A 112396-nucleotide genomic window follows, 5' to 3' on the forward strand; every position below is an offset into this window, starting at 1 on the left:
ATGGGAGGAAAGACTTACTCAACGGGAGGGGGACGGCGCAAGCCGTCGAATCGCATCCGGCGGAAATATTTTCCGCCGGGCGGGTTACAGGTGGAGGCCGAAGCCGCCGGTTATTTCTTGGCGGGTGGTGCCTGCGCCGGTGCCGGTGCGGCTTCCTGGCTCGATGCCGCTGCAGCTGCGGCCGCCAGCGGATCGTCACTCGCAACCGCGGGCGCCGTTCCAGCGGGTGCAGGCTGCGCCGGAGCGGTCAGTGACGAAGCCGGAGCCGCGCCGCTCGTCTGCGCCGTTTTCGACAGCGAGGTGTCGATCGTCGAGCCGCTGCGACCAACCGAGGCCATCGCCGCCAGCACGATCGACAGCGCGACAAAGGCCGTCGCGAGGACCGTCGTCGCACGGGTCATGAAATCCGCCGCACCGCGCGCCGAAAGCAGGCCCGCGGGGCTGCCGCCGACGCCCAGACCGCCACCTTCCGACTTCTGCATCAAAATGACGCCGATCATCACCGCAGCGACGAGCGCCTGCAGGACGAGGATGAAGGTGAAGAGACTGGACATCAAATTTTTCCCGAACTTGCGCGGCCTCAAACGGACCGCGCCCGCGGCGCACATAGAGACGAAGCGGCTTCGCTTCAAGCCACCTTCCTAAGATCCTCCCTGCGGCGAAGCCGTGGGGAGGTGGCAGCGCGAAGCGCTGACGGAGGGGCTATAACGCTGCCCCTCCACCATCCGCTACGCGGACGGTCCCCCTCCCCACCGCTTCGCGGCAGGGAGGACCAGGGTCAACCCAACCCCGCCGCCGCCGCCACAATCGGCACGAACTTGGCGGCGGTCAGGCTCGCGCCACCAACCAGCGCCCCATCGACATCACCGGCACCGAGCAATTCGGCGGCGTTCTCGCCATTGACCGACCCGCCGTAAAGAATGCGCATATCCTCCGCCGCACCGCCGAACCGCGCCGCGAGCGCGCCGCGGATCGCGCCGTGCATCGCCGCGACATCGGCGACCGTCGGCACAAGCCCGGTCCCGATCGCCCAGATCGGTTCATAAGCGATGGCCAGCCGGTGCGGATCGAAGCTTTCCGGCACCGATCCAGCGATCTGCGCGAGGACATAGTCGATCGCGCCGCCCGATTCGCGGACCTCGCGCGGTTCGCCGACGCACAGGATGACCGACAAGCCGGCGGCAAGGCCGGCTTCGGCCTTGGCGCGCACATCGTCGTCGCTCTCGGCGAAACCTTCGCGGCGCTCACTATGCCCGACGATCACAACGCTCGCGCCGATGTCGGCGAGCATCTCCGCCGCGACCGATCCGGTGAAGGCGCCTGACGTAGCACTGTGGCAATCCTGTCCGCCGACCGCCTTGCCCGGCACAGCGGCGACCATGGCGCCGATCAGCGTGAAGGGCGGGCAGATCGCTACATCGACGACGGCATGCTCGTCCGCCGCGGCGAAGATCGCCTGCGCTTCGCCGATTGCCGCCGAAAGCCCGTTCATCTTCCAGTTGCCGACCACATATTTGCGCCGCGTCATTTGTCTGCGTCTCCCTCTATTCGAACCTTGCCCTCGCCCTAGCGGCGCATAGGCGCGATAGGCAAGCCGCGTCGCGCACAGGCGATAAAGCCCCTTTCCGGCCTTGATGCGGCCCCGCCTCCCGCCTAAAGCAGCGCGCAATCGCGCGTGACCCGCGCCCTGCCGGAAAGAATGCCCGCTCCATGATTACCGCTATCCGCGCCATGTTTGCCTCGACGATCGGCAAATTCCTTGCCCTCGGCTTCGTCGTCCTCGTCGGCCTCGCCTTCGCGCTGGGCGATGTGACGGGCAATTCGAGTTTCGGCGGGCTCGGCGGCGCCAACGTCGCCAAGGTCGGCAGCGAACAGATCGGCGTCGGCGAACTGCGCGACCGGGCACGTCAGGCTTATGACCAGGCGCGGCAGCGCCAGCCGGGGCTGACGATGGCGGCTTTCGTCGAAGGCGGCGGGCTCGACCAGGTGCTCGATCAACTCGTCGAAGGCAGCGCGTTCGACCAGTTCGCAACCGGCATGGGGTTCAGCGTCAGCAAGCGGCTGATCGACGGGCGCATCGCCGATCTGCCCGCCTTTGCCGGCGTGTCGGGCAAGTTCGACCAGAAGGTCTTCGAGAATTTCCTGCGCCAGAACGGCCTCACCGAAACCCAGCTTCGCCGCGACCTGCGCCAGCAGCTCCTGATCGAGCAGCTCGCCGCGCCGATCGCCATGATGCCGCGGATCGCGCCGGGCATGGCGCAGCCCTACGCCGCGCTTTTGATGGAACAGCGCCGCGGACAGGCGACCTTCATTCCGGCGAGTCCCTTTGCGCCGACCGCCGATCCCGGCGACGCCGCGCTGAAGACATATCTGTCGCAGAACAAGGCCAAGTTCACCGTCCCCGAACGCCGCGTGGTCCAGTATGCGCTGTTCGATCGCGCCGCGGTGCCGGTTCCCGCGGTCACCGACGCCGAAATCGCCAAGGTCTATAAGGACAATGCCGCGCAATATGCCGCGAGCGAGACGCGCCGCTTTGCGCAGGTGATCGTGCCCGATCAGGCGGCGGCGACCGCGCTGGCCGCCAAGGTTCGCGGCGGCACCCCGCTCGCTGCCGCGGCGCAGGCCGCGGGCCTCTCGGCTTCGACCACCGGCGACCTCACCCAGTCGGCCTATGCCGCAACGAGCAGCGCCGCGGCGGCCAAGGCTGCCTTCGCCGCCAAGCCCGGCGACCTGATCGGCCCGACGCAGACCGGCCTCGGCTGGACCGTCGCGCGCGTCGAGGATGTGACCGCGAAGCCCGCGCGCAGCCTCGCCGACGCCAGCGCCGAGATTCGCACCGAACTTGCCAAGAACAAGGCGAACGAGGCGATCGTCGATTATTATAACGCGATCCAGGATGCCGTGAACGGCGGCGCGTCGGTCGAGGAAATCGCCGCCGACCGCAAGCTCCAGTTGGTCGAAACGCCCGCGATCCTGCCCAGCGGCCGCGCCCCCGCCCAGCCCGCTTTCGTCCCCGCGCCCGAACTGGCGCCGCTCGTCGCGCAGGCTTTCCAGGCCGCCGGCGAAGGTGAAGGCCATATCGCGACGCTCGTCGAGAACGAGAAATTCGCGGTCTATGCGGTGAAGTCGATCACCGCCGCCGCGCCGCCGCCGTTCGCGCAGATCCGCGCCGACCTGCTCAGCGAATGGCGTTTTGCCGAGGGGCAGAAGGTTGCCCGCGGCAAGGCGCGCGCGATCGTCAAGGCGGTCGAAGCCGGCAAGAGCCTGAACGAAGCCGTCGTCGCCGCCGGCCCCAACATCGGCAATGTCCAGACGATCGGTGGTCGCCGTGCCGAACTCGGTGCTGGCGGCAAGCCCGTTCCGCCCGAACTCGCCCTGCTCTTCTCGATGGCGAAGAACAGCGTCAAGACGCTCGAAATCCCCGGCAACCGCGGCTGGATGGTAATCGCGCTCAACGACGTTCAGCGGCCCGATCCGAAGTCGATCGAACCCGCACGCGTCGCCGCGATCGCGCAGCCGCTCGCACCCGCCTTCGGCAACGAGCTGATCGAGCAGCTCGCCGCCGAAGCCAAGCGCCGCGTCGGCGTGACGATCAACAAGGATCTCGTGAACCAGCTGCGTGCCGAGCTGACCGGCACCGCGCCGGTCTCCGAATAAGGGTGAGTCTCGAGGGAAGAGCCGCAGCGCTCGAAGCGCTGGCGCAGGGCCGCGGCGCGGTCGTCTGGCAGCGGCTGATCGCCGACATCGAAACGCCGGTTTCGGCGGCGCTCAAGCTGATCGAGCCGGGGCGCGGCGACTGGGTACTCGAATCGGTCGAGAGCGGCGAGACGCGCGGGCGCTACAGCCTGCTCGGCCTCGACCCCGACCTGATGTTCGAGGTCACCGGCGACGCGGCGCGGATCAACCGCGACTGGCGCCGTGACCGCGATGCGTTCCAGCCGCTGGAAACTCCGGCGCTCCAGGCGCTGCGCGACCTCGTCGCCGAATGCCGCTTCGACGTGCCCGACAGGCTGCCCAAGGCGCTCGCGACGCTTGTCGGCTTCTTCGCCTATGAAACGATCGGCCTCGTCGAGCGCATCCCGCGCGCGCCGGGGCCGGGTCTCGGCTTGCCCGACATGGTCTTCGTGCGCCCGACGACGATCCTCGTGTTCGATCGCCTCGCCGACGAACTCTTCCTGATCGCGCCGATCTGGCCCGACGACGGTGCGCCGATCGACCGGATGATCGAGGCGGCGCAGGACCGGCTCGACACCATCGCCGCGCGGCTGTCGAGCGTCAGCGCGCACACCGACCGCGCGTCGACCGACGCGCTGCCGACCGATATCGCCGCGAACCCCGCGACCACGCCTGCGCATTTTGCCAAAATGGTCGCGACCGCGAAGGACTATATCGCCGCGGGCGATATCTTTCAGGTCGTGCTGTCGCAGCGTTTCTCGACGCCGTTCGACCTGCCGCCCTTCGATCTCTATCGCGCGCTCCGCCGGATCAACCCCTCGCCCTTCCTCTATTTCCTCGACCTCCCCGGCTTCGCGCTGATCGGTTCGTCGCCCGAGATTCTCGTGCGAGTGAGGGACGGCGAAATCACCATCCGCCCGATCGCGGGCACCCGCCCGCGCGGCCGCACCAGCGCCGAGGACGCCGAGAACCGCGAGAGTCTGCTCGCCGACCCCAAGGAACGCGCCGAGCATCTGATGCTGCTCGACCTCGGCCGCAACGACGTCGGCCGCGCCGCGATCGGCGGGACCGTCACCGTAACCGACAGCTACACCGTCGAATTCTACAGCCACGTCATGCACATCGTCTCGAACGTCATCGGCCGCATCGCGCCCGACAAGGACGCGATCGACGCGCTGTTCGCGGGTTTTCCCGCGGGCACCGTCAGCGGCGCGCCCAAGGTCCGCGCGTGCCAGATCATCGCCGAACTCGAAGCCGATGCACGCGGACCTTACGCGGGCGGCGTCGGTTATTTCGCGCCCGACGGCAATATGGACAGCTGCATCGTGCTGCGCACCGCAATCGTCAAGGACGGCGAAATGCATGTGCAGGCGGGAGCAGGCATCGTCGCCGACAGCGATCCCGCCTATGAACAGCGCGAGTGCGAGGCGAAGGCGGGTGCGCTGTTCGCGGCGGCGCGCGAGGCGGTGAAGCTGGCGGGTACGCCGGGGTACGGGCAATAGCTTGACGGGTGCCGAGCGGACGCTAGCGTCCGGCCATGCATAAATATCTTGCCCCGCTCGCCCTGCTGCTCGTCGGCCCTGTCCCCGCTCACGCCCAGGCCGTCGAGGGTGCTGTCGAAGGCGATGCAATTCTCAAGGATTTCGCCTTCGCCAACGGCGAAAAGCTGCCCGAGCTCAAGATCCATTATACGACGCTCGGCACGCCGCAGCGCGATGCCAAGGGCGATGTCACCAACGCCGTGATGATCCTCCACGGCACCGGCGGCACAGGAAAGCAATTCTTCCAGCCGCAATTTGCAAGCGAGCTTTTCGGCCCCGGCCAGCCGCTCGACACGACGAAATATTACGTCATCCTGCCCGACAATATCGGCCACGGCGGCTCGTCGAAGCCGAGCGACGGGATGCGCATGAAATTCCCGCGCTACGACTATAATGATATGGTCAGCGCCCAGCATCGGATGCTCACCGAAAAGCTCGGCGTGAAAAAGCTGAAGCTCATCCTCGGCACCTCGATGGGCTGCATGCACGGCTTTGTTTGGGGCGAGACCTGGCCCGATTTTGCCGAAAAGCTCGCGCCCTTCGCGTGCCTGCCCGTCGAGATCGCGGGCCAGAACCGCATGTGGCGCACGCTGTCGATCGACGCGATCAAGGCCGATCCGCTGTGGAAGGACGGCAATTACACCGATCCGCCCGCGGCGGGCCTGCGCACCGCGGCCTCGCTCAGCATGATCGCGGGCGCCAATCCCTATGCGCTGCAGGCGCAATATCCGACGCGCGAAGCGGCCGAGAAATACAAGGATGAGGCGTTCGCCCGCACCTATGGCCGCAACGATGCGAACGATACGATCTACCAGCTCGACAGTTCGCGGACCTACAACCCCTGGCCGAACCTCGAAAAGATCAAGGTGCCGGTGCTCTGGATCAATTCGGCCGACGATTTCATCAACCCACCCGCCTATGGCATCACCGAAAAGGCGGCCGCGCGGCTGAAGACGACGAAGTTCATCCTGATCGCGGCAACCCCCGAAACCAAGGGCCACAGCACCCACACCTGGGCGAAATTCTGGAAAGACGATCTTGCGAAACTGATGGCCCAATAGGTCCCTTTTTTCCGTCATCCCCGCGAAGGCGGGGATCCCGCTATTGATGCGCGGACGAAGCCGGGAAGGAAGCGGGATTCCCGCCTTCGCGGGAATGACGAAGGAAGAGTTGAACCGTCAAAAGCTTCTTGTTCTTTCCCCACCGCTCCAAAATCGTTACGGCCCGACCCATGATCCTCGTCATCGACAATTATGACAGCTTCACCTTCAACCTCGTTCACTATCTGATCGAGTTGGGGGTCGACGTGCGTGTCGAACGCAACGACGCGCTGACCGCGTCGCAAGCGCTCGCCACCGGCGCCGACGCGATCCTGATATCGCCCGGTCCCTGCACGCCGAACGAAGCGGGAATCAGCCTCGACCTCGTCGCGGCCTGTGCCGAAGCGCGTCGCCCGCTGCTCGGCGTGTGCCTCGGCCACCAAGCGATCGGCCAGCATTTCGGCGGCACCGTCCAGCGCGGCCATTTGATGCACGGCAAGACCTCGCCCGTGTGTCACGACAACAGCGGGCTCTACGCCGGCCTGCCCTCGCCGTTTCAGGCCACACGCTACCACAGCCTCGAGGTCGTCGACATTCCCGCAAGCCTCGTGATCAACGCGACCAGCGACGACGGCGCGGTCATGGGCTTCCGCCATGTCGACCTCCCGATCCACGGCGTCCAGTTCCACCCCGAAAGCATCGCGACCGAACATGGCCATGCGATGCTCGCCAATTTCCTGAAAATTGCGGGGTTGCCGGTCGGCGAACGGAAAGCCGCATGAGCCGTTTCGGTCCGTTTCCCGATCCCGCCGGCCTGCTCGAACATGACGAGGCCGCCGATGCCTTTGCAACGATGCTCGACGGCGGTGCCAGCGACGAGAATATTGTCGAATTCCTCACCGCGCTCTCCGACCGCGGCGAAACGATGGTCGAAATCGCCGCCGCCGCGCAGGCGATGCGCGACCGGCTGATTCCGATCGATGCTCCTGCCGGCGCGATCGACGTCTGCGGCACCGGCGGTGACGGCCATCATACGCTCAACGTCTCGACCGCCGTGTCGATCGTCGTAGCGGCGTGCGAGGTTCCGGTCGCAAAGCACGGAAATCGTGCGGCTTCCTCAAAGTCGGGCGCGGCCGATACGCTGGAGGCGCTCGGGCTCGATATGGAGCGCGCCGACAGGCAGGCCGAGGAACAGCTTGCCGACCTCGGCATCTGCTTCCTCTTCGCGGGGACGCGGCATCCCGCGATGAAGCGCATCATGCCGATCCGCAAGGCGATCGGACGCCGGACGATCTTCAACCTGATGGGGCCGCTCGCCAATCCCGCGCGCGTCACGCGCCAGCTCGTCGGCATTGCACGCCCCGCCTATGTCCCCGTCTATGCCGAGGCGCTGCACCGGCTCGGCACCGAGCATTCACGCGTTATTTCGGGCGACGAGGGGCTCGACGAACTCTCGCTCGCGGGCGGCAACGAGGTCGCAGTGGTCTTGCCCGAGGGCGTGCGCATGCAGCGCAGCGTGGCCGCCGATGCGGGGCTTCCGACGCGTTCGCTCGCCGAAATCCGCGGCGGCGACGCCGAATATAACGCAAAGGCGCTGCGCCGCCTGCTCGAAGGCGAGCCCGGCGCCTATCGCGACGCGGTGCTTTATAACGCCGCCGAAGCGCTCATCGTCGCGGGCGTGGCCGACACACCGCTCGAAGGCGTCGAGGAAGCCGCCGAGGCGATCGACAAAGGTCTTGCCAACGCGCTGCTCAATTGCTGGATCGCCTATAAATGAACAAGCTCACCCAAATTCTCGAAACCAAGGCCGACGAAGTCGCCGAGCGCCGCGCCGCGCGCTCCTTGGCCGACCTCGATGCAATCGACGCAGGCCCGGTGCGCGGTTTCGCCGCCGCATTGCAGGCAAAGATCGATGCGGGCGACTTCGGCCTGATCGCCGAAGTGAAGAAGGCTTCGCCTTCCAAGGGACTGATAAGGGAGGATTTTGACCCTGCCAATCATGCGCGCGCGTATGCGGCGGGTGGGGCGGCGTGCCTCTCCGTCCTCACCGACGCCCCTTATTTTCAGGGGCATGAAGATTATCTGATCGCAGCGCGCGCTGCCTGTCCGCTCCCCGCGCTCCGCAAGGATTTTATGGTCGACCCCTGGCAGGTCGCCGAAGCGCGCGCGATCGGCGCCGACGCGATCCTGATCATCGTCGCCGCGCTCGACGACGGCGCGATGCGCGAGATCGAGGCCGCAGCGATCGAGCGCGGGATGGACGTGCTCGTCGAGGTGCATGACGAGGCCGAACTCGACCGCGCGCTGGCCCGGCTCCAGTCGCGACTGATCGGCGTCAACAACCGTGATCTCCGCACCTTCGAAACCGACCTCGCCGTCACCGAACGTCTTGCAAAGCTGGTCCCGCCGGGCACCCTGCTCGTCGGCGAAAGCGGTATCGCGAGCCATGCCGACTGCGAAAGATTGGCGGAGAGCGGTGTCCGTGCCTTCCTCGTTGGCGAAAGCCTGATGCGCCAGGATGACGTCACGGCGGCAACGCGCCAGCTGCTCACGGGCGCCGCGGCGTGACGCGGCCGACGCACCTCGACGAAAGCGGGGCTGCGTCGATGGTCGATGTCGGCGCCAAACCGGCGACGCAGCGTCGCGCGGTCGCCGGTGGGCGGATCACCATGTCGCCGTCCGCGCTCGACGCAATCCGCAGCGGCAATGCGCCGAAGGGCGACGTACTCTCGACCGCACGCATCGCCGGGATCATGGCCGCAAAACGCACCGCCGACCTCATCCCGCTTTGCCATCCGCTCGCGTTGACTAAGGTCGGCATCGATTTCGCGTGGGAAGACAGCGGCATATCGGTCATTGCTACCGCGCAGACGACGGGCCCAACCGGGGTCGAGATGGAAGCGCTCACCGCGGCGTCGGTCGCGCTGCTCACGCTTTACGACATGGCAAAGGCGCTCGACCGCGCGATGATACTCGGCGACATCCGCCTGCTCGAAAAGAGCGGCGGGCGCTCGGGCGACTGGCGCGCCGAATGAGCGGGCTGCTTCCCGTCGAGGAAGCGCAAGCCCGGCTGCTCGCGCTGCGTGCGCCGCTAGCGAGCGAAAATATCGCCTTTTCCGAATCGCTTGGCCGTTATCTTTCAAGCGATGTCATCGCTGTGCGCGACCAGCCCTCCGCGCCGCTGTCGGCGATGGACGGCTATGCGATCCGTTTCGACGATCTGCCCGGGCCATGGTCGGTCATCGGCGAGGCGGCCGCCGGGACCGCACCCGACAGCATTGTGAAAGCCGGCGAGGCGATGCGGATTTTCACCGGCGCGATGCTTCCTGACGGCGCCGACACGGTGATCGTCCAGGAAGACGTCACCCGCGACGGCGCGCGGCTAACCCTGAAGGGCGATGGTCCCGGCACGCGCGGCCGCCACATTCGCGCGCGCGCCGCCGATTTCGCCGCGGGCGATTGCCTGCTGCCGGCGGGCACGCGCCTGACCCCGGGCGCCATCGCCGCGGCGGCGATGAGCGGTGCCGGCCAGCTTGCCGTCGGCCGCCGTCCGCGCGTCGCGATCCTCACCACCGGCGACGAACTCGTCCAGCCGGGACACCCGCTCGCCCCCGGCCAGATTCCCGACAGCAACGGCGCGATGCTCGCCGCGATGCTCGTCGGCGAGGTTGCCGAAACGATCCTGCCGCACCATCTCCGCGACGACCGGGCGACACTTGCAAAAATTCTCAAGGAGTTGGCGCGACGTCACGACGTCATCGTCACCGTCGGCGGCGCCTCGGTCGGCGATCACGACCATGTCCGCGGCGCGCTCGAAGACGCCGGCGGCCAGCTCGATTTCTGGAAAATCGCGATGCGCCCGGGCAAACCGCTGATCGCCGGCACGATCGGCGATGCGATCCTGCTCGGCTTGCCCGGCAATCCGTCGTCGGCCTATGTCACCGCGACATTGTTCCTTCTCCCGCTCGTCCGCCACCTTGCCGGCGCGCGCGATCCTTTTCCCGCCGTGCACCGGGCACCGCTCGCCGCGGCGCTGGCCGAGGGTGGGACGCGCCGCGACTATCTTCGCGCGCGACTCGAGGGCGGGCAGCTAACTCCGCGCTTCGGGCAGGAAAGTGGGCTCACGCTGCCGCTTGCATCGGCCAATGCCTTGTTGATCCGCGACATTGGCGCGGCGGCGCGCGCGGCAGGCGACATGGCGGACTATATCGTCATCGCTTGACAAGTTCCGCTTTGTTCCACTATCGTTCTCAATATGTCCGGAACTGGCATCATGGAGAACGACCGATGTTGACCGCAAAGCAGCATGAGCTGCTCCACTTCATCCAGGAACGTCTCGACACGAGCGGCATCTCGCCCTCGTTCGAGGAGATGAAGGAGGCGCTGGGCCTGAAGTCGAAATCGGGCATACATCGCCTGATAAGCGCCTTGGAAGAAAGGGGCTTTCTCCGCCGCCTGCCCAACCGCGCACGCGCGCTCGAGGTGCTCAAGGTGCCCGAGGCTGCGAAAGCCACGACGCCGGGACGTGAAAATGTCATCCCGCTCCGCAAGGCGCCCCCGGCACTCAAGCCGATCGCGGCCAACGACATCATCGAGGTTCCGCTGCACGGCAAGATCGCAGCAGGCGTACCGATCGAGGCGTTCGAGGATCACAACAATCTCGCCGTCCCCGCCGCGCTGCTCGGTTCGGGCGAACATTATGCGCTCGAAGTGTCGGGCGACTCGATGGTCGAGGCGGGCATTTTCGACGGCGATTATGCGCTGATCCAGAAAGCCAGCACCGCGCGCGAGGGCGATATCGTCGTCGCGCTGGTCGACGGGCAGGACGCAACGCTCAAATATTTCCGCCGCGAAGGGCAGATGATCCGCCTCGACCCGGCGAACGCTGCCTATGAACCGCAGCGCTACCCCGCCGACCGCGTCATCGTGCAGGGGCGCCTGTCGGGATTGCTTCGTCGTTACCACTAAGCTGCTGCGGCAAGCGCCAAGGATGCCCGTCGCCCGCTTTGAGCGTGGCGACGGCTTCGGGCTTTTCGCCCAGATAGAGCGCCAGCCCGCCGCTTGTCGCGAGGCTGTCGCGATCGATCGTCATCCAGCGCCCCGCGCACTCGTGCGGTAACCAGCGGTCGCTGATCACGACGTCGGCGGCTGTGCAGGCCGCCGCCATTTCCGCACCCTCGATCCGGTCGCGGCCACGCGAGGCGAGGATGATGCGCCGCGCAGCGCCCTCGCCTTGGCTCCAGCGGCAGAAATCGCGATTGCACTCGACATGATCGAGTTCGGTAAGGGCGGCGAGCGGAGCATCGACCCCGGCGGCCTCGGCCATGCTGTCGCGCACATAGTCGCCCGCCTTGTCGCGGAGCAGCGCATAGCTGCCATCGGGCATCGCGGCGGCGATATGGCGGCCGTCGCCGGTGACAAGCAGGTCGGGGCGCGGCTGGACAAGCAGCGCCGCCATGCCGATCGCCAGCGGCACCGCGCCGATGCGGCGCCACCCTGTCTTCCAAAGCAGCAACCAAAGCCCTCCGAATACCGCCAAGGCAAAACCCCAGCGCGGAAAGCCCGGCATCATGGCGACCGCACCCGGCGCATCGGCGACACCGTGCGCCAACCCGATCAGTGCGAGCAGAGCCTGTTCGGTAATCCACCAGAAGGGCGCGCCGAGCCCCACGCTGTCGAACAGCAAGGCGAGCGCCTCGGCGGGCATGATGACAAAGGTTGTCAGCGGTATCGCGACCACATTGGCGAGCGCGCCGTACAGCCCCGCCTTGTGGAAATGGAACAGCGCGATCGGCGCGAGCGCGATTTCGACGACAAGGCCGGTAAGGAGCAATCCCGCCACGCCGCGTCCCAAGCGGATCACCATTGCCTCATCCCGCCGGGCGAGGAAGGCGTGCATCGGCCGACTTTCATGCAGCGCAATGATCGCGGTGACCGCTGCAAAGCTCAGCTGGAAGCTTGGCCCGGCGAGCGACTCGGGGCGCCAGATCAATACGATCAACGCGCCCGCGGCCACCAGCCGCAGCGTCAGCGCCTCACGGCCCATAAGAAAAGCGATGAGCACGAGCAGCGCGGCGATGAACGAGCGCAGGGTCGGTACCTCGGCCCCGGCGAGCAACGTATACCCGCCGCCGGCGAGCGCCCCGGCGGCCGCGGCGAGGGGCAGGACATAGCCCGCCAGTGCGAGCCTCTGGCTGAGCGCGAGGAGCCGCATCGTGAGCAACATCGCAAAACCGACCACGGCGGTCACATGCAACCCGCTGATCGACAGAAGATGCGCCAGTCCGCTGCGGCGCATCGCCTCCTCGTCCGCTTCGCTGATAGCGCCGCGATCGCCTGTCACCAGCGCCGCAGCAATGCCTCCTGGAGATCCGTCGATCTGGTCGTGGATATGCGCGCTAAGCCGCGCTCGCAGCGGCGGGGTTACGGCGCCTTTCGCCGGTACGCGCGAAACTTCGCCCAGCACTGTCCCGACGGCCCCGATCCGGTCGAACCAAGCTCGCTGCGCAAAATCATATCCGCCCGGCAGGCTCGCGGTCGGTGGCGGCATCAGACGCGCCCTGACCCCAATCGTTTCGCCGTCGGTAAGGGTTGCCGCCTGCTCGCTGCGCAGGGTCAATCGCACGCGCGGCGGCAGGTCGGAACGGTTCTGCGGCAGAGCGAGAATGCGAATTTGGCCCTTGGCGGGCAGCGGCTCGGCGCGCTCGACGATCGCGGAAAATTCGGTCACCACCGGTCCCGCCAGAACCGGCGCCGCGACCCAGACGGCGCGTGTCCAGATGAGCAGCACGCCCGCCGCCATCACGCTGCATCCCACGACAACAAGCCGTCCGAGGCGGCTTTGCCAGCCGATCAGCAGGCCCGCGCACAGGCCGCCCGCGAGCAAGAGCAGCAACCCGATCCAGTGCGCCGTCGCGGGTAGCGCGAACCAGGCTGCGATACCGGCGCCGAGCGCGACCGGCAGCCAGAGCCCGATCCGCTCGCGCTCGGCTTCCAGCCGCGTTTCGAACGCGTTACCTGCACCGCGCCAGATACTTGTCCAGCGCGCGGCAATGGGCGTTTGAAGCTGCCTTGTCGCCATGCTAGGGGCACCCCCGATCCCCGCCCAGAATGGCGGCAAATTGAGTGAAAGAGGCCATGGTGGCAACCGAAAACCAAACCAAAGTGGCAGAAGCGAATCCCGAGGCAAGCGGCGCCGACGTGGTGACGCGTTTTGCGCCCTCGCCGACCGGTTTCCTGCACATCGGCGGCGCGCGCACCGCCTTGTTCAACTGGCTGTTCGCGCGGCATCATGGCGGGAAATTCCTGCTTCGCGTCGAGGATACCGATCGTGCGCGTTCGACCGACGCGGCGATCGACGCGATCATCGACGGGATGCAGTGGCTCGACCTCGACTGGGATGGCGAGACGGTGTTCCAGTTTGCGCGCGCGCCGCGCCATGCCGAGGTTGCGGCGGAACTGCTCGCGAAAGGCGAAGCCTATCGCTGCTACCTGACGCAGGACGAACTCGCCGCGATGCGCGCCGAGGCGCAGGAAAAGCGCCTGCCCTTCCGCGTCCGCAGCCCTTGGCGCGACCGCGACGACGGCGACCCGTCGGTTCCGCACGTCATCCGCCTGCGCGCGCCGCAGGACGGCGCGGCGACCATCGCCGATAAGGTTCAGGGCGATGTGACCGTCCAGAACGCCGAACTCGACGATTTCGTCCTGCTGCGCAGCGACGGCACGCCGACCTATATGCTCAGCGTCGTCGTCGACGATAATGATATGGGCGTGACGCATGTGATCCGCGGTGACGACCATCTCAACAACGCGTTCCGCCAGCTCGCGCTGATCCGGTCGATGAACTGGCGCGAGCCGGTCTATGCGCATGTTCCGCTTATTCACGGCGCCGACGGCGCGAAGCTGTCGAAACGCCATGGGGCGCTCGGGGTCGACGCGTATCGCGATGAAATGGGCTATCTGCCCGAAGCGGTGAACAATTACCTCCTCCGCCTCGGCTGGGGACATGGCGACAATGAAATCATCAGCCGCGCGCAGGCGACCGAATGGTTCGACCTCGCGCATGTCGGCCGCTCGCCGTCGCGTTTCGATTTCAAAAAGCTCGAGAATCTGAACGGCCATTATCTCCGTGAGGCTGGCGATGCCCGGCTCGCCGATCTGGTGGCGCCGCGGGTCGAAAAGCTGGTCGGCCGCGCGCTGGACGGCGCCGATCGCGAACTGCTGACGCGCGCAATGGAGTCGCTGAAACCCCGCGCCAAGACGCTCGACGAAATCGCCGATGGCGCAATTTTCCTGTTCCAACCCGACCCGTTGCCGGTGGACGAAAAGGCGGCCGAGGTGCTAAGGGCCTCGCCCGAAGGCCTGCTTGCCGCGGTGACAGAGCGGCTGCGCGGGCTGAACGACTGGACGATAGAAGAGCTGGATGCGGCCGTGCGCGCCGAAGCCGAAGCCGCCGAACTGGGGCTCGGAAAACTCGCGCAACCCCTACGCGCTGCACTAACCGGCCGAACCATTTCCCCAGGAATTTTCGACGTGCTGCTGTTGCTCGGACGAGATGTCAGTCTGGCCCGACTTGACGCAGCGCAACATTATCCGGCAGGGGCGTAGCCACTCTCTCTCCCCGCTGTCAGTACAGGGAATAAAATATGACCGACACCGCGAAAATCACGCTGGGCGACACGACCGTCGACAGCCCTGTCCTGTCGGGCACCGTCGGCCCCGACGTCGTCGATATCCGCAAATTCTACGCCCAGACCGGCGCCTTCACTTACGATCCCGGCTTCACCTCGACCGCGAGCTGCGAATCGCAGATCACCTATATCGATGGCGACGAGGGCGTGCTGCTGCACCGCGGTTATGCGATCGGCGATCTCGCCGAACATTCGAGCTTCATGGAAACCTGTTACCTGCTGCTCAACGGCGAACTGCCGAATGCGCAGGAACTGGCCGATTTCGACACGACGATCACGCGCCACACGATGCTGCACGAACAGCTCGCGACCTTCTATCGCGGTTTTCGCCGCGACGCGCACCCGATGGCCGTCATGTGCGGCGTCGTCGGCGCGCTCAGCGCTTTTTATCACGACTCGACCGAGATCCACGATCCGCACCAGCGGATGATCGCCAGCCACCGCCTGATCGCAAAAATGCCGACGATCGCCGCGATGGCTTACAAATATTCGGTCGGCCAGCCCTTCGTCTATCCCGACAATTCGCTGAGCTACACCGGCAATTTCCTGCGCATGACCTTCGGCGTGCCCGCGGAACCGTATGAGGTGAACCCGGTCGTCGAACGCGCGCTCGACCGTATCTTCATCCTCCACGCCGATCACGAACAGAATGCGTCGACCTCGACCGTCCGCCTCGCGGGTTCGTCGGGCGCCAATCCCTTCGCGTGCATCGCCGCGGGCATCGCCTGCCTGTGGGGCCCCGCGCATGGCGGTGCAAACGAAGCCGCGCTCAACATGCTGCGCGAAATCGGCCGCCCGGAACGCATTCCCGAATATATCGCGCGCGCGAAGGACAAGGACGATCCGTTCCGCCTGATGGGCTTCGGTCACCGCGTCTATAAAAACTACGATCCGCGCGCGACCGTGATGCAGAAGACGGTGCGCGAAGTTTTCGAAGCGCTCAAGGTCAACGACCCGGTGTTCGAAGTGGCGTTGCAGCTTGAGGAAATGGCGCTCAACGATCCCTATTTCATCGAGAAGAAGCTTTTCCCGAACGTCGATTTCTATTCGGGCGTGATCCTGTCGGCGATCGGTTTCCCGACGACGATGTTCACCGCGCTCTTCGCGCTCGCCCGCACCGTCGGCTGGGTCGCGCAGTGGAACGAAATGATTTCGGACCCCGCGCAGAAGATCGGCCGCCCGCGTCAGCTCTACACCGGCGCGGCGCATCGTCCGTTCGTCCCGGTGGGCCAGCGCTAAGCGCTCAAAGATCGGAAATTTCGAGCGGCGGCGCAGGCGACTGTGCCGCCGTTTCGATTCAGGCTTCGCGCGCCGGCAGGCTCAGCGTAAAGCGCGCGCCCTGGCCCGGCGCGCTGTCGACGGTCAGTTCGCCGTCCATCGCGCGCGCCAGGCGGCGGGCGATATAGAGGCCGAGGCCCGAACCGCCGCTGTCGGTGCGGCCGAGCCGCTCGAACTTCTCGAACACCACGGCCTGCTGCTCGGCGTCGATCCCCTGCCCCTGGTCGGCGACGGTGACCATCGCGCGGTCGCCGTCACGGTCTACGCGGATCCATATCTGCGAATTATCGGGCGAGTAGCGGATCGCATTGCCGAGCAGGTTGAGCAGCACCTGCAAAACGCGGCGAAACTCGCCGGTGGCCGGCGCCCGGTCGTCGGTCCGCGGCGCATCGATGCGGATGCCCTTTTCCTCTGCCTTCATGCCGAGCAGGCCCACCGCGCGGCGCGCCAGATCGCCCAAGTCGATTTCGTCGGCGGCCGCCTTGAACCCGGGCCGTTCGATATTCTGAAGATCGGCCAGATCGTCGACGAGGCCGAGAAGGTGCCGCCCCGCATGCGCAATATCGCCGGCATAGCGCGCATAATCGGCGCGGATCGGGCCGTCGAACTGCCCCGAAATCGTCTCCGCCGTCGCGATGATGCGGCTCAGCGGGCCGCGCAGCGCGCCATCGATGCGGCGGCCGAACTGCGGATCGGACAGCGGGAGCGATCCGAACGCCGGATCGACGAGCGCCCCGCCCCCCTTCGGTTCGGCGGGCACCTGATCTTCGGCGACGACCGCAAGCCCGCGAAACCCCGTGAAACGCCCCGTGGCGTCGAACAAGGCTTCGCCCGACAAAGTCATCGCGATACCCGCCGCCTGCACGCGCTGGCTTTCAAAGCGCGACTGGCGCGCGAGCGCGCGCAAGACAGGAAAGCGCCCGTCTTCGTCGGGCTGGAGCTCGAACAGTTCCGACAGCGAGCGGCCTTCCCAACCGCCCGGAATGGCGGGCGCATCGGGCGCGGCGTGCAGCGCTACCAGGCGCAGCTGTTGGTCGCATTCCCACGTCCAGCTTTGCGGTACGGCGGCGCTGTCGGCAATCACAGGCACCTGCGGCTGCATCACCGGGCGTGTACGCCAGTCGCTGATCTCGAGACTCGCGCCGTCTGCATCGGGCGTGATGCGGACGAGCGCGTGGATGTCGCTATGGTCGTCGGCGGCGTATAGGGGCCGGCTGATGTCGCGGTGAAGCCGCTGCGCCAGCGCGACGAGCCGCGCGAGGTGCGGCAGCGCGAGCGGCTTATCGAGCCCCGCGCCCGCACGCTGCTGCAGGCGCAACAGCGGCGCATCGGCGCTGACCAGCACCCCCGACCGATCGATCCGGCCCCGGATGATGCGCTCACTCATCGCTGCTCGCATCGGCCACCGCGCGTGCGGGCAGCATAACCAGCGACGCCTCGATCGGCGCCAGCGCCGCGTGATCGAGGCGCAGCGGTGCGAGAAGCGATGGCAGCGCGGCGCTTTCGGCGGTCAGGAGCGTCATCGCCATATCGTCATAGGCGCGGCGGTGCGCCGCCGCGGCGAGAGCGATCAGCGTCGGCCAATTGTGGCGTGCGATCGCCGCGGCCGCCGCGGCGGGCAATGCAGCACCCAAAACCTCGTAATAGGCATGTCCGGCGTCCGCCATACCGGTTTCGTCGGCCTGCCGTTCGATCGCGATGCGGACCGCATCGCCCAGATCGGCGGCACGTCGCTTGTCGCCGCTCACCTCGGCCAGCCGCCACGCGGCGATATCGAGCAGCAAGGCGCGGAAAGTTTCGCCGTCGAGATCGGCGATCGCCAGCGCCGGGTTGCCCAGCGCGTCGAAGCGGCGGCGGTCGGCGATCTGCAGCGCGAGATAAGCGCGGTCGATATCGGACAGCGGCACGCTCTCCGCTGGCGCATCGGCGTGGGCTGTTTCGGGTTCGGACAGAACCGGCGGCGGGCTGGTTCGTTGCCCCGATTGCTCGCGCCAGCGATGCTCCTCGGCGCGCGCGAAACAAACGCCCGCCAGCCGCGCGGCGCATGGCAATCCGCCGCGAAGCCACTCGTTCCACAGGAGGCCCGGATCAATACGGGGATCGAGCCTTGCCGCGACATCGACGACCAGTCGGCGCGCGACGCCCAAGGACAGCGCGCGCTGCTCCTCGGTGAGCCGCCCGGCAGCCGGCGCGGCCAGATAGCCCGCCAGTTCGCGCAGGCGCGCAGACAGCGTCGGCGACGGCGTCTCGGTGCCGGGAGAGGAGACGGATTCACTCATGCGTATCCGCCAATAACAGCATAGCGTTAATAGGCGTTAAACCTTCAAACGCATATGTTTTAACGTGTTTCCGGGCGCCGCGCGAGGCGCAGCCAGAGCAGGATCTGGAACAGCGCGAGCAGAGGCAGGATCGCAAACATCAGCGGTGCGAAGCCGAACAACAGCGCGGGGGCGAGCATGATCCACGCCTGATCGGCGTCGGGAAGCAGCCAATGGAATCGCCGGCGCTCGCCCGAATCCTCGTAAAGCCAGCGCGCGAGCAGGATCGTCGCGGCGAGGCACGGCGCCATCGCGGCCTCCGAAAACAGCGGCATTTTGTGCTCCGGACCGGCGAGCGACAGGAGCCACGGGAAAATGGCGAGCAGCACCCAGGCAAAGGTGCGGATCACCTCGCGGGTCCGGTCCTGCGCCGCGCTTTCGGCGCGAAACGCCGACAGGAAACGCATCGCGGCCAGGCCAAGCCCGCCGAAGATCGCCACCAAAGCGCCTGCGGCGGCAAGCCCGGTCGCCGCCAGCAACCCAACGATCACCCACAGCAACGCGGTGACATAGGGCAGATAGCGCGCGGTGGCGGGCGATTTGACCAGCAAGGGTCCGACAAGCCGGATCAGCGGCATCATGATCGCCGAACGGCCGAGCCCCATGCCGCCATATTCGACCTGTTGCAGGCTCGACTGCTCGATCAGCGCCGCGGTGGGGCGATCGGCGACGATCGCGATCTCGCCCTGTTCGAACAGCGCGGGCTCGCAATAGAGCCGCCGCGCGCCCGATTGCACCGCGAGGCGCAGCAGCGTCAGCATCATGTCCCATTCGCCGGGCATCGCGGCGAGTTCGGCGACCATCGGCTCCGAAATGCACGCAAGTCCGCCCCAGCGGCGGGTCGCGTCGATGCGCTCGAACCCCTGCGTCAGCGGGGTATCGCCGGTCACGAGGATCGCCGGCGACCCGGGCCGGGCGATCGCCGCATAATGCGTCCCGCCCGCACGCAGGCCGTCGGCGACCAGGATGATACGATCGTCGGGCTCGACCAGCCCCATCAGGTCTGCGGCGGCGCGGACCGCTGTCACCTTCAGTCCGCGGCGGCGGATACGGTCGCACGTCGTCAGCAATTCGGCGGGGACCGCGCCGACCGCTACCGCGATATGCGTCACGCCGACGTCGGAAAGACGCGCCGCCTGCCGCTCGATCAGCGTCTCGCCCGCCACGGTGACGAGCGCGCGGAGCGACCCGTCGGCCAGCGTTTCGCTGGCGCCGACCAGCGCAATCAGGGCCATCGGCGCCGGGGGTATATAACAGCGGTCATAGGCGCGCAGCTTTAGGGACGACGAAGCGATTGGCAAGCCCCGCGATAGGGCCCGATGACGTCACGCCTTCACCCCGTTTTCCCGCACTTTACGCGCCATTTCTGCGCGCAAAAAAATAGCGGAAAAATGACCGAATCGCTGGCCTTTCCACCCACCATCGGCTAGGAAAAAATCATCTCCCGAAAAGCAGAAAAAAGGCCGGGTCTTGACCGAAGAAAATACGCCTACGCCGCCGTCCGAGGATGGCGTTTCGCCGATCAACATCGTCGACGAAATGAAGACGTCATACCTCGATTACGCGATGAGCGTGATCGTCAGCCGCGCGCTCCCCGACGTGCGCGACGGGCTGAAGCCGGTGCATCGCCGCATCCTTTACGCGGCGCAGGAAGGCGGCTTCATCCCGGGCCGCCCGTACAAGAAATCGGCGAAGATCGTCGGCGACGTGATGGGTAACTATCACCCGCACGGCGACAGCGCGATCTACGACGCGCTCGCGCGCATGACGCAGGACTGGTCGCTTCGCGTGCCGCTGATCGACGGTCAGGGCAATTTCGGCTCGATGGACCCCGATCCGCCCGCATCGATGCGTTACACCGAAGCGCGCCTCGCCAAGACCGCGATGGTGCTGCTGAACGATCTCGACAAGGATACGGTCGACTTCCAGCCCAACTATGACGCCAGCCGCGAGGAGCCCACCGTGCTCCCGGCGCGCTTCCCGAACCTGCTCGTCAACGGCGCCGGCGGCATCGCGGTCGGCATGGCGACCAATATCCCGCCGCACAACCTCGGCGAAATCATCGACGCGACGCTGGCGATGATCGACCGCCAGCTCGAAGGCGGCGAACCGGTCACGCTCGAAGAATTGATGGCGATTGTCCCCGGTCCCGATTTCCCGACCGGCGCGATGATGCTCGGCCAGGGCGGTGCGCGCAACGCCTATGCCACGGGCCGTGGTTCAATCATGATGCGCGCGACGCACATCATCGAAGAAGGCCGGAACGACCGCCAATCGATTGTTCTGACGTCGATTCCTTTTCAGGTCGGCAAGTCGGGGCTCGTCGAGAAGATCGCCGAAGCGGCGCGCGACAAGCGCATCGAGGGCGTCGCCGACATTCGCGACGAATCGAACCGCGAAGGCGTGCGCGTCGTCATCGAGCTGAAGCGCGATGCCACGGCAGAGGTCGTGCTCAACCAGCTCTGGCGCCACACCCCGGCGCAGTCGAGCTTCCCCGCGAACATGCTCGCGATCCGGGGCGGACGCCCCGAAATGATGGGGCTGAAGGACATTCTTTCGGCCTTCATCACCTTCCGCGAGGAAGTGATCACCCGCCGCTGCAAGTTCGAACTCGCCAAGGCGCGCGACCGCGCGCACATCTTGCTCGGCCTCGTTGTCGCGGTCAGCAACCTCGACGAAGTCGTCCGCATCATCCGCGGCTCGAACTCGCCTGCCGCCGCCCGCGAAGCGCTGCTCTTGCGCGAATGGCCGATCGGCGAAATCGCCCCTTACATCCGTCTGGTCGAAGCGATCGAGGGCGAGATGGAGGAAAGCGCCACTTATCGCCTGTCCGAAGTACAGGTGAAGGCGATCCTCGACCTGCGCCTTCACCGCCTGACCGCGCTCGGCCGCGATGAAATTGGCAAGGAACTCGGTGAGTTGGCGACCGAGATTGAGGAACTGCTTTCGATCCTCGCCGACCGCGTCAAACTCTATGGCGTGATGCGCGAAGAGCTTGTTGCGGTGCGTGAAGAATTCGCGACGCCGCGCCGCACGCTGCTCGCCCCCGCCGCCGACGGCATCGACGACGAGGATCTGATCGAGCGCGAGGAGATGGTCGTCACCGTCACCCTCGACGGCTATATCAAGCGCACCCCGCTCGACACCTTCCGCGCCCAGCGCCGCGGCGGCAAGGGCCGCGCCGGCATGGCGACGAAGGATGAGGATGTCGTCACCGAGCTGTTCGTCACCTCGACGCACACGCCGGTGCTCTTCTTCTCGACCGCGGGCAAGGTCTACCGCATGAAGGTGTGGCGCCTGCCCGAAGGCGGGCCCGCGACGCGCGGCCGCCCGATGATCAACCTGCTGCCGCTCGCGCAGGGCGAGACGATCTCGACTGTGCTCCCGCTGCCTGAAGACGAGGCCGAATGGGGCAAGCTGCACGTCATGTTCGCAACCGCGAAGGGCAGCGTGCGTCGTAATAGCATGGACGCTTTCACCAACGTGCCCTCGAACGGCAAGATCGCGATGAAGTTCGAAGGCGAGGACGAGGATGATCGCCTGATCGGCGTCGCGCTCCTCGACGAAAGCGACGATGTCCTGCTCGCGACGCGCCAGGGCAAGGCGATCCGCTTCGCCGGCGACGACGTGCGCGAATTCCAGAGCCGCAATTCGACCGGTGTGCGCGGCATGCGCCTCGCCGAGGGCGACGAGGTGATTTCGCTCTCGATTCTGCACCGGGTCGGCACCAGCGGCGACGAGCGCGAAGCCTATCTGCGCGCCGCACCGTGGAAAGATAATGAAAATGAGCCGACGCTCGATGGCGAGCGCATGGCCGAGCTGGCCGCGCGCGAACAGTTCATCCTGACCATCTGTGCCAACGGCTATGGCAAGCTCTCGTCCGCCTATGAATATCGGCGCACGGGCCGCGGCGGTCAGGGCATCACCAATATCGATAATATCGCGCGCAACGGCCTTGTCGTCGCCAGCTTCCCCGCAACCAAGGTGCATCAGCTGATGCTGGTGACCGATCAGGCGAAGCTGATCCGTATGGGCCTCGATTCGATGCGCGTCATCGGCCGCGGGTCGGCGGGCGTACGCCTGTTCGACGTCGCCAAGGACGAGCATGTCGTCTCGGCGGCGCTCATCGAGGAAAGCGACGAGGAAGAGGTCGAAGGCACCGAAGACGAAGCAACGCCCGAGGCCGAGACCCCGACCGAGACGGCGCCCGAATGACCGCTGCGACGGCCTTCAAGGTGCTGACCCAGCAGCAATGGGTCGATTTCGAGCGCGAACGCGTGTTTCGCGGCGCACCGGTGGATATCGCCGATGGCTATATCCACCTGTCGACCGCCGAGCAGCTTGAAACGACGATCGCCAAATATTTCGCCGGGCAAAGCTGCCTGATGATCGCCGAGGTGGACCTGACCTGCCTCGGCGACGCGATCCGCTGGGAGCCGGCGCGTGGCGGCGAACTGTTCCCGCACATTTACGCGGAGCTGCCGATCCACGCGGTCGTGGGGTTGCAGAAACGCGACCAATAAGTCGCCCCCTTTTGAAAGAGGGAGACGGCTAGAACGCGAGCGAGGCCTCTTTTAATCGAACGCTCGTCGGCGTTGGTCGCATCTTGCTTCGCGCACCGAAAAACTCCTACCAGTGTCGGGCTTTGCACCGTCCGTGCATGGGGGAGATAGAAGATGCGCCTCGTTTTGATTGCCGCCCTGCTGGCTTCGGCCGCATCCGGTCCGGTTTATGCGCACGAGACGGCCGCCCCCGTCGTACAATCGAAGCCCGTCCCCAAGGAACAGCTGCTGAAGCCGCCCGCCGACGCGGTGCAATATGTGGTCGTGTCCGAAGCTGGCCAGCATGGCAGCCAGTGGCGCTGGCAACTACCCGACGGCCGCACCGCCTATCGCTGGTCGCAGGAACTGCGCGGCTGGATCACCGAGATGGATCAGGTGACGACCTTCGGCCCCGGCGGCGCGATCGACGCGCTGACCGTCCGCGGCGTCACGACGTCGGGCGACGCCGCCGAGGAGTTTCGCGTCGCGAATGGCCGCGCAACCTGGAAAACGGCGAATGACTCGGGCGAAGCGCCCGCCGGTGGCTGGTACATCCCCGCCGGCGGGGTCGGCATCGCGAATGCCCCGCTGATGGACGCGCTCGCCGCAGCGGGCGACGCCGGACTGAATTTCCTGCCCAGCGGCAAGGGGCGGATGACTTTCGGCCCGACACAGGTGATCCAGGGGCCCGGCGGCCCCAAGAAGGTCCAGCTCGCCTTCGTCAGCGGCATCCTGCCCTCGCCGCTCCCCGTCTGGCTCGACGAGAACAAGCGCTATTTTGCCGACATCAGCTATATCTCGGTGATCCCGGCGGGATATGAGGGGGCGCTGAAACAGCTGCGCAACGCACAGGAAGCGGCGACCGCCGAAGCCGTCGCCGGCATCGCCAAGCGCTTCCTTTCCCCCGCCGCAAAAGCCCCCGTGCTCTTCGACAATGTCCAGTTGTTCGACGCCGACAAGGGCGTGTTTCTTCCCGCTCGCGCGGTGCTCGCGCAGGGCGGCAAGATTGCCGCCATCGGCGCCGCTGGATCATTAAAGGCACCGGCGGGAGCACAGATCATCGACGGGCGCGGCAAGACGCTGGTGCCGGGCATCTGGGACAGCCATCTTCATATCGGCGACGATTGGGACGTGCTCTCGAACATGGCCAACGGGATCACCAGCTTCCGCAGTCCCGGGACGACCTTCGACCGTGCGGTCGAGGCGACCAAGCGCCGCGCGGACGGCAGCCTGCTGATGGGCGAACCCTTCATCTCGGTCATCATCGACAAGAAGGATCCGCTGGCCGCGCAGGGCGCCGAGGTGGTCAGCAGCGCCGAGGAGGCCATCGCTGCGGTGCAGCGCGTCAAGGCCGCGGGCCTGTGGGGCGTCAAATTTTACACCTCAATGAATCCGGCGTGGATCGCGCCCGCCGCCGCCGAGGCGCACAAGCTCGGCCTCCACGTCCACGGCCATGTCCCCGCGACGATGAAGCCCAGCGAAGCCGTCGCCGCGGGCTATGACGAGCTCACCCATCTCAATTTCGTGGTGATGGAATCGATGCCGCGCGAGGTGATCGACAAGGCGAACACGCGGCAACGCGTGGAAGGACCCGCACGCTATTTCAAGGATGTCGATCTCGACGGACCCGTGATGTCGCGTTTCATCGCCGACCTTGCCGCCAAGAAAACGCTCGTCGATCCGACGATCGTCATCTTCGAAGGCATGCTGACGCAGGACGGCGGGAAACCCCAACCCGCCTACGCCCCCTATATGGGCATCATCTCCCCCGTCCTCGAACGCTCGGTGTTCACCGCCGGCGGTTATCCGCTGGTCGAAGGGCTGACGCGCGACGATTACCGCAAGAGCTATGCGAAAATGGTCCAGTTGGTCGGAAAGCTGCACAAGGCGGGCGTGCCCATCGTCGCCGGCACCGACGGCTGGGGGATCGAACTCATCCGCGAGCTCGAAATCTACCGGCAGGCCGGGTTCAGCCCCGCCGAAGCCATCCAGAGCGCCACCATCGTCCCCGCGCGCGTCGTGGGCGCCGACAAGCGCACCGGCTCGATCGCGGTGGGCAAGGAAGCCGATCTGGTTTTAGTCGACGGCGACCCCTCGACCGACCTCAGCGCGCTCCGCCGCGTGGTGACGGTCGTGAGCGACGGCTATGTGATGGACGCAAACGAACTGCGGAAAGCCGCGGGTTACAGCGGCACGCCGAAGTAGCGGTTGACCGCTATCGACGCCCGAACCCAAATCAGCGCTGCCGGGCCTTCCACGCGCGAACCGCCGCCATCGTCTTTTCGACATGCGCCTGCGGCTTGCTGTCGGTGTAGCTCAGCAGGATCGTTCCGTTCGGCGCTATGACATAGGATGTCCGGTTGGAGAGCGTCGTACCGTCGGGGCGCTGCATCGTTGAATCATATTTCGCGGCGATCTTTGCACCCGGATCGGCGGCGACGGCGAATTTGTCGCGGCATTCGGATTTGGAAAATTCCGCGACGCGTTCGATGTTGCCGGCGGTGACGCCAACGACGCGGGCGCCCAGTCGGTTGAAGTCGTCGCTCGATTCGGCAAACAGGTGCGCTTCCATTGTACAGCCCGGCGTAAAGGCAGCAGGGAAGAAATAGAGCACGACGGGTCCCTTCTTCAGCGTCTGCTTCAATGACAGGACGAAGGGTTTGCCGCCCTGCGCAGCGTTCAGGGTGAAGTCGGGCGCCTTCGCGCCCTGCTTGAGGGCGGCTATACCCTGCGCCGGAATAGCCGCGAGCGACAGGCCAAGGCCAAACGACATCGCAATCTTCATCACGGTTTTCATCTGCGGTTCTCCAGCTTGGACATGGCGCATGTCCATATTCGCCGGCATGGGGCAAGATCGCGGCGCCGGATCAAGATGATGAAAAAAAGTGGCGGCGTCTACATCGATCGTCCGTGCTGCACGGCCGCGCCAAAAGCGGCCTGCCTGCGACTGGCCAATTTAGCCTTGGCCGTGCGACGCCAATCGCGTTACCGATGATTCTGATAATAACAGAGAAAGGGGTCCGGTGCGGCTATCACGACGGGAATTCTCATGGGCGTTGGGGGCCAGCCTGGTTGCGGCACCGGCGGCACGCGCGGCGATCCAGAGCGGCACGGGCGACGCGGCGCTCACCGCCTTTCTCGACGCCGCCTTCGAGGCCGAGCTGGCGCTCGATCCCGAACAGCTGACCCAGCTCGGCCGCAAGGAACAGCAGGACCGGCTCACCGACCCCAGCGATGCGGCGGCGACGGCGCGGCTCAAGTGGCGCGGGGATAATGTTGCCGCGATGAAGCGGCAATTCGATCGCGCGAAACTCGGCGAGGACGCGCGGGTCTCCTACGACATGTGGGTGCTCGAACTCGAGCGCGCCGAGGCGTCGACGAAATGGCGCGGGCATAATTACATCTTCGACCGCAACGGGCCGCATACCGGTCTGCCCAATTTCCTGATCAACCAGCACCGCGTCGACACGGCGGCCGATATGGAGGCCTATATCGCGCGGGTCACCGCGCTCGGCCCGACGCTCGACGCCTATCTCGAACGCGCCAAGGCCTCGGCGGCGAAGGGCGTGCGCATGCCCGGCTTCGCCTATGACCAGTCGATCGAACTCGTCGGGCGTCTTATCGCCGGGGCGCCGTTCGGCGCTGGTGCGGACAATGCGCTGTTCGCCGATGCCAAGACGAAGGCGACCGGCCTCGTGACCGCCGGAAAGATCGACGCCGCCGCGGCCGATCGCTACATCGCGCAGGCGGCCGCGGCGATGACCGGGTCGATGAAGCCCGCTTACGACCGGCTGCGCGCATGGCTCACCGCCGACCGGTCCAAGGCGTCGGCCGAGCCGCGCGGCGCGGGCTCGCTCCCTGATGGCGTGGCTTATTATAACGCGATGCTGCGCCTTCAAACGACGACCGACATGACTGCCGACGACATCCACGCGCTCGGCCTGTCGGAGGTTGCGCGCATCCGCGCCGAGATGGAGGCGCTGAAGGCGAAGATCGGATTTGAAGGAAAGCTTGAGGATTTCTTCGTCTTCCTGCGCAGCGACGACCGCTTCTATGTCGCGAATGACGACGCGGGCCGCGCGATCTATCTCAAGAAATCCGAGGATTATCTCGCCGGCATGCGCGCGCGGCTGCCCGAACAATTCGGACGGCTGCCCAAGGCCGACCTGATCGTCAAGCGCGTCGAGGCGTTTCGCGAGGAACCGGGCGGCGCGGCGCATTATTCGCCCGCGGCGCTCGACGGGTCGCGGCCGGGCATCTTCTATGTCCATCTCGCCGACACGCGCGCGACGCCGACCTATGAAATCGAGGGCACCGTCTACCACGAAGGCCACCCCGGCCATCATATGCAGATCGCGCTCGCGCAGGAAATGACCGGTACGCCCGAGTTCCGGAAGAATTATTTCTATGGCGCCTATGGCGAGGGCTGGGCGCTCTATGTCGAACGGCTCGCAAAGGAGATGGGTTTCTACACCGATCCCTACAGCGATTTCGGACGGCTGGGTCGCGAGATCTGGCGCGCCATACGCCTGGTGGTCGACACCGGAATCCACGCCAAGGGATGGAGCGAGGCGGAGGCACTGGCCTTTTACACCGCCAATTCGCCGCAGCCGATCGCCAAGATCCGCTCCGAAATTCGCCGCTATTTCGTCACCCCGGGTCAGGCGACCTCGTACAAGGTCGGCATGCAGCACATCCTCGCATTGCGCGACCGCGCGCGGACGGCACTGGGCCCACGATACGACCAGCGCATGTTTCACGAGATCATCCTCGGCCGGGGCTCGGTGCCGCTGCCGGTGCTCGAAGCGCAGATCGACCGCTGGATCGCCGCGCCCGATTGACCCCGCGCCCCGATCGGCGCAGCATCTGACGATGACGCTCATCATCACTCCCAGCGGTCAGGCGTGCGGCGCGCGCGTGACCGGCGTCGACCTGACGCAGCCGCTCACGCCCAAAACCATTGCCGAAATCCGTTCGGCGTGGCTCGACCATCATGTCCTGGCCTTTCCCGATCAGAAGATGAGCGAGGACGATCTTGAGCGTTTCACCGGCTATTTCGGCGGCTTCGGCGACGATCCGTTCATCCGCCCGATCCCGGGCCACGAGCATATCATCGCGGTGAAACGAAAGGCGGACGAGACCGCACCGCTCTTCGCCGAGAACTGGCACAGCGACTGGAGTTTCCAGGCGCGGCCGCCCGCGGGCACCTGCCTGTTCGGCATCACCATCCCGCCCGTCGGCGGCAACACCGAATTTTCGAACCAGCACGCCGCGCTCGACGCGATGCCCGCCGACCTTCGCGCGCGCATCGAGGGGCTGCAGGCGATCCACAGCGCCCGCGCCGGCTACGCCCCCTCGGGTATGTATGGCGCGAACGACAAGGATCGGAGCATGGACATACGCTCGGGTGAAGAGGCGCTCGATACGCAGCTTCACCCGTTCGTCCGCGCACATCCGGAAACGGGTCGCCCCGGCCTGTTCGGCTGCGCGGGCTATATCATCGGCTTCGACGGCCTCGATGAGAGCGAAGGTTTGCCGTTGCTCTACGAAATGATCCAGTGGCAGGGGCGCGAGGAATTTCGGTACAGCCACATATGGGAACCCGACATGCTGATCATGTGGGACAATCGCTCGGTCCTCCACCGCGCGACCGGGGGCTACGACGGCTACGACCGCCTGCTGCACCGTACGACGATAGCCGCGTGGGACGGATAGAGAAACTTCGGCGATAGCCCATGCGTTGCTTGCCGCAGAAGGAGCAACATCATGACTCTCGCCCCCAACACCCTCGTTCTTGTCGCCGATGGCCGAAAAGCCCTGTTTCTGCGCAATCAAGGCGACGCGCGGCAGATCGATCTGCGCACCACGTCACATCAGGAACGCGACGATCGCAAGGATAGCGACATCAAGACCGATGCCTCGGGCCAATCGCCCGCCCCCGCCGGGACCGGCCTTAGCGGCGGCACGATGGGCGAACCCGATTTCCACCAGCAGGAGGAAGACCGCTTCGCACGCGACCTCGCCGAAAAGATCAACGCGATGGCGCTGGCAGGCAAGTTCGACGCGCTGGTCGTGATCGCGCCCGCGCGCACGATGGGCGAACTGCGCCCGCTCTGGCACAAGGAGGTGAGCGCCCGCCTCGTCGGCGAGCATGTCAAGGCCATGACCGACCGCCCGGTTTCGGACATCGAGGCGCTGCTCGTCGGCGAAGCGGCGCCGCCTTCCTGATCAGCCGCGCGCTTCTTTCGCGAGGGTGCCCACCACGCCCCATGCGATCAACGCCTGCCCCGCGAAATAGAGCGGCCAGACGAGCCACATCGTCACGTCCTTGGACAGCACCGCGCCCTCGCCCGCAAAGATGAAGAGATCGCTGGCCAGGAACATCATCGCGCCCATCCCGGTGCGATAGCGCGGAAAGCGGCTGGTCCATGCGGCCGCCGCCATTGCGGCGACGAACAGCGAATAGACGGCGGCGTGCCACCAGCCCGCCGCGGGGCTCAGCATCGCCCAAACGATCACCAGCGTCGCGGGCATCGTCAGCCAGCCCAGCAGGCGCTGCGACGGCGTCATCTGCACCCGCCTAGTCATCAGATACAGGGTGATCGCGATGATATGTCCGACCACGAACGCCACCGCCCCGGTCTCGAGCCCCTTCGCATCGAGCAGATAATCGCCGAGCGCGCCGAAGCCGAGGGCGGCCGCGATAAGCCAGCCTGTCTTCTCGCGGGCATTCACCGCCGCCCAAACCGCGAGCAAGCCGACGCCGCTTGTCTTCCAGGCCCAGATTGCGGGGCCGTCGAGCCGCAAGAAAACCGCGACGAAAAAGCTGATCCCGCCGGTCAGTGCCAACAGCCACAACCAGCGCGCCCGATCCCAACCTTGCTCCCCGCTCATCATCCGTCCCTTTGCATCTTGTCTTCAACGGGCCTAGTGCGCGGCGGATCAAGTGCAAGTCAACGGCCAAGGTTAATTGGAAAGCGCGTAAATGAGCTACGACATTCACATCATCGGCGGCGGCCTCGCCGGATCCGAGGCCGCGTGGCAGCTCGCCGAGGCGGGTTTTCGTGTCCGCCTCTCCGAAATGCGCGGCGGGGGCGACATGACCCCGGCGCATCAGGGCGACGCACTCGCCGAAATGGTCTGCTCGAACAGCTTTCGCAGCGACGATGGCGACAGCAATGCGGTCGGCCTGCTCCACCGCGAAATGCGCACGCTCGGCTCGATCATCATGCGCGAGGCCGATGTCCACAAGGTGCCCGCAGGATCGGCGCTCGCGGTCGATCGCGACCTTTTCTCGGGCGGCGTGACGCATGCGCTCGAAAATCACCCGAACGTCACCATCGTGCGCGAGCGCATCGATACGCTGCCGTCGGAAGGCTTGACGATCGTCGCCACGGGCCCGCTTACCGCCGCCGGCCTCGCCTCGAGTATCGGCACCGCGACGGGCAAGGATGCCCTCGCCTTTTTCGACGCGATCGCGCCGATCGTCTACCGCGACAGCATCGACATGGATGTCGCGTGGATGGCGAGCCGCTGGGACAAGGTCGGCCCGATCGGCGACGGCAAGGACTATATCAACTGCCCGATGGACAAGGATCAGTATCACGCCTTCGTCCAGGGGCTCGTCGATGGCGACAAGACCGAGTTCAAGGACTGGGAAAAGGACACCCCCTATTTCGAAGGCTGTATGCCGATCGAGGTGATGGCCGAGCGCGGCCCCGAAACGTTGCGCTTCGGCCCGATGAAGGGCGTCGGTCTCGACAATCCGCGCACCGGGCGCTGGCCTTACGCCGTCGTTCAACTGCGTCAGGACAATGCGCTCGGCACGCTGTGGAACATGGTCGGTTTCCAGACCAAACTGAAGCACGCCGCGCAGGTCGAATTGTTCCGGACGATTCCGGGGCTTGAAAAGGCCGAGTTCGCGCGCCTCGGCGGCCTCCACCGGAACAGCTTCATCCGCTCGCCCGAATTGCTCGACGCGCAGCTCCGCCTCAAATCGGCGCCGCACATCCGCTTCGCGGGGCAGATCACCGGCTGCGAAGGCTATGTCGAAAGCGCGGCCATCGGCCTGATCGCCGCGCGCTTTGCCGCCGCGGAACTCGCCGGACGCGACCTCGCACCGCCGCCGCCCGAAACCGCACTCGGCGCGCTGCTTGGCCACATCACCGGCGGCGCTGATGCCGCGAGCTACCAGCCGATGAACGTTAATTTCGGCCTCTTCCCGCCACTTGCCGAGGATGTGCGGAAGAAGGACCGTAAGCTGGGATATACGCAGCGCGCCGGCGCTTCACTCGCCGAGTGGATCAAGGTCGCCGACGGCGTTTCTGCATAGTGTTCCCCGGCGCAGGCCGGGGTCCAGAATTCATGGGCCCCGGCTTGCGCCGGGGAACAACATCAACAGCTACACTTCGGTTTCGCCGCCTGCTTCGGCGCCGTCGTCGAGAATTCCGCGCGCGTCAGATCGCCCGACCCGTCGCCATCGGCCCCGGCGAAGCGCTGTCCCGTCGCCGCCGCCCATTCCTCGAAGGTCAGCAGATTATTGCCGTCCTTGTCGAGCTTGCGGAACGCCGCGGTGCGCGACGACATCAGCTCGACGCGGCTGATCCGGTCGTTGCGGTCGCGGTCGAAGCGGTTGAAACGCCGCTCCTCGCGCGACGCCTCCTTGGCGGCGGGCAGCGCCGGCGGCGCGGGCCCGCGCTTGGGCGCGCCGGCTGCAGCGACCGGAATCGCCGGCAAGGCGGGAGGCGGATCGGGCAGCACCTCTTCCTCTGCAATCTGCGTATAGCCCTTCCACATGAAGAGCCCGCCGGTCAGCAACAGCGCGCTCGCTACACCGCCAATCAGAAAACGGGAAACTGCCATACGCCCCTCCGCGCCGGTTGATCGGGGATTGCTATCACGGCGGCGCGGAAAACGACAATAAACGCCGCCATTATGGCCACGAATTTTAATCGGCAAATTTGTTCAAAATCCTCTCAATAATTGCTACGTCCGATCAATGCACAATTACCTCCCCTCGCTGAAACAGATGCAATATCTCGTCGCACTGCACGAACACGGCCATTTCGGCCGCGCCGCCGACGGCTGCAACGTCACCCAGTCGACGCTGTCGGCGGGCATCCGCGAGCTTGAAACGCTGCTTGGCCAGACGCTCGTCGAACGCACCCGCCGCGTCGTCCGCTTCACCGGGCTGGGCAACGCGATCGTCGAAAAGGCCCACCGCGTGCTGCGCGAGGCCGAGGAACTCGCCGACATGGCCGCCGCCGCCGCCGCGCCGCTCGTCGGCGAACTCAGGATGAGCGTCATTCCGACGATCGCCCCCTTCCTCCTCCCCGGCCTGCTGCCGCGGCTCCGCAAGGAACGCCCGTCGCTCAAGCTGTTCCTGCGCGAAGAACCGAGCGCGCAGGCGTGCGAATCGCTGCACCACGGCACCGTCGATTGCGTCCTGCTCGCGCTCCCCTACGCGTGCGGGGACGTCGAAGCCGAGAATTTGTTCGACGACGCTTTGTTCGTCGCTTTCCCGGGCGACCAGTCGGAGGACCTGCCCGCGATGGTCAGCGCCGACCAGATCGATCCCACGCAGATGCTGATGCTCGAGGATGGCCATTGCCTGAAGGACCACGTCCTCGCCGCGTGCAACCGCCCCGAACTACGCGCCGGCGCCCGGATGATGGGAACCTCGCTCCACACGCTGGTGCAGATGGTCGACAATGGCCTTGGTATTACGATGCTGCCGCAAATGGCGATCGAGGCGGGCATCCTCGACCACACCGACATCGACACCCGCCCGCTCGATTCGGAGCATGACTGGCGTACGATCGCGCTGGTGTGGCGCAAGGGAAGCCCGCGCGCCGACGAATTCCGGATGCTCGCGGACATTTTCCGCAAACATCAGGCGGATTAAAGCCAACCAAACCCGTTCGCATCGAGCGAAGTCGAGATGCCCCTCGGCCGCGCGCTATCCGATGGGTGTCTCGACTTCGCTCGACACGAACGGAAATTGAAGTCAGCCCCAGCGATCCGCGCGCGCGTTATCGCCTTCGCGCGGTTCGACCCACTGAACGCGCCCGTCGGCAAAACTCTCGCGCTTCCACAGCATGACGTCGGTTTTCAGCCGGTCGATCAGAAACTCGCACGCCGCCAGCGCCTCGGCGCGGTGCGGACTGCTGGCGAGGATGAACACGATCGTCTCGCCCGGCACCATCGCGCCGACGCGGTGGATCAAGGTCAGCGCCGAAAGGTGCCAGCGATCGGCTGCGGCGTGCGCCAGATCAGCCAGCCCCGCCGCGGTCATCGCGGGATGATGGTCGAGGAACAGCTCGGTCAGGTCGCCGTCACCGCGCACCCGCCCGACAAAACTGGCGCTCGCGCCATGCCCGCCCGCGTCGTGCAGGTCGAGTTCGGCGGCGATATCGATCGCCGCCGGCTGGACCGCTACGCGGATCATCCGCCCGTCACCGGCGGAAACAGCGCGACCTCGCGCGCCCCGGCAAGCGGCGCGTCGAGGCCCATCATCACGCCGTCGATTGCGGCGCGGATACGCTGCGGTTCGGCAAAAGCGATTTGCCCGCGCGCATCGCGCGCTGCAAGCCATGCAACCAGGCTGCTCACATTGCTTACGCTAGCGGGGAGGTCGACGATCTCGTCGGCCACTCCCATGCGTTCGCGCACCCAGGCGAAATAGGCGATCTCCAGCGGCATCCGATGTTCAATCCATATGCTTCAGGCCGACGCGCAGATAGTCCCAGCCGGTGATCAGCGTCAGCACCGCGGCGCCCCACAAGGAGGCAAGCCCGACGGTCTTGATCCACGCCATTTGCGGCAGCGCCCCCGCCAGGATCAGCGCCCCGAACGCGACGAGCTGGAACGTCGTCTTCCATTTGGCGAGCTGCGTCACCGGCATCGACACCTGCAGCGTCGCGAGGAATTCGCGGAGGCCCGATACGATGATTTCGCGCAGCAGGATCATCAGCGCGGCGATGACATGATAGCCCGAAATGTCGCGGGTGAAAACCAGCAGCAGGATCACCGCCGCGATCATGATCTTGTCGGCGATCGGGTCGAGAAAAGCCCCGAGCCGCGACACGATGCCGCGCGAGCGTGCAACATAGCCGTCAAAATAATCGGTAATGCCCATCAGGCAGTACAGGCCAAAGGCGAGCGCATAGTCGATCGGCTTCGGCTGGTGCGACCCTTCGACCACCCCGGGCCACAGCAGGAACAGCAGGATCGGCACCGCCAGGATACGCGATAATGTCAGGATGTTAGGAAGGCTGAGCATGGTCGCTGTCGGCGTGTCCGTTCCAAAATGGGCTTTGACCCCGAATGCCCTAACCGATAAGCCCCCCCGGCGACAACCGAATTGCCTGAGGCGGCAGCCGGTGTTGACATGTCGGGCTGTAAAAATGGATTTTCAATGACCGGTTCCTTTGCGCTGCTGAAACAACGCAGGTTCCTTCCCCTCTTTGTCACGCAGCTCCTCGGCGCCTTCAACGACAATCTGTTCAAGAACGCGATGGTGCTGTTCGTCGTTTACGGCGTGTTCAACGACGAAGCGTCCGAAACATTGTTCAGCGCGGTCGCGACCGGCCTGTTCATCCTGCCCTTCTTCCTGCTCTCGGCGCTCGCCGGGCAGCTCGCCGACACGCGCGACAAGGCGCGGATCATCCGGATCGTCAAATTCTGCGAAATATTGATCATGATCGTCGGCGGCGCCGGGCTGGTCCTCGCGTGGCTGGGTTTCGCGGTCCATTTGATCGCGATCCCCCTGATGATGCTCGCGTTGTTCGCAATGGGCATCCACTCGACTTTCTTCGGCCCGATCAAATATGCGATCCTGCCGCAGCATCTGAAAAGCGACGAAGTGCTCGCAGGGACGGGGCTGGTCGAGGCCGGAACCTATATCGCGATCCTCGCCGGCACGATCCTGGCCGGGGTCATCGATGTCGAATGGGCCGCACTCGGCGTCGTGCTGGTCGCCGCGCTCGGTTACTGGACCGGTCGAAAGGTGCCCCCGGCGCCGCCCGAACATGAAGAAACCGGCATCGACTGGCATATCGTCCGCTCGTCGATCACGCTCGTCCGCGGCACGATGCACATCCCGCGCCTCTATCTCGCGATCCTGTCGATCAGCTTTTTCTGGACGATCGGCGCGGTGCTGTTCATCCAGTTTCCGCCGCTGGTGAAGAATATCCTGCACGCCGACAAGAGCGTCGCCAGCCTTTTCCTCGCAATCTTCTCGATCGGTATCGCGATCGGCTCGGTCGCGGTGAACCGGCTGCTGAAGGGGCAGGTATCGGCGCGATACAGCCCCGCCAGCGTCATCGTCATGGGCGTGTTCGTCGTCGCCTTCTATTGGGTCTGCCGCAACTGGGAGCATGATCCCTCGGGCGTGATGTACGGCATATCGGGTTTCCTGAACCACGCCGACGTCATTCCGCTTCTGCTCAGCCTGCTGGGCATCGCGATCAGCGGCGGCATGTTCGTCGTGCCGCTCTACGCCTTCCTCACGACCACCGTGCCGAAGGACCAGACCGCACGCACCGTCGCCGCGAACAATATCGTCAATTCGGGCGCGATGGTCGCGGGATCGCTGCTCGCGATGGGGCTGGGCTTTGCCGGTGTCGGCGTCGTCGACCAGTTGCTGATGAGCGCCGCTATGTGCCTGGTGTCCGCCTGGCTCGCGCAGAAACTGCACCGCGCCTGCGATTGATCGAATTCAGAGCAGGAACATCATCGTCGCGGTAAAGAAGATCGCGAAGCTCTGAAGAAACAGACGGAAATCATTGGCCGAAAAGATCGTGACGGGCTCGCGATGTGCTGCGAGCGCGGCGCGGAGCTCGCCCTGCCAGTCCGCCGGCGCGCTGAGCCGCGCGATGACCAGCTGCCGCTTGCCATGATCGCGAACGCGGCCGCGAATGTCGATCTGATCGCTCGAGTCCATGCAGGGAAGCTAGGGCCATGTTAACGAGTCGATAAGGTTAAAAGAGAGTTAACGCGGCGCCGTCCCGCACTGGCACGCTTTTCGGGATTCGCCCTAACGCGCGGGCATCGGTCGAACGCGGATCTGGCGGCCGTCTTTCGCTCCGCTCTGGAATGGCTTGCACCTTGTAGGCTTCATGCGCGGCCCCAGGCACAGCCGCACCTCGTTCAGCCATCCCTGCCGGTCGACCGACACGGCGATCATCGGCGCGGTCACGCCCGGATTGACAGCGGAAAAAGCGCGGCGGACGCTGGCGGCGTTTTGCGGTTTGGCGGCGAGCGCCTTCATGTCGGGAAAGCGGACGGCGCGGAACAGGATTTCGGCCGAGCGAAAATAGGCCGCGGGGTTCGGACTCATGCAGGTGCCGTGCTTCGCCCATTCGTGCTGGAGCAACTGCGCCGACGGCGTCATGCACATATGCTTTTTCAGCACCGGCTGCGGTACGATCTTCGCCGGGCGGCACCATTGCGGATAACCCGGACTATCGGTTTCGGGCCATAGCCCGTGCAGCACCCAGCCGAAACGGCCATTCTCGCCCGAACATTGAAAGCGATCGCGTACGTCCTTCGGATTGCGGACGTCGGCGCAATGCTGAGGCGACCAGCTCATGGCTAACAGATAGCCGGTGGTCGCCGGATTACGGACGGGTTCGCCGCGCTTTGGCTGTTCAAGGCGCGGAACCGGAATCCGGTCGGTTATGCTGCACGCCAGCGCTTGCGCCTCGGCCGCCGTCGGCGACAACAGCAGGCCGAGAACGGCGAGACTAGGCCAGCGCAAAATCGAGCCCGATGTCCGCCGCTGGCGCCGATTGGGTCAGCCGCCCGACCGACACATAGGTCACACCGGTCTCGCCGATCGCGCGGATCGTATCGAGTCGCACCCCGCCCGACGCTTCGGTCGGCACCTTGCCAGCGACCAGCGCGACGCAGTCGCGCAGCTGATCAAGACCCATATTGTCGAGCAGCAGGTGCGTCGCTCCGGCGTTCAGCGCCGGCCCGACCTGCGCGACGCGATCGACCTCGACGATGATGTCCGCGATTCCTGCAGCGACCGCGCGGCGCACCGCTTCCTCGACCGAGCCCGCGACCGCGACATGATTGTCCTTGATCATCGCCGCGTCCCACAAGCCCATGCGGTGGTTGGTCGCGCCGCCCATGCGCGTCGCATATTTCTCGACCACGCGCAGGCCCGGGATCGTCTTGCGCGTATCAAGCAGCGTGGCGCCGGTTCCGGCGAGTGCGTCGACATATTGGCGAGTCATCGTCGCGATACCCGACAGATGCTGGACGGTGTTGAGTGCCGACCGTTCCGCCGTCAGCATCGCGCGCGCATTGCCTGACAGGCGCATCAGGTCGCTGCCCGATGCGACCTGCGCGCCCTCCTCGACCAGTATCTCGATCTCCATGGCGGGTTCGAGCGCACGAAAGAATCGCTCGGCAATCGGCAAGCCTGCAACGGTGATCGCGTCGCGGCTGTCCATCACCCCGCCAAAGCGTGCATTGGCGGGAATCGTCGCCATCGAGGTGATATCGCCCCCCGCCCCCAGATCCTCGGCCAATGTGGCGCGGACGAAGGCATCGAGGTCGAAATCGGGCAAGGAAAACTGGGTCATGAACCCCGCGATAATCCGCCTGCCCAGCAAATCAACTTGACGTTTACGTCAACTGACGCTGACATGGGTGCAAATAGACAAATGGAGAGGTCCCCAATGCAATCCCCGATCTGCGCGATGCTCGGCATCGAATTTCCGTTGCTAGCCTTCTCGCACTGCCGTGACGTCGTCGTCGCGGTGTCGAAAGCCGGGGGCATGGGCGTGTTCGGCGCCGCATCACTGCCCCCCGAGCGGCTTGAGGAAGAGCTCGCGTGGATCGACGAGCATATTGGCGGGCGCCCCTATGGCGTCGACCTGATCGTCCCCAACAGCTTCATCGGCAAGGGTGAGGCGCCTTCCTCCGCCATCGCGAAAGTGCCCGAGACGCATCTGAACTTTGCCGCCGGTTTGCTCGAAAAACATGGCGTCGATCCAGCGGGCTTGCCCGAGGCGATGGCGGGTCGGCAGAGCTTCGGCGACAATATGCATGAGGACGGCGCAGCCAAATTGCTCGAGGTCGCCTTTCGTCACCCGATCGCGCTGATCGCCAACGCGCTCGGCGTGCCCCCGCCGTTGATGCTCGAACTCGGCAAGCGTCACGGCGTGCCCGTCGCGGCGCTCGTCGGGACGCGCGACCATGCGCTGACCCAGGTCCGCGCCGGAGTCGATATCCTCGTCGTCGCGGGCGGCGAAGCGGGCGGGCATTGCGGCGAAGTCGCAACGATGGTGCTGGTGCCCGAAGTCGCAGCGGCGGTCGAAGCCGTCGGCGCTAGCACGCCGATCCTCGCCGCGGGCGGCATCGTCACCGGACGCCAGATGGCGGCAGCGATGGCGATGGGCGCGCATGGCGCATGGACCGGATCGGTATGGCTGACGACCGCAGAGGCCGAAACCAATCCGGTGGTGAAGGAAAAGATGCTCGCCGCGTCGTCGCGCGACACCATCCGGTCGAAGAGCCGCACCGGCAAACCCTCGCGCCAGCTCCGCTCGCCATGGACCGACGCATGGGAAGCCGAAGACGCGCCGAAACCGCTGCCGATGCCGTTGCAATCGCTGGTCAGCGAACCGGCGCTGCGCAAGGTGGATAAATTGTCCGAAGGCGGCCACGAAGGCGCGAAGGCGCTCGCGACCTATTGGGTGGGCCAGGGCGTTGGCCTGATGAACGAGGCGATGGGCGCCGGGCAGGTCGTTCAGGAGTTCAAGCAGGACTGGGTCGTGGCCTGCGAGCGGCTTAATGGCTTTATCGGCGACTAGGCAAAAAAAATCCCCGCCGAAGCGGGGATTTTCGTAGATCAGCTGACGGTCGCCTTGACGATTTTGCCGGGCTCGCGCGGCGGCTCGCCCTTGGGCAGCGCGTCGACATTTTCCATGCCTTCGATCACTTCGCCCCAGACAGTGTACTGCTTGTCGAGGAAGCGCGCGTCATCGAAGCAGATAAAGAACTGGCTGTTGGCGCTGTTCGGGTTCTGCGCTCGCGCCATCGAGCAAACGCCGCGGACATGCGGTTCGCTGCTGAATTCCTGCGGCAGGTCGGGAAGCTCGCTGCCGCCCATGCCGGTGCCCGTCGGGTCGCCGCCCTGCGCCATGAAGCCCGGAATCACGCGGTGAAACACGACGTCGTCGTAAAAGCCCTCGCTGGCGAGGCCGGTGATGCGCTCGACATGCTGCGGCGCGAGGTCGGGACGAAGGCGAATGACAACATCGCCGGTCGACAGCGAAAGGGTGAGAGTGTCGGACATGGTAGAACTCCTGCGGTCTATGTTGGCGGTCCCATAGCCGGGGCGGCGGCCAAAGCCACGCATTAAATCGCGAAAAGGCGTTCGCGGCGTTGCTATCCGCGGGCCGCAGCACTAGGGGAAAGCTCGAACGCCGCAACTTTCAGGGAGGACCGCGCGATGGACAAACGCGAAGAATCCCTGCCGCCGGAAGATGTTGTCATCGCCGATGACCGCGACCGCGAACAACCGGCACGCGAAACCGACACCGAACTCGACGAAGACGACCGGCTGAGGCCCGAATTCGTGCGCGACGTGATCGAGTTGGCCGAAGCCGGCGAAGGTGAAGCGGCGCGCGAACGGATCGGCCGCCTCCACCCCGCCGACATCGCCGACCTGTTCGAACTGGCGCGCGCCGACGAGCGCCCGATGCTCGCCGCGGTGCTCGGCGACATGCTGTCCGCCGACGTGCTGGCGGAAATGAACGATTATGTCCGCGAGGAACTGATCGATCTTCTCGCGCCGGAGCAAGTCGCCGAACTCGCGTCCGAACTCGATACCGACGACGCCGTTGCAATCATCGAGGATATGGAGGAGGACGAGCAGCAGGCCGTTCTCCAGGCGATGGAGCCCGAAGATCGCGCCGCGATCGAGGATGCCCTCTCCTTCCCCGAGGAATCCGCCGGGCGCCTGATGCAGCGCGATCTGGTCGCGGTGCCCGAACATGTGACCGTCGGCGACGTGATCGACCGGCTACGCGAAGATGCAAACCTCACCAGCGACTTCTGGGAAATTTACGTCGTCGACCCCCGGCACCGCCCGGTCGGCACGTGCCAGCTAAGCTGGATCCTCCGTACCCCGCGCGACATCGCGATCAGCGACGTGATGAAACGCGAGCAGACGCTGATCCCGGTCGACATGGATCAGGAAGAGGTTGCGCTGCGCTTCCAGAAATATGCGCTGATCTCCGCCGCGGTCGTCGACAAGGGCGGCAGGCTCGTCGGCATGATCACGGTCGACGACGTCGTCCACATCATTCAGGAAGAGGCGGGCGAGGATATTTTGCGCCTGTCGGGCGCGGGCGACGGCGACATCAACGAACCGATCCGCGAGACATACAGCGCGCGGGTGCGCTGGCTGATCGCCAACCTTGGCACCGCGCTGCTCGCTTCGTCGATCGTCGGATTTTTCGGCGGCGCGATCGAGCATATGGTCGCGCTGGCGGCATTGATGCCGATCGTCGCGGGCGTCGGCGGCAATGCGGGCACGCAGACGCTGGCGGTCACCGTGCGTGCACTCGCGATGAACCAGCTCACCGACTCGAACAGCTGGCGTGCGATCTGGCGCGAAATGAAGATCGCGTTGCTCAACGGCGGGACGATAGCCCTAATCGCGGGGACCGCGACTGCGCTATGGTTCGGCAATCCGCAGCTTGGCTCCGTCATCGCCGCGGCGATGGTCGTGAATATCTTCGTTGCCGGTGTCGCCGGGGTCGCGATCCCGCTGCTGCTCGATCGACTTGATCAGGATCCCGCGGTTGCGAGTTCCATTTTTGTCACGATGACGACCGATTCCATGGGATTTTTGGCCTTCCTGGGCCTCGCCGTGCTCAGCGGATTGACCTCTATCTGAAGGCAAGCCGTTGAAATTCAAGCGATTCAAAAAGACCCGAAAAAAAATTCATTATCGCAATTTTTTTTCGGAACTTATCCGCCGCTTTGGTCGTTTCCCATTTCGAGCAGCGGTCATCGCCCCCCCGCAGCGCTGCTCAGCAACATTGGCCCGGCCCGCATTCCCTCCCCCCCCTCGAAAGCGTGCCGGGCCATTTTGCAACAAATCCTGAGAGGTAGAAATATGACGAGTTACCGCGCAATCCTTCTCGCCCTGATGGCAAGCTTTCTGGTCGCTGGCTGTAACACGGTAAAGGGTGCCGGTCGCGACATCGAATCTGTCGGTCAAGCTGGCAGCGATGCCATCGACTAATCGGGACTGAGACTAACTTACCCTAAGCCTCTTCGAGAGGCTCGACAGGCGCCTCTTCGGCGCCTGTTTTGCGTCGGCGCTGGGTAAACCAGATCGCGAGCAGCGACATTTCGTACAGGAACACCAAAGGCACCGCGAGCAGCAGCTGGCTCAAAATATCGGGCGGCGTGAACACCGCGGCGATCGCAAAGGCCGCAACGATCATATAGCGCCGCGCCGAAACCAGTTGCTCGCGCGTGACCAGCCCCGACCGCTCGATCAGCATCAACAGGATCGGCAGCAGGAACGCGATGCCGAACGCCATGATGAATTGCATCGTGAAGCTCAGATAATTGCCGACCGAGGGCAGCGCTTCCTGCGTAATCCCGCCAATGTCGCCCTGATATCCGAGCAGGAATTTGAGTGCGATCGGGATGGTGATGAAATAGGCGAAGCTGGCGCCGATTGCGAACAACACCGGTGTTGCGAGCAGGAAGGGCAGCAGCGCGCGCTTTTCCTGCTTGAAGAGACCCGGCGCGACGAATTTCCACAGCTGGTTCGCGATCACCGGAAAGGCGATCATCATTGCCGCGAACAGCGCGACCTTGATCTCGACGAAAAACGCCTCGAACAGCTGGGTATAGATTAGCTTCCCCTGCCCCGCGCGAACGAGCGGCTGGACGAGAATGCCGAAAATCGGCTTGGCAAAATAGAGGCACACGCCAAAGGCGAGGCCGATCGCGATCAGCGATTTCAGCAAGCGCGAACGCAGTTCGATCAGATGATCGAGCAGCGGCATCTTGCCGCCGGCGCCATCCTCATCTGTCGCGGTTTCGTCGGTCACGGCAGCGGGCCGTCCTTCGGCGGTATCGCATGCGTTTCGGGCGGATTGGCCGCAGCCGCTTCGTCGATCCCGGCTTCTGTCACGGGCTCGGTCTTCGTGGGTTCGGTCGATGCTGCATTCGAAGGTGTTGCCGGCGATGCGTTCACATCGTCGATGCGCGGGAATTCGCGCATGATCGCGTCATTCTGCTCGCGCCATTGCTTTTCAAGCTCTTCGAGTTCGGCTTCGCGCATCATCGTGTCGAGCCCGGAGCGGAAATGGCGCGCCATGCCGCGCGCTTTCGCCATCCATTTGCCGACAAAGCGCATCGCCTTGGGCAGATCCTTGGGGCCGATAACCACCAAGGCCACCAACACGACGAGCAGCAACTCGGTCGGCGCGACGTCAAACATGACCTAAAACTTCCCCCGCAGGCAGACGGCGATCAGAGCTTGTCGTGCTCGGCAGTCGGGGTCGAAATCGGGGTGGCATCGGGCGCTCGCTGGCCCTCGATGTGCTTGGGTGCGGGCGTCGTCGGCGCGTCGTCTTCCGACATACCCTTCTTGAAGCTTTTGATGCCTTTGGCGACATCGCCCATCATGTCCGAAAAACGGCCCTTGCCGAACAGCAGCAGGACGAGAATCCCGACCACGAGCCAGTGCCAGATGCTGAAGCTACCCATCTTAAATTCTCCTTGAGGCCGTCATCTAAGCCTCTTCGCCGTCTTTTACTAGGTCCAGTTCGCCCATCGCTTCCTCGAAAGCGAGATCGACCGGGTCGAGCAGTCCCGCCGCACGCAAATCCTCGATTCCCGGCAGGTCCTTGCGGCTCGTGAGGCCGAAATGTTGCAGGAACGCGTCGGTCGTCTTGTAAATCAGCGGCCGTCCCGGCACCTCGCGGCGCCCCGCGGGCGCGACCCATTCGGCCTCCATCAGCACGTCGAGCGTGCCCTTCGAGGTCTGGACACCGCGGATCGCCTCGATTTCGGCGCGGCTGACGGGCTCGTGATAGGCGACGATGGCGAGCACTTCGGCCGCCGCGCGCGATAGTTTGCGCGGATCGTCGCGTTCGCGGCGGAGCAGGTGCGCGAGATCGGCAGGTGTCTGGAAATGCCAATGCCCGCCGCGCTCGACGAGTTCGATTCCGCTTCCCGCATGGCGTGCGGCGATCGTCTGGATGATCGCGCGCACCTCGCCCGGCGTCATTTCGTCGCCCAGCCGTCCGGCAACCTGCCGCGCGTCGAGCGGCGCGTCGCTCGCGAACAGCATTGCTTCTATTGCGCGTTCGAGATCGTCGATCATGCCCCGGATGCCTTCAGATAAAGAGGTTCGAACGCGCCATCCTGTTTCAGGTCGACGCGCCCCTGCCGCGCGAGTTCGAGCGCGGCGACGAAACTCGACGCGATCGCCGAGCGGCGCAGCGGGCCGTCATAGTCGGGCGGCAGGAAATCGGACAGCTCGGCCCAGTCGAGCTTTACGCCGATCATCCGCTGGAGATGATGGAGCGCCGCATCGAGCGTGATCACCGGGCGCCGCGACACCATATGCACGACGGGCTCGGAGCGCAGCTTGACCTGACCATAGGCCGACAGCAGATCGTAAAGGCTGGCGTCCCAGCGCCGCACCTTGATGTCGCGCAGCCCCTCGGGCTTCGCGCGCAAGAAGACGTCGCGGCCGACGCGGTCGCGCGCGAGCAGCCGTGCCGCCGCCTCGCGCATCGCGGCCAGCCGCTGCAGCCGCAATTGCAGGCGCAACGCGAGTTCGTCGGGCGACGGGTCCTCAAGCGGGTCCTTGGGAAGCAGCAGCGCCGATTTAAGATAGGCGAGCCACGCGGCCATGACGAGATAATCGGCCGCGACTTCAAGCTTCAGCTCGCGCGCCTCGGCGATGAAGGTCAGATATTGCTCTACCAGCCCCAGGATCGAAATCTGCTTGAGATCGACCTTCTGGCTGCGCGCAAGCGTGAGCAAAAGGTCGAGCGGGCCTTCCCAGCTTTCGAACGAAAGCTGCAAGGCATCGTCGCGCTCGGGCGCTGCCGGTACGATTTCGAAATCGAGCGGCAATTCCTCCATCGGCGATCAGGCCGTCGCCAACAGCGCGTCGCGCTGGTCGACCAACGTCGCGAACGCGCGCGCGTCGCTGTCGCCCGAAATCCGGTCCATCGCGCCTTCGAGGCGCGCGCGCGACACGGTGCTGATCGGGTCGAGCGCATTGGCGATGCCGACCATATCGTCCATCTTCGCCCAGCAGTTGAGCGCGATGTCGCACCCTGCAGCAATTGCATCGGCGGCGCGCGAAGGCACGTCGCCCGAGAGTGCCTTCATGTCGAGATCGTCGGTCATCAGCAGCCCGTGAAATCCGATACGCTGGCGGATGACGTTGTCGATGACGATCGGCGACAGCGTCGCGGGCCGGTCGGGGTCCCACGCCTCGAAAATGACGTGGCACGTCATCGCCATCGCCGCATCGCGCAATGCCGCAAAGGGCGCGAGATCGGTCTGGAGATCGCGGTCGGGCGCGGCGACGATCGGCAACGCTTCATGCGTGTCGAGCAGCGCGCGGCCGTGGCCCGGGATATGTTTGACGATGCCGACGACGCCGCCGGCCTGCAAACCGCCGAGGATCGCGCGGCCAAGCGCGGCAACACGCATCGGCTCGCTGCCGAGCGCGCGGTCGCCGATGACATCGCTCGCACCCGGCTGACGCACGTCGAGCAGCGGCAGGCAGTCGACCGTAATCCCAACCTCGGACAGCATGGCAGCAAGCGCCATTGCGTTGAGCCGGGCGGCTTCGATCGCACTTGCGGGCGCGCGGTCGTAGAGCGCATCGAACGCCGCGCCGCTCGGAAAAAGCGGCCATTCGGGCGATCGCATGCGCGCCACGCGCCCGCCCTCCTGATCGATCAGGATCGGCAGATTGGCGCGCCCGTCGAGATCGCGCAGTTCATCGGTCAGCCGCCGCAGCTGCTCCCGATTTTCGATATTGCGCCCGAACAGGATATAGCCCGCGGGATCGCTATCGCGAAAGAAAGCGCGCTCGTCGTCGGTGAGGGTCAGGCCCGACAGGCCGAAAATTGCCGGTATCATCGTGCATCAAACTCCATCGATCGCCGACCCCTCAGGCGATGACCAAGCGGCAACCATGCCATGGCGACGGATTTGCACCAACAGAGTCTGCGGCCAAGCGGGCCGAATCAGCGAACGACGACGCAATTTTCACCGGCAACGCGCAATTTTCCGCACAAATTCTTGGCATTGGCGGCTGTCCCTGCCGAGACGCGCAGCCGATAGACGGTGCCGTCGCCAACTTTCGCGGGCGAAACCGATTTGTTGAGTTCGGCAAGATAGGCAAAGCGCTTCGACAGGTTCGTCCATGCCTTCGCCGCCGCGGCGTCGCTGCTGAACGCGCCGAGCTGGATCATCGCCGCCCCCGATGCCGGAGCGGCCTTGGGAGCGTCGGCGGTCTTCACCGGCGCTGCGGCGGGCTTCGCCTTGTCCGCCGGCACCCCCTTTGTGGCAGCGGCTTTCGTGGCGGCGGCCTTGTCTGCTGCGACCTTCTTTACCGCGGCCTCGCGTTCTTGAGGCGTTACAGCGGGCTCTTCGGGCATGCGCGTCGGGTCGACCTTGCCCGCGGGTTCGGCGCCTTCGCTGGCGGAGAAGCTGGCATCGCCTTCGCCCTCGAACGCCTTGGCGCCGTCATTCTTCGGCGCGACCTTATAGTCGCCGTCCTGCGCCGCGATCAGTTCGCCGTCGCTGCGCGTGCCGCCATTCTGAACCCACCACAGACCGCCGAGGACCACCCCGATCAGCAAGAGCCCGCCGAGCACCATCACGAGCAGACGGGCGGGCGACACCTCGCCATCCTCCTCGAATCCGTCGGCAGCCTCGAGCCAGGGCAGACGATCCTCGTCATCGAGACCGAGACCTGCATCCCCCTGCTCTGCGTTCTTGTCGCCGGCCATCAGTTCATCTCCTCGAGCGCCTCTACCCCCATCAGGGACAGCCCGTTACGGATGACTTGCCCGATTCCGTCGGCCAAATAAAGGCGCGTCGCGGTCAATTCGGGGTCATTGTCGAGAACGATGCGCAAACTGGGGTCATCGTTGCCGAGATTGTACCAGGCGTGGAACGCCGCCGCGACATCGGCAAGGTAAAAGGCGATCCGGTGCGGTTCGCGCGCCGACGCGGCGGCTTCGACGATCCGCGGGAACTGCGCGAGCAGTTTCACCAGCCCCAATTCATGCGCATTGAGGCGCGCGGGAGCGGGCTCCGGCAGTACGATCCCAGCATCCGCGGCTTTTTTGCGCAGCCGCGAAATCCGGGCATTGGCATATTGCAGATACCAGACGGGGTTGTCGCGCGACGCCTCGACAACCTTGGCGAAGTCGAAATCCATCTGCGCGTCGGCCTTGCGCGTCAGCATCGTGAAGCGCACCGCGTCCTTGCCGACCTCGTCGACGACATCGGCGAGCGTGACGAAATTGCCCGCGCGCTTCGACATTTTGAACGGCTCGCCATTTTTGAGCAGCCGCACCATCTGCACCAGTTTGACGTCGAAACGCGTCTTGCCGCCGGTGAGCGCCGCGACCGCGGCCTTGATCCGCTTGACCGTCCCCGCGTGGTCGGCACCCCAGATGTCGATCAGTTCGTCGGCATTCTGGCTCTTCTGGAAATGATAGGCGAGATCGGCGCCGAAATAGGTCCAGCTGCCGTCCGACTTCTTGATCGGGCGGTCCTGATCGTCGCCGAACTGCGTCGAGCGGAACAGCGGCAATTCGACTGGTTCCCAATCCTCGGGCGTCTCGCCCTTCGGCGCCTCGAGCTGTCCGTCGTAGACGAGGTCATGGTCGCGCAGCCATTTTTCGGCGGCGGCGGGTTTGCCCTCGGCCTGCAATTCGGCTTCGGACGAGAACAGGTCGTGATGGATACCGAGCTTGGCGAGGTCGGCGCGGATCATGTCCATCATCGCGCTGACCGCCTCCGCGCGGAACAGGCCGAGCCACGCGCTTTCGGGCGCACCGACGAAGCGCTCGCCATATTCGGCCGCGAGTTTGCCCGCGATCGGCATCAGATAATCGCCCGGATACAGCCCCTCGGGGATCGCGCCGATATCCTCGCCGAGCGCTTCACGATACCGCATGTGCACCGAGCGCGCGAGCACATCGACCTGCGCGCCGGCGTCGTTGACATAATATTCGCGGATCACTTCATGCCCGGCATATTCGAGCAGCGCGGCGAGCGCATCGCCGACGACCGCGCCGCGGCAGTGGCCGACATGCATCGGGCCGGTCGGGTTCGCCGAGACATACTCGACGTTGACGCGCCGTCCCTGCCCGATCGTCGAACGGCCATAGTCGCCGCCCTCGCTGAAGATCAGCGCGAGTTCGTCGCGCCAGCTGTCATCGACGAGACGCAGGTTGATGAAGCCCGGCCCCGCGACGCTCGCCTCGGTCACTTCGTCGAGCGCGCCGAGTTCGGCAACGAGCAAATCGGCGAGCGCACGCGGGTTCATGCCCGCGGGCTTCGCCAGCACCATCGCGGCGTTGGTCGCGACGTCGCCATGCGCGGGATCGCGCGGCGGTTCGACGCTGATCGCGCTGCGGTCGAGGCCACCCGGTAGGGCGTCGCGGGCGGCAAGCGCGTCGAGCGCGGCGCCGATGTGGTCGGAAAAGCGGCTGAACAGGGTCACGGGGCTGGCCTATCTTCGATCAGGAAAGTCTTGCGCGCGCCCTATAGCAGCTGGGCGGGCGCGAAAAGCCCCGCGTCGCCGATCGGCGCGCGGGGCGTGAAGATGCGAACGGCGCCTGGCGCCGCCGCGGCCCTATCGTCGGACGTTATATTCGAGCTGTTCCTGCGTCAGCTGGAAGCCCACGAGCAGTTCGAAGCTCGACCGCTGCACCGCGGCGCGCACTTCGGGAAGGCTCAGCGGATCGACCGCTGCGTCCTGGTCGCCCGCCTTGCGCTTGCGCGTGATGCGTTCCTGAATGTCGGCGGGCAGCGTTGCCGCGGCGCGATCGACATAGGCCGAAGCCTGCGCACGACCGGTGCCGCGCACCTGCCCTTCGGCAAAGGTCACTGCGACATTGCCCAGCCGTTTCGCGACAACCGCGGTGCCGCCCTGCAGCACGGTGGCGTAATAGGGCAAGGTCACGGTGCGCGCGGGTCCGGCATCGCGGCGCGTCGCGACCACGTCGAAGCTCGCGAGCTGGTAAACCTTTTCCGCGGCGTCGTTGCATACCGGCGTCACATTGGTGATCGCGGCGACGACATCGACAGCGCGCGCATCACGGCTCGTTGCGGGGTCGAACAGCGTGATGTCGCCGGTGTGCAGCGGCACCGCGACCGCGGGACATGCGGTGCGGGTGGAGGTGATGCCGACGCCGCCTGCGAGGTCGATTTCATTGTCCTTCGCGCAGCCCGCCACCGTCGCCATGGCCGCCGTGCCGCACAGCACGGTCAGGAACTTACGGGACGGAAACGAAATGGACATCATGATAAACGAGCTTTCCAAACAGGCGCTTTGACAGGCGTCGGGACAGTTGATCCCGCTTCATGCGCGCCGCTTCTTATCGGTGCGATGAACGCGGCGCAACAAAGAGAACAAGAATGCGAAGGGGGATGAAGCGGCTTTACCCCGGATGGCTTGCTGCGCTAGAGCGCGCGCATCATGAACGCTCCCCATCCGATGACGCAAGCTGAAGGCAGCGAAGCGGCAGAACTCAAGGTTTTGATCGCGGCGCCGCGCGGGTTCTGCGCTGGGGTCGATCGCGCGATCCGCATCGTCGAACTGGCGCTGCAGAAATATGGCGCGCCGGTCTATGTCCGGCATGAAATCGTCCACAACCGCTATGTCGTCGACTCGTTGAAGGCCAAGGGCGCGATTTTCGTCGAATCGCTCGACCAGGTTCCCGATGGCGTGCCCGTCGTGTTCAGCGCGCACGGCGTGCCCAAAGCGGTGCCGGCGAAAGCCGAGATGCGCGGGCTCGACTATATCGACGCGACCTGCCCGCTGGTGTCGAAAGTCCACCGACAGGCCGAGCGCGCGCACGAGACGGGACGCCATATCGTCTTTGTCGGCCATGCCGGCCATCCCGAAGTGATCGGCACGCTGGGTCAATTGCCCGAGGGCGCGATGACGCTGGTCGAATCGGTCGACGACGTCGCGGCGCTGTCGCCGCCCGATCCCGAGATGCTGTCCTTCCTGACCCAGACCACCCTGTCGGTCGACGACACGCGCGACATCATCGCGGCGCTCCAGCATCGTTTTCCGGCGATCACGGGCCCGCGCGGCGAGGATATTTGTTACGCGACGTCGAACCGCCAGGATGCCGTGAAAGCGATCGCAGGCGAATGCGATCGCATGATCGTGATCGGTGCACCCAACAGCTCGAACAGCCTGCGGCTTGTCGAAGTCGCCGAGCGGCTGGGGACCCCGGCGCATCTCGTCCAGCGCGGCACGGACATCGACCCGGCGTGGCTGCACGACATCGCGACACTCGGGATCACCGCCGGCGCGAGCGCGCCGGAAACACTGGTCCGCGAGGTGATCGACGCCGTCGCTTCGGTTCGTCCCATCATCGAAGACGTGGTCGTCACCGCCGAAGAGAATATGGTCTTCAAACTGCCGCGCGGGCTCGAAGCCGCCTGATGGCTGTCTACACGCACGTCGAGCCCGACGATCTTGCCGCTCTCGTCGCCCGATACGACATCGGCACCGTCGTGTCGTGCAAGGGGATCGCCGAAGGCGTCGAGAACAGCAACTTCCTGCTCGAAACGACGGGCGGGCGTTTCATCCTGACGCTTTACGAAAAGCGGGTCAGCGAGGGTGACCTGCCCTTCTTTGTCGACCTGCTCAACCATCTCGCCAGCCAGAACTGCCCGGTCCCGGCGATGATCCGCGACCGGGGCGGCGTCGCGATACAGCAGATCTCTGGCCGCGCGGCGTGCGTCATCCAGTTCCTGCCCGGCATTTCGCTGACGCAGCCGACCCCGGCCCAGTGCGAAGCCGCAGGCGCCGCACTCGGCGCGATGCACCGTGCGCTCGAGGGCTATACTGGTGCGCGCGCGAACAGCATGGGCCATACTCACTGGCGCGCCGTTGCCGAAGCGACCGGCGACCTTGATGTCGTGTTGCCGGGGCTGCAATCGATCGTCGATGACGAACTGGCATTTCTCGACGCGCATTGGCCCGATGACCTGCCCGCGCATGTCATCCACGCCGACCTGTTTCCCGACAATGTGCTGATGCTCGGCGACCGGGTCACCGGCCTTATCGACTTCTATTTCGCCGCGAGCGACTTCCGCGCCTATGACCTGGTCATCACGCATGCGTCCTGGGCCTTTTCCGCCGACGGAAAGCAATGCGACCCCGCGCGCGCGGAAGCACTAATGCGCGGCTACGCGCGCGAAATCACGCTGTCGGACGCTGAGGTTGCTGCGTTGCCGCTGCTGGCGCGCGGCGCGTCGCTGCGCTTCCTGCTGACGCGCGCGCACGACTGGGTGCATACGCCCGCCGACGCGCTCGTCACGCGCAAGGATCCGTCGCCGTTCCTTGCCCGCTTGCAGCGCTACAGCGCTCCCGACGCCGCCAGCCTGTTCGCAGCCGGATGAGCGAAAACACCGGCAAGACCGTGATCGTCGCCACCGACGGCGCGTGCAAGGGCAACCCCGGCCCCGGCGGCTGGGGCGCCGTGCTGCGCTGGGGCGACGTCGTGAAAAAGCTGTCGGGGGGCGAACCCGACACGACGAACAACCGCATGGAATTGATGGCCGCGATCGAAGCGCTCGCCGCGCTCAAGCGCAGCTGCAACGTCGAGTTGTCGACCGACAGCGTCTATGTCCGCGACGGCATCACCAAATGGATTTTCGGCTGGCAAAAGAACGGCTGGAAAACCGCGGCGAAAAAGCCGGTCGCCAATGCCGATCTGTGGCAGCGTCTCGTCAAGGAAAACGCGCGGCACAAGGTCGAATGGATTTGGGTCAAGGGTCACGCGGGTCACGGCGACAATGAACTCGCCGACCAGCTGGCGAGCGACGCCGCCCTCGAAGTCGCGCGGGCGCGCAGGGCACCCGCGCGTTAGGGTCGAGACCTACTAATTGCGCGTTCGAGGCGTCGAAATGGCGAAGATATCGGGTTCGGGTAGCATCGCTACCCGCAAGGTCACGCGGACACGAGATCGAAGCCATTTCGGCGTCCCTTCGGGATTTGACCGATTTTGTCCATTGCGTCGTCGGCAAGTCTGGAAATATCGACATATTCCTGCGCCTTGCCTCCTCGCACCGAACAAAATCGCTTCAAACCTCGATCGCGCAATTAGTAGGTCCCGCCCCTGGGCATCACTCGGCTTCGCGGACTTCGGCGCCCGGGCCGTTCTTCAGGATTGAGTCGATGGCATTCTGTGCGGAGGCCTTGCTGCTATAGCCTTCGGTCCAGAAGATGGGTTCGCTATTATATTTGAAATAGGCGACAAATTCGCCGGCCTTGTTCTTCTTGATCTCGAAATAATGGGCCATGCCATCCTCCACAGGTCGGGCCGTGCCGGGGGTGGTACGGCCAAGCCCATGTTAATGCGGTCGTTTCGCTGTGCAAGCGGCTAGATGATTCAGGCGAAGCGCGATGGCGCGAAGGGCGTCGGATCGACGCGGCCAATGGCGCCGCCGGGCGGCGGGGCGCCAAGCTCAGCCGCAAGCAAAGCGGCGATCGCCGGCGCGGTCTGGATGCCGAAGCCCCCCTGCCCTGCGCACCAGATGAAGGCGCGCTCATGCCGATCGGCGCCAAAAACCGGGATGCGATCGGGCGCGAAGCTGCGCAGCCCCGCCCATTTGCGCTCGACCGCAACGACCGGCCAGTCGACCACCGACTGCATCCGGTCGATCGCGAGCGCGACGTCCAGCTCTTCCGGCGCCGCGTCGTGCGGTGCGGTCGGCGTCTCGTCGTGAGGGGTCAGCCAGACGCGCCCCTCGCTCTGACCCTTGAAATAGAATTCGCCGCCGACGTGGATGACGAGCGGAAGGTCGGCGGGAACCGGAACGCCCAGCCGAACCTGCATCACCGTGCGGCGATAGGGCTGGATGCCGACCGGCGCGATGCCGCACGCGGCTGCGACCTCGTCCGCCCATGCCCCGGCGGCATTGACGATCAGCGCCGCGCGGACCTGCCCGCTGCCCAGTTCGACGTCCCAGCCGTCGCTGACACGGCGCGCCCGCCGCAACGGCGCGCGCGTGACCAATGTTGCGCCGGCGCGCTTTGCCGCGCGAAGATAGGCCGCATGCAGGCCGCCGACATCGATGTCGCGGCACGCCGCCTCATAGGCGGCTTCGCTCCATTCGGGACGAAGACCCGGAACCATGCGCGAAACCGCCTCGCCCGACATTCTTGCAACATCGACGCCCTGCGCCGCGAATTCGGCAACGAAGGCGTCGACCGCCGCGGCCTCGGACCTCTGGCCCAGCGTCAATGCGCCGCGCGGCGACAGGAAGCCATGATCCGAGAATTCGGGCGGCGGACTGTTCAACATCTCCAGCGATGCGTGGGTCAGCGGCTGAACCCCCACCCCGCCATAGCTTTCGTGCCAGAAGGCCGCTGACCGGCCCGTCGCGTGATAGCCGGGCGCGTCCTCCGCCTCGACCAACAGGACGCGGCGCCAGGGGGCCAGCGCCGCCGCGAGGCTTGCACCCGCGATTCCGGCGCCGACAATCAGCACATCGGTGGCGGAAGGCGGCGCGTCGGTCATGCCCGCCGCATATCGGTTGGACCGCGGAATGCAAGCCGCAGCGTCCCCGCCGACATGGTTACGCTTTGGTAAGCCATGTTGCGTAGGAGAAAACCGATGGATAACGGCACAATCTCGCTCGGCCTGATGGCCTTACTCGGCCTGCTGATGATTGCCGCGGCGATCAGCGACGTCCGGTCGCGCACCATTTCCAACGAGCTCAACGGCGCGATGGCGCTGCTTGCAATCCCGTTCTGGATTACGAGCGGCCTCGCGCTCTGGCCCGATGTGCCGCTTCAGCTCGGCGCCGCCTTCGCGGTCTTTCTCGTCTTTGCCGGCCTGTTCGCGATCGGCGCGATGGGCGGCGGCGATGTCAAGATGATCGGCGCGGTGATGCTCTGGATCCCGCTTCCGCTGTTCATGCCGACCCTGATGGTCATGGCCATTGGGGGTGGCGTCCTGTCGGCGGTGATGCTTATCCATATGAAATTGCGCCCTTCGGACAAACCGGTCGAGGTTCCCTATGGGGTTGCCATCGCCGCTGCGGGCCTTTGGGCGCTTCACCAACAATATCTTAACCAGTTTCAGGTTATCGGATGACCTGAGGGAAAAGCACGACCGTCTCTGGTGGGTGCAGGAGGGCGACAAATCGTCATGGATACGCGAAAGATTATGCTGATCGTCGGCGCGTTGGTGATTGCCATCAGCGCAGCGTTCGGGGTCAACCAGATGATGCGCGGAGCAGCCACTCCGCAAGCGCGTGCAGCCGCGGCGCCGGACATTACCGGTCCGATGATCCTTGTCGCGACGCGGCAACTGCCCGTCGGCACGATTGTCGGCCCGGACAGCTTCCGTTTCCAGCCCTGGCCCAAGGAATTGGTCGAAAAGGCCTATTTCATGAAGGACAAGACCGACGTGAACACGTTGGTCGGCACCGTCGTGCGCTATCCGATCACCGCCGGCCAGCCGCTGACGCAAGGCGCACTCGTCCATCCCGATGATCGCGGCTTCCTCGCCGCGGCGCTTGGCCCGGGCATGCGTGCCGTTACCGTCAAGGTCAGCCAAGAACAGGGCGTCGCCGGTTTCGTCTTTCCGGGCGACCGCGTCGATGTGGTGCTGGCTCAGACGATCTCGGTCGAGGAAGGCAGCAGCTATCCCGACAAGCAGATATTCACGGCCGAGACGATCGTTCGCAATGTCCGCATATTGGCGACCGATCAGCGTTATGACGCCGAGGATGAAACCGGGAAGACCCCGGTTCGCACCTTTGGCTCGGTAACGCTCGAAGCCACGCCGGAAATTGCCGAGAAGATCGCCGTCGCGCAGGACATGGGCAAATTGTCGCTCGCACTGCGTCCGCTGGCCGAAAGCGCCGGCGAACTCGATGCGGCCATCGCGTCGGGCGACATCAATGTGCCGGCCAAGGGCGGCTCCGCGGCGGAAAAACGGATGCTGGCCGAAGCCGCCGCACGTCCGGTCGCCAGCCGCTCGACAGTGACCACGGGCGGCGACGTGTCGCGCTTCTGGATCCCGGTACGCGGCCGCGTGAACTCCTCGCGGGCGCCGCAGGCTGCGACGAATGGCGGCGGCTTCATGCCGTCTAATGGGGGCGCCGTGTCCGTTCCGACCGGTCCGGTCGTGCGCGTGACCCGCGGCGACAAGATGACCGAAGTTCCGGTTGGGGGTAAGTAAGATGAACAGCACAGCCAAATTCAAGGCGGCGGCTCTGGCCCGCACCCTGGCCATCGGCCTGGTGGCAGCCACGCTGGCAGCGGCACCTTCGGCGCCCGCCATCGCCCAGGCCGTCCAGAATGCCAGCAGCAGCATCGAGCTCTCGGTGGGCCGTGGCCGCCTGGTCAGCCTTCCGGCCTCGATGTCCGACGTCTTTGTCGCCAACGACGAAGTCGCCGACGTCCAGGTGCGTTCGGGCCGCCAGCTCTATATCTTTGGCAAGAAGCCGGGCGAAACCAGCATCTATGCCACCGACGCCAGCGGCCGTGTCGTTTTCTCGACCGTCGCCCGCGTCGGCAACAATATCGAGACGATCGACCAGATGCTGTCGCTCGCCATGCCCGACGCCAGCATTTCGGCAAACACGATGAACGGCTTCGTGCTGCTCACCGGTACGGTCCAGTCACCCGACGATGCCGCCGAAGCCGAACGGCTCGTCCAGGCATTCGTCGGCGAGCCGACCAAGGTCTTGTCGCGTCTTCGCACGGCCACGCCGCTACAGGTCAACCTGCAGGTCCGCATCGCCGAAGTGAACCGCTCGCTGGTCAAGGAAATCAGCGGCAACCTGCTGACGCGCGATACCGATGGCCCGCTTGGCAACGGCTTCCTCGGCGGCGTGTTCGGCGGCCGCAGCCCGGGTGAGATCACCAGCATCCCTGCCCCGACCGCGGTTTTCCCGGGAAGCCCGGCCGCGCGGCCTTACGATCCTTCGACCGGCCTGCCGCTTCCCCCTGGCCAGACAACGCTGGGCACCAATTACCGGTTCGATACGCCCGCCGGCAAGCGGAGCCTGGCCGGTGCCGGCCGCCTGTTCGGGCTCGACCTGATGGCTTCGCTCGACATCGGCGAGCGATCGGGTCTGGTCGCGACGCTGGCGCAGCCCAATTTGACCGCCATTTCCGGCGAAACCGCCGACTTCCTTGCCGGCGGCGAGTTCCCGGTTCCGGTCCCCGGCAATTTTGCCGGTACGACGATCGAGTATCGCAAATATGGCGTCAGCCTCGCGTACACGCCGACCGTGCTGTCGAATGGTAGGATCAGCCTGCGCGTTCGCCCCGAAGTATCCGAACTGTCGACCGAAGGCGCGATCGTGATGCAGGGGTTCCAGGTTCCCGCGTTGACGATCCGCCGCGCCGAAACGACGGTCGAACTCGGCTCGGGCGAAAGCTTCATGATCGCCGGGCTGATGAACAATCGTTCGATCGGCGCGATCGACAAGATGCCCGGTCTCGGCGACGTTCCGCTGCTCGGCATGCTGTTCAAATCGGACAGCTTCCGCCGCGGCGAAACCGAACTCGTCATCGTCGTGACCCCCTATCTGGTCCAGCCGGTGTCGGCGAACGACATCAAACTGCCCACCGACGCCTTTCAGGATTCCGACGACCTGCAGCGGATTCTGCTCAACCAGACGAGCAACGGCGTGACGGGCGGGGACCGGCCGAAACCGCGGCTCGACACCTCGGTCGGCGACGCCGATCGCCCGCGGGGCAGCGGCGACGCGTCGCCCGGCTTCAGCATCAAGTGACGCGCTGGATTTCAGGAGCAAAGTGATGAAAAAAATCGCAACTTGGACGATCCTGGCTCTGGCCACGTCGCTCGCCGGCTGCACTGGCGCGGCGGTCAGCAACCGCAGCCTCGATTCGGTCCACCAGCCCGTCGTGCGGAATGCCATCTATCAATTCGATGTTGCCGCTTCGAACGGCGAGCTGCCGCCCAGCGAACAGGGCCGCCTGCAAGGCTGGCTCGATTCGATGGGGGTCCGCTATGGCGACCGCGTCGCGATCGAGGATCCGTCGGCCTATGGCGCCGGCTCAGCGCTGGCGACCGTTCGGTCGATGGTCGAACGCCGCGGGCTGCTGCTCAGCAGGGATGTCCCGGTAACGACCGGTGCCGTGCCGCAGGACCACCTGCGCGTCGTCGTGACGCGGGCGACGGCATCCGTACCCGGCTGCCCCAATTGGGAAAGCAAATCGTCGATCAACCCGACCAACTCGACGTCGTCGAATTATGGCTGCGCGGTCAACAGCAATCTCGCCTCGATGGTCGCCGATCCGAACGACCTGATCAAGGGCGCCAGCAACACGGGCAGCGATCCGACGGCGGCGACGCGTGCGATCCAGACCTATCGTACCAAACCCCAAACCGGTGCAGGCGAATTGACCAAGGCACCTACCAGCGGAGGCAGCCAGTGAACGCTCCTTTCAAATCAGCAGGCGCGCGTGATCCCTTCAACGCCTTCGTTTGCGACGACGATACGCTGGAGCTGATCCGCGCCGCGGTCAACGACATGGGCTGGCCGATCGAAAAATGTAACAAGGGCGGACTGCGCAACGCTGTGCAATCGCTTTCGGTCTCCGCCAGCCCGAACATCCTGTTCGTCGACATGTCGGAATCGGGAGATCCGATCAACGACATCAATGCGCTGGCCGAAGTCTGCGAACCCGGCACGGTCGTGATCGCCGCGGGCCAGGTGAACGACGTTCGCCTGTACCGCGACCTTCTGTCCAGCGGCATCCAGGATTATCTGCTGAAGCCGCTGTCGCTCGACCAGGTCCGCGAATCGTTCACCATGGCGCAGGCCATGCTGTCGGCGCCGAAACATGCCGACATGCACGACGACAAGCCGCATCATATGATGGGCGTTGTCGGTGTGCGCGGCGGCGTCGGGGCGTCGCTGGTGGCGACCTCGCTCGCCTGGGCGATCAGCGAACAGGCGGGCCGCCAGACGGCGCTGCTCGATCTCGACATCCATTTCGGCACGGGCGCGCTGACGCTCGACCTCGAACCGGGGCGCGGCCTGATCGACGCGATCGACAATCCCAGCCGCATCGACGGGCTGTTCATCGAACGCGCGATGGTGCGAGCGTCGGACAAGCTTAGCCTGCTGTCGGCCGAAGCGCCGATCCATCAGCCGGTGATGACCGACGGTTCGGCCTTTTTCCAGCTGGAAGAAGAGCTGCGTTCCGCCTTCGAGATGACGATCGTCGACATCCCGCGCCAGGTGTTGATCCCCTTCCCGCACCTCGTGTCGGAAGCCGGTACAATCCTGCTCGTCAGCGATGTGACGCTCGCCGCGGCGCGCGACACGATCCGCCTACTGTCCTGGTTCAAGCAGAACATCCCGGGCGCGCGTGTCGTGCTCGTCGCGAACAAGTTCCAAAACGCCATCGGCGAGCTGTCGCGCAAGGAATTCGAATCGTCGATCGAACGACCGATCGACATCGTCATCCCGTTCGACCCGAAGCTGGTCGCCCAATCGGCAAAGCTCGGCAAATCCTATGCCGAAACCTGCAAGGGCACCAAGTCGGCGCAGGTGTGGAGCAACCTGATGCGCATCATCCTCGACGGCGCCGATGTCGAAGCCGAGGAAGCGCAGATCGTCGCCGCGAAGAGCAAATCGGGCGGCTCGCTGCTCGGCAAGCTCGGGCTGACGAAAAAGGGTGTGAAACAGGCGGCGTGACGGTGCGCCTGACGGGCCGTCATCACCTCCAGCGATAGAAGCGGACATCAGCTGACCATGAATCTGCCAGTCATCCTTATCATCGCCGGAGCTTTCCTGGCCTTTTCGATCCTCGTGATCCTGCTTGGCGGGCCTTCGTCCGGCAAGGCAAAGACGCGGCGACTGGCAATGGTCAAGGACCGCCACGCGGCCTCGACCGAAGCGGTGGTGGCAGCACAGATGCGCAAGACGATCCAGTCGGGCCGCAACGGCGATTCATCGCTGATCGCTTTGTTGCCGCGCCGCGACGAGCTGGAAAAGCGCATCCGCCGGACCGGCAAAAACTGGACGCTTACACAATATATGTTCGCGTCGATGATCGTGTTCGTCGTGGCAACCGGCGGCATGCTCATCGTGCGCGCGCCGTTCCTGATGGCCGCGTTGGTTGGATTGCTCCTCGGGCTCGGCTTGCCCTATCTTGTCGTCGGCATGACGATCAACAGGCGTGTCAAGGCGTTCAACGCCCGCTTTCCCGATGCTATCGATTTGCTGGTACGTGGCCTGAAATCCGGTCTGCCGGTCACCGAAACCTTTCAAGTGGTGAGCCAGGAACTTCCCGGGCCGGTCGGGGAGGAATTCAAGGGCGTCGTCGAACGCATCCGTATCGGCAATACGATGGAAGCGGCGTTGCAGGAAACGGCGGAAATGCTCGGCACGCCCGAATTCCAATTCTTCTGCATCACGATCCAGATCCAGCGCGAAACGGGTGGCAACCTCGCGGAAACGCTGGCCAATCTGTCCGACGTTCTGCGCAAGCGCGCGCAAATGAAGCTCAAGATCCGCGCGATGTCGTCCGAAGCAAAAGCTTCCGCCTATATCGTCGGCGCACTGCCCTTCTTTGTGTTCGGCGTCGTCTGGACAGTGAACCCCGGTTATCTGGCGGGCTTTTTTGTCGAAGAGCGCCTCATCATTGCGGGGATAGGCGGCCTGATCTGGATGAGCATCGGCGCCGGCATCATGGCCAAAATGGTCAACTTCGAAATCTGACGGGGGCATAGAAATGAACAGCGGCCTCCTTCTCTCTTCGGCTTTCTCTGGTGCACAAGCCGGACCGAAAATCCTTGGTATCGACGTCGTATGGGCCGGTACAATGCTCGCGGCGGTCGGCGTCTTTGCCGTCCTGTTCGCGATCTACAACGCGTTGACCGTTCGCAATCCGATGACCAAGCGCGTCAAGGCGCTGAACGATCGGCGCGAGCAGTTGAAGGCGGGCATCACCGCCTCGACAGCGAAACGCCGCGCACGGCTTGTCCGCAAGAACCAGACCGCCGACAAGATGCGGACCTTCCTTGGCCGGCTCCAGGTGCTGCAGGAAGAACAGGTCAAGGAGGTTCAGCAAAAGCTGGCGCAGGCCGGTATCCGGTCGAAGGATCTCGCCGTGGCGGTCATTTTCGGCCGCATGGTCCTGCCGATCCTCTTCGGCGGCCTCGCTCTTTTCCTGATCTATTGGGTCGATATGTGGCCCGACCTGACGTCGTTCAAGCGGTCCATGTATACGATGGGCGCCTTGATACTCGGCTACAAGGCACCCGACCTTTTTGTGGATAATAAGCGCCAGAAGCGTACCCACGCAATCCGCAAAGGCTTGCCCGACGCACTCGACCTGCTCGTCATCTGCGCCGAAGCCGGTTTGACGGTCGACTCCGCCTTTTCACGCGTCTCGAAGGAGCTGGGCCGCGCCTATCCCGAACTCGGCGAAGAATTCGCGCTGACGTCGATCGAGCTCGGCTTTCTGACCGAACGCCGCCAGGCTTTCGAAAACTTCGCCTATCGCGTGAATCTGGAATCGGTAAAGGGCGTGGTCACGACCATGATCCAGACCGAGAAATACGGCACGCCGCTCGCCAGCGCGCTTCGTGTCCTGTCGGCCGAATTCCGCAACGAGCGCATGATGCGAGCCGAGGAAAAGGCCGCACGCCTGCCCGCTATCATGACGGTGCCGCTCATTCTGTTCATTCTGCCAGTGCTGTTCATCGTCATTCTTGGCCCGGCGGCCTGTTCGCTGAGCGACGCCATGGCCGGCGGCAGCCTCGGCGCCAAATAGCCGGGCAACACCGGCACAAATCGGGAGAGGGCGGAAGCAATTCCGCCCTCTTTTGCTATCAGCCCACGCTCTGTTCGATTGCGCCGAAGATGCTGTGATGCCGGTCGTCATCCATCCAGATGCGAACCGTGTCGCCCTTTTGCATGAACGGAGTCTTGGGCTCGCCCTGCTGGATCGTTTCGACCGTCCGCACTTCGGCGAGGCAGCTATAGCCGAGCCCGCCGGCGGCGATCGGCCTGCCCGGCCCACCATCGGCATCGCGGTTCGACACCGTGCCCGACCCGATGATCGTGCCCGCACCCAGGTCGCGTGTCTTTGCCGCATGGGCGATCAGCGCGCCGAAATCGAACGTCATGTCGACGCCGGCGTCAGCGCGGCCGAGCGGCTGGCCGTTCAGATCGACCGACAATGTGCCGTGCAGCTTGCCGTCCTTCCAGCGATCACCCAGTGCATCGGGCGTCACGAACACGGGCGACATCGCGCTCGACGGCTTCGACTGGAAAAAGCCGAAGCCCTTGGCGAGTTCCGCGGGGATCAGGCCGCGCAGCGACACGTCGTTAGTCAGACCGACAAGCAGGATCGTCTCGCGCGCCGCGGTGGCATCGATCCCCTTGGGTACATCGCCCGTCACGACCACGATTTCCGCCTCCATATCGCAGCCCCAGGCGGGGTCGCCGAGCGGAATCGCGTCGCGCGGAGCCAGAAACGCGTCGCTGCCGCCCTGATACATCAGCGGATCGTGCCAAAAGCTGTCGGGCATTTCGGCGCCGCGCGCCTGCCGCACCAGCGCGACATGGTTCACATAAGCGCTGCCGTCGGCCCATTGATAAGCGCGCGGCAGGGGCGACGCGGCGTCATGTTCGTGAAAGCGGTCTTTCGGGATCGCGTCGTGATTGAGATCCTCTGCCAGCGCCGCGAGGCGGGGAGCGGCATAGGCCCAATTGTCGAGCGCCGCCTGCATCGTCGGGACGATCTGGCCGGCGTCGGCATACCAGGCAAGGTCGTCCGAAACGACGACCAGGCGTCCGTCGCGGCCCTGTTTGAGCGAAGCTAGTTTCACGGGAACTCCTTTGGCTGACGATGCGGCTGAACCGACATCGCCTCAAAGGAGCGAAAATCAGCGCGTCATCGTGATCGATGCGAAACAGGTAAAGCCGCTCTGCCCCGCCTGCAAGCGCCGGATATATTGGAGATAGGCTTGCGACTGGTTGTACGTCGTACCGGGCAGCGTCTGCCCACGGAATGCCCGCTTTACTTCCTCGCCCGTGAAGGGGCGGACCGAGCCCGGAAACGCGCCCTTGGTGCCCGGTGGGACCAGTTTGCCGGCGGTGCTGATATATTTGCCGGCGCCCGTCGGGCCGGGAACGGGAATCTGGCAGTTCATCACCGACACCGCAGTCTGCGCAAAGGCGGGACGGATCGTCAGCGCGGCGGAAACGCCAACGGCACCGAGCGCGAGCATCTTGCGCCGCGACGGGATGGCTTCGTCCGTCTCCATGGCGTTTTCGGCGGGAATGTCGCTATTTTCCATGTCGCGCGCATAACCCAATGAAGCGCCAAGGAAAAGCAAAAGACGGGTCGTCGCCTTGCCCTTCCCGCTTTGGGACATTCGCGGCCAGGACGTTAATTGCCGTAAACATCCTTGCGCATCGTCACCTCTTCGTGCGAGGCGCAACGGCGATGTTCGATCGCCTTTCCAGCCTGGTCATCGCTTTGACGCTGGTCGCCATCGCAGCGATTTTCGCCACGCTGACGGGCGGCGATCCGCTGTCGATCGCCATCATGGTGCTCGCGGGCTTCCTCGCCGCCGCGACAGTCTACGGCGCGCTTCCCGTCGCCTTGCCCGACACGAAGGGCGCCGGGCCCGAACCCGCGGCCGCCCTGCCCGTCTCCTTGCTCCGCCATCCCGATTTTGCCCATTGGGTCGATCAGGAAAAGGAGCCTTTGATCGGCACCGCCGACAATATCGTCACGATTGCCAACGACGCCGCGATCCGGCTGCTGGGCCGGCATATCGTCGGCGCCGACGTCCGCACCGCGATCCGCCATCCCGCGGCGACCGACTGGCTGTCGCGGATCGACGGGCAAGATCCGCTCGAAACGGTCAATCTGGTCGATTTTCCGCGCCCCGGCCAGCGCTGGACGATGCGCATCGCCGCGCTGTCGGGCAGCGAATATATCATCTTCCTGTCCGACCGGTCGGCAATCGATGCCGCGGACCGCATGCGATCCGACTTCGTCGCCAACGCCAGCCACGAACTGCGCACGCCGCTCGCCGCGATCCTCGGCTATGTCGAAACGCTCCAGGAAATGAACGGCGAGGCCGACGCGCCGACGCGCAATCGCTTCCTTTCGATCATCGATCGCGAGGCGCGGCGGATGCAGCAACTCGTCATCGACCTTTTGTCGATTTCACGCGTCGAGGCCGACCGCTTTCGTCGCCCGACGACCCCGGTCGACCTTGCCATCATCGTCCAGACCACGATCGCGCAGCTGCGCGATAGCGAACAGCCGCGCACCAAAGACATCGTCGCGCGGCTGGGCGACGATCCGCAACCGGTGCTGGGCGACGAAGCGCAGCTCGGACAGCTCGCGCACAATATCATTTCGAACGCGATGAAATACGGTCACGCGGGAACCCCGGTGACGGTCGAGCTGGCGCGCGAGGGCCGCCGCGTGCGGCTGTCGGTCAGCGACGAGGGCGACGGCATCGCGCCCGATCATCTGCCGCGCCTGACCGAACGTTTCTATCGCGTCGACGAGGCGCGCAGCCGCTCGGTCGGCGGCACCGGCCTCGGCCTCGCCATCGTCAAGCACATCAGCGAGCGCCATCAGGGGCAGCTCGACATCGACAGCGAAGTTGGCAAAGGCACCCGCGTTTCGGTGGCTTTTCCCCTGCTCGCGGAGGCATGACGGCGCGCGAATCCAAGCCTATCCTTGACTTTTCATAGCTCAAGCCCCATCTTCGGCAGGCTATCGTCGCCTACGACGGATTTTTTTGCCTGCTTGGCGGACACTTCCATCCTCACGCTACCTGGCGCCATCGGCATATGGCCGGTGGTAACTCCGCTTCCGTGAAAGGAACGACCCCATGCCGATCGGCACTGTAAAATTCTTCAACACCGAAAAAGGTTATGGCTTCATCGCGAACGAAGACGGTTCGGGCGACAATTTCGTCCACATCACCGCCCTCGAACGCGCCGGGATGACGACGCTGAACAAGGATCAGCGCGTTTCCTATGACCTGGAAACCGACCAGCGCGGCAAAGTCGCCGCCGTCAACATCCAGTCGGCCTGATCTTTTGGCCAAAGAGGAACTACTGACCCTCGACGGCCAGATCGATGAAATCCTTCCCGATGGACGCTTTGGCGTCGTTCTGGAAAATGATCATCGGATCATCGCTTACACGGCGGGCCGGATGCGACGTTTTCGCATCCGGTCGGTCGTCGGCGACGCCGTACGCGTCGAAATGACGCCTTACGACCTCACCAAGGGCCGCATCATCTATCGCGATCGCGGCGCCGGTCCGGCGGGAGGCGGCCCCCGCAAGGGCAATCGACGCTGAATACCCAACCAGAATAAAACAATGATTACAGGATATTATGAACTTTAATTTGAATACTTTTCCTTCTCTTCTTCGGCCCTATTCCGCGATCGATGCGCGGGCCGATAAGCCAGCCCGGCGATCGCCGACGCTGACGCGGCGCGAACTTCGCCGCCTGATCGCCCAAATGGTCGACTGACTTTCCCGGTTCAGACCTTCAACCACCTCTACCCTAAGGATTTCCGCCATGTCGAACACCAGCGATTTCTACCTGATCCAGGCGGACAAATGCGCGGCCGACGCGGCGGAAAGCACGCTGTCGCAAGTCCGCGACCGCAATCTGCGCGCCGAACAGGCGTGGCGCACAATGGCCGAACGTCTGATCCAGACCGAAGCCACGCGCGCGCGGCAGGTCGCTGCAGCGGCAGCCAAGGCGGAAGCCAACGCCGACGCCGACTGACGGGCATTCCCGTCAGTCGATGCGGGCCAGCAATTCGGCAATCTTCCCGAACATCTCGTCGATCTGCGCCTTTTCGACGATCAGCGGCGGCGACAGCGCAATGATGTCGCCCGTCGCGCGAACAAGCAAACCATTGTCGAAGCAGGCGTGGAACAATTCCATCGCGCGCGCGGTCGGTGCTCCCGCACGCGGCTCGAGCTCGATGCCCGCGACCAGACCAATCGTGCGAATATCGATGACATGGCGCGCGCCTTTCAGGCTGTGCGCAGCATCCTCCCAATAGCTGCCGAGTTCATTCGCGCGGTCGAACAGGCCATCGCGCGCATAGAGATCGAGCGTCGCAAGACCCGCCGCGCTGGCGAGCGGATGGCCCGAATAGGTGTAGCCGTGGAACAGTTCGATCCCGCCCGGCACGCTGTCGATCACCGCATCGTGGAGTTCGCGCTTCACCGCAACGGCGCCCATCGGCACCGCGGCGTTGGTCAGCCCTTTCGCCATCGTGATGATGTCGGGCGTCACGCCCCATTGCCCTGCCGCCGTCGCGCCGCCAACGCGGCCGAACGCGGTGATCACTTCATCGAAAATCAGGATGATACCGTGTTTGTCGCAGATTTCGCGCAGGCGCTGGAGATAGCCGACCGGCGGGACGAGCACCCCGGTCGAGCCCGCCATCGGTTCGACAATCACTGCCGCGATGGTATCGGCGCCGTGGAGGTCGACGAGCCGCTGGAGGTCGTCCGCCAGTTCCGCGCCATGCTGCGGAAAGCCGCGCGTGAACGCGTTGCGTTCGACGTCGTGCGTGTGACGAATATGGTCGACCCCGGGCAGCCCGCCGCCGAAGGCGCGGCGGTTGTTCACAAGGCCGCCGACGCTGATCCCGCCAAAGCCCGTGCCATGATAGCCACGTTCGCGCCCGATCAGCCGCGTGCGCGTCCCCTGCCCCTTCGCACGCTGGATATTGAGTGCGATTTTTAGCGCAGTATCAACCGATTCGGATCCGCTGTTGGTAAAGAATATCCGGTCGAGCCCATCGGGCATCAGCGCTGCAAGTCGCTGCGCCAGTTCGAACGGCAGCGGATGACCCAGCTGGAAGGTCGGGGCGAAATCGAGCGTCGCCGCGGTGTTCGCGATCGCCTCGGTGATTTCGGGGCGGCAATGCCCCGCGTTGCTGCACCAGAGGCCCGACGTGCCGTCGAGGATGGTCCGCCCATCGGCGCTCTGGTAATGCATGCCGCTCGCGGAGACAAGCTGGCGCGGGTTCGCCTTATACGCGCGGTTGGCGGTAAACGGCATCCAGAAGGACGCTAGATGGTCGTTTTCTCCCCGCATCGCCTCAATCTCCTTCCAGCATATTCGAATGCGACTATCGCGCGGCGCCGAGGATGCGGCGGATGCAGGGTCAAGTCCAGTATGACGAAGATGACGGGGCGCCGATTTCGCGCAAGCAAAGAATCCGGCATGAAATGATACCCGAGATGGCCGGATAACGGCCCCCTCTGGCGCTTCCTTCAACCTTGCGATACGCTGCCCATTCCACAGACGGGTCGAGCCTCGGCCCAATCGGGGGCGCATGTCAGTCAATCTGGAACAATGGATCAGCGACCATAAAATCGACGAAGTCGAATGCATCGTCCCCGACATCAACGGGGTCCAGCGCGGCAAGGTGCTGCCGGCCAAGAAGTTCCTCTCCTCGGTCAAGGACAAGTCGCTCCGCATCCCGGGCAGCGTCTTCATCTGCACGATCGACGGCCATTATCCCGAGGATATCGACGATATCTGGGACAAGGATCCTGACAAGATATTGATCGCTGACCCGACCACGATCTGCGTCGCGCCGGGGTTCACTTCGCCGACCGCATTTGTGATCGCCGATGCCTATAATGGCGACGGCAGCGAGGTCGACATCGCGCCGCGCACAATCCTGAAAAAAGTGCTCGGCCTCTACGCCGAAAAGGGCTGGAAGCCGATCATCGCGCCCGAGGTCGAGTTCTACCTCGTCTCGCAGAACGCCGACCCCGATTTCCCGCTGACCCCGCCGGTCGGCCAGTCGGGACGCAGCGAAACCGCGAGCCAGCCCTATGGGCTCGAGGCGATGAACGAATATGAGGATATCATCGATCATATCTATGACGATTGCGAGCTGATGGGGCTCGATATCGACACAATGATCCATGAAATGGGCGCCGCGCAGCTCGAAGTGAATTTCGAGCATGGCGACCCGCTGCGGCTCGCCGACGAGGTGTTCCTGTTTAAGCGCGTGGTGCGCAACGTCGCGAAGCAGCACAATGTCTATGCGACCTTCATGGCGAACCCGATGGCGGGCCAGCCGGGCAGCGCGATGCATATCCATCAGTCGGTGGTCGATGCGGTGACGGGCAAGAACCTGTTTTCGGTCGCCAACGGCCGCGATAGCGCGATGTTCCGCAGCTATATCGCCGGGCTCGTGCGCTATATGCCGCAAATCTCGCCGCTGTGGGCGCCCAATGTGAACAGTTTCCGCCGCATGCGGCCCGACAGCGCGGCGCCGATCAACGTCCAGTGGGGCGAGGACAACCGCTCGTGCGGGTTCCGCGTGCCCATCTCGGACAAAAACAACCGCCGCGTCGAAAACCGCCTGCCGGGCGCTGACAGCAACCCCTATCTCGCAATCTCCGCCTCGCTGATCTGCGGCTATATCGGGATGGTCGACCGCATGGTGCCGGCAAAACCGATCACCGGCAGCGCGTATAACCGCGCCCGCACCCTGCCGCGAACACTGGAGGCGGCGCTCGATCGCTTCGCTTCGTGCAAGAAGGTTCGCAATCTGCTCGGCGACGATTTCTTCGAAATCTTCTTCGCGGTGAAGGATTATGAGCTCTTCAACTATCAGTCGGTGGTGTCGAGCTGGGAACGCGAACATCTGTTGATGCGGGTCTGACCCGCGCGCCGGCCATGACCGATCCGCTCGCCAACAGCTATTATGCCGCGACCGCGCGCCGGTGGCGTTCGGCATATGAAATAGGCGAAGAGCTTTCGTTCGATGTCGCAGTCATCGGCGGCGGCTTCACGGGGCTGTCCGCTGCCCTCGCCTGTGCCGAGCGCGGCTTCTCGGTGATCCTGATAGAGCGCGAACATGTCGGCTTCGGCGCGTCGGGCCGAAACGGCGGGCAGTTGATCCCTGGCCTTCGCTGGTCGGCGTCCGAGCTTGAGGGTGAATTCGGTCGCGAGCGCGCCGAGGCGCTGTTCAACCTATGCTGGCGCGCGAATCCGGTGAAAGCGCGCATTGAAAAGCACGGCATCGATTGTGACCTCAAGACCGGGCATCTTGAGGCCGCGTGGACGCCGAAAGATTTCGACGCGATGAAGCGCGAGGCCGAGTTTCTGGCGATGCGCTTTGCCTACCAGAGCCACGTCATCGAGAAGAACAACATGGGCGCGCATATTGCCAGCCCGCTTTACCACGGCGGCATCCACGATCCGCAGGGCGGGCATTTCCATCCGCTGAACTATGCGATCGGCCTTGCGCGCGCCGCCGAAGCCGCGGGCGTTTGCATCTGGGAAGATCAGCGCGCCCACAGGATCATCGAGACGCCGGATGGACTGGGCGTGATGACCGATCGCGCGCACGTCGCCGCGCGCTATGTCATCGACGCAACCGATAGCTGGGTCGGCGACGTCGAACCGGACCTCGGCCGCTTCACCGTGCCGATCATGAACTATAACATCGCAACCGCGCCGCTCGCAAATGCCGACGCGCTATTGCCCAGCGATGCCGCGGTTGCCGATAGCCGCTTCGTGCTCAACTATTTCCGCCTCTCGGCCGACAAGCGTCTGATCTTCGGCGGCGGCGAGCGTTATTCGCAGACGCCGCCACGCGATATCGCAGCCTTTGTTCGCCCGTTCATGGCAGAGGTCTTTCCGCAGATCGCCGATGCGAAGATCGACTATGGCTGGGGCGGCGCGGTCGCGGTGACGATGAACCGGCTGCCGCACATCGGGCGGCGCGGGAACGTCTTTTACGCGCATGGCTTTTCGGGGCATGGCGCGCTGGTCACGACGCTCGCGGGCGAATTGATTGCCGAGGCGATGGCGGGCACCGCCGAACGCTTCGACGTGCTGGCGAACCTTCCTTTGAAACCCTTCCCCGGCGGCAAATGGCTGCGCCAGCCGCTCGCGACGCTCGGGCTGCTCTATTATGCGATGAAGGACAAGCTCGGGTGATATCCGATGCTGCTATCGCCCGCGTTGCAAGCCGCGAGGCCGAACGTTTCCGCGCCGCCAACCGCCAAGCCTTCACGCATCACGCGGCGGCGAAGGGCTGGTTCCAGTCGGTTCCCTTCCACTGGATGCGCGACTGGCCGAGCCCGGTGCCGATCGTCGCCGCGTCAGCGAAAGACGCAACGCTGACCAGCATCGACGGGCAGCGCTACGACGATTTCTGCCTCGGCGACACCGCCAGCCTGTTCGGCCATTCGCCGCCGGCCCTCGCCGCCGCGCTGACGAAGCAGGCCGGCGAAGGGCTGAGCTACATGTTGCCGACCGAGCGGGGTGTGGCGCTGTCGCAGCGCCTCGCGGCGATGTTCGGCCTTGAGCTATGGCAGGTCACGACCACCGCAAGCGAGGCCAATCGCGCGGTGATACGCTGGTGCCGGGGAATCAGCGGGCGCCCCAAAATCCTGACCTTCAACGGCGCCTATCATGGCGCGGTCGACGACGCGTTCGTCGATCTGAAGGGCGGCGCGCCCGCTATGCGGGCCAGCCTGGTCGGCCAGGTTCACGATTTGCGCGACACCACCACGGTGATTGAGTTCAATGACGAGGCAGCGCTGGCGACGGCGCTCTGCGGCGGCGACGTCGCGTGCGTACTCGCCGAGCCGGTGATGACCAACGTCGGCATGGTGCGCGATGCACCCGGCTTTCTGGCGACGCTTCGCCGGCTTTGCGACGAGACCGGCACCTTGCTGATCTTCGACGAAACGCACACCATCTCCTCGGGATATGGCGGCCATGGCGTCACGCACGGCCCCACCCCAGACCTCATCGTCGTCGGCAAGTCGATCGGGGGCGGCGTGCCCTGCGCCGTCTACGGATTTTCGGCGGCGGTCGCTGATCGCATGGCTGCGCTGAACGCCTCGCGCCCCTCCGGGCATAGCGGCATCGGCACCACATTGTCCGCCAACGCGCTCGCCATCACCGCGATGGATGCGATGCTGTCGGACGTCATCACGCCCGCCGCATATGACCATATGCTGCGCGGCGCCGCACGCCTCGTCACTGGGCTCGAACAGGAAATTGCCGCCGCCGACCTCGACTGGCACGTCACACAGGTCGGCGCCCGCGTCGAATTCCTGACCTGCCCTACCCCGCCGCTGAGCGGCAGCGAGGCGAAGGCGGCGATGCATCCCAAGCTGGAGGCGGCAATTCACCTGTTCCTCGCAACCCGCGGGATTTTGCTGGCGCCGTTTCACAATATGATGTTGGTGAGCCCGGTCACGTCGGACGAACAAATCGACCGGCTCGTCGGCGTATTTGCCGACTGCGTGCGTGCATTGAAGGAGTAGTGGGGCGATGTCGAAGTCATCGGGCGTGATCGCGCCGCGTTCGGAGGCCGAGGCCTTTTTCAAGGCCAATCCCGACGTCGATTCGATCGAGATGATCTACACCGACTTTGGCGGCGTGCCGCGCGGCAAGCGACTGCGCCAGCATGAGGTGCTTGCCGTCTACGAAAGCGGCCGCATGTTCCCCGGCTCGATCACCGTCGTCGACATCACCGGACAGGATACCGTCGAAACCGGCCTTGTGTGGGAGGATGGCGACGCCGATCGTTCCATGAAGCCGATCCCCGGCACCCTCGTCCGCACCCCATGGGGCGGCGACCATGCCGCGCAATTCCTCGTCGATTTCTACGAGCTCGACGGCACCCCGCACGACCTCGATCCGCGCCATGTGCTGGGCGGCGTGATCGACGCCTTCACCGCCGACGGGCTGACCCCGGTGCTCGCGGTCGAACTCGAATTCTATCTCGTCGACCCGCGTCGTGCCCGCGATGGCAGGGTCCGCCCCGCGCGGCCCGGCTACAGCCGCGACACCCCGCGCAATGTCGAGGTCTATGGCCTGCGCGAACTCGACGACTTCCGCCCCTTCTTCGACGCGCTTTACGCCGCGACCGACGTGCAGGGCTTGCCGCTCGAAAGCGCGATCTCCGAATTCGCCCCCGGCCAGTTCGAACTGACATTGCGCCATAAGCCCGACGCGCTGCGCGCCTGCGACGATGCGATCATGTACAAGCGTCTCGTCAAGGCGATCGCGCAGCAACAGGGCCTCGAGGCGACCTTCATGGCCAAGCCCTTCGCCGAGCAGGCGGGCAGCGGGATGCATATCCATGTGTCGGTCAACGACGACAGCGATACCAACATCTTTGCCAGCGACGATCCCGAAGGCACGCCCGCGCTGCGCCACGCGATCGGCGGGATGATCGGCACCGTCGGCGACGCTTTTGCGCTCTTCGCGCCGCACGCAAACAGCTATCGCCGCTTCAAGGCGAACAGCTATGCCCCCGTCGCGCCCACCTGGGGCGTCAACAACCGCACCGTGTCCTTCCGTATCCCCGCCGGCCCGCCGCCGAGCCGCCATGTTGAGCACCGCGCGTGCGGCGCCGACGCGAACCCCTATCTGGCGGTCGCGGCGGTTCTTGCGGGCATGCATCACGGCATGACGAACAAGATCGATCCCGGCGCGGCGGTCGTCGGCAACGGCTATGACCGCGACAACAGCGGCGATGACAAGCCGCCGTCGAACTGGTTCGCCGCGGTCGACCGCTTCCATGCATCGACCCTGATGCGCGACTATCTGGGTGCGCGCTTCGTCGACATGTTCAGCATCGTGAAGCGCGTCGAGCAGGATCGCTATTTCAGCGTCGTCCCGACACTCGATTACGATTGGTATCTGCGCAACGCATGAAAGTTTCAAAGAAACTTGGTGCAGCGCAAAAAAGCTCTTCCCAAGCCGACTTTATTGAGTCAGCTTGACGTCACATACAGGGAGGCTGCGACATGGACCCGTTCGAACTGATCAAGCAAACCCGCGGGCGCCGCTCGCTTCTTCAAGCGATGGGGGTCGCGGCAATCGGCATCACCTTCGGCGGCTTAGCGGCGTGCAGCAAGGAGGGCGGCAAGAAGCTCTCGAACGGCGAGGAAGCCAAGCTCAACTTCTACAATTGGGACACCTATATCGGCGAGAATACGCTCGATAATTTCAAGGAAGCGACCGGCGTCGACGTCACGATGGACCTCTTCGACAGCAACGACGTGCTGTTCGCGAAATTCAAGGCGGGCAATCCCGGCTATGACGTGATCGTGCCGTCGAACGACTTTGTCGAGCGGATGAGCAAGGCGGGCATGCTGCTGCCGCTCGACCATGCGCAAATCCCGAACAAGAAGAATATCGATCCGGCCTACATCAACGTCGAATATGATCTGCAGCGCAAATTTTCGATGCCCTACACCTGGCTCGCGCTCGGCATCGGCTATCGCAAATCGAAAGTGTCGGCAAAGCCCGACAGCTGGAAGGTCCTGTTCGACAGCCCCGAATATGCGGGCCGCATCGCCTGGCTATCGGAAGCCGGCGACATGTTCCGCCTTTATGGCAAATATCTCGGCAAATCGGTCAATGCGCTGACCCCGGCGGACATTGCGACGATCGAAAAGATGATGATCAAGCAAAAGCCCAATGTGAAGAAATTCCACGAGGACGACGGGCAGGATTTGCTGCTCAAGGGCGATGTCGACGTCGTGCTCGAATATAATGGCGACATCGCGCAGGCGATGCTCGAGGACAAGGATATCGATTTCGTCATCCCGAAAGAAGGCAGCCAGCTCAATTCGGACAATCTGTGCATCCCGAAGGGCGCGCCGCATCCGAAGAATGCGCACGCCTTCATCAACTATATTCTCGACGCCAATGTCGACAAGGAAATCACCGAGACGATCCTCTACCCGACACCCAATGCCGCCGCGAAGAAGCTGATGCCTGACAGCTACAAGAACAATCCGGTGATCTTCCCGCCCGCCGAGGCGCTGGCGAAATGCGAATATGCGCGGTTCAATCCGGAACTGCAGCCGCTTTACGAGGAAGCCTTCACACGGGTCCGGGCGGCCTGATGGCCTGAAGGAGGCATCGGGGGGTGGCCGAACAGGACTGGAAAACGAACAAAGGGGTCTTTGCGGCGGTATCGCTACCGACGCTGTTCTGGATCATCCTCTTCTTCCTCGTGCCCATGGCGATCGTCTGGCTCTACAGCTTTGGCGAGAATAAGGGGCTGACCGAAATCGACATTTCGGGCACGCTCGACAATTACAAGCGCGCGACCGAATGGCTGTACCTGACCATTTTCGGCAAGAGCTTCGCGGTTGCGGCGCTCGTCACCCTAATCTGCCTGATCATCGGCTTTCCCGTCGCGATGGCGATCACCTTCGCCAGCGAAAAATGGCGGCCCTGGCTGCTGCTCGGCATCATGCTGCCCTTCTGGACGAACCTGCTCATCCGCACCTATGCGCTGATGATGCTCCTCGGCACCCAGGGCTTCGCCAACAAAGGCCTCGGCGCGCTGTGGGAGGGAACGAGCTGGATCAAGACGCTCGTCGGGCTCCAGCCGCTCCCGACATGGGAGCCGGTGCAGCTGCTCTTCAACAATTTCGCGGTCGTGTTCGGGCTTGTGTACGTCCATCTGCCCTTCATGGTCCTGCCGCTCTACGCCGCGCTCGACCGACTCGACCGCAGCCTGATCGAGGCGAGCCTTGATCTCGGTGCCGGGCATTTCCGCACGATCATGCGCATCGTCGTGCCGCTCGCCGCGCCGGGTATCGTCGCCGGCGTGATGATCACGCTGATCCCCGCGCTCGGTGCATACCTCACGCCCGACCTGATGGGCGGAACCGACAGCCAGATGATCGCCAACGTCATCGAACGCCAGTTCAAGAAGGCGAACGACTGGCCGTTCGGCGCCGCCCTCTCCTTCCTGCTCATCTATGCGATGTTCGCGCTGATCGCGATCCAGTCGATGCGCAAAAAAGTGCCCGAGGTTCGCTGATGGCGCTCTTCACCCGCACGCCCGTAGCGCCGCTCGAATATAGCCGCACCTTGTGGATGCGTCTCTGGGTCGGCGCGGTGATGGTCTTCCTCTACGCGCCGCTCGTCGTGCTGGTGATCTTCAGCTTCAACGACAGCAAGCGCAACGTCGTGTGGCGCGGTTTCACGACCAAATATTACGAGAAAGCGATGGGCAATGACCAGCTCGTCGAGGCTTTGCTCAACTCGCTGACCATCGCGGCGCTCGCAACGATCGTCAGTCTCGTTCTCGGCGCGGTCGCCGCGGTGATGCTGTGGCGCTTCCGCTTCCCGCTCAAAAGCGCGATCGACGGCACGATCTCGCTGCCGATCATCGTCCCCGAAATATGCCTCGGCGTCGCCTTCCTGATGTTTTTCGCCGCGGTGAACTGGCCGACCGACCTCATCTGGCCGTTCAACCTCGGCGCGATCACCATCGCGCACATCACCTTCTGCTTTCCCTTCGTGACGATGGTCGTGCGCTCGCGGCTCGCGACCTTCAACCGCGAGCAGGAGGAAGCGGCCAAGGATCTCGGCGCGAGCGAATGGCAGGTGTTCCGCGACGTGCTGATCCCGCACATCAAACCCGCGCTTGTTGCCGGCGCGCTTCTCTCCTTCACATTGAGCCTCGACGATTTCGTGATCACCTATTTCACCAGCGGCCCCGACACGATCACCTTCCCGGTGAAAGTCTATTCGATGGTCCGCTTCTCGGTGACGCCCGAGGTCAACGCCGCCTCGACGCTGCTCATTCTCCTCACCGTCGCCCTGACCTTCGTCGCGCTCAAGCTTCAGGGCGTGAAAGCCATTGCGGAAACCCACTGACCATGACCGAAACCGCACGCCCGATCATTCAGATCCAGAACGTCTCGAAACGCTTTGGCAAGGTGACAGCGGTCGACAATGTCACCCTCGACATCAATGCCGGCGAATTCTTTGTGCTGCTTGGCCCGTCGGGGTGCGGCAAGACGACGCTGCTGCGGATGATCGCAGGGTTCGAGCTGCCGTCCGAGGGCAAGATATTGATCGACGGGCATGATATGGCGGGCATCCCGCCGAACAAGCGCCCGGTGAACATGGTGTTCCAGAGCTATGCCGTGTTCCCGCACATGAGCGTTGCCGACAATGTCGCCTATGGCCTGAAGATTGCGGGCGTGAAGGGCGGCGAGATCAAGGACCGCGTCGCCGAGGCGCTCGAGCTGGTCAAGCTCGGCGGGTTCGAAACGCGGATGCCCGACCAGATGTCGGGTGGCCAGCGCCAGCGCGTCGCGCTCGCGCGCAGCCTGGTGATGCGGCCCAAGGTGCTGCTGCTCGACGAACCGCTGTCGGCGCTCGATGCCAAGCTGCGTGCACAGATGCAGTTCGAACTCAGCGATCTGCAGGAAAAGGTTGGCATCACCTTCGTCACCGTCACCCACGATCAGGACGAAGCGCTCTCTATGGCGTGCCGTATCGGGGTGATTAACAAGGGCGAGGTCGCGCAACTCGCGACGCCGTCGGACCTCTACGAATATCCCGCCAACCGCTTCGTCGCCGATTTCGTCGGATCGGTGAACATCTTCGAGGGCAAGCTGACCCTTGACGATCCGGACAAGGCCGCGGTCGATTGCCCGGGGCTCGGCAAGGTGTATCTCAACCACGGTGTCACCGGCCCGCACGGCGCCGATGTGTGGATCGCGCTACGCCCCGAGAAAATCTACCTCCACGTTCCCGGCGAGGGCAAGGCGGTGAAGGCCGCGGCGCAGGACGCGCCCGACGGTTATAATTTTGCGCGCGGCAAGATCAAAGGGATGAGCTATCTTGGCGACATCACCCTGTTCGAGATCGAGCTGGAATCGGGTGTGTGCCTGCGCGTATCCCGCCCGAACCTGTCGCGCCACGACCAGGAGGATTTCACCTGGGGCGACAAGGTGAGCATGCACTGGCGCGCGGATAGTCCGGTGGTGTTGCTTGGCTGACGCGCTCGGCAAAAGAAGCTTTCCTACATTGCGGTCGTGTGAGAGCCTCTCGCTTCGGCTCTTTCTACCCGTTCATATTTCGCTTTGCCAAACGGGGCTTACCCGGCCTTAAAACCACAAAGGACACAAATGCAGTGTCTCCATGCGGGGCTTTTGTGGCTTTAAGGCTCGTTCGGGAACGGATTCCACTTTCGTCACCCCGGACTTGATCCGCGGCCCGTGACTTCGGCGCCGCAATGGATCCCGGATCAAGTCCGGGATGACGAGGTCAATGGGCCTTCTTGCCCGGCAACAAGTGCAGCAGGCCGACGATCACGCCGCCGAGCAGCAGCCCGAATACGCCCGCACCGCCCGCGTTGATCAGCCATTCCCAAACGCCCGCGCCCGGCAGGTTCCCCGCCAACGCATGCGCGAAATCGTGGAGCCCATGCCCGATGTTGCCGATGTGATATTCGTCGAGGCCGTGAATGAAAATCTGGCCGCCGACCCACAGCATCGCCGCGGTGCCGATCAGCGCGAGCGCCGCCAGCAGCTTCGGCATAAAAGCAACCAGCCCGCGCCCGATCGACCGCCGCGCTGCATTGCCCTCTTTCGCCATATGAAGGCCGATGTCGTCCATCTTCACGATCAGCCCGACGACGCCGTAAACCGCGATGGTGATCGCGATCGCAACCACCGCGAGCGTCGCGGCGCGCATCGCGAAATGCTCGTCGAGCACTTCGTTGAGCGCGATCACCATGATCTCGGCCGACAGGATGAAGTCGGTGCGCACCGCCCCCTTCACCATCGCCTCTTCATGATCCTGGTCGGCAACGATCGCGGCGTCTTCGGCAAGACTCGTCTTGTCCTTCTGCAGCGAGTGCAGCACCTTTTCGGCGCCTTCGAAGCAAAGATAGGCGCCGCCGATCATGAGCAGCGGGGTGATCGCCCATGGAACGAACGTCGACAAGAGCAGCAGCGCCGGCAGGATCAGCACCAGCTTGTTGAAGATCGACCCCTTGGTGATCCGCCAGATGATCGGCAGTTCGCGGTCGGGGGTGAAGCCGGTGACGTAACGCGGCGTTACCGCGGTATCGTCGACCACCACGCCCGCGGCCTTCACCCCGGCCTTCGACGCCGCGGCGCCGATATCGTCGATGCTCGCGGCGGCGACCTTGGCGATCGTCGCAATATCGTCGAGCAGGGCAAAAAGGCCGGAGGGCATAAGGTCTTGGTCTTTCCTGTTTAGAGCGCGCGGAGTTTCGGCAGCACCTCATCGAGAGATTTGCGGATGATGGCAACCATCTCGTCGATCTGCTCGGTCGAAATGATCAGCGGCGGGCACATGACCAGGCTGTCGCGGATGCCGCGCACCATCAGCCCGTTGGCAATGCACGCATCGCGCGCCATCGGCCCCGCCGTTCCCTCTGCGCCGCCGAACCGTGCGCGGGTTGCCTTGTCGGCGACGATCTCGACCGCGCCGAGCAGCCCGATCGAGCGCGCTTCACCGACGAGCGGATGATCGTTCAACGTGGCGAGCGCCTTCGCAAGATGGGGTCCGGTGATGCTCCCGGTGCGCTCGACCAGTCCTTCGCGCTCGATGATCTCGATATTCTTGAGCGCCACCGCCGCGGCGACCGGATGGCCCGAATAGGTGAAGCCGTGGACGAAATCGCCGCCGGTCTTGAGCACTTCGACGACATGCGCCGCGACCGCGGTCGCCGAAATCGGCAGGTAACCCGACGACAGCCCCTTCGCCATCGGCATCAGGTCGGGGGTGAAGCCCATCGTCTCATGCCCCCACATCTTGCCCGTGCGTCCGAACCCGCAGATCACCTCGTCGGCCACGACGAGCAGGCCATATTTGCGCGCCACGGCCTCGACTTTGGGCCAATAGCCCTTCGGCGGAATGATCACGCCGCCGGCACCCTGCACGGGCTCACCGATGAAGGCGGCGCAATTCTCGGGGCCGACCTCGAGGATCTTGTCCTCGATCGCCTGGACGCAAGCGTCGCAGAACTCCTCCTCGGTCATCCCCTGCCCTTCATTATAGGCATAGGGCTGGCGGACATGCTCGACGCCCGGGATCGGCAGGTCGCCCTGCACGTGCATCGCCTTCATCCCGCCGAGCGAAACCCCCGCGACGGTCGAGCCGTGATAGGCGTTCCAGCGGCTGATAAAGACAGTCCGCTTCGGCTCACCCTTCAGCTTCCAGTAATGGCGGACCATGCGGAACACGGTGTCGTTCGCCTCGCTGCCCGAAGCGTTGAAGAAGATATGCGGCAGGCGATTGCCCGTCAGGCCGGCGATCTTCGCGGCGAGCGTCACCGTCGGCGGCGTCGCGGTCTTGAAGAAGGTGTTGTAGAAGGGCAGCTCGCGCATCTGCGCCGCTGCCGCATCGACCAGCTCCTCGCGGCCATAGCCGACATTGACGCACCACAGGCCGGCCATCCCGTCGAGGATGCGGTGCCCGTCGCCATCGTGGATATAACAGCCCTCGGCGTGCGTGATGATGCGGCTGCCGCCAAGTTTTTCGATCTCGGCCCAGTCGGCTTGTGCTGGAAGATGGTGCGCGACGTCGAGGCGGCGCAGTTCGGCGATGTCGTGATTGCGGGGCATGGAAAATCTCCTGAATTCAAAAACCGTTCGCATCGAGCGAAGTCGAGATGCCCCTCGATCTTGCGCTGCGATAATGGGTGTCTCGACTTCGCTCGACACGAGCGGAACGAGCGTTCCGGTTAGGATCAGGGCGAAAAGCAGAGCCGCGCGAGATAGCGGTCGTACCGGGTGACGCGCCGGTTCATAGCTCGCCCCGCAGCGCCTGTCCGAGCAGGCGGAAATAGGTCTGGCTCTCTTCATTGCCGTCGACCGCCCATTCGGGGTGCCACTGGACTGCCAGCAAGGGTGCGCCGTTCGGCCGCGCGCTGAAAGCCTCGACCAGTCCGTCGGGCGCACGCGCCTCGACCGACAAGCCGTCGGCGAGCCGTCCGATGCCCTGATAATGGACCGAATTCACATCGAGCGATTCCGCCCGATAGGCCGACGCCAACATGCCGCCATCGACGAGGTCAACATGATGCCGATGATCGAACATCGCATCGAACAATGTCCCGTCGGGCGTATGGTGGCGCAGCAGTTCGCCGTTCGTCGCGGTGTCGCGGCGCAGCGTCCCGCCGAGCGCGACATTGATGTCCTGGAACCCGCGGCAAATGCCGAATAACGGCCTCTGCGCCGCGATCACCGCCTCGACCAGATCGCGCATCATCCGATCGCGATCGGGATCGAACGGCCCCTCCCCTGCATCTTCCTCACCATAACGTGCCGGCTCGACGTTCGATGGCGAGCCGGTGAGCAAAACGCCGTCGAGCCGACCGACGATCTCGTCGGCGCGCATATAGTCCGGAAGCGACGGAATGAGCAGCGCGGCACAGTCGGCATGGCGCATCGCGGCCTTCGCATAGCGGTTCATCACCGCCTGCGCATATTCGGAGCCGACCTGCCGGTTACAGGCGATGATGCCGAGGACGGGACGGGCGGACACGAGCGATGGAATCCTTCAGAAATCGAAGTTCCATTGCTGCCGATTTTCGCCGCCCGATGCCAGCGGTATTTGCGGATTCAGGTGTATTGGCGCGCGAACGCCGCCGCGGCACCAAACAGGCCGGGCTGTGGATGGGTGATGAGCTTTACCGGCAGCGCGGACATAAAGCCTTCGAAACGCCCCTTTTCGATAAATCGTTCGGGGAAACCCGAACGCACCAGACTGTCGCGGATGCGCAAGCCCAGCCCGCCCGCAACTACCACCCCACCGGCACCTTGCGCCAATGCAAGGTCGCCCGCGACGCTGCCGAGCGACAGGCAGAAGCGATCGACCGCCGCCGCCGCCAGGCTGTCCTCGCCGCTCAGTGCGTTGGTCCAGATCGCCTTGTCGTCGAGCCGCGGGATCGCGCGCCCTTCAAGCGCCGCCAGCGTTTCGTAGATGTCGACGATTCCCGGTCCCGACACGATGCGTTCGATCGACACGCGCCGATGGCGTTTGCGCAGCCGCGCGAGGATCGCATCCTCGATGCTGTCCAGCGGCGCGAAGTCGATATGCCCACCCTCGGTCGCCTGGACGCGATAGTCGGCACCGTCGCGCCAGACATGCGCAACGCCAAGGCCGGTGCCGGGGCCGATGATGGTGATCGTCCCGGTCGCGGGAAGCGGCTCGTCAGGACCCGTCAACCGCTCGAAATAGCTCTCGTCGGCCTGCGCGACGGCATGACCGACCGCCTCGAAATCATTCACCAGCGCATATCGATCGACGCCCAGCTTCTCGTTGATCAAAGCCGGGCGGATGATCCACGGGTTGTTCGTGAAGCGGATGATCTCGCCGCGTGTCGGCCCCGCGATGGCTATCGCAACCGCCCGCGGCAAAGTTCCGCCCTGCTGACGTTCGAAATCCTGCCAGGCGGTTTGGAAACTTGCATGGTCCTTTGTATGGAGCGTCGTCGCCTCGCCGAGCGCCAGAACGCGCCCGCCTTCGATCTCGGCAATCGCAAAGCGCGCGTGCGTGCCGCCGATGTCCACCGTGACGATCTGTTCGCTCATGACTCTCCCTTGCCGGTCCCACGCGGCCGGTCCTGCCGGTGGAATGTCGCATGGCCGGGAGCGATGCAACAGGGCATAGCTATTCGGACGAGCCTTGCGCTCGGCCGGAGATTGGCGTAGCTGCGAATTATTCGCAATAAAGGAGCAGGCGCATGTCCGATGTCGAGACCGTCCCCACGCATGACTGGAACGGCGACAGCGGAACACGCTGGGCCGCGAACCTGGCGCGGCTGGATGTGATGCTCGAGGACTTCGGCAATGCCGCGATCGCAGCGGCCGATGCACGGCCCGGCGAACAGGTTCTCGACATCGGTTGCGGATCGGGCACCTCGACCTTTCCGCTTGCAGAGCAGGTCGGAGCCGGCGGCCACATCCTTGGCGTCGACATATCGGAACAGCTCGTCGAGATCGCCCGCGCCGCCGCACCCGTCGGCATGCAGATCGAATTCCGATGCGCCGATGCCGCGACCGCCCCGCTGCCCGCAGGAAAGTTCGACCTTCTCTTCTCGCGCTTCGGCGTGATGTTCTTCGACGAGCCCGTTGCGGCCTTCACCCATATGCGCCGGGCCCTGAAACCCGGCGGACGGCTGGCGTTCGTGTGCTGGCGCGGGGCGCAGGAGAATGACTGGGTGCGGCTGCCGATGGCGGCGATCCGCGACATCGTGCAGCCGGTGCCCGCCGATCCGAATGCCGCCGGACCCTTCGCCTTTGGCGATCGGCAGAAGGTCGCGGATATTCTCTCGGCAGCAGGCTTTACCGCGATCGACATCACGCCCTTTGACACGAGTATTTCCTATGGTCGCGGCGCAACGCGCGAAGAGGCGATCGACGATGCACTCGACATGGCGTTCCAGGTGGGTCCGCTATCGCGCGCGCTCGCCGATCAATCCGACGATATTCGCACGAAATCGGCGGCAGCTGTCCGTGCGGCGTTCGCGAAACGCCCTGGCGAGACGTCTGTGCAGATCGACGGTGCCGCGTGGATTGTGACCGCACGGAATTAGCCGCGCTCAGACCGCGCGCGATCGAGGTGATTTTTTTCCAAGGCTGCGCCTGCACCGCTCCGTCTTGTGATTGTCGCCGGGAAGAGATCCCGGCCCCGATCTCAAGAGGAACCCGATGCGCAAAACCTTGCTGGCCTCCACCTGCCTGGCCACCCTCCTTTCGACCACCGCCCATGCCGAAACGACGATCAGCACCGCCACCACGGCGCCGGTGCGGACATCGACGATCAAATCGGGCGCCGCCGACGACATCAAGATCGTCGCAGCGGGTTCGATCAAGCCCACCGTCACGGGCCCGGCAGTCACCATCGACAGCAATCACAAGGTCGTTAACGAAGGCACGATCGAGTTCAGCAACGTCGACGGCGCCACGGGCATTCTCGCGAATGCCGGCACGTCGGGCGGAATCACCAACAGCGCGAGCGGCAAGATTACGATCGGCGAAACCTATGCGCCGACCGACATCGACAATGACGGCGACATCGACGGCGCGTTCGCTATCGGCAGCAACCGCGTCGGCATCGCGACCGCCGGTGCGTTTTCGGGCAACATCGTCAACTCGGGTGCAATTGCGATCGAGGGCAATAATTCGGCGGGCATCCGCCTCGGCGGGCCGCTGACCGGAAATTTCACCAACGACGGCACTATCAGCGTCATCGGCGACCGCGCGCTCGGCGTCGGGCTGCAGGATGTGACGGGCAACGTCCGCCTTGCCGGCACGATCAGCGCGCAAGGCGTCGATGCGATCGGCGCACGGATTGCCGGCAACGTCACCGGCGCACTGGTCGTCCAGGGCAATCTGACCGCCACCGGCTACCGCTTCACGACGCCGCCTGCCGATCCCTCGAAGCTCGACGCCGATGACCTGCTGACCGGCGGCAACGCGCTGTCGATCGAAGGCAATGTCACCGGGGGCATCGTCCTCGCCGCCGCGCCCAAGGACACGAAGCCCGACGACAAGGACGAGGACAAGGACGGCATCGACGATGACAAGGAAGGAAACGCCGTCGTGCGCTCCTTCGGTTCGGCCGCCGCGATCCGCATCGGGTCAGCTGACCGCGCCGTCACAATCGGCCCCGTCGCCGGAACGGGCACCGGCCTTGGCCTCATCATCGACGGCGCCGTGCTCGGCAACGGCCTCTACGCCGGCAAGGACGGCAACGGCATGCAGATCGGCGGCCTCGGCGGTGCGGTCACCATCGCGGGCGGCATCGGCATCGGTGCCACCGGCAGCGTGACGGCATTGTCGAAAGACACGGCGGCAACCGCAATCCGCTTCGGCAGCGGTGCGACCACCCCCGAACTTCGCAATGCGGGCAAGATCGAAGCGACGACCGGCGGCAATGCCGCGGGTGCAGTTGCAACCGCCGTGCTGATCGAGGCCGGCGGCGATGTCCCGCTGATCCGCAACAGCGGTTCGATCACCGCCAAGACCGGCGGCGACAATGGCACGGCGCGCGCCATCGTCGATCTGTCGGGCAAGGTCGGCACGGTCGAAAACAGCGGCACGATCAGCGCCACCGGCGCGCTCGCCTCCTCCGACCGCAACATCGCGATCGACCTGTCGGCGAACAACAACGGCGCGACGGTCAAGCAGACCGCGGTCGCCGCAGGCATCACCGCCCCCAGCATCGTTGGCGACGTCCGCTTCGGCGGCGGCAACGATGTGTTCGATATCGCCGATGGCTCGGTAAAGGGAAACAGCTTCTTCGGCGCCGGCAACAACAAGCTCGCGCTGTCGGGTGACGCGACCTACGCCGGCAACGCCCGCTTCGGCGCTGGCAGCGACACGATGACGCTGGCCGGCACCTCGAAGTTCACCGGCCTGGCGGACTTTGGCGGCGGTGCCGATACGCTGACAATCGGCGGCACCTCGATCTTCTCGGGCACGCTCGCCAATTCGCAGGGTCTGGCGGTTTCGGTCGCTGGCGGCACCTTTGACGTCGGCGGCGCCGCGACGATTTCGTCGCTCGCCGTCAACGACAAGGGCACACTTGGCGTGATGCTCGATACCGGCACCACGGGCACCAACCTTCAGGTCAGCGGCAACGCCAGCTTCGGGGCTGAATCGAAGCTCGCGCTCAAGCTGTCGAGCCTCGAAAAGGCCGAGGGTCAGCATATCGTGCTGACCGCGGGGACGCTCACCGGCGCGAGCAACCTCACCGCATCGCAGACGTTGCTGCCCTTCCTCTACAAGGGCACGCTAACATCGAACGCGACCCAGCTGATCGTCGACGTATCGCGCAAGACCACGACCGAACTCGGGCTCAACCGCTCGGAATCGAGCGCGTTCGACGCGGTGCTCGACGCGGTGGTAGCCGACCAGAAGATCGAGGACGTCTTCCTCGGCATCACCGACGGCGAGCAGTTCCACAACCAGCTTGGCCAGATGCTGCCCGAACATGAAGGCGGCGTCTTCGAAACCGTCACCTCGGGCTCGCGCGCGCTGTCGCGCTACCTGCAGGACCCCAACGCACCGTTCCAGGACGAGGGCAAATGGGGTTATTGGGTCAACCAGGCCGTCTGGGGCACGTCGAAAGGCGTCGGCAACACCGCGAGCTATGACGTCAGCGGCTGGGGTATTTCGGGCGGCGCCGAAATCAAGAGCAACTTGGGCAACTTCGGCGGCTCGATTGCTTTTCTCAGCGGTAAGGACGGCAACGGCAGCAACGCCAATGAAGTCAGCACCAGCCAGTTCGAAGGCGCGTTGCACTGGCGTCTGCGCTCCGACGGCTTCATGGCGAGTGCCCGCGTTTCGGGCGCGCCGATCAGCCTGAAAGGCACGCGCATCTTCCGCGCCGAAGCGGGCGCCGAGGACATCGAAAAGACGATGAAGGGCAAGTGGGACGGCACCTTGTGGTCGGCGTCGGGTTCGGTGGCTTATGACACACGCGTCGGCGGCCTGAGCTTCCGCCCGATGGTCGCGGTCGACTATTTCAAGTTGAAGGAAGACGGCTATCAGGAAACCGGCGGCGGCGACGCGCTCGATCTCACGGTGCTGAGCCGCGACAGCGACGAGCTTGCCGTGTCGGGCACTGTCGCCGTCGGCCTCGATTTCGGCGGTGCCGACGAATATGACGGGTGGACGCGCTTCGAACTCGAAGGCGGCCGCCGCCAGATCGTCAGCGGCACCCTCGGCACGACGACGGCGTCGTTCAAGAACGGCACGCCTTTCACCCTTGTTCCTGATGATCGCACGAGCGGCTGGGTCGGCCGTTTCCGTGGCATCGCCGGCAATTCGGCCTTCCAGGTCGCCGGCGAAGTGTCTGCGGAAGAACAGCAAAGCCATATCGGCTGGGCTTTCCGTGCGAGCTTGCGGGTCGGCCTCTAGCCCCCCGGCCGGCCCCGCCCGCAAGGGGGAAGCGTTACCCCTACCCACGCTTCCCCCTTGCCTAGGGTCAGGACCTACCAATTGCGCGATCGAGGTTTGAAGCGATTTTGTTCAGTGCGAGGAGGCAAGGCGCAGGAATATGTCGATATTTCCAGACTTGCCGACGACGCAATGGACAAAATCGGTCAAATCCCGAAGGGACGCCGAAATGGCTTCGATCTCAGGCCCGCGCGGCCTTGCGGGTAGCGATGCTACCCGCGGCGGCCACCCGAACCCGATATCTTCGCCATTTCGACGCTTCGAACGCGCAATTAGTAGGTCCTGACCCTCGAGAAATGAATGAACGAACCGATGCTTGCACTTGCCACCGCTCCTCTCTTTCCGCCGCAGTTGCGCGGCTGGGCAATGGCGCTATATGACGGCGTCATCAGGGGGACGTATGGCGCAGGGCGAAGCGGCGCTTACCGACAGAAGATGGCGTTCCAAAGCAAGCAATCCATGACCGAGTCGCGTGATCGAACCGACGCCGCCCAAGGCATCGAAGGCGTATTGCTCGCCAACCGGGATCGTATCGTCCGCTTTCTGGAAGTGCGCGGCGCGGGCGACGGCGCCGAGGATTTGTTCCAGGATTTGTGGATGCGGTTGACCGACCGCAAGACTGGGCCCGTCGCCGAGCCAATGCCCTATATCATGCGCGCCGCGAACAATTTGATGCTCGATCGCTATCGGTCGGCGCGCCAGAGCGATCTGCGCGACAAGGCATGGGGTGAAGCCGCCGCGACGCAAAGCCCCTCGACCGAAACCTCGTTGATCTCGCGCGAACAACTCGCGCTCGTCGAAACGGCGATCACCGCGACCGGCGAGCGGCCGGCACGCATCTTCCGCCGGTTCCGCGTCGACGGCCAGAATCAACGCGATATCGCCAGTGAAATGGGGGTCAGCCTGAGCACCGTCGAAGCCGATCTGCGCAAGGTCTATGCGGCGCTCGCCGTGATCCGGAGGCAGTTCGATGCAAGCTGACGCGACAAACGCCGAAGCGCGCGCCATCGACTGGCTGATCCGCCAGCGCGACCCCGCTTTCGACGACTGGGACGGCTTTGCCGACTGGCTTGCCGAGGATCCGGCGCACAATGCGATCTACGACGCGGTCGCGAGCCTGGACCGCGATCTCGACGCCCTGCCCGCGGCGCCCAAGCCATCGGTCGTGATTGTGCCCGATGCACCGCGCCGCGCGTCGCGGCGCGCCTGGTTTGGCGGGGCAATGGCCGCGGCACTGGTCGGCGCGATCAGCCTGTCGGGCCTCGGCCTGTTCGGAACCGAAGGCCGGATCGAAACCAAGGCCGGCGAGCATCGCACCATAGAGCTGGCCGATGGCTCGAAGATCGAGGTCAACGGTGCCTCGGTGATCGAGATCGACAAGGAGCGACCGCGCTTTGCCCGGCTGGAATCGGGCGAGGCGATGTTCCATGTCGTCCACCGCGACGATGATCCGTTCGTGGTCGAAACGGGCGGCGCAAAGATCGTCGACCTCGGAACCGCGTTCAATGTCGTGCGCCGTGACCGCCAGACGTCGGTCGCAGTGTCGGAAGGCATCGTCCTCTACAATCCCGACCGCGACAAGGTCCGCCTCGTCGCGGGCAAGGGCATCGAAGCGCGCGATGGCGACCGTCAGCCCCCGGTCGTCCAGGATGTCGATGTGGCCAGCATCGGCGGCTGGCGTAGCGGCCTGCTCGTTTACAATGGCACGCCGCTCGCTGTCGTCGCCGAGGATCTGAGGCGCACCGCCGGGATGCAAGTGAGCATCGCGCCCGAAGCAAGCGATCTGTCGTTCCGCGGCGCGTTGATCATCGACAAGAACCGGAACCGCACGATCGCCGATCTTGCCGCGCTGTCGGGAACGAAGGCCGAGCGGCAAGGCGATGGCTGGATATTGACCCGCTGAGCATGCACCCGCGCCTTTCCCTCGCCGCAGCAGCGATAGCGCTGTGCCTGCCCGCGCAGGCGCAGGCGGCGGAGGAACGCGCGTTCGACGTGCCCAAAGGCAGCCTGTCGACCGCGCTGCCCGTCATCAGCCGGCAGGCCGGGGTCAGCATCAGCGTCGGCGATGCGAAACTGTGGCAGGGCCGCGTCAAACCGGTGCGCGGGCGGATGAGCGTCGAAGAAGCGATCCGCCGCCTGCTGGCGGGGTCCGACGCGCGCGCCGTAAGGGTCAGCGCGACGAGCTGGCGCATCGAGCGTCGCCCTGCCCCCGCCCGTGTCGCGCGGGCGGCACCGGCACCGCGACACGCACCGCAGCCAAGGGCACGCGAGCCATCGCAAGATGCGGTCGCGGCGGCGCAGGACGAAATCATCGTCACCGCGTCGAAGACCGACTTGCCCCTTTCGCACTTCGCCGGCGTCGTCACCAAATTGGATGGCGGCGATTTGGCGTTTGGCGGCGAGCGCGGGATGGATTCGATCCTGTCGCGAACCGCCACCGTCTCCTCGACCCATCTGGGTTCGGGGCGCAACAAGCTGTTCATTCGCGGCATCGCCGATTCAAGCTTCACCGGCCCGACGCAGTCGACCGTCGGCCAGTATCTCGGCGATATCCGCCTCAGCTATAATGCGCCCGACCCGGACCTGCGCCTCTACGACATCGACAATGTCGAAATCCTCGAAGGGCCGCAGGGCACACTCTATGGCGCCGGGTCGCTCGGCGGGATCATCCGCGTCATCCCGAAAGCCCCCGACGCGCGCGAGATGACGGTGCAGGCGATTGCCGGCCTGTCGGTCACCCAGCATGGCGACCCCGGCGGCGACATCGCCGCGATCGCCAACATTCCGGTCAGCGACAACGGCCACGCGCTGCGCCTCGTCGGCTATATGCTCACCGACGGCGGCTATATCGACAATCCGCTGCGCGGGCAGAACGACGTCAACCGCGTCCATGTCCGCGGCGGGCGTGGCACCTTCCGGTTCGAAGCGGGCGACGACTGGACGATCGATCTGGGCGGTGTCTATCAGGCGATCACCTCCGACGACGCGCAATATGCCGACAAGGATGGCGCGCCGCTCACCCGTAATTCGATGGTCGAGCAGAATGCGACCGCGCGCTATGGCATGGGCACCGTCGTCGTGATGAAGGACTGGGACGATCTGCATTTCCAGTCATCCAACGCCTATATCGATCACCGGCTGTTCGAACGCTTCGACGCCAGCCTGCCCGAAGCGCGGCAAGGGACCGATATGTCCAGCGGCGGCGTTCCCGCGCCGCCTTCGGTTGGAAGCGTCGATGTCGAGCGCCTGTTCGCGCCGGTCCAGGTCATTCCGCTGAACGATGTTCCGCGCGTGCTCGACCAGCATAATGCGACGCGCATGTTCGTCAGCGAAAACCGCCTGTCGCGTCCGTATCGCGACGGCCTCGGCTGGGTGATCGGCGCGAGCTTTATCGACAATCGCGCGCGGCAGGACCGCGAATATGGCTATGGCCCGCTTCATGCGACCCTGCCCGGCGTGACCAACAAGATCACCGAATTCACCGGCTATGCCGAGGCGACCGTCGAGGTGATGCCCGACCTGATCGCATCGGGCGGCGTTCGCCTGTCGCACGCCAAACTGGGCGGCGCGGCCGAGGGCGTCTCCTATGCCCTCGCGCAGGCCAACCGTGCGACAACCGCATCGCGTAAAGAAACCGATTTGCTGCCGTCCTTCTCGCTGCTCGCGACGCCGCTCCACAATGTCCGCCTCTATGCGCGCTATCAGGAAGGTTTTCGCCCCGGCGGGCTCGCGGTCGACGGCAATTTCGTGCGGCGTTTCCTCAACGACCAGGTCCGCACATGGGAAGCCGGCATGCGCTTCGGCGACAAGGGGCAGAGCCTGCTCGACGCCAGCATTTCGATTTCGCACAGCCGCTGGCGCAATATCCAGGCCGATTTCATCGACAGCACGGGCTTCCCGACGACCGCCAATATCGGCGACGGCCGCATTACTAGCGTGTCGGGGGCAGTCGCGATGCGGCCGACGAGCGCGCTGACCTTCGAACTCGGCGCGGTCTACAATCATAGCCGGGTCGACGATCTCGCGCCGCAGATCCTGCCGGTGTTCGACGCCGCGCCGGGCCGCCTCGGACGCATTCCCAATGTCGCGAGCCATGCGGTGCGCGGGTCGGTCAATTACGCCACCGTCATCGGTGACGAGGATTTCCGCGTGAACGGCTGGGCCAATTATATCGGCCCGTCGCGGCTCGGTATCGGGCCGGTACTCGGCGAAAGTCAGGGCGACTATGTCGATACCGGGGTTGCGATGCGCGTTGGCAACGAACGCCGCGGCCTGTCGCTGACGCTCACCAATCTCTTCGATTCGCGCGGCAATCGCTTTTCGCTCGGAACGCCGTTCCTTGAGGGGAATGAGGGCTTCCTCACGCCGCTCCGCCCGCGCACGCTCCGGATCGCCGTCGACGTCGCTTATTGAGATCCTCCCTGTGCCGCAGGCATGGGAAGGTGGCAGCCCGAAGGGCTGACGGAGGGGCTAAGGACGCGACGTCGCGGCCCCTCCACCATTCGCTTCGCGAACGGTCCCCCTCCCCATCGCTACGCGACAGGGAGGACAAGCGGTCAATCCGCCAGCGTGATCCGCTCGTAGCGGTCCATATGATGGTCGGCGCTGCCGAACTGGCCTTCGATCATCGTCGCGCGCTTGAAATAATGGCCGATCGCCAGTTCCTGCGTGATGCCGATCCCGCCATGCGTCTGGATTGCATTCTGCCCGACAAAGTTCGCGCCGCGCGCGACCTTCGCCTTGGCGGCCGAGACCGCCGCCATGCGCTCGTTCGCGGGCAGACCCAGCTTCAGCGTTCCCATGATCGTCATCGAGCGCGCCTGTTCGACTTCCATGAACATGTCGACCATGCGGTGCTGGAGCACTTGGAACTTCGCGATGGGCACGCCGAACTGCTTGCGCTGCTGCGTATATTCCAGCGTGCCTTCGTGCAGCTTCTGCATCACGCCGGTCGCTTCGGCGCAGACTGCAACGGTCGCCTCGTCAACGATCTGTTCGATCAGCGGCAGGCCGGTGCCTTCGCCGCCGAGCAGCGCGTCGCCGGGGATCGCGACATTCTCGAAATAGATTTCGGATGCACGGCTGCCGTCGACCGTCGGATAGTCGCGGCGGACGATGCCCGGCAGGTTCGCGTCGATCAGGAACAGTGACACACCATCACGGTCGCGCGCATTACCGCCGGTGCGCGCGGTGACGAGCAGATGCGTCGCCCAAGGCGCGGCATAGACGACCGATTTATGTCCGCTCAGCACATAGCCCGCGCCGTCCTTCTTCGCGGTGGTGCGCAGGTTCGCAAGGTCATAGCGGCCCTGCGGCTCGGCGTAAGCGAAGGCGATGATCGCATTGCCCGCGATGATCTCGGGGATCATCGCATCGGCCTGCGCCCCGCCGACGGCCTTGAGCGCGCCGCCCGCGATGACAACGGTCGGCAGATAGGGCTCGACCCCGATGACCTTGCCGAGTTCCTCCATCACGATCGCGTTTTCGAGCGCGCCGCCGCCAAGGCCGCCATGCTCTTCGGCAAAAGGCGCGCCAAGCATGCCGAGTTCCTGCGCAAGCGCCGTCCAGATCGCTGGATCGCGACCCGCGTCGCTATTGATGAACTTCTGGCGCGTTTCGAAATCATAGGTGTCGCCGAGGAAACGGGCGAGCGTGTCGCGGATCATGTCCTGCGTTTCGGTGTAGGTGAAATCCATTTTTTATCCCCGTCGCCCCCGCGAAGGCGGGGGCCGCTGTAGGTTTATGCTGCGGCGTCAGGTCAGGCCGATGCGGCCCCCGCCTTCGCGGGGGCGACGCGTTCAGAGACCCAAAACCATCTTCGCGATGATGTTGCGCTGAATCTCGTTCGACCCGCCATAGATCGTCGTCTTGCGCATGTTGAAATAGGTCGGCGCGGCGCGATGCGCATAGTCCGGCCCGATCGGATGCTCGTTGTCGCCTTCGCCGAAACCGCGGAAATAGGGCGCGCCATAATGGCCGACGGCTTCGAGCGTCAGCTCGGTCAGCCGCTGCTGGATTTCGCTGCCCTTGATCTTGAGCAGGCTCGATTCCGGCCCGGGACCGCGATTTGCGTTGGGGCCGGCAAGGCTGCGCAATTCGGTGAATTCCAGCGCCGCCAGATCGACTTCCAGCTCGGCGACCTTGCGCTTGAAAAAGGCGTTGGCTAGCAGCGGCTTGTCGCCGTCGAGTTCGGTGCGGGCGATCGCCTTCACCTTCTCAATCCCGCGCTTCGACGCCGCGACGCCGGCGATGCCGGTGCGTTCGTGCGCAAGCAGGAACTTGGCGCAGGTCCAGCCCTTATTCTCTTCATAAACGCGCTGCGATTGCGGCACGCGAACATCTTCGAGCCATACTTCGTTGACTTCATGCTCGCCGCCCAATGTGATGATCGGGCGCACGGTGATGCCGGGCGATTTCATGTCGATGAGGAGGAAGCTGATGCCTTCCTGCTGCTTCGCTTCCTTGTCGGTGCGGACGAGGAAGAAGCCCCAGTCGGCGTGCTGCGCCAGCGTCGTCCAGGTCTTCTGCCCGTTGACGATATAGTCATCGCCATCGGCGACCGCCGTCGTGCGAAGCGAGGCAAGGTCGGAGCCCGAACCGGGTTCCGAATAGCCCTGGCACCACCAATCCTCGCCCGACAGGATGCGCGGCAGGAAATGGGCTTTCTGCTCGGGGGTGCCAAAGGTGTAGATCACCGGGCCGACCATCGCGAGGCCAAAGGGCATCAGGCGAATGCAATCGGCGCGCGCGGTTTCCTCGGACCAGATGAAGCGCTGCGTCGGGGTCCAGCCGGTACCCCCATATTCGACCGGCCATGCGGGTGCGATCCAGCCCTTTTTATACAGGATCTTGTGCCAGGCGAGGAAATCCTCCTTGGACATCTCTTCGCCCTCATCCTGCTTGTCGCGCAGGTCGGCGGGGTAATTTTCGGCGATGAAGTCGCGCACTTCCTGCTGGAAGGCGAGATCTTCGGGGCTGAATTCCATGTCCATCACGAATCTCCCATTGGGCAATGGCGCACTTATACTGAGCGCTCACCTTTACGTAAACGGAAAGTTGTCGCTTGCAACCTTCCTTCCCCGATGATTGCGCTTAACATCCCGGCTTGTCCAGCATGCGCAGCCGCCCCCTTCAGCGCCGCTATCGAACGTGGAAGCTGGTTTCAGTGGCGCGTGACGAGCACCACCGCGCCGTCGCTGGCATAAGGCCCGCGAACCTCGGCTATCGTCAGGGTCACATCGACGACCGAACCGTCGCGCGTCACCATCTGCGAAGCGATGCGCGCGGACGTGCCCGACCGAAAAACCGATTCGAGCGCCTCAACGAACGCCGACCGCTGCCCAACCGCGAGCAGCGCCGAAAAGCGGACACGCCGGATCGCAGCCACATCGACTCCGAGCAGGTCGGTGAGCATGGCGTTCGCCGCCTCGACTGTTTCGCGCACCGAGATGCGGGCGTGGCCGATGCCGCCATCGATCTCGACGGCATCAAGCATCGCCTGCCGCATATCGCCGGCGGCAAAGCCCTCGATCGCGTCGCTGACATCGCGCAGGACGATCGCGCCGCCGACCGGCAGGGGGACAAGGTCGACGTGCAGCCATTGGCGAGGGCGCAATATGCCGGGGACGTCGCCCGAGAACCGCTCGCGATGGTCGAGCAGCCGATTGATGTGATGAAAGATCAGGCTGTCCTGAAGTCCAGGCACCGCGACCGTCAACTCCTCCCCGACCAGACCGGCGGCCGCGACCTCCAGCATATCGGACGCCGCGGGGTTGAGCGCGGCGACACGCCGTTGCCGGTCGATCAGGATCACGCCATCGCGGACCGATTCCACCAGACCGGCAAGCGAGGATTGCAATATGTCGGATGCCGCCGCGACCTCTCGCGCCACATCGCGGTCGAGACGGCGGTAGTCGTCGAGCGAAATAAGCACATGCGCATCCTTGCCGTGATGCGTCACGACGACGGGCTTGCGCGCCGACTGCAATCGCCAATTGGCAAAGCCGCGGATGAAATCGGCCGCCGATACGCGCTGTGGTTCCTGTGCCGTTGCCACCATATCCCCCTGAAAACCGGTCAATCCCTCGCCCCTATAGCGCGGCGTCGGCCTGCTTTCGGTCGGGAAGGGATCAATCGGCGGGCTGACATGTCCGGAACGGCGCCATTGCGCGGGAGATCAGACCAGCCGCGCTTTTCCGCAGCGCAGCGCGTTGACCCGCGTATCGGCCTGCCCGACATGAACCCCGAGCAGGCCGGTGAGGTCCGACAACACGGTGTCGAGCACCGGCGCAGCCAGCGCCACCGTCTCGCCGATCACCGTCGTCAGTGGCTTCAGGTTCAGGCCTAGCCCGAGGACGTTGACGTCGAGGTCCATCCGGTCCGAAAGCGATTTCGCGGCGCCCGCGACCAGGCCGGTGCTCGACACGGTCTTCACCTTGCCGTCGTCGATCTCGGCGCGCGAAAATGCGACCGGCTTCTCATTGAGGTCCGACAGGATGAGTTCGGCCTCCGCATCGACGCTGACGAGCGGCAAGGTGACGACGCGCGCCGGCGCCGGATCCAGCGGGCGCTTCATGTCCTGAAAATCGCTGTCGGGAACCGTCCCGATCGCCACCATCGCTGGGGAAGTCACGACGCCAAGCGACACCGCAGCGCTGCTGTTCGGCCGGCAGTCGATGTCGGTGATCCGCGCCGACGCCGACCCCAGTTCGGCGAGCACGGGAAGATGGACGCTGGCGAGCGGCGTCGCGACGCGCGTGTCGATTTTCAGCCGCACCTGCGCAGTGCGGACGACGACATCATTGGTGTCGGTCACCGCGATCAGCGGCGAGCCCACCGGCGGCTCGCCAATCATGAGCGCGATATTGACCCCCGATCCGCCCGGCAGGCTGCCCGCCAGCGACAGGTCGACCTGCCGGTTCGCATTGCCGAGCAGCAGCATCGTGCGCAGCAGGCCGAGCGCGTTGACCTTTACCGGGTTCGCCGCATCGACCCGGATGCTCGACGACCGCGGGCCGAGGTCGATCGCACGCGACGGTAGCAGGGTGCGCGGCAGCGCGCGATCCGCGATATGCTCGAGCGCGGTCGCCGCCTGCCCGTCCGACGCGCTGGCGAGCGCCGCCACGACCTGCGGCAACGTCGCCTGCGCGTCGAGCGTCTGGCCAAAGGTCAGCACGTCGGCGTTGAGTTCGGTCCGCAGCGCATCCGAAAAGGCGAGCAGGTCGATGTCGGTGCTGGCGAGCGCGTTATAGTCCATCACCGACAGGTTGACCTGGCTGCCGGTGAGGCTCGAGATCAGCGCATTGGGAAGGCCGCCATTCACCGCCGCGACGCGCGACCCGAGCGAAAAGGCCGCATAACCGCGCCGCGCGCCGGTCGCGGTCGCTCGAATGATGCTATCCTGCCGGCCCGTCAGAAAGCTGCCGAAGAATAGCGGGCGATCGCGCGTCAGCATTATGCGCACGGCGTTCGGCGACGCACCGCCGCCCGTAAAGCGCTGTTCGGCCTGGATCGACGGATCGGCGGTGTAAGTGCCGGGGTCGAGCACCGCGATACGGATGCCGCAATCGCAATTGGCGGCGATGATCCGCTCCGCCGCCGCGCGCTCCTCGCCGGGCCGCCCCGCCGCCGCCATCGCCGCAGCATCGGCGATGCCCTGCAATTTGCGGCGGTCGAGATAGAGCGAGCCGAGATCGACCGCAAATGCCGCCGACCCGATCAGCATCGTCATGCCGAACGCCGTCGTGATGCTGATGCTGGCGCCGCGGTGGCGGACAATACGGCGAAGAAGGGACAGGATCGCCATGATCAATCGACCGGCAATTCGAACGTCGCGCGGGCACGGATGACGTTGCCCGGCGACGGAACGAAGCTCGATCGCAAGAGGCTGTCCTGCGGCACGGTGAAGGTCACAGCGACGGTGATCGCCTCGGTCGTTTCGGATACGGCGACACTGTGCGTGCCGTCGACCGCCTGCAGGCTGCGGCCGACCGCGCGCGATGCGACCGCGCTGCGGTCGGCCGCGTCGAGACCGATGATCGACGCGCGGGCGCCGTCGTTCGCCGCCTGCTGCACGTTATGCGCGAGCATGAAATATTGGCCATAGACCAGCACGCCCATCAGCAACGCGAGGAGCAGCGGCAGCACCAGCGCCATTTCGACGATGGCGGCGCCACGCTCCCCGCGTGCCAGGGTAAGACCCGTCAGGGCGATTTTGCGGACGCGCCGCGAAAGTCGGATGGAACCTGTCATGCCGGCAGAATGGCCGCCCGCAAATGAAAGCGGCGTCGAGAGAGCCCGACGCCGCTTTTGCGCATTTTACAGAATTTGGCTGCTCCAGAACCAGGCAGACTTGGTGGCGCGCTGCCTATCGTTGAAGAACCGCTAATTTCGGCGCGGCGCCTCCAAACGAATAATGTGAATTATTCGGCGGCCTCCAGCTTGTCCTGCGTGCGCAATTCAAAGTCCGACGCGTCGTGCCGCTCGCGCAGCTGGCTCGCCGGATCGCCCGTCACGCGGTTGACCATCCGCCCGCGCTTGACCGCCGGGCGCACCGCGATCTGGTCGGTCCAGCGCTGGACATTCTTATAGTCATCGACCTGCAGGAATTCGCCGGCGTCATAGACGAGCCCCTTGGCGAGCGCGCCATACCAAGGCCAGATCGCCATATCGGCAATCGTGTAGTCGGCACCCGCGATATATTCGCTTTCCGCGAGGCGGCGATCGAGCACGTCCATCTGGCGCTTGACCTCCATCGCATAGCGATTGATCGGATATTCCTGCTTCGTCGGCGCATAGGCATAGAAATGGCCGAAGCCGCCGCCGAGGAAGGGCGTGCTGCCCATCTGCCACATCAGCCACGACAGCGCCTCGGCACGCTTCGCGGTTTCGGTCGGCAGGAAGGCGCCGAATTTCTCGGCGAGATGGATCAGGATCGCGCCAGATTCGAACACGCGGATCGGCTCGGCGCCGCTGCGGTCGACGAGCACCGGGATCTTGCTGTTCGGATTGGCCGCGACATAACCGCTCGAAAACTGGTCACCTTCACCGATATTGATGAGCCATGCGTCATATTCGGCGCCGCCATGTCCCGCCGCGAGCAGTTCCTCGAGCATCACGGTGACCTTCACGCCATTGGGCGTGCCGAGCGAATAGAGCTGTAAGGGGTGCTTGCCGATCGGCAGCTCCTTGTCGTGCGTCGGACCGGCGACCGGGCGGTTGATATTGGCGAAACGCCCGCCGCTTTCCTTGTCCCAGGTCCAGATTTTCGGCGGCACATATTCGCTGGTATCGGTCATGGAGAACTCCTGGGCTTATTTTTGTACTGACCGGTAACTTAAGCGGCGATTGCCGTTTGTCTACCCTCCCCGGCTCAAATAATGTTTGCGGCGCGCAAAGCCGAAATGGCTTCGGCGTCATATCCGAGCTCGGCGAGGATCGCGTCGCTATGCTCGCCGACCTGCGGCGCACGCTGCGGATCGGCCTTGTCGCTGTCCGAAAGGCGGATCGGCGCGCGGATGACCGGCACCGCGCCAGCCGCGCCCGGATAATCGACCGGCTCGACCAAGGCCATCGCCGCTACCTGCGGCTGCGCGAGCGCTTCACCCGCCCGCAGCACCGGCGCCGCGGGCACCCGTCCGGAGGCCAGTTCAGCGATCGCCTCCTCGCTCGTCCGCTCGATGCACCAGCGCTGCATGATCGCGCTCAGCTCCGCACCATTGTCGCCGCGCAAAATGTCGCTCGCATACAGCGGATCGTCCACCAATTCGGGCCGTCCGACCAGTTCGCACCAGCGCGCGAAGATGGGCGCGCCGACAATCTGGGTAAGGATCCATCCATCGCGCGTACGGAACACATCGGTCGGTCCCGAACTGAAGGCGCGGTTGCCGATCGGCTGGCGATCGATGCCGTTCAGCGCATGATCGATCGTCAGCGCGTTCGACATCGCAAGCGCGGTGCCGAGCAGCGATCCCGATATGCACTGCCCCTTGCCCGTCGCCTCGCGTTCGCGCAGCGCGAGCATCACGCCAAACGCGCAGTGGAGCGCGGTTCCGAAATCGACATAATTGACCTGCGCGCGATAGGGCTGGTCCGGCGTGCCAGTGAGGTGCACCGTCCCCGACATCGCCTGCCCCACCGCGTCGAACCCGACGCGGCTCGCGAGTGGCCCCTCGCTGCCGAATGCCGATGCGGTCGCAAGGATAATGCGCGGGTTTATCGCTGCCAGGCTGTCGTAATCGAGCCCGAGTTTTACGAGGGCATCGTGCGGCAGGTTCGCGATCACGACATCGGCGGTTTCGACCAACCGGCGGACGATCTCCTGCCCCTCCGGACTTCCGGGCTTCAGCGTCAGGCAGCGTTTGGCGCGGTTCATTTGCATGAACATCGCGCCCGACCCATCTTCGGCGACCGGCACTGAATAGCGATCGTCATTGCCCCCCGGCGCCTCGATGCGGATGACATCGGCGCCATAATCGGCGAGCAACGCCGCGCAATAGGGGCCGGCGATATAGCGGCCGAAATCCAGTACCTTGATTCCCTTGAGCGGCACGCTTTGCTCTCCCAATCCCGTTCTTTCGACCGGGCTAGCAGCCGCTTGTCGACCCTGCCAGCTCCTTCGTCGAAAGCTGCCGCTTGCATGTTCGCGGGCGAACCATATGGTCGGCACATAATTTCAAACGGGGATAATTTCATGGCGCGCTTCGCTCTCGCCCTCGCGGCGACTTTGGCTTGTTCAACCTCGGTCTGGGCGCAGAGCGCGCCCGCCTCTCCTCCCGCCGCCGACGCGAAACCCGACAAATGGGACGTCAACGCGCCCCCCGGCCTCGCAACGCGCAAGGTCCAGCTGTCGGTCGACGAGGGCAGCTGGATGAACGTCGACGTCGCGCCCGACGGCCGGACGATCGCGTTCGACATGCTCGGCGACATTTATACGATGCCGATCGAGGGCGGGACGCCGACGCGGATCGCCGAGGGGCTCGCCTATGAGCATCAGCCGCGTTTCTCGCCCGACGGTAAGCGTATCGCCTTCGTCTCCGACCGCGCGGGCGGCGACAATATCTGGCTGATGAACCGCGACGGCAGCGACAAAAAGCAGATCTCGAAGGAAGATTTCCGCCTGCTCAACCAGCCGAGCTGGTCGCCCGACGGCCAGTTCATCGTCGCCAAGAAGCATTTCACGACGGGCCGCTCGCTCGGTACCGGCGAGGTGTGGATGTACCATGTCTCGGGCGGCGCCGGCGTGCCGCTGGTCAAGAAGCCGAACGAACGCCACCAGAAGGAACTCGGCGAGCCGATTTTCGCCGCCGATGGCAAGAGTGTCTTCTACACGCGCAACGTCACCCCGGGTCCGATCTTCGAATATGCGCAGGACAGCAACACCGACCTCTTCCACATCGAACGCTACAATCTTGAGGATGGCAAGGTCAGCACTGCGGCGTCGGGACCCGGCGGCGCGGTGCGCCCGACCCCCTCGCCCGACGGCAAGCGCCTTGCCTTCGTGCGCCGCGAAGGAACGCAGTCAAAGCTCTATGTGAAGGACCTCGCCTCGGGCGCCGAGAAGAAGGTCTATGACGTGCTCGACCAGGATGTGCAGGAAACCTGGGCGGTCACCGGCGTCTACCCGAATATGGCGTGGACCCCCGATAGCCGCGACATCGTCTTCTGGGCCGGCGGCCAGCTCCGCCGCGTCAGCGGTGCCGGCGGCGACGCGCGGATCATCCCGTTCAGCGTCAACGACGACCGCACGATCGTCGATGCGACGCACCCGGCGGTGGAAGTCGCGCCCGACAGTTTCGCGACCAAAATGCCGCGCTGGGCCGAAGTGTCGCCCGACGGGCGCAGCATCGTGTTCGAAACGCTCGGCAAGCTGTGGGTCAAGCCCGCGACCGGCGGCAGCGCACGGCGGCTGACCGCGGCGAAGGACGACGCAATGGAGCTGTGGCCGAGCTGGTCGCGCGACGGCAAATCGCTCGTCTTCGTGCGCTGGACCGACGGCGGCATGGGCGAAATTCATGTCGTTGGCGCGGGCGGGGGCGCCTCGCGCAAGCTGACCACCTCCCCCGGCCATTATGCCGAACCGCGTTTCTCGCCCGACGGCAAGACAATCGTATTCGAACGGCGCGGCAGCGGCGGGCTGACCTCGGCGCGCTGGAGCGAGGATCCAGGCGTCTATCGCATCGCCGCGGGCGGCGGGGCGGCCGAGCGGATCAGCAGCGACGGCGCCAAACCGCAGTTCGCGTCGACCAGCGACCGCGTCTTCATGGTCACGGCGGGCGACGGCAAAAGCCAGCTCGTCAGCACCGACATGAGCGGCCAGGACAAGCGCGTCCACGCCAATGGCGAACTCGTCAGCGACTATGAAATCTCGCCCGACGGCCGCACGCTGGCGTTCCGGCAGAACTACGACGCCTATGTCACCCCGCTGATGCCCGGCGGGCAGGATGTATCGCTCGGCACCAAGAGCGGCGCGCTGCCCGTCACGCGAGTGAGCGGCAGCGGCGCCGAATATATGAACTGGTCCGACGGCGGCCGCCGGCTGCACTGGAGTCGCGGCGCGACCTTGTTCAGCGCCGACCTCGCCAGCCTCTTCACGAACGCCCCCGCCGACGAAAAGGCACCGAAGTTCACCCCGCCGACCGACGGCATATCGCTGTCGATGACGCAGGCGGCATCGAAGCATAAGGGCATCGTCGTCATCACCGGCGCCAAGATCGTGACGATGGCCGACAAGGACGGCGGCGTGATCGAGAATGGCGCGATCGTCATCGACGGCGACCGCATCACCGCGGTCGGCCCCGCAGGCGCGATCACCGTTCCCGCGGGCGCGGTGACCGTCGACGCAACGGGCAAGACGATCGTCCCCGGCTTCGTCGACGCGCACGCGCACGGCTCGCACGGCGACGACGAGTTGGTGCCGCAGCAGAACTGGTCGGAGATCGTCAATCTCGCGATGGGCACGACGACGAGCCACAACCCCTCGTCGCGCGCGTCGGAAATCTTCGTCTCGTCCGAAATGCAGCGTGCGGGGCTGATCCTCGCGCCGCGTATCTTTTCGACCGGCGAGGTCATCTATGGCGCCAAGGCATCGGGGGTTTATGCCGAGATCAACGGCTATGACGACGCGCTCGCGCATGTTCGCCGCCTGAAGGCGCAAGGCGCGCACAGCGTCAAAAACTACAACCAGCCGCGCCGCGACCAGCGGCAGATGGTCGTGAAGGCGGCGCAGGTCGAGGGTCTGACGGTGGTGCCCGAGGGCGGATCGCTGTTCACGCAGGACGTCACGTTAATCCAGGACGGCAACTCGACCGTCGAGCACAACATCCCGCTCCATATCTTCTACAAGGATCTGGTGCAGCTGTGGGGGCAGACGCAGGTCGACTATACCCCGACGCTCGTCGTGACCTATGGCGGCCCCGCTGGCGACCCCTATTGGCGCGCGCGCACCAATGTGTGGGAGCATCCGATCCTGTCACGCCACGCGCCGCCGACCGAGCTTGCGGCAAACAACAAGCGCCGCGTGATCGCGCCTGAGGGCGACTATGTCGATGATGATTCGGCGCGTGAGGCGGGCAAGATCGCTGCGGCGGGCCGCATGGTGTCGATCGGCGCCCATGGTCAGCAATCGGGGCTCGGGGCGCATTGGGAAATCTGGTCGTTCGTACGCGGCGGGTGGAGCAACATCGACGCGCTGCGCGCCGCGACGATCATGCCTGCGACCTCGCTGGGCTATGCGAAGGATGTGGGATCGCTCGAGGCGGGCAAGCTCGCCGATCTGCTGATTCTCGACGCCGATCCGACCGAAAATATCCGCAATACCGAGCAAATCCATCGCGTGATGCTCGGCGGGCGGCTCTACGATCCGCTGACGATGAACGAGGTCGACACGGGGACGCGCAAGCGCCAGCCCTATTGGTGGGAAGCCGACAAACCCTGAGCGATCCTTATAATCCCGCGGCGGGCCGTAATTTTGTGACGAGAGGGTTGCAAGACGTTCGGACCGCCGCTAGGGGCGTCTCCTCTCAGCGAGGAGAGTTGGCTGAGTGGTCGAAAGCGTCGCACTCGAAATGCGAAGTGCCGGCAACGGTACCGAGGGTTCGAATCCCTCACTCTCCTCCATTTTTCTACAATTTGACCACAGCAAGCAGCCCCGGCGCATCACCGGGGCCGCTCGCGTGCGCGTTACCTTATGGTAGCGAATGATGGCGCGGCGAGCGCCGCGACGACAGCGCCAACGATCAGGAACAGCACAATATAGACGATAATCACGACCACCGTGTAGCCGAGCGCCTTGTCCTGCGGCACCTTCATCAGCACCGGCAGGCCGAGATACAGCAGATAAAGCCCGTAAAGCGCGAACAAGAGGCCGATGACGGCGAGCGCGGGCAGGATCCCGAAAATACCGCCGACCCAGCCGGCGGTCGCCGAATAGGCCGCGACCTTCAGCGCCTGGACCTGATCCTTTTGCCCGCCGAAGTTCGGTGCGAGCCCGTCGATGACCAGCGCGAGGATGAAGATCGTCGCCAGCGACAGTCCGTAAGAGACGATCGCCGACACCAGCGCACCCACCAGCGGTGGATGATAGGTCACACCGAGCATGGTGAACCCGAAAACCTGCCCGCCGATGAACCCGGCGAGCGGGCCGATCGCCGCCAGTACAAGCACATAGGGCACATAGATCGATTGCACCGTCGCCGGCTCGGCGGCGATGACCGGCCAGGTCTCTTTCGGCTTGAGAAGGATGTCCTTCGCGCGCTGGATAATGCCCGAAGCCGGGCCGGAGATATTGGGTGGTAAGTCCGTCATAATGCGTCTCCCCTGATCGTGCGGCCCACAACCCGAATGGGATATGCAGAAGCCAGAAGAGCACTTTAGCCCGCATCGCCAATGCATCTGTAACGCTGATCACAGCCCGATTCGGCAAACCACAGCCGAATTGGAATGTAACGGACTTGAAACGTGCGTAAACTGCCATAGATTGATCCTATGACGCCCGAATCCACTTCCGAACTTCCCGCCACCGTTACTGCACCGCTGATCGGTCGCGCGCGTTTCGCGCCGGGCGATATCGTGCGCCATCGGATGTTCGACTTTCGCGGCGTCGTATTCGACATCGACCCGGTCTTTGCGAACAGCGACGAATGGTATGAAGCGATCCCCGAGGATATCCGCCCGGCGAAAGAGCAGCCCTATTACCATCTGCTCGCCGAGAACGGCGATTCTTCGTACATCGCCTATGTCAGCCAGCAGAATCTGGTCGCCGACGGCGACAGCGGACCGATCGACCATCCACAGATCGACGCGATGTTCGAGGGGCTGGAACGCGGCCGCTACCGCGTCCGCGCCATCCATCGCCACTAAGAGCGATCAGGCTTTCAATTTCCATCCCGAGGCAAGCAGGCGATAGGTCAGCAGGCCCAGTCCGATATTGACCCCGACCAGCACCAGCACCGCAGTCAGCACAGGGTTGGCGATCGTCGAATCGACCGTGCCGATGAAACCGTAGCGAAAGCCCATGATCGCATAATAGACCGGGTTGCCGTGCGCGATCGTCTGGAACCATGGCGCGAGCTTGTCGACCGAGTAAAAGGTGCCGGACAGCAGCGCGAGCGGGGTGACCACGAAATTGGTCACCGCGGCGGCATGATCGAACTTCTCGGCCCAAACCGAGGTGATGAGGCCGAGGAACCCGAGCATCGAAGCGCCAAGCACGCCAAAAACCGCGACCGCCCAAAGATGATCGGGCACGACATGCACACCGGGCCACAGCAGCATCGCGAGCCACAGCGCCAGGCCGACGAGGATCGAGCGCGTGATCGCGGCGCCAACCAGCGCGATGATCAATTCGCCCACGGCGAGCGGCGGCATCAGATAATCGACGATCGTCCCCTGGATCTTGCCGACGAGCAGCGAAAAGCTCGAATTGGCGAAGCTGTTCTGCAGCATCGCCATCATGATGAGGCCGGGCGCGATGAAATCGGCGAAGGGAACCCCGATGACCGTCCGCCCCGCCCCGCCCAGCGCGACGGTGAAAATGACGAGGAACAGGAGCGTGGTAATCGCGGGGGCCCAGATTGTTTGCAGCTGGACCTTGAAAAACCGCCGCACCTCCTTGACATATAGCGCGTGCATGCCGGGCACGTTCAGCGTTCGAATATGGGGAACGCCGGGTTCGGCAAAACTTGGAGTCGCGGCGGAATTTGTCGAGTCGGGGCGCGAAATTTGGGGCTGGTCGTTCATGGCGTTCTCGCCTATCGCCTCCCCGATCTTACCGCAAGCTGGGCAACGACTGAATGCCGGTCCCGAAAGGATCGACAACGCGGATCGCCTGACCGCCCGCAGCGTGAATGATGAGGAATAGATTATGTCATGGACCGACGAGCGCATCGAAAGCCTGCGCACCATGTGGGAAAAAGGGCTGACCGCCAGCCAGATCGCCGACGAACTCGGCGGGGTGAGCCGCAACGCGGTGATCGGTAAGGCGCATCGCCTCGGCCTGAAATCGCGCCCCTCGCCCGTCAAGGCGACCGAGAAAGCGAAGCCGGTCAAGGTGGCAGCGCCCGCCACGCCGAAACCCGCCGCCCCCGTTTCCGCGCCGCGTGCTGCCGCACCGGTGGCGCCGCGCCCGGTGGCACCTGCCCCGAAACTCGATGCCAAGCCGGCCGTCGACACGCCGAACGCCGACGGCGGATTGGGTGATCCGACGCCGAAGGCCGACGCACCGCGCATCGTCTCGATCGGTCCCGGCGGTTTCATCCGCCAGGGACCCGGCGATCAGCAGGCGCCGATTCCGCCCGCGCCGCCGCGCCGGCTGGTGCCCGCCAAGCCGAGCCCCGAGATCGCCGACAAGACGACCTTGCTCGACCTCAACGACCGCATCTGCCGCTGGCCGATGGGGCATCCGGGCGAACCCGACTTCCATTTCTGCGGTGAAGCCGTGAACCCCGGTTTCCCCTATTGCGTCGAGCATTGCGGCCGCGCCTATCAGGCACAGCTGCCGCGCGGCACGCGCCGCCCGCCCCCGCCCCCGCCATTCGGTGGTCCCCGGGTTCGTTAAGGCGCGTCCGGTGAGGCCGTTCGGCCAGGATTTCCAGTTCGCACGCGCGCTCGGCCTGCAAATGGTCGAGCGCGGCGACGGGCGTTGTACGATGGCGATCGACATCGAACGCGAACGCCATTTCAACCCGAACGGCGTCGCGCACGGCGGCGTTGCCTATTCGCTCGCTGATACCACCATGGGCGGCGCGCTGATGAGTTTGCTCGAAGACGGGCTGGTCTGCGCGACGCTGGAGATCAAATTCAACTATCATGTCGGCGTGCGCGAAGGCCGGCTGACGTGCGAAGCGACCGTCCTTCATCAGGGCAAGCGCATCGCCAATATCGACGCGCGACTCTATCAGGACGGCCGCCTCGTCAGCAGCGCGAACGGCAATTTCGCGATTTTCGCGGCGCCAGCGGCCCGATAGGCGAAAGGCGCCGGGTCCTTCGACCCGACGCCTCCCGTTCCCGCTCCCAAGAGGTCAGAAGCGGTAACTGATGCTCCCGCGGACACTGTGCGTCCGGAAGTGCGAGCCACTGCGCTGGATATCGGTGCCCCCGCCGTTCAGCAGGAAAGGATTGGTCGGCGGCGCGGTGCCCGGCCCGACGTTCACTCGGTAGTCATTGTCCTTCACGTCGGAATAGAGATATTCCAGTCCGACCGCGATCTTGTTGGTGAGCATCAGCTCGGCGCCGCCGCCGGCGGCGTAGCCCCAGGCGTGCGTCTTGCCATTGTCGGCAAAGCTGTTCGCGGTGTTCGAGGTCACGAACTTGTTGTCGAGGCGCGCGTAAGCCGGGCCGCCGGTGACATAGAAGAGCGCGCCGCCGCCGGGCGTGTAGCCGGCGCGGACGCGCAGGCTGCCTTGATAGTCGGCCTCGCGGCTCATCGTATAGCTCGCGGGCGTGGTCGAAAAGCCGCTGACGCTGTCGCGCGCGACGCTGCGACCGCCTTCCAGAAGCGCGCCGACAACGAAATTACCCATGCGCTGGTCGAGGCCGATGCGGCCAAAGAATTCGGGGCCATCCTTGTCGTTGGGGCAGCCGAGGTTCGCGGTGCCCGTCGCGGCGCCGTTACAAAATCCCGGCGAAAAGGCGTTGGCGCCGCCCGACGTCGTCACCTGGTCGCCATAGGTGCCGTCACGGTTGGTGTCGAAGACGAGCGTTTCGCCGCGGTCGTTGCCCTGAAGCGTGCCGCCGCCACCGATGCTGATATAGGGTCCGTTGAAATCCTGCGAGGTGTCGCGGCCTTCCTGCGCCATCGCGGGCATCGCGATAGCGGTGGCCGCAAGCGCGGTGAGGAGAGAGAGGTTTTTCATTTTTTACTCCACTTTTTGAACGACTTTGCAGTCGGCATCCCAACCCTTCGCATCCGACCAAGGTTCCCTCTTGCCTCGAAAATGGGGTGAACCGGGCTGCGCACTGTCGCCGAAAAGCGCCCTTGCCAGCCGCCTTGGCAGCCCCCTATAGCTGCGTCATGAGTCACGATTTGTTCGACGCCGCGACCCCCGCCACCGACAGCTATAACGCTTCGCAGATCGAGGTGCTGGAAGGGCTCGAACCCGTCCGCCGGCGTCCCGGCATGTATATCGGCGGCACCGACGAGCGCGCGCTGCACCACCTTGCCGCCGAAGTCATCGACAACAGCATGGACGAAGCGGTTGCGGGCCACGCGACGCGGATCGAGATCGAGCTCGACGTCGGCAACCGGCTAACCGTCGTCGACAACGGCCGCGGCATGCCGGTCGACCCACACCCCAAATTTCCCGGCAAGTCGGCGCTCGAGGTCATCATGACCATGCTCCACTCGGGCGGCAAGTTCGAGGGCAAGGCTTACGCGACTTCGGGCGGCCTGCACGGCGTCGGGGTCAGCGTCGTCAACGCGCTATCCGTCGATACCGAAATCGAAGTGGCGCGAAGCAAGCAGCTCTATCGCCAGCGCTTTTCGCGCGGCACGCCGCTCGGCGGGCTTGAGGAGCTCGGCCCGACGCCGAACCGGCGCGGGACCAGTGTCAGTTTCGTCCCCGACCCCGAGATTTTCGGCGATCACGGACGGTTCAAGCCGCAGCGCCTGTATCGCATGGCGCGCTCGAAAGCCTATTTGTTCGCCGGGGTCGAAATCCGTTGGAAATGCGCGCCCGAGCTGATCGGCGACGACACCCCTGCCGAGGCGGTGTTCCAGTTTCCCGGCGGGCTTGCCGATCATCTCAAAGAACAGATCGGCACACGCGAATGCGCGACCGCCGAACCTTTCGTCGGACGCCAGGATTTCCCGGGCGACCAGGGCCGTGCCGAATGGGCAATCGCCTGGCCGCTCTGGTCCGATGGATCGTATAGCTGGTATTGCAACACCATCCCGACCCCCGCCGGCGGAACGCATGAAGCGGGTCTGCGCTCGGCGCTGACCAAGGGTTTGCGGGCCTTTGGCGAGTTGATCGGGCAGAAAAAGGCGGCACAGATCACCGCCGAAGACGTTTTCAACGGCGGCGAGATGATGCTCTCGGTCTTCATTCGCGATCCGCAGTTCCAGAGCCAGACCAAGGATCGCCTCTCGAGCCCCGAAGCCGCGCGCTTCACCGAAAATGCCGTGCGCGACCATTTCGACCATTTCCTGTCGGACAATATGGACCGCGGCCGCGCGCTCCTCGGTCTCGTTCTCGATCGGATGGACGAGCGACTGAAACGCAAGGCCGAGCGTGAAGTCAAACGCAAGACCGCAACCAGCGGCCGCAAGCTGCGCCTGCCCGGCAAGCTCACGGACTGTGCGAACGACGGTCCCGAAGGCACGGAATTATTTATCGTCGAAGGCGACAGCGCCGGCGGCAGCGCCAAGCAGGCGCGCGACCGCAAGACGCAGGCGATCCTGCCGATCCGCGGCAAGATCCTTAACGTCGCGAGCGCCAGCAACGACAAGATCCGCGCTAATCAGGAAATCGCCGACCTCGCGCTCGCGCTCGGCTGCGGGATGCGCAAGGATTGCGACGCCGACCGGCTGCGCTACGAAAAAATCGTGATTATGACCGACGCCGACGTCGACGGCGCGCATATCGCGACGTTGCTGATGACCTTCTTTTTCCAGGAAATGCCCGACATCGTGCGCCGCGGCCACGTCTATCTGGCGCAGCCGCCGCTCTATCGCATCACCTCGGGCAACACCTCGGTCTATGCGCGCGACGATGCGCACCGCGCCGAGATCGAGGCGACACAGTTCAAGGGCAAGAAGGTCGACGTCGGGCGTTTCAAGGGTCTCGGCGAAATGAACCCGAACCAGCTCAAGGAAACGACGATGGATCCCGCGACGCGTTCGATGCTGCGCGTGACGCTGCCGCAGGAATATGAAGAGCGGCATTTGGTCAAGGACCTGGTCGACCGGCTGATGGGCAAGCACCCCGAACACCGTTTCCAGTTCATCCAGGCCAATGCCGCGACGCTCGACGAGGCGGCCATCGACGCCTGATTTTGAGCTTTGACCGATAACTTCCTGCGTTCGGGGAGGATTTACGAGCGGGCGCGGGCAGAAATTGGAGAAGGGCGCTGGTGAGCAAGCGATACAGCGGCGGATGCCTGTGCGGTAGCATTCGGTTCGAAGCAGCGGGAGCCGCCGCCAAACCCCATACTTGTTCGTGTAAAATATGTCAGCGGCACACGGGGGCACTGACCACGGCCTGGGTCGAATTCCCTACCGACGAAATAAGCTGGACCGGTCCCGGAGGGCCGCCTTCCACTTGGCGATCATCGGATTTTTCCAGCCGGACCTTCTGCCCGACCTGCGGGAGCAGCTTGGGCGCGATCGATGACGAACCGATTGTCGCCTTGCTTATCGGGGTGTTCGACAAGCCGGACGACAAGGCGTTGATGCCGATTTCGCACGCCTTTCGCGACTGCCGCCCCAAATGGTGGTGTGCTGACGTAAAAGCCGCGCTTCCCCAAAACGACCCGTCCGCCGGGGCGCTGGATTGAGGAGAAGGCCTTGATATCCGTCTTCAATAGGCTCGCCCTCGCAATGCTTGCGGCCGCCCTGCCCGCTTCCACCACGCTGGCCCAATCGCCCGAAACGACCGCGCCGGCTCCGGCTACCGCCTTCGACCGTCGCGCTGCCCAACTGGTCGATCTCCTCGCCGGCAGGATCGCCTTTGCTGACTATTTCGACCCGTCATTCCAGAAGGCCGTCCCCGAAGCTCAGTTCAAGACGTTCATCGCCGACCTGATTGCGCAATATGGAAAGCCGGTCGCCATCGACAGCGCTACCCCGACCAGCGGCCGTTCGGGAACGGTCCTGCTTCGCTTCGAAAGGGGCGTCGCAACCGTTCTGCTGGACGTCGGCGTAGCGGCCGGCGAGCGCGTCACCGGGCTGCGCGTCACCGGCGTCACCGTGGCCAACGACAGCTTCGACAAGGTCGCGGCCGAAATCGCCGCGCTGCCAGGGCAAACGGGTTTCCTCGTCGCCGAACTGGGTGACGCCGGCGTCCGGCCCCTTGCCTCCGCGAACCCCGACCGGCAGTTCGCGGTCGGATCGACGATCAAGCTCTATATCCTCGACGAACTCGCGGCGCAGGTTGCCACGGGCAAGCGCAAATGGTCCGACGTCGTGCCTCTGTCGCATTTCAGCTTTTCATCGGCGGGGACCGCGAACTGGCCCGCCGATACGCCCGTGACGCTGCAGACGCTCGCCAACTGGATGATCTCGGTCAGCGACAATGGTGCGACCGACACGCTGATCCACCTGCTTGGCCGCGCGCCAATCGAAGCGCGGATGAAGGATGCGGGGCACAGCGATCCGTCGCGCAACATCCCGCTGCTCACGACGGTCGAAGCCTTTGCTCTCAAGGGAAATAATTTCAATGATTTGCGTCCCGTATTTATCAAGGGCGACGATGCCGCGCAGCGGAAGCTGATCGAGAGCAACCAGAACCGCCTCACCCTCGCCAATGTCGACGGGATCAGTTTCACCGATGGCCCGCGTTTCATCGACAGCCTCGAATGGTTCGCCAGCCCAAACGATATCGCACGGCTGATGGTTGACCTACGCGCACGCCAGTCGAGAACCCTGCTCGCCGCGATGGCGATCAACAATGGCGTCGGTCCGGTCGCTGCGGCCGACTGGACATATCTCGGTTACAAGGGCGGGTCGGAAAATGGCGTTTTGTCGATGAGCCTGCTCGGGCAGCGCAAATCGGACGGAAAATGGTTCGTCGTCACCGCGAGCTGGAACAACCCCGATGCCAATGTCGACACCGGCCCTTTGGTCGGGTTCGTCACACGCCTGCTCGCGCTGGCCGCGAAAACCGCTTCCTGAGTCAGGCCGCCGGCCGGGCGTGCGGCGTTTCCCGCAATGCATGACCGGCGTGAAGCGCCAGTGCCAGACAGGCGGCAAGCAGGACGGCGTCCTTGAACAGGAATTGCGCGGTCGACCCCATGAACGGAAAACCATAGCCTTCCTCCCACAAGGTCGCCCCAAAACTGAAGCTGAGCGTGATGAGAAAAGTCGCCATACCCATTAGACCGCCAAGCAGGCCCGCACGATGCGACCATGCGCCCAGCGCGATCAGCGCGCCGGTCGACAATTCGATCGTCCCGATCACATTGCTCGTCCCCTGAACGCCGATCAGCGGGTACATCCAGGCGAACAGCGGATAGTGCATCGCCGTACGCGCGACGCCTTCGGCTTCATAAGCCGCAAATTTGGCGATTCCGAATAAGGCGAAGATGAAGACCATCGACCAGCGAAGAGCGCCGACGGCGAAAGTCTGGGCCGGCAGCTTGTCCAGAATTTTGTACATGAGTCCCCCTGAATGACTGTTGCGGGGGTATTCGTGCGCGATCCCGGTTCGGTTACATCAGGCGGCGGTCAGCGCCGCGACCAGCGCCTTGACCTTCGCTTGCCGCCATTGCGGGGTTGGGGCAACGAGCCAGTAACCGCGCTTTACCGCCACCGTTTCGCCCACCTGCCGGACGCGTCCCGTCGCGATATCGGCCTCCGCGAGCATCGCAGGGACATTCGCCTGTCCGAGTCCGTTGGCGGCCGCGTCGATCGCGAGCCCGGCGTCGCCGAGGCGCAGCGCGGGTTCGCCGTCGGCCACCGGGCAGCCCGGCCACGCGATGCGTGTGTCGCTGGTGCTCCCGGGGCCGGTGACGGTGACCATCGACGCGTCGGCGAGCGCCACGCCTTCATGTTCGCCCGCACCGTCGGTCCAGAAGATCGCGAGATCGAGGTTCGCTTCGGTGAAATCGATGCCGCTGTCGGCCGATACCAATGTGAAGCGCACATCGGGCGCCTGCTGGCTGTAACGCGCAAGTCGGGGCGCGAGCCATTTGGCGGTGAGGTCGCGCGGCGCGGCGATCGTCAGCGACTGCGACGATTGCCCCGCCTGCATCGCGCGCACCGACTCTTCGAATTGCAGGAAGCCCTGCCGCAGCGCGTCGAGCCCGGCATCGGCCTCGCCCGTGAGCTCCAGCCCCTTCGGCGTTCGGCGGAACAGCACGACGCCCAGCATATCCTCGAGCGCACGGATCTGCTGTCCGACCGCGGCGGGGGTCACTGCCAGTTCGTCAGCGGCGCGCGTGAAGCTCAGGTGCCGGGCAGCGGCGTCGAACACGCGCAGGGCGTTCAGGGGCAGATGCGTGCGTTTCATGACGCGGTCGCAGGCGCCACGAGCGGGAAATGCGGGATGGCGACGAGCAATTGCGATCCGTCGCCGAGTTCCATCGCATAACTCCCCACCATCGACCCTTCGGGGGTCGGCAGCGGGCAGCCCGAGACATAATCGTACGCGCCGCCGGGCAGGATCAACGGCTGCTCGCCGACGACGCCCTCGCCCTCGACTTCGCTGATCTGGCCGCGTCCGTCGCTGATCCGCCAGTGACGGCTGATCAACTGCACCGCGCCCTCGCCATGATTTTCGACACGCACATGATAGGCCCAGAACCAGCGGCCGAGCGCCGGATGCGATTGTTCGGGCAAATAGCTGACCGCCACGCGCACGGTGATCGACCCGGTGGTCGCCGCAAAGGGGAAAAAGGAGTCGATCATCGTGCTCATGGCGCCAGCGTCGCTCAAAGCCCGACCTTGGTCAATGCCTGGTCCAGATCGACGATCACGTCGCGCGGATCTTCGAGCCCGATATTGATGCGCAGCATACCCTCGACGACTCCCATGTCGATACGCGCTTCTTCGCTCACGCCATAATGCGTCGTCGACCAGGGATGGCAGCAGAGGCTGCGCGAATCGCCGATATTGTTGCTGATGTCGACGAGTTCGAGCGCGTTGAGGAACGCCATCGCCTGCTCGCGGCCGCCGTCGAGCACGAAGGAGAAGATCGGGCCGCACGCGCTCGATTGGCTCATCGCCAGATTATGCTGCGGATGGCTCGCGAGCCCCGGATGGAGCATCCGCGCAACGCGGCCTTCGATCGCCTTGCCGACCGCGAGCGCATTTTCCGACTGGCGCCGCGCGCGCAGGTCGAGCGTCTCGAGCCCCTTCAGCACCACCCAGGCGTTGAACGGCGACAGATTCGGCCCCGTGTTGCGCTGGAACGGCAGCAGCACATCGTTGATAAATTTCTCGGTCCCGCACACCGCGCCGGCGAGGACGCGCCCCTGTCCCTCCATCAGCTTCGTCGCCGAATAAGCGACGACATCGGCGCCGAAATCCATCGGGCGCTGGAGCACCGCGGTGGCAAAGGCATTGTCGACCACAGTCGTGATGCCATGCGCCTTCGCAAGGCCGCACACATGCTTCATGTCGACGATGTCCATCGTCGGATTGGCCGGGGTTTCGAAGAAAAAGACCTTGGTGTTCGGCTTGATCGCCTTTTCCCACGCGTCATTGTCGCGGCCATCGACGACGGTCGTCTCGATGCCGAAGCGCGGACAGAGATGGTCGACGAGCCAGCGACACGACCCGAAGGCGGCCTTCGCGGCAACGATATGGTCGCCCGCCGAGAGCTGGCAGAGCAAGGCGGTCGTCATCGCGGCCATGCCGGTCGCCTGCGTGCGGCACGCTTCGGCGCCTTCCATCAGCGCGATACGCTCTTCGAGCATCGCAACGGTCGGGTTCTGGAGGCGCGAATAGGTCATGCCCTGTTCTTCGCCGGCAAAGCGCGCCGCGACTTCCTCGGCGCTGTCATAGGTATAGCCCGAGGTGAGGAAGAGCGCTTCCGACGTCTCGCCATGCTCGCTGCGCCAGGTGCCGCCGCGCACCGCCTGCGTCGCGGGATGCCAGCCCTTTGTTTTGCTGCGGTCGAAACCCGTCGTTTTTTTCATCTTATCTATCCGTTCAAAGCCGAAACAACCGCATCGCCCAATGCCGCCGTTCCCATATTGCCCCCCAGATCCGCACCGCGGCACCCATCCGCCAGCACCTTTGCGACCGCCGCCTCGATCCGCACCGCGCTCGCCTCGTCGCCGACCGAATGGCGCAGCAGCATCGCGAGCGACAGGATCATCGCCAGCGGGTTGGCAACGCCCTTGCCCGCGATGTCGGGCGCGCTGCCGTGGATCGGCTCGTACAACCCCAGCTTGCCGTCGCTGAGCGATGCCGAGGCGAGCAGCCCGATCGACCCGACGCACATCGACGCCTGATCGGACAGGATGTCGCCAAAGAGGTTGCCGGTGACGACGACGTCGAACTGGCCGGGGTTGCGCACGAGCTGCATTGCGGCGTTATCGACATACATATGGGTCAGCGCCACGTCGGGGTAATCGGCGGCGACCTCGATTACCACATCACGCCAAAGCTGCGAGGTTTCGAGCACATTCGCCTTGTCGACCGAGCACAGCCGCTTTTGACGACCCTGCGCCGCGCGGAACGCGACATGCGCAATCCGGCGCACTTCGCTCTCGCTGTACGACATGACGTCATAACCTTCGCGCTGCCCGTCCGCGGTCGTGCGTGTGCCCTTTTCGCCGAAATAAACGTCGCCGTTGAGCTCGCGGACGATCAGCAGGTCGATTGCCGACGCGACCTCGGGGCGCAGCGCCGAACTGTCTTCGAGTCCCGCAAACAGCTTGGCGGGGCGCAAATTGGCGAACAGGCCGAGTTCGGCGCGCAGGCCGAGGATCGCCTGTTCGGGGCGCAGATGGCGTTCGACATTGTCGAAACGCGGATCGCCGACGGCACCGAACAAGAGCGCATCGGCGGCTTTCGCCTTCGCCAGCGTTTCGGGGGGCAGCGGGTGGCCGGTCGCTTCATACGCCGCGCCGCCGACAAGCGCGCGGTCGAGCGTCACCGGCAAT

At 64.8% G+C, this 112396-nt stretch carries 108 protein-coding genes and 1 tRNA gene (2 of these 109 only partly in view); 59 read left to right on the forward strand and 50 right to left on the reverse strand.

What is annotated here, in order from left to right; all coding sequences use genetic code 11:
• The 3 genes from ACTJI5_RS01625 to tpiA form a co-directional block, all read right to left on the reverse strand.
• On the reverse strand, positions 1-2 hold a 2-nt sliver of the coding sequence (locus ACTJI5_RS01625; RefSeq protein WP_058538500.1) for a CTP synthase. It extends 1630 nt beyond the left edge of the window; only 2 of the gene's 1632 nt are visible here; its start codon straddles the left edge of the window (only 2 of its three bases are visible, at positions 1-2); its stop codon lies beyond the left edge, outside the window.
• A 108-nt stretch (positions 3-110) separates the two neighbouring features.
• The gene (secG, locus tag ACTJI5_RS01630; protein ID WP_440859176.1) at positions 111-554 is read right to left on the reverse strand and encodes a preprotein translocase subunit SecG; all 444 of its coding nucleotides are present in this window, start codon (positions 552-554) and stop codon (positions 111-113) included.
• 224 nt (positions 555-778) lie between these two features.
• Entirely contained in the window at positions 779-1528 is a 750-nt protein-coding gene (gene tpiA / locus ACTJI5_RS01635; protein ID WP_440859177.1) for a triose-phosphate isomerase, read from the reverse strand.
• A gap of 182 nt (positions 1529-1710) precedes the next feature.
• Here tpiA and ACTJI5_RS01640 point away from each other — a divergent pair, with 182 nt between their 5' ends.
• The 9 genes from ACTJI5_RS01640 (at position 1711) to lexA (ending at position 11224) form a co-directional block, all read left to right on the forward strand.
• The gene (locus tag ACTJI5_RS01640) at positions 1711-3657 is read left to right on the forward strand and encodes a SurA N-terminal domain-containing protein (protein WP_440859178.1); all 1947 of its coding nucleotides are present in this window, start codon (positions 1711-1713) and stop codon (positions 3655-3657) included.
• A 2-nt stretch (positions 3658-3659) separates the two neighbouring features.
• A complete protein-coding gene (locus ACTJI5_RS01645; RefSeq protein WP_310253667.1) occupies positions 3660-5177 on the forward strand; it encodes an anthranilate synthase component I family protein in 1518 nt (505 codons plus the stop codon).
• Between the two features lie 35 nt (positions 5178-5212).
• Positions 5213-6277: an alpha/beta fold hydrolase gene (locus tag ACTJI5_RS01650; RefSeq protein WP_310253669.1), complete on the forward strand. Its 1065-nt coding sequence runs from the start codon at positions 5213-5215 to the stop codon at positions 6275-6277.
• A 170-nt stretch (positions 6278-6447) separates the two neighbouring features.
• Positions 6448-7038, forward strand: a complete 591-nt coding sequence (locus ACTJI5_RS01655; protein WP_439511977.1) for an anthranilate synthase component II — start codon at positions 6448-6450, stop codon at positions 7036-7038.
• Entirely contained in the window at positions 7035-8033 is a 999-nt protein-coding gene (trpD, locus tag ACTJI5_RS01660; protein WP_440859179.1) for an anthranilate phosphoribosyltransferase, read from the forward strand. Before ACTJI5_RS01655 ends, trpD begins: the two co-directional genes overlap by 4 nt.
• Positions 8030-8824, forward strand: coding sequence for an indole-3-glycerol phosphate synthase TrpC (gene trpC, locus ACTJI5_RS01665; protein ID WP_440859180.1), 795 nt, complete (start codon positions 8030-8032; stop codon positions 8822-8824). The genes trpD and trpC overlap by 4 nt, the downstream gene beginning before the upstream one ends.
• Positions 8821-9291: a cyclic pyranopterin monophosphate synthase MoaC gene (gene moaC / locus ACTJI5_RS01670; RefSeq protein ID WP_440859181.1), complete on the forward strand. Its 471-nt coding sequence runs from the start codon at positions 8821-8823 to the stop codon at positions 9289-9291. The genes trpC and moaC overlap by 4 nt, the downstream gene beginning before the upstream one ends.
• Positions 9288-10478, forward strand: a complete 1191-nt coding sequence (locus ACTJI5_RS01675; RefSeq protein WP_440859182.1) for a molybdopterin molybdotransferase MoeA — start codon at positions 9288-9290, stop codon at positions 10476-10478. The genes moaC and ACTJI5_RS01675 overlap by 4 nt, the downstream gene beginning before the upstream one ends.
• Before the next feature lie 65 nt (positions 10479-10543).
• On the forward strand, positions 10544-11224 hold the full coding sequence (lexA, locus tag ACTJI5_RS01680; RefSeq protein ID WP_440859183.1) for a transcriptional repressor LexA: 681 nt from the start codon (positions 10544-10546) through the stop codon (positions 11222-11224).
• Here the strand turns inward: lexA and ACTJI5_RS01685 are convergent.
• Entirely contained in the window at positions 11178-13337 is a 2160-nt protein-coding gene (locus tag ACTJI5_RS01685) for a ComEC/Rec2 family competence protein (protein ID WP_440859184.1), read from the reverse strand. The two genes, lexA and ACTJI5_RS01685, sit on opposite strands and share 47 nt — an antisense overlap.
• Positions 13338-13393: 56 nt before the next feature.
• On the opposite strand from ACTJI5_RS01685, the gene gltX reads away from it, so the two are divergent.
• Both gltX and ACTJI5_RS01695 read left to right on the forward strand, forming a co-directional pair.
• Complete coding sequence (gene gltX / locus ACTJI5_RS01690) at positions 13394-14863, forward strand: glutamate--tRNA ligase (protein ID WP_440859185.1); 1470 nt, start codon at positions 13394-13396, stop codon at positions 14861-14863.
• A gap of 38 nt (positions 14864-14901) precedes the next feature.
• Positions 14902-16185, forward strand: coding sequence for a citrate synthase (locus tag ACTJI5_RS01695; protein ID WP_056374768.1), 1284 nt, complete (start codon positions 14902-14904; stop codon positions 16183-16185).
• 58 nt (positions 16186-16243) lie between these two features.
• On the opposite strand, the gene ACTJI5_RS01700 is transcribed toward ACTJI5_RS01695, so the two are convergent.
• The 3 genes from ACTJI5_RS01700 to ACTJI5_RS01710 are packed head-to-tail and all read right to left on the reverse strand — an operon-like array spanning position 16244 to position 19777.
• Entirely contained in the window at positions 16244-17611 is a 1368-nt protein-coding gene (locus tag ACTJI5_RS01700; protein ID WP_440859186.1) for a sensor histidine kinase, read from the reverse strand.
• On the reverse strand, positions 17604-18503 hold the full coding sequence (locus ACTJI5_RS01705) for a hypothetical protein (protein WP_440859187.1): 900 nt from the start codon (positions 18501-18503) through the stop codon (positions 17604-17606). The genes ACTJI5_RS01700 and ACTJI5_RS01705 overlap by 8 nt, the downstream gene beginning before the upstream one ends.
• A 59-nt stretch (positions 18504-18562) precedes the next feature.
• On the reverse strand, positions 18563-19777 hold the full coding sequence (locus ACTJI5_RS01710; RefSeq protein ID WP_058538483.1) for a hypothetical protein: 1215 nt from the start codon (positions 19775-19777) through the stop codon (positions 18563-18565).
• Between the two features lie 235 nt (positions 19778-20012).
• On the opposite strand from ACTJI5_RS01710, the gene gyrA reads away from it, so the two are divergent.
• From gyrA to ACTJI5_RS01725, 3 genes are all read left to right on the forward strand, one after another.
• The gene (gene gyrA / locus ACTJI5_RS01715) at positions 20013-22757 is read left to right on the forward strand and encodes a DNA gyrase subunit A (RefSeq protein WP_440859188.1); all 2745 of its coding nucleotides are present in this window, start codon (positions 20013-20015) and stop codon (positions 22755-22757) included.
• The gene (locus ACTJI5_RS01720) at positions 22754-23065 is read left to right on the forward strand and encodes a DUF952 domain-containing protein (RefSeq protein WP_440859189.1); all 312 of its coding nucleotides are present in this window, start codon (positions 22754-22756) and stop codon (positions 23063-23065) included. Before gyrA ends, ACTJI5_RS01720 begins: the two co-directional genes overlap by 4 nt.
• 153 nt (positions 23066-23218) lie before the next feature.
• Positions 23219-25288, forward strand: coding sequence for an amidohydrolase family protein (locus tag ACTJI5_RS01725; RefSeq protein WP_440859190.1), 2070 nt, complete (start codon positions 23219-23221; stop codon positions 25286-25288).
• A gap of 31 nt (positions 25289-25319) precedes the next feature.
• On the opposite strand, the gene ACTJI5_RS01730 is transcribed toward ACTJI5_RS01725, so the two are convergent.
• Positions 25320-25880 carry a peroxiredoxin gene (locus ACTJI5_RS01730; RefSeq protein ID WP_058538618.1) on the reverse strand — a complete coding sequence of 187 codons (561 nt, stop codon included), beginning with the start codon at positions 25878-25880 and terminating at the stop codon, positions 25320-25322.
• Between the two features lie 259 nt (positions 25881-26139).
• On the opposite strand from ACTJI5_RS01730, the gene ACTJI5_RS01735 reads away from it, so the two are divergent.
• Genes ACTJI5_RS01735 through ACTJI5_RS01745 form a run of 3 tightly spaced genes read left to right on the forward strand, consistent with a single transcriptional unit; the run spans position 26140 to position 29311 of the window.
• Positions 26140-27924 (forward strand): DUF885 domain-containing protein, encoded by a 1785-nt coding sequence (locus ACTJI5_RS01735; protein WP_440859191.1) that lies wholly within the window; start codon positions 26140-26142, stop codon positions 27922-27924.
• Between the two features lie 31 nt (positions 27925-27955).
• Positions 27956-28798 (forward strand): TauD/TfdA dioxygenase family protein, encoded by an 843-nt coding sequence (locus tag ACTJI5_RS01740; protein ID WP_440859192.1) that lies wholly within the window; start codon positions 27956-27958, stop codon positions 28796-28798.
• 51 nt (positions 28799-28849) lie between these two features.
• Complete coding sequence (locus tag ACTJI5_RS01745; protein WP_058538477.1) at positions 28850-29311, forward strand: host attachment family protein; 462 nt, start codon at positions 28850-28852, stop codon at positions 29309-29311.
• Here the strand turns inward: ACTJI5_RS01745 and ACTJI5_RS01750 are convergent, their stop codons facing one another.
• Positions 29312-29977, reverse strand: coding sequence for a lysoplasmalogenase (locus ACTJI5_RS01750; protein ID WP_440859193.1), 666 nt, complete (start codon positions 29975-29977; stop codon positions 29312-29314).
• Positions 29978-30068: 91 nt separating this feature from the next.
• Here ACTJI5_RS01750 and trmFO point away from each other — a divergent pair, with 91 nt between their 5' ends.
• Entirely contained in the window at positions 30069-31415 is a 1347-nt protein-coding gene (gene trmFO, locus ACTJI5_RS01755) for a methylenetetrahydrofolate--tRNA-(uracil(54)-C(5))-methyltransferase (FADH(2)-oxidizing) TrmFO (RefSeq protein WP_440859194.1), read from the forward strand.
• A gap of 62 nt (positions 31416-31477) precedes the next feature.
• On the opposite strand, the gene ACTJI5_RS01760 is transcribed toward trmFO, so the two are convergent.
• Positions 31478-31945 carry an EF-hand domain-containing protein gene (locus ACTJI5_RS01760; RefSeq protein ID WP_440859195.1) on the reverse strand — a complete coding sequence of 156 codons (468 nt, stop codon included), beginning with the start codon at positions 31943-31945 and terminating at the stop codon, positions 31478-31480.
• Positions 31946-32081: 136 nt separating this feature from the next.
• On the opposite strand from ACTJI5_RS01760, the gene ACTJI5_RS01765 reads away from it, so the two are divergent.
• Entirely contained in the window at positions 32082-32987 is a 906-nt protein-coding gene (locus ACTJI5_RS01765) for a hydrogen peroxide-inducible genes activator (protein WP_440859196.1), read from the forward strand.
• Between the two features lie 102 nt (positions 32988-33089).
• Here ACTJI5_RS01765 and ACTJI5_RS01770 read toward each other — a convergent pair whose 3' ends face one another.
• From ACTJI5_RS01770 to pgsA, 3 genes are read right to left on the reverse strand one after another with little or no spacing between them, the layout of a single operon-like run.
• On the reverse strand, positions 33090-33530 hold the full coding sequence (locus ACTJI5_RS01770) for a molybdenum cofactor biosynthesis protein MoaE (protein WP_440859197.1): 441 nt from the start codon (positions 33528-33530) through the stop codon (positions 33090-33092).
• Entirely contained in the window at positions 33527-33784 is a 258-nt protein-coding gene (locus tag ACTJI5_RS01775; protein ID WP_440859198.1) for a MoaD/ThiS family protein, read from the reverse strand. Before ACTJI5_RS01775 ends, ACTJI5_RS01770 begins: the two co-directional genes overlap by 4 nt.
• A 7-nt stretch (positions 33785-33791) precedes the next feature.
• Positions 33792-34364: a CDP-diacylglycerol--glycerol-3-phosphate 3-phosphatidyltransferase gene (pgsA, locus tag ACTJI5_RS01780; RefSeq protein ID WP_037515508.1), complete on the reverse strand. Its 573-nt coding sequence runs from the start codon at positions 34362-34364 to the stop codon at positions 33792-33794.
• Between the two features lie 135 nt (positions 34365-34499).
• Between pgsA and ACTJI5_RS01785 the strand changes: the two genes are divergently transcribed.
• A complete protein-coding gene (locus ACTJI5_RS01785; protein WP_439511959.1) occupies positions 34500-35795 on the forward strand; it encodes an MFS transporter in 1296 nt (431 codons plus the stop codon).
• Between the two features lie 6 nt (positions 35796-35801).
• Here the strand turns inward: ACTJI5_RS01785 and ACTJI5_RS01790 are convergent, their stop codons facing one another.
• The 3 genes from ACTJI5_RS01790 to nadC form a co-directional block, all read right to left on the reverse strand.
• Positions 35802-36026: a hypothetical protein gene (locus ACTJI5_RS01790; RefSeq protein ID WP_058538471.1), complete on the reverse strand. Its 225-nt coding sequence runs from the start codon at positions 36024-36026 to the stop codon at positions 35802-35804.
• 93 nt (positions 36027-36119) lie between these two features.
• Entirely contained in the window at positions 36120-36842 is a 723-nt protein-coding gene (locus tag ACTJI5_RS01795) for a ribonuclease T2 family protein (protein WP_440859199.1), read from the reverse strand.
• Positions 36829-37677, reverse strand: a complete 849-nt coding sequence (nadC, locus tag ACTJI5_RS01800; protein WP_310253725.1) for a carboxylating nicotinate-nucleotide diphosphorylase — start codon at positions 37675-37677, stop codon at positions 36829-36831. The genes ACTJI5_RS01795 and nadC overlap by 14 nt, the downstream gene beginning before the upstream one ends.
• A gap of 96 nt (positions 37678-37773) precedes the next feature.
• Here nadC and ACTJI5_RS01805 point away from each other — a divergent pair, with 96 nt between their 5' ends.
• Complete coding sequence (locus ACTJI5_RS01805; protein ID WP_440859200.1) at positions 37774-38910, forward strand: NAD(P)H-dependent flavin oxidoreductase; 1137 nt, start codon at positions 37774-37776, stop codon at positions 38908-38910.
• Positions 38911-38948: 38 nt separating this feature from the next.
• On the opposite strand, the gene ACTJI5_RS01810 is transcribed toward ACTJI5_RS01805, so the two are convergent.
• The gene (locus ACTJI5_RS01810; RefSeq protein ID WP_056374810.1) at positions 38949-39395 is read right to left on the reverse strand and encodes a peptidylprolyl isomerase; all 447 of its coding nucleotides are present in this window, start codon (positions 39393-39395) and stop codon (positions 38949-38951) included.
• A gap of 156 nt (positions 39396-39551) precedes the next feature.
• Here ACTJI5_RS01810 and mgtE point away from each other — a divergent pair, with 156 nt between their 5' ends.
• Together mgtE and ACTJI5_RS01820 are read left to right on the forward strand one after the other, a co-directional pair.
• Positions 39552-41003 (forward strand): magnesium transporter, encoded by a 1452-nt coding sequence (gene mgtE / locus ACTJI5_RS01815; RefSeq protein ID WP_440859201.1) that lies wholly within the window; start codon positions 39552-39554, stop codon positions 41001-41003.
• A 222-nt stretch (positions 41004-41225) separates the two neighbouring features.
• A complete protein-coding gene (locus tag ACTJI5_RS01820) occupies positions 41226-41354 on the forward strand; it encodes an entericidin A/B family lipoprotein (protein ID WP_037515306.1) in 129 nt (42 codons plus the stop codon).
• Between the two features lie 22 nt (positions 41355-41376).
• Here ACTJI5_RS01820 and tatC read toward each other — a convergent pair whose 3' ends face one another.
• From tatC to ACTJI5_RS01865, 9 genes are all read right to left on the reverse strand, one after another.
• Complete coding sequence (gene tatC / locus ACTJI5_RS01825) at positions 41377-42132, reverse strand: twin-arginine translocase subunit TatC (RefSeq protein WP_058538614.1); 756 nt, start codon at positions 42130-42132, stop codon at positions 41377-41379.
• A 41-nt stretch (positions 42133-42173) separates the two neighbouring features.
• The gene (gene tatB / locus ACTJI5_RS01830; RefSeq protein WP_310253732.1) at positions 42174-42569 is read right to left on the reverse strand and encodes a Sec-independent protein translocase protein TatB; all 396 of its coding nucleotides are present in this window, start codon (positions 42567-42569) and stop codon (positions 42174-42176) included.
• Between the two features lie 32 nt (positions 42570-42601).
• On the reverse strand, positions 42602-42838 hold the full coding sequence (locus ACTJI5_RS01835) for a twin-arginine translocase TatA/TatE family subunit (RefSeq protein ID WP_037515303.1): 237 nt from the start codon (positions 42836-42838) through the stop codon (positions 42602-42604).
• Between the two features lie 25 nt (positions 42839-42863).
• Positions 42864-43457, reverse strand: a complete 594-nt coding sequence (gene scpB, locus ACTJI5_RS01840) for an SMC-Scp complex subunit ScpB (RefSeq protein ID WP_324070951.1) — start codon at positions 43455-43457, stop codon at positions 42864-42866.
• Positions 43454-44227: a segregation and condensation protein A gene (locus tag ACTJI5_RS01845; protein ID WP_310253736.1), complete on the reverse strand. Its 774-nt coding sequence runs from the start codon at positions 44225-44227 to the stop codon at positions 43454-43456. The genes scpB and ACTJI5_RS01845 overlap by 4 nt, the downstream gene beginning before the upstream one ends.
• Positions 44228-44233: 6 nt before the next feature.
• Positions 44234-45241, reverse strand: a complete 1008-nt coding sequence (gene nagZ / locus ACTJI5_RS01850) for a beta-N-acetylhexosaminidase (RefSeq protein WP_440859202.1) — start codon at positions 45239-45241, stop codon at positions 44234-44236.
• A gap of 107 nt (positions 45242-45348) precedes the next feature.
• Positions 45349-46116, reverse strand: coding sequence for an SPOR domain-containing protein (locus tag ACTJI5_RS01855; protein ID WP_310253740.1), 768 nt, complete (start codon positions 46114-46116; stop codon positions 45349-45351).
• On the reverse strand, positions 46116-47843 hold the full coding sequence (gene argS / locus ACTJI5_RS01860; protein WP_440859203.1) for an arginine--tRNA ligase: 1728 nt from the start codon (positions 47841-47843) through the stop codon (positions 46116-46118). Before argS ends, ACTJI5_RS01855 begins: the two co-directional genes overlap by 1 nt.
• A gap of 132 nt (positions 47844-47975) precedes the next feature.
• Positions 47976-48647 carry a hypothetical protein gene (locus ACTJI5_RS01865; protein ID WP_310253744.1) on the reverse strand — a complete coding sequence of 224 codons (672 nt, stop codon included), beginning with the start codon at positions 48645-48647 and terminating at the stop codon, positions 47976-47978.
• 174 nt (positions 48648-48821) lie between these two features.
• Here ACTJI5_RS01865 and ispH point away from each other — a divergent pair, with 174 nt between their 5' ends.
• Genes ispH through rnhA form a run of 3 tightly spaced genes read left to right on the forward strand, consistent with a single transcriptional unit; the run spans position 48822 to position 51234 of the window.
• The gene (gene ispH, locus ACTJI5_RS01870) at positions 48822-49802 is read left to right on the forward strand and encodes a 4-hydroxy-3-methylbut-2-enyl diphosphate reductase (RefSeq protein ID WP_231732694.1); all 981 of its coding nucleotides are present in this window, start codon (positions 48822-48824) and stop codon (positions 49800-49802) included.
• On the forward strand, positions 49802-50764 hold the full coding sequence (gene thrB / locus ACTJI5_RS01875; RefSeq protein ID WP_058538458.1) for a homoserine kinase: 963 nt from the start codon (positions 49802-49804) through the stop codon (positions 50762-50764). The genes ispH and thrB overlap by 1 nt, the downstream gene beginning before the upstream one ends.
• Positions 50761-51234 (forward strand): ribonuclease HI, encoded by a 474-nt coding sequence (gene rnhA / locus ACTJI5_RS01880; protein WP_058538457.1) that lies wholly within the window; start codon positions 50761-50763, stop codon positions 51232-51234. The genes thrB and rnhA overlap by 4 nt, the downstream gene beginning before the upstream one ends.
• A gap of 256 nt (positions 51235-51490) precedes the next feature.
• On the opposite strand, the gene ACTJI5_RS01885 is transcribed toward rnhA, so the two are convergent.
• A complete protein-coding gene (locus ACTJI5_RS01885) occupies positions 51491-51667 on the reverse strand; it encodes a YegP family protein (RefSeq protein ID WP_081933099.1) in 177 nt (58 codons plus the stop codon).
• A gap of 89 nt (positions 51668-51756) precedes the next feature.
• The gene (locus ACTJI5_RS01890) at positions 51757-52887 is read right to left on the reverse strand and encodes an NAD(P)/FAD-dependent oxidoreductase (protein WP_440859204.1); all 1131 of its coding nucleotides are present in this window, start codon (positions 52885-52887) and stop codon (positions 51757-51759) included.
• A gap of 96 nt (positions 52888-52983) precedes the next feature.
• Between ACTJI5_RS01890 and ACTJI5_RS01895 the strand changes: the two genes are divergently transcribed.
• Genes ACTJI5_RS01895 through ACTJI5_RS01925 form a run of 7 tightly spaced genes read left to right on the forward strand, consistent with a single transcriptional unit; the run spans position 52984 to position 60140 of the window.
• The gene (locus ACTJI5_RS01895; RefSeq protein WP_440859205.1) at positions 52984-53466 is read left to right on the forward strand and encodes an A24 family peptidase; all 483 of its coding nucleotides are present in this window, start codon (positions 52984-52986) and stop codon (positions 53464-53466) included.
• A gap of 54 nt (positions 53467-53520) precedes the next feature.
• The gene (gene cpaB, locus ACTJI5_RS01900) at positions 53521-54558 is read left to right on the forward strand and encodes a Flp pilus assembly protein CpaB (RefSeq protein ID WP_058538454.1); all 1038 of its coding nucleotides are present in this window, start codon (positions 53521-53523) and stop codon (positions 54556-54558) included.
• Position 54559: 1 nt separating this feature from the next.
• The gene (locus ACTJI5_RS01905) at positions 54560-56122 is read left to right on the forward strand and encodes a type II and III secretion system protein family protein (RefSeq protein ID WP_058538453.1); all 1563 of its coding nucleotides are present in this window, start codon (positions 54560-54562) and stop codon (positions 56120-56122) included.
• Positions 56123-56147: 25 nt separating this feature from the next.
• The gene (locus ACTJI5_RS01910) at positions 56148-56789 is read left to right on the forward strand and encodes a CpaD family pilus assembly protein (RefSeq protein WP_058538452.1); all 642 of its coding nucleotides are present in this window, start codon (positions 56148-56150) and stop codon (positions 56787-56789) included.
• Complete coding sequence (locus ACTJI5_RS01915) at positions 56786-58057, forward strand: AAA family ATPase (protein ID WP_058538451.1); 1272 nt, start codon at positions 56786-56788, stop codon at positions 58055-58057. The genes ACTJI5_RS01910 and ACTJI5_RS01915 overlap by 4 nt, the downstream gene beginning before the upstream one ends.
• Before the next feature lie 57 nt (positions 58058-58114).
• Positions 58115-59083: a type II secretion system F family protein gene (locus ACTJI5_RS01920; protein ID WP_058538450.1), complete on the forward strand. Its 969-nt coding sequence runs from the start codon at positions 58115-58117 to the stop codon at positions 59081-59083.
• Between the two features lie 13 nt (positions 59084-59096).
• A complete protein-coding gene (locus ACTJI5_RS01925) occupies positions 59097-60140 on the forward strand; it encodes a type II secretion system F family protein (RefSeq protein ID WP_082639763.1) in 1044 nt (347 codons plus the stop codon).
• A 58-nt stretch (positions 60141-60198) separates the two neighbouring features.
• On the opposite strand, the gene ACTJI5_RS01930 is transcribed toward ACTJI5_RS01925, so the two are convergent.
• Together ACTJI5_RS01930 and ACTJI5_RS01935 are read right to left on the reverse strand one after the other, a co-directional pair.
• Complete coding sequence (locus ACTJI5_RS01930) at positions 60199-61200, reverse strand: fumarylacetoacetate hydrolase family protein (RefSeq protein WP_440859206.1); 1002 nt, start codon at positions 61198-61200, stop codon at positions 60199-60201.
• 57 nt (positions 61201-61257) lie between these two features.
• Positions 61258-61671 (reverse strand): hypothetical protein, encoded by a 414-nt coding sequence (locus ACTJI5_RS01935; protein WP_058538613.1) that lies wholly within the window; start codon positions 61669-61671, stop codon positions 61258-61260.
• A gap of 149 nt (positions 61672-61820) precedes the next feature.
• Here ACTJI5_RS01935 and ACTJI5_RS01940 point away from each other — a divergent pair, with 149 nt between their 5' ends.
• The 4 genes from ACTJI5_RS01940 to ACTJI5_RS01955 all read left to right on the forward strand — a co-directional run bounded on the left by ACTJI5_RS01940 (position 61821) and on the right by ACTJI5_RS01955 (position 64145).
• Entirely contained in the window at positions 61821-63053 is a 1233-nt protein-coding gene (locus ACTJI5_RS01940) for a sensor histidine kinase (protein WP_440859207.1), read from the forward strand.
• 178 nt (positions 63054-63231) lie between these two features.
• Positions 63232-63438, forward strand: coding sequence for a cold-shock protein (locus ACTJI5_RS01945; protein WP_058538446.1), 207 nt, complete (start codon positions 63232-63234; stop codon positions 63436-63438).
• A 4-nt stretch (positions 63439-63442) separates the two neighbouring features.
• Positions 63443-63706, forward strand: a complete 264-nt coding sequence (gene infA, locus ACTJI5_RS01950; protein ID WP_058538445.1) for a translation initiation factor IF-1 — start codon at positions 63443-63445, stop codon at positions 63704-63706.
• Positions 63707-63932: 226 nt separating this feature from the next.
• Positions 63933-64145: a hypothetical protein gene (locus ACTJI5_RS01955; protein WP_058538444.1), complete on the forward strand. Its 213-nt coding sequence runs from the start codon at positions 63933-63935 to the stop codon at positions 64143-64145.
• 12 nt (positions 64146-64157) lie between these two features.
• On the opposite strand, the gene ACTJI5_RS01960 is transcribed toward ACTJI5_RS01955, so the two are convergent.
• The gene (locus tag ACTJI5_RS01960; protein WP_440859208.1) at positions 64158-65474 is read right to left on the reverse strand and encodes an aspartate aminotransferase family protein; all 1317 of its coding nucleotides are present in this window, start codon (positions 65472-65474) and stop codon (positions 64158-64160) included.
• A 241-nt stretch (positions 65475-65715) separates the two neighbouring features.
• Here ACTJI5_RS01960 and ACTJI5_RS01965 point away from each other — a divergent pair, with 241 nt between their 5' ends.
• From ACTJI5_RS01965 to ACTJI5_RS02000, 8 genes are all read left to right on the forward strand, one after another.
• Positions 65716-67062, forward strand: coding sequence for a glutamine synthetase family protein (locus ACTJI5_RS01965; RefSeq protein ID WP_058538442.1), 1347 nt, complete (start codon positions 65716-65718; stop codon positions 67060-67062).
• Between the two features lie 14 nt (positions 67063-67076).
• On the forward strand, positions 67077-68345 hold the full coding sequence (locus ACTJI5_RS01970) for an NAD(P)/FAD-dependent oxidoreductase (protein WP_440859209.1): 1269 nt from the start codon (positions 67077-67079) through the stop codon (positions 68343-68345).
• A complete protein-coding gene (locus tag ACTJI5_RS01975) occupies positions 68342-69685 on the forward strand; it encodes an aspartate aminotransferase family protein (protein WP_440859210.1) in 1344 nt (447 codons plus the stop codon). The genes ACTJI5_RS01970 and ACTJI5_RS01975 overlap by 4 nt, the downstream gene beginning before the upstream one ends.
• Positions 69686-69692: 7 nt before the next feature.
• Positions 69693-71084: a glutamine synthetase family protein gene (locus tag ACTJI5_RS01980; protein WP_440859211.1), complete on the forward strand. Its 1392-nt coding sequence runs from the start codon at positions 69693-69695 to the stop codon at positions 71082-71084.
• A 92-nt stretch (positions 71085-71176) separates the two neighbouring features.
• Positions 71177-72283 carry an ABC transporter substrate-binding protein gene (locus tag ACTJI5_RS01985; RefSeq protein ID WP_440859212.1) on the forward strand — a complete coding sequence of 369 codons (1107 nt, stop codon included), beginning with the start codon at positions 71177-71179 and terminating at the stop codon, positions 72281-72283.
• 23 nt (positions 72284-72306) lie between these two features.
• Entirely contained in the window at positions 72307-73212 is a 906-nt protein-coding gene (locus tag ACTJI5_RS01990) for an ABC transporter permease (RefSeq protein WP_058538437.1), read from the forward strand.
• Positions 73212-74054, forward strand: a complete 843-nt coding sequence (locus ACTJI5_RS01995) for an ABC transporter permease (RefSeq protein WP_440859213.1) — start codon at positions 73212-73214, stop codon at positions 74052-74054. The genes ACTJI5_RS01990 and ACTJI5_RS01995 overlap by 1 nt, the downstream gene beginning before the upstream one ends.
• 2 nt (positions 74055-74056) lie before the next feature.
• Positions 74057-75187 (forward strand): ABC transporter ATP-binding protein, encoded by a 1131-nt coding sequence (locus ACTJI5_RS02000; protein WP_440859214.1) that lies wholly within the window; start codon positions 74057-74059, stop codon positions 75185-75187.
• Between the two features lie 268 nt (positions 75188-75455).
• On the opposite strand, the gene ACTJI5_RS02005 is transcribed toward ACTJI5_RS02000, so the two are convergent.
• The 4 genes from ACTJI5_RS02005 to glk form a co-directional block, all read right to left on the reverse strand.
• Positions 75456-76391 (reverse strand): DUF808 domain-containing protein, encoded by a 936-nt coding sequence (locus ACTJI5_RS02005; protein ID WP_440859215.1) that lies wholly within the window; start codon positions 76389-76391, stop codon positions 75456-75458.
• Positions 76392-76411: 20 nt separating this feature from the next.
• Complete coding sequence (locus tag ACTJI5_RS02010; RefSeq protein ID WP_440859216.1) at positions 76412-77785, reverse strand: aspartate aminotransferase family protein; 1374 nt, start codon at positions 77783-77785, stop codon at positions 76412-76414.
• 181 nt (positions 77786-77966) lie between these two features.
• Positions 77967-78707: a gamma-glutamyl-gamma-aminobutyrate hydrolase family protein gene (locus ACTJI5_RS02015; RefSeq protein ID WP_058538432.1), complete on the reverse strand. Its 741-nt coding sequence runs from the start codon at positions 78705-78707 to the stop codon at positions 77967-77969.
• A 77-nt stretch (positions 78708-78784) separates the two neighbouring features.
• Positions 78785-79756, reverse strand: coding sequence for a glucokinase (glk, locus tag ACTJI5_RS02020; protein WP_440859217.1), 972 nt, complete (start codon positions 79754-79756; stop codon positions 78785-78787).
• Positions 79757-79908: 152 nt separating this feature from the next.
• Between glk and ACTJI5_RS02025 the strand changes: the two genes are divergently transcribed.
• The 5 genes from ACTJI5_RS02025 to ACTJI5_RS02045 all read left to right on the forward strand — a co-directional run bounded on the left by ACTJI5_RS02025 (position 79909) and on the right by ACTJI5_RS02045 (position 88543).
• The gene (locus tag ACTJI5_RS02025; protein ID WP_440859218.1) at positions 79909-80760 is read left to right on the forward strand and encodes a class I SAM-dependent methyltransferase; all 852 of its coding nucleotides are present in this window, start codon (positions 79909-79911) and stop codon (positions 80758-80760) included.
• Between the two features lie 115 nt (positions 80761-80875).
• Entirely contained in the window at positions 80876-84091 is a 3216-nt protein-coding gene (locus tag ACTJI5_RS02030) for an autotransporter domain-containing protein (protein ID WP_440859219.1), read from the forward strand.
• Between the two features lie 498 nt (positions 84092-84589).
• Positions 84590-85111, forward strand: a complete 522-nt coding sequence (locus tag ACTJI5_RS02035; protein ID WP_310253790.1) for a sigma-70 family RNA polymerase sigma factor — start codon at positions 84590-84592, stop codon at positions 85109-85111.
• Positions 85101-86033: a FecR family protein gene (locus tag ACTJI5_RS02040; RefSeq protein WP_058538428.1), complete on the forward strand. Its 933-nt coding sequence runs from the start codon at positions 85101-85103 to the stop codon at positions 86031-86033. The genes ACTJI5_RS02035 and ACTJI5_RS02040 overlap by 11 nt, the downstream gene beginning before the upstream one ends.
• 2 nt (positions 86034-86035) lie before the next feature.
• Complete coding sequence (locus tag ACTJI5_RS02045; RefSeq protein WP_440859220.1) at positions 86036-88543, forward strand: TonB-dependent receptor domain-containing protein; 2508 nt, start codon at positions 86036-86038, stop codon at positions 88541-88543.
• Between the two features lie 143 nt (positions 88544-88686).
• Here ACTJI5_RS02045 and ACTJI5_RS02050 read toward each other — a convergent pair whose 3' ends face one another.
• The 7 genes from ACTJI5_RS02050 to ACTJI5_RS02080 all read right to left on the reverse strand — a co-directional run bounded on the left by ACTJI5_RS02050 (position 88687) and on the right by ACTJI5_RS02080 (position 96680).
• Positions 88687-89826 carry an acyl-CoA dehydrogenase family protein gene (locus ACTJI5_RS02050; protein WP_440859221.1) on the reverse strand — a complete coding sequence of 380 codons (1140 nt, stop codon included), beginning with the start codon at positions 89824-89826 and terminating at the stop codon, positions 88687-88689.
• Positions 89827-89928: 102 nt separating this feature from the next.
• Positions 89929-91122, reverse strand: coding sequence for an acyl-CoA dehydrogenase family protein (locus ACTJI5_RS02055; RefSeq protein WP_310253798.1), 1194 nt, complete (start codon positions 91120-91122; stop codon positions 89929-89931).
• Positions 91123-91292: 170 nt separating this feature from the next.
• A complete protein-coding gene (locus tag ACTJI5_RS02060) occupies positions 91293-92210 on the reverse strand; it encodes a PAS domain-containing protein (RefSeq protein ID WP_440859222.1) in 918 nt (305 codons plus the stop codon).
• Between the two features lie 96 nt (positions 92211-92306).
• Positions 92307-93935 (reverse strand): TadG family pilus assembly protein, encoded by a 1629-nt coding sequence (locus ACTJI5_RS02065; protein WP_440859223.1) that lies wholly within the window; start codon positions 93933-93935, stop codon positions 92307-92309.
• Between the two features lie 2 nt (positions 93936-93937).
• Positions 93938-94381, reverse strand: coding sequence for a TadE/TadG family type IV pilus assembly protein (locus ACTJI5_RS02070; protein ID WP_440859224.1), 444 nt, complete (start codon positions 94379-94381; stop codon positions 93938-93940).
• 170 nt (positions 94382-94551) lie between these two features.
• Positions 94552-95427, reverse strand: a complete 876-nt coding sequence (yghU, locus tag ACTJI5_RS02075; protein ID WP_440859225.1) for a glutathione-dependent disulfide-bond oxidoreductase — start codon at positions 95425-95427, stop codon at positions 94552-94554.
• Between the two features lie 74 nt (positions 95428-95501).
• Entirely contained in the window at positions 95502-96680 is a 1179-nt protein-coding gene (locus ACTJI5_RS02080; RefSeq protein WP_440859226.1) for a CaiB/BaiF CoA transferase family protein, read from the reverse strand.
• A 141-nt stretch (positions 96681-96821) separates the two neighbouring features.
• Here ACTJI5_RS02080 and ACTJI5_RS02085 point away from each other — a divergent pair, with 141 nt between their 5' ends.
• Both ACTJI5_RS02085 and ACTJI5_RS02090 read left to right on the forward strand, forming a co-directional pair.
• Positions 96822-100064 carry an amidohydrolase family protein gene (locus ACTJI5_RS02085; RefSeq protein WP_440859227.1) on the forward strand — a complete coding sequence of 1081 codons (3243 nt, stop codon included), beginning with the start codon at positions 96822-96824 and terminating at the stop codon, positions 100062-100064.
• A gap of 92 nt (positions 100065-100156) precedes the next feature.
• A tRNA-Ser gene (locus ACTJI5_RS02090) sits at positions 100157-100246 on the forward strand.
• A 63-nt stretch (positions 100247-100309) separates the two neighbouring features.
• On the opposite strand, the gene ACTJI5_RS02095 is transcribed toward ACTJI5_RS02090, so the two are convergent.
• On the reverse strand, positions 100310-100933 hold the full coding sequence (locus ACTJI5_RS02095) for a Yip1 family protein (protein WP_440859228.1): 624 nt from the start codon (positions 100931-100933) through the stop codon (positions 100310-100312).
• 180 nt (positions 100934-101113) lie between these two features.
• Here ACTJI5_RS02095 and hspQ point away from each other — a divergent pair, with 180 nt between their 5' ends.
• Positions 101114-101488 carry a heat shock protein HspQ gene (hspQ, locus tag ACTJI5_RS02100; protein WP_037515235.1) on the forward strand — a complete coding sequence of 125 codons (375 nt, stop codon included), beginning with the start codon at positions 101114-101116 and terminating at the stop codon, positions 101486-101488.
• A 6-nt stretch (positions 101489-101494) separates the two neighbouring features.
• Here the strand turns inward: hspQ and ACTJI5_RS02105 are convergent, their stop codons facing one another.
• On the reverse strand, positions 101495-102367 hold the full coding sequence (locus ACTJI5_RS02105; RefSeq protein WP_440859229.1) for an ABC transporter permease: 873 nt from the start codon (positions 102365-102367) through the stop codon (positions 101495-101497).
• Here ACTJI5_RS02105 and ACTJI5_RS02110 point away from each other — a divergent pair.
• Genes ACTJI5_RS02110 through ACTJI5_RS02120 form a run of 3 tightly spaced genes read left to right on the forward strand, consistent with a single transcriptional unit; the run spans position 102258 to position 103593 of the window.
• The gene (locus ACTJI5_RS02110; protein WP_162248165.1) at positions 102258-102488 is read left to right on the forward strand and encodes a hypothetical protein; all 231 of its coding nucleotides are present in this window, start codon (positions 102258-102260) and stop codon (positions 102486-102488) included. The two genes, ACTJI5_RS02105 and ACTJI5_RS02110, sit on opposite strands and share 110 nt — an antisense overlap.
• Positions 102489-102491: 3 nt before the next feature.
• Positions 102492-103184: a GcrA family cell cycle regulator gene (locus ACTJI5_RS02115; RefSeq protein WP_310253818.1), complete on the forward strand. Its 693-nt coding sequence runs from the start codon at positions 102492-102494 to the stop codon at positions 103182-103184.
• 10 nt (positions 103185-103194) lie between these two features.
• Complete coding sequence (locus ACTJI5_RS02120; protein WP_440859230.1) at positions 103195-103593, forward strand: PaaI family thioesterase; 399 nt, start codon at positions 103195-103197, stop codon at positions 103591-103593.
• A 54-nt stretch (positions 103594-103647) separates the two neighbouring features.
• Here ACTJI5_RS02120 and ACTJI5_RS02125 read toward each other — a convergent pair whose 3' ends face one another.
• Positions 103648-104481: an outer membrane protein gene (locus ACTJI5_RS02125; protein WP_440859231.1), complete on the reverse strand. Its 834-nt coding sequence runs from the start codon at positions 104479-104481 to the stop codon at positions 103648-103650.
• 158 nt (positions 104482-104639) lie between these two features.
• On the opposite strand from ACTJI5_RS02125, the gene parE reads away from it, so the two are divergent.
• The 3 genes from parE to ACTJI5_RS02140 all read left to right on the forward strand — a co-directional run bounded on the left by parE (position 104640) and on the right by ACTJI5_RS02140 (position 108458).
• The gene (parE, locus tag ACTJI5_RS02130) at positions 104640-106619 is read left to right on the forward strand and encodes a DNA topoisomerase IV subunit B (protein WP_058538610.1); all 1980 of its coding nucleotides are present in this window, start codon (positions 104640-104642) and stop codon (positions 106617-106619) included.
• 80 nt (positions 106620-106699) lie between these two features.
• The gene (locus ACTJI5_RS02135) at positions 106700-107122 is read left to right on the forward strand and encodes a GFA family protein (RefSeq protein ID WP_440859232.1); all 423 of its coding nucleotides are present in this window, start codon (positions 106700-106702) and stop codon (positions 107120-107122) included.
• Positions 107123-107165: 43 nt separating this feature from the next.
• Positions 107166-108458, forward strand: a complete 1293-nt coding sequence (locus ACTJI5_RS02140; protein ID WP_440859233.1) for a serine hydrolase — start codon at positions 107166-107168, stop codon at positions 108456-108458.
• A 1-nt stretch (position 108459) separates the two neighbouring features.
• Here the strand turns inward: ACTJI5_RS02140 and ACTJI5_RS02145 are convergent, their stop codons facing one another.
• The 5 genes in view from ACTJI5_RS02145 to leuB are tightly spaced (at most 57 nt apart) and all read right to left on the reverse strand, a layout consistent with a single transcriptional unit that may run on beyond the window.
• Entirely contained in the window at positions 108460-108942 is a 483-nt protein-coding gene (locus ACTJI5_RS02145) for a DUF417 family protein (protein WP_440859234.1), read from the reverse strand.
• 57 nt (positions 108943-108999) lie between these two features.
• On the reverse strand, positions 109000-109794 hold the full coding sequence (locus ACTJI5_RS02150; protein WP_440859235.1) for a LysR family transcriptional regulator: 795 nt from the start codon (positions 109792-109794) through the stop codon (positions 109000-109002).
• Entirely contained in the window at positions 109791-110192 is a 402-nt protein-coding gene (gene apaG, locus ACTJI5_RS02155; RefSeq protein ID WP_440859282.1) for a Co2+/Mg2+ efflux protein ApaG, read from the reverse strand. The genes ACTJI5_RS02150 and apaG overlap by 4 nt, the downstream gene beginning before the upstream one ends.
• A 23-nt stretch (positions 110193-110215) precedes the next feature.
• Entirely contained in the window at positions 110216-111424 is a 1209-nt protein-coding gene (locus ACTJI5_RS02160) for a trans-sulfuration enzyme family protein (RefSeq protein ID WP_440859236.1), read from the reverse strand.
• A gap of 5 nt (positions 111425-111429) precedes the next feature.
• Positions 111430-112396: the 3' portion of a 3-isopropylmalate dehydrogenase gene (leuB, locus tag ACTJI5_RS02165; RefSeq protein WP_440859237.1), read on the reverse strand. 80 nt of this gene lie beyond the right edge of the window; the window shows 967 of its 1047 coding nt (coding positions 81-1047); its start codon lies beyond the right edge, outside the window; it ends in the stop codon at positions 111430-111432.

Origin of the sequence: Sphingopyxis sp. 22461 (genome assembly GCF_052044915.1) — a bacterium.
Classification (GTDB): Bacteria; Pseudomonadota; Alphaproteobacteria; order Sphingomonadales; family Sphingomonadaceae; genus Sphingopyxis.

Excerpts from the sequence above, each read along its gene's own strand:
- ACTJI5_RS02110 (WP_162248165.1), top strand. The coding sequence starts at position 102,258 with ATGCCGGGCACGTTCAGCGTTCGAATATGGGGAACGCCGGGTTCGGCA.
- ACTJI5_RS01810 (WP_056374810.1), bottom strand. The coding sequence starts at position 39,395 with ATGTCCGACACTCTCACCCTTTCGCTGTCGACCGGCGATGTTGTCATT.
- nagZ (WP_440859202.1), bottom strand. The coding sequence starts at position 45,241 with ATGATACCGGCAATTTTCGGCCTGTCGGGCCTGACCCTCACCGACGAC.
- ACTJI5_RS01685 (WP_440859184.1), bottom strand. The coding sequence starts at position 13,337 with ATGGCGACAAGGCAGCTTCAAACGCCCATTGCCGCGCGCTGGACAAGT.
- trpD (WP_440859179.1), top strand. The coding sequence starts at position 7,035 with ATGAGCCGTTTCGGTCCGTTTCCCGATCCCGCCGGCCTGCTCGAACAT.
- ACTJI5_RS02140 (WP_440859233.1), top strand. The coding sequence starts at position 107,166 with ATGCTTGCGGCCGCCCTGCCCGCTTCCACCACGCTGGCCCAATCGCCC.
- ACTJI5_RS02115 (WP_310253818.1), top strand. The coding sequence starts at position 102,492 with ATGTCATGGACCGACGAGCGCATCGAAAGCCTGCGCACCATGTGGGAA.
- ACTJI5_RS01920 (WP_058538450.1), top strand. The coding sequence starts at position 58,115 with ATGAATCTGCCAGTCATCCTTATCATCGCCGGAGCTTTCCTGGCCTTT.
- ACTJI5_RS01760 (WP_440859195.1), bottom strand. The coding sequence starts at position 31,945 with ATGGCAGTTTCCCGTTTTCTGATTGGCGGTGTAGCGAGCGCGCTGTTG.
- ACTJI5_RS02145 (WP_440859234.1), bottom strand. The coding sequence starts at position 108,942 with ATGTACAAAATTCTGGACAAGCTGCCGGCCCAGACTTTCGCCGTCGGC.
- ACTJI5_RS01785 (WP_439511959.1), top strand. The coding sequence starts at position 34,500 with ATGACCGGTTCCTTTGCGCTGCTGAAACAACGCAGGTTCCTTCCCCTC.
- ACTJI5_RS02105 (WP_440859229.1), bottom strand. The coding sequence starts at position 102,367 with ATGAACGACCAGCCCCAAATTTCGCGCCCCGACTCGACAAATTCCGCC.
- cpaB (WP_058538454.1), top strand. The coding sequence starts at position 53,521 with ATGGATACGCGAAAGATTATGCTGATCGTCGGCGCGTTGGTGATTGCC.
- ACTJI5_RS02030 (WP_440859219.1), top strand. The coding sequence starts at position 80,876 with ATGCGCAAAACCTTGCTGGCCTCCACCTGCCTGGCCACCCTCCTTTCG.
- tatB (WP_310253732.1), bottom strand. The coding sequence starts at position 42,569 with ATGTTTGACGTCGCGCCGACCGAGTTGCTGCTCGTCGTGTTGGTGGCC.
- thrB (WP_058538458.1), top strand. The coding sequence starts at position 49,802 with ATGGCTGTCTACACGCACGTCGAGCCCGACGATCTTGCCGCTCTCGTC.
- tatC (WP_058538614.1), bottom strand. The coding sequence starts at position 42,132 with ATGCCGCTGCTCGATCATCTGATCGAACTGCGTTCGCGCTTGCTGAAA.
- ACTJI5_RS01655 (WP_439511977.1), top strand. The coding sequence starts at position 6,448 with ATGATCCTCGTCATCGACAATTATGACAGCTTCACCTTCAACCTCGTT.
- hspQ (WP_037515235.1), top strand. The coding sequence starts at position 101,114 with ATGACGCCCGAATCCACTTCCGAACTTCCCGCCACCGTTACTGCACCG.
- ACTJI5_RS01935 (WP_058538613.1), bottom strand. The coding sequence starts at position 61,671 with ATGGAAAATAGCGACATTCCCGCCGAAAACGCCATGGAGACGGACGAA.
- ACTJI5_RS02010 (WP_440859216.1), bottom strand. The coding sequence starts at position 77,785 with ATGCCCCGCAATCACGACATCGCCGAACTGCGCCGCCTCGACGTCGCG.
- ACTJI5_RS01940 (WP_440859207.1), top strand. The coding sequence starts at position 61,821 with ATGTTCGATCGCCTTTCCAGCCTGGTCATCGCTTTGACGCTGGTCGCC.
- ACTJI5_RS01985 (WP_440859212.1), top strand. The coding sequence starts at position 71,177 with ATGGACCCGTTCGAACTGATCAAGCAAACCCGCGGGCGCCGCTCGCTT.
- glk (WP_440859217.1), bottom strand. The coding sequence starts at position 79,756 with ATGAGCGAACAGATCGTCACGGTGGACATCGGCGGCACGCACGCGCGC.
- ACTJI5_RS01745 (WP_058538477.1), top strand. The coding sequence starts at position 28,850 with ATGACTCTCGCCCCCAACACCCTCGTTCTTGTCGCCGATGGCCGAAAA.
- ACTJI5_RS01640 (WP_440859178.1), top strand. The coding sequence starts at position 1,711 with ATGATTACCGCTATCCGCGCCATGTTTGCCTCGACGATCGGCAAATTC.
- ACTJI5_RS01650 (WP_310253669.1), top strand. The coding sequence starts at position 5,213 with ATGCATAAATATCTTGCCCCGCTCGCCCTGCTGCTCGTCGGCCCTGTC.
- mgtE (WP_440859201.1), top strand. The coding sequence starts at position 39,552 with ATGGACAAACGCGAAGAATCCCTGCCGCCGGAAGATGTTGTCATCGCC.
- ACTJI5_RS02025 (WP_440859218.1), top strand. The coding sequence starts at position 79,909 with ATGTCCGATGTCGAGACCGTCCCCACGCATGACTGGAACGGCGACAGC.
- lexA (WP_440859183.1), top strand. The coding sequence starts at position 10,544 with ATGTTGACCGCAAAGCAGCATGAGCTGCTCCACTTCATCCAGGAACGT.
- ACTJI5_RS01885 (WP_081933099.1), bottom strand. The coding sequence starts at position 51,667 with ATGGCCCATTATTTCGAGATCAAGAAGAACAAGGCCGGCGAATTTGTC.
- trmFO (WP_440859194.1), top strand. The coding sequence starts at position 30,069 with ATGAGCTACGACATTCACATCATCGGCGGCGGCCTCGCCGGATCCGAG.
- ACTJI5_RS01730 (WP_058538618.1), bottom strand. The coding sequence starts at position 25,880 with ATGAAAACCGTGATGAAGATTGCGATGTCGTTTGGCCTTGGCCTGTCG.
- ACTJI5_RS01775 (WP_440859198.1), bottom strand. The coding sequence starts at position 33,784 with ATGCCGCTGGAGATCGCCTATTTCGCCTGGGTGCGCGAACGCATGGGA.
- ACTJI5_RS02005 (WP_440859215.1), bottom strand. The coding sequence starts at position 76,391 with ATGCCCTCCGGCCTTTTTGCCCTGCTCGACGATATTGCGACGATCGCC.
- rnhA (WP_058538457.1), top strand. The coding sequence starts at position 50,761 with ATGAGCGAAAACACCGGCAAGACCGTGATCGTCGCCACCGACGGCGCG.
- ACTJI5_RS02045 (WP_440859220.1), top strand. The coding sequence starts at position 86,036 with ATGCACCCGCGCCTTTCCCTCGCCGCAGCAGCGATAGCGCTGTGCCTG.
- ACTJI5_RS01835 (WP_037515303.1), bottom strand. The coding sequence starts at position 42,838 with ATGGGTAGCTTCAGCATCTGGCACTGGCTCGTGGTCGGGATTCTCGTC.
- ACTJI5_RS01705 (WP_440859187.1), bottom strand. The coding sequence starts at position 18,503 with ATGAGTGAATCCGTCTCCTCTCCCGGCACCGAGACGCCGTCGCCGACG.
- ACTJI5_RS01695 (WP_056374768.1), top strand. The coding sequence starts at position 14,902 with ATGACCGACACCGCGAAAATCACGCTGGGCGACACGACCGTCGACAGC.
- pgsA (WP_037515508.1), bottom strand. The coding sequence starts at position 34,364 with ATGCTCAGCCTTCCTAACATCCTGACATTATCGCGTATCCTGGCGGTG.
- ACTJI5_RS01905 (WP_058538453.1), top strand. The coding sequence starts at position 54,560 with ATGAACAGCACAGCCAAATTCAAGGCGGCGGCTCTGGCCCGCACCCTG.
- ACTJI5_RS02065 (WP_440859223.1), bottom strand. The coding sequence starts at position 93,935 with ATGGCGATCCTGTCCCTTCTTCGCCGTATTGTCCGCCACCGCGGCGCC.
- secG (WP_440859176.1), bottom strand. The coding sequence starts at position 554 with ATGTCCAGTCTCTTCACCTTCATCCTCGTCCTGCAGGCGCTCGTCGCT.
- ACTJI5_RS01765 (WP_440859196.1), top strand. The coding sequence starts at position 32,082 with ATGCACAATTACCTCCCCTCGCTGAAACAGATGCAATATCTCGTCGCA.
- ACTJI5_RS01720 (WP_440859189.1), top strand. The coding sequence starts at position 22,754 with ATGACCGCTGCGACGGCCTTCAAGGTGCTGACCCAGCAGCAATGGGTC.
- ACTJI5_RS02070 (WP_440859224.1), bottom strand. The coding sequence starts at position 94,381 with ATGACAGGTTCCATCCGACTTTCGCGGCGCGTCCGCAAAATCGCCCTG.
- ACTJI5_RS01925 (WP_082639763.1), top strand. The coding sequence starts at position 59,097 with ATGAACAGCGGCCTCCTTCTCTCTTCGGCTTTCTCTGGTGCACAAGCC.
- trpC (WP_440859180.1), top strand. The coding sequence starts at position 8,030 with ATGAACAAGCTCACCCAAATTCTCGAAACCAAGGCCGACGAAGTCGCC.
- ACTJI5_RS01960 (WP_440859208.1), bottom strand. The coding sequence starts at position 65,474 with ATGCGGGGAGAAAACGACCATCTAGCGTCCTTCTGGATGCCGTTTACC.
- ACTJI5_RS01970 (WP_440859209.1), top strand. The coding sequence starts at position 67,077 with ATGACCGATCCGCTCGCCAACAGCTATTATGCCGCGACCGCGCGCCGG.
- ACTJI5_RS01965 (WP_058538442.1), top strand. The coding sequence starts at position 65,716 with ATGTCAGTCAATCTGGAACAATGGATCAGCGACCATAAAATCGACGAA.
- ACTJI5_RS01895 (WP_440859205.1), top strand. The coding sequence starts at position 52,984 with ATGGATAACGGCACAATCTCGCTCGGCCTGATGGCCTTACTCGGCCTG.
- ACTJI5_RS02050 (WP_440859221.1), bottom strand. The coding sequence starts at position 89,826 with ATGGATTTCACCTACACCGAAACGCAGGACATGATCCGCGACACGCTC.
- ACTJI5_RS01675 (WP_440859182.1), top strand. The coding sequence starts at position 9,288 with ATGAGCGGGCTGCTTCCCGTCGAGGAAGCGCAAGCCCGGCTGCTCGCG.
- ACTJI5_RS01995 (WP_440859213.1), top strand. The coding sequence starts at position 73,212 with ATGGCGCTCTTCACCCGCACGCCCGTAGCGCCGCTCGAATATAGCCGC.
- ACTJI5_RS01855 (WP_310253740.1), bottom strand. The coding sequence starts at position 46,116 with ATGGCCGGCGACAAGAACGCAGAGCAGGGGGATGCAGGTCTCGGTCTC.
- ACTJI5_RS01820 (WP_037515306.1), top strand. The coding sequence starts at position 41,226 with ATGACGAGTTACCGCGCAATCCTTCTCGCCCTGATGGCAAGCTTTCTG.
- parE (WP_058538610.1), top strand. The coding sequence starts at position 104,640 with ATGAGTCACGATTTGTTCGACGCCGCGACCCCCGCCACCGACAGCTAT.
- ACTJI5_RS02035 (WP_310253790.1), top strand. The coding sequence starts at position 84,590 with ATGACCGAGTCGCGTGATCGAACCGACGCCGCCCAAGGCATCGAAGGC.
- nadC (WP_310253725.1), bottom strand. The coding sequence starts at position 37,677 with ATGACCCAGTTTTCCTTGCCCGATTTCGACCTCGATGCCTTCGTCCGC.
- ACTJI5_RS02095 (WP_440859228.1), bottom strand. The coding sequence starts at position 100,933 with ATGACGGACTTACCACCCAATATCTCCGGCCCGGCTTCGGGCATTATC.
- ACTJI5_RS01955 (WP_058538444.1), top strand. The coding sequence starts at position 63,933 with ATGTCGAACACCAGCGATTTCTACCTGATCCAGGCGGACAAATGCGCG.
- ACTJI5_RS02160 (WP_440859236.1), bottom strand. The coding sequence starts at position 111,424 with ATGAAAAAAACGACGGGTTTCGACCGCAGCAAAACAAAGGGCTGGCAT.
- ACTJI5_RS01980 (WP_440859211.1), top strand. The coding sequence starts at position 69,693 with ATGTCGAAGTCATCGGGCGTGATCGCGCCGCGTTCGGAGGCCGAGGCC.
- ACTJI5_RS01750 (WP_440859193.1), bottom strand. The coding sequence starts at position 29,977 with ATGAGCGGGGAGCAAGGTTGGGATCGGGCGCGCTGGTTGTGGCTGTTG.
- ACTJI5_RS01700 (WP_440859186.1), bottom strand. The coding sequence starts at position 17,611 with ATGAGTGAGCGCATCATCCGGGGCCGGATCGATCGGTCGGGGGTGCTG.
- ACTJI5_RS02055 (WP_310253798.1), bottom strand. The coding sequence starts at position 91,122 with ATGGACATGGAATTCAGCCCCGAAGATCTCGCCTTCCAGCAGGAAGTG.
- apaG (WP_440859282.1), bottom strand. The coding sequence starts at position 110,192 with ATGATCGACTCCTTTTTCCCCTTTGCGGCGACCACCGGGTCGATCACC.
- ispH (WP_231732694.1), top strand. The coding sequence starts at position 48,822 with ATGAACGCTCCCCATCCGATGACGCAAGCTGAAGGCAGCGAAGCGGCA.
- ACTJI5_RS01710 (WP_058538483.1), bottom strand. The coding sequence starts at position 19,777 with ATGGCCCTGATTGCGCTGGTCGGCGCCAGCGAAACGCTGGCCGACGGG.
- yghU (WP_440859225.1), bottom strand. The coding sequence starts at position 95,427 with ATGACCGATACCAGCGAATATGTGCCGCCGAAAATCTGGACCTGGGAC.
- ACTJI5_RS01805 (WP_440859200.1), top strand. The coding sequence starts at position 37,774 with ATGCAATCCCCGATCTGCGCGATGCTCGGCATCGAATTTCCGTTGCTA.
- ACTJI5_RS02150 (WP_440859235.1), bottom strand. The coding sequence starts at position 109,794 with ATGAAACGCACGCATCTGCCCCTGAACGCCCTGCGCGTGTTCGACGCC.
- ACTJI5_RS02000 (WP_440859214.1), top strand. The coding sequence starts at position 74,057 with ATGACCGAAACCGCACGCCCGATCATTCAGATCCAGAACGTCTCGAAA.
- ACTJI5_RS01890 (WP_440859204.1), bottom strand. The coding sequence starts at position 52,887 with ATGACCGACGCGCCGCCTTCCGCCACCGATGTGCTGATTGTCGGCGCC.
- tpiA (WP_440859177.1), bottom strand. The coding sequence starts at position 1,528 with ATGACGCGGCGCAAATATGTGGTCGGCAACTGGAAGATGAACGGGCTT.
- ACTJI5_RS02040 (WP_058538428.1), top strand. The coding sequence starts at position 85,101 with ATGCAAGCTGACGCGACAAACGCCGAAGCGCGCGCCATCGACTGGCTG.
- ACTJI5_RS01865 (WP_310253744.1), bottom strand. The coding sequence starts at position 48,647 with ATGATGTCCATTTCGTTTCCGTCCCGTAAGTTCCTGACCGTGCTGTGC.
- ACTJI5_RS01910 (WP_058538452.1), top strand. The coding sequence starts at position 56,148 with ATGAAAAAAATCGCAACTTGGACGATCCTGGCTCTGGCCACGTCGCTC.
- ACTJI5_RS02125 (WP_440859231.1), bottom strand. The coding sequence starts at position 104,481 with ATGAAAAACCTCTCTCTCCTCACCGCGCTTGCGGCCACCGCTATCGCG.
- ACTJI5_RS01725 (WP_440859190.1), top strand. The coding sequence starts at position 23,219 with ATGCGCCTCGTTTTGATTGCCGCCCTGCTGGCTTCGGCCGCATCCGGT.
- ACTJI5_RS01790 (WP_058538471.1), bottom strand. The coding sequence starts at position 36,026 with ATGGACTCGAGCGATCAGATCGACATTCGCGGCCGCGTTCGCGATCAT.
- ACTJI5_RS01945 (WP_058538446.1), top strand. The coding sequence starts at position 63,232 with ATGCCGATCGGCACTGTAAAATTCTTCAACACCGAAAAAGGTTATGGC.
- scpB (WP_324070951.1), bottom strand. The coding sequence starts at position 43,457 with ATGATCGACGATCTCGAACGCGCAATAGAAGCAATGCTGTTCGCGAGC.
- gltX (WP_440859185.1), top strand. The coding sequence starts at position 13,394 with ATGGTGGCAACCGAAAACCAAACCAAAGTGGCAGAAGCGAATCCCGAG.
- ACTJI5_RS02085 (WP_440859227.1), top strand. The coding sequence starts at position 96,822 with ATGGCGCGCTTCGCTCTCGCCCTCGCGGCGACTTTGGCTTGTTCAACC.
- ACTJI5_RS01740 (WP_440859192.1), top strand. The coding sequence starts at position 27,956 with ATGACGCTCATCATCACTCCCAGCGGTCAGGCGTGCGGCGCGCGCGTG.
- ACTJI5_RS01770 (WP_440859197.1), bottom strand. The coding sequence starts at position 33,530 with ATGATCCGCGTAGCGGTCCAGCCGGCGGCGATCGATATCGCCGCCGAA.
- ACTJI5_RS01845 (WP_310253736.1), bottom strand. The coding sequence starts at position 44,227 with ATGGAGGAATTGCCGCTCGATTTCGAAATCGTACCGGCAGCGCCCGAG.